General features: G+C 62.9%; 99 protein-coding genes, 2 tRNA genes and 1 riboswitch (2 of these 102 cut by a window edge). Of the genes, 25 read left to right on the top strand and 76 right to left on the bottom strand.

Annotated features, from left to right (window positions below; genetic code table 11):
• The 15 genes from ssb to ABDW57_RS15375 all read right to left on the bottom strand — a co-directional run.
• Positions 1–75, bottom strand: partial view of a single-stranded DNA-binding protein gene (ssb, locus tag ABDW57_RS15445; protein WP_176647006.1) — the beginning only. It extends 444 nt beyond the left edge of the window; only the first 75 of its 519 coding nucleotides appear in the window; it begins with the start codon at positions 73–75; the stop codon falls past the left edge of the window.
• 87 nt (positions 76–162) lie between these two features.
• Positions 163–516, bottom strand: a complete 354-nt coding sequence (locus ABDW57_RS15440; RefSeq protein ID WP_343731062.1) for a (2Fe-2S) ferredoxin domain-containing protein — start codon at positions 514–516, stop codon at positions 163–165.
• Positions 513–1,466, bottom strand: a complete 954-nt coding sequence (gene cobJ, locus ABDW57_RS15435) for a precorrin-3B C(17)-methyltransferase (protein ID WP_343731061.1) — start codon at positions 1,464–1,466, stop codon at positions 513–515. Before cobJ ends, ABDW57_RS15440 begins: the two co-directional genes overlap by 4 nt.
• Positions 1,463–1,867: a cobalamin biosynthesis protein gene (locus ABDW57_RS15430; RefSeq protein WP_343731060.1), complete on the bottom strand. Its 405-nt coding sequence runs from the start codon at positions 1,865–1,867 to the stop codon at positions 1,463–1,465. The genes cobJ and ABDW57_RS15430 overlap by 4 nt, the downstream gene beginning before the upstream one ends.
• A complete protein-coding gene (locus tag ABDW57_RS15425; RefSeq protein ID WP_343731059.1) occupies positions 1,864–2,610 on the bottom strand; it encodes a cobalamin biosynthesis central domain-containing protein in 747 nt (248 codons plus the stop codon). The genes ABDW57_RS15430 and ABDW57_RS15425 overlap by 4 nt, the downstream gene beginning before the upstream one ends.
• Positions 2,607–3,380 carry a precorrin-2 C(20)-methyltransferase gene (gene cobI / locus ABDW57_RS15420; protein WP_343731058.1) on the bottom strand — a complete coding sequence of 258 codons (774 nt, stop codon included), beginning with the start codon at positions 3,378–3,380 and terminating at the stop codon, positions 2,607–2,609. Before cobI ends, ABDW57_RS15425 begins: the two co-directional genes overlap by 4 nt.
• A complete protein-coding gene (gene cbiE / locus ABDW57_RS15415; protein ID WP_343731057.1) occupies positions 3,373–4,677 on the bottom strand; it encodes a precorrin-6y C5,15-methyltransferase (decarboxylating) subunit CbiE in 1,305 nt (434 codons plus the stop codon). Before cbiE ends, cobI begins: the two co-directional genes overlap by 8 nt.
• A gap of 3 nt (positions 4,678–4,680) precedes the next feature.
• Positions 4,681–5,871, bottom strand: a complete 1,191-nt coding sequence (locus ABDW57_RS15410; RefSeq protein ID WP_343731056.1) for a cobalt-precorrin-5B (C(1))-methyltransferase — start codon at positions 5,869–5,871, stop codon at positions 4,681–4,683.
• The gene (locus tag ABDW57_RS15405) at positions 5,868–6,545 is read right to left on the bottom strand and encodes a precorrin-8X methylmutase (protein WP_343731055.1); all 678 of its coding nucleotides are present in this window, start codon (positions 6,543–6,545) and stop codon (positions 5,868–5,870) included. The genes ABDW57_RS15410 and ABDW57_RS15405 overlap by 4 nt, the downstream gene beginning before the upstream one ends.
• Complete coding sequence (locus ABDW57_RS15400) at positions 6,542–7,414, bottom strand: sirohydrochlorin chelatase (RefSeq protein WP_343731054.1); 873 nt, start codon at positions 7,412–7,414, stop codon at positions 6,542–6,544. Before ABDW57_RS15400 ends, ABDW57_RS15405 begins: the two co-directional genes overlap by 4 nt.
• Entirely contained in the window at positions 7,411–8,196 is a 786-nt protein-coding gene (cobM, locus tag ABDW57_RS15395) for a precorrin-4 C(11)-methyltransferase (protein WP_343731053.1), read from the bottom strand. Before cobM ends, ABDW57_RS15400 begins: the two co-directional genes overlap by 4 nt.
• Complete coding sequence (locus ABDW57_RS15390) at positions 8,193–9,032, bottom strand: ATP-binding cassette domain-containing protein (RefSeq protein WP_343731052.1); 840 nt, start codon at positions 9,030–9,032, stop codon at positions 8,193–8,195. The genes cobM and ABDW57_RS15390 overlap by 4 nt, the downstream gene beginning before the upstream one ends.
• On the bottom strand, positions 9,029–9,781 hold the full coding sequence (gene cbiQ / locus ABDW57_RS15385) for a cobalt ECF transporter T component CbiQ (protein ID WP_343731051.1): 753 nt from the start codon (positions 9,779–9,781) through the stop codon (positions 9,029–9,031). The genes ABDW57_RS15390 and cbiQ overlap by 4 nt, the downstream gene beginning before the upstream one ends.
• Positions 9,753–10,061: an energy-coupling factor ABC transporter substrate-binding protein gene (locus ABDW57_RS15380; protein ID WP_343731050.1), complete on the bottom strand. Its 309-nt coding sequence runs from the start codon at positions 10,059–10,061 to the stop codon at positions 9,753–9,755. The genes cbiQ and ABDW57_RS15380 overlap by 29 nt, the downstream gene beginning before the upstream one ends.
• Entirely contained in the window at positions 10,058–10,726 is a 669-nt protein-coding gene (locus ABDW57_RS15375; RefSeq protein ID WP_343731049.1) for an energy-coupling factor ABC transporter permease, read from the bottom strand. Before ABDW57_RS15375 ends, ABDW57_RS15380 begins: the two co-directional genes overlap by 4 nt.
• A 113-nt stretch (positions 10,727–10,839) precedes the next feature.
• Positions 10,840–11,033: riboswitch (cobalamin riboswitch) on the bottom strand.
• Between the two features lie 83 nt (positions 11,034–11,116).
• Between ABDW57_RS15375 and cobA the strand changes: the two genes are divergently transcribed.
• The 4 genes from cobA to ABDW57_RS15355 all read left to right on the top strand — a co-directional run bounded on the left by cobA (position 11,117) and on the right by ABDW57_RS15355 (position 16,597).
• Positions 11,117–11,836: a uroporphyrinogen-III C-methyltransferase gene (gene cobA, locus ABDW57_RS15370; RefSeq protein ID WP_343731048.1), complete on the top strand. Its 720-nt coding sequence runs from the start codon at positions 11,117–11,119 to the stop codon at positions 11,834–11,836.
• A 126-nt stretch (positions 11,837–11,962) separates the two neighbouring features.
• Positions 11,963–14,809 (top strand): excinuclease ABC subunit UvrA, encoded by a 2,847-nt coding sequence (gene uvrA / locus ABDW57_RS15365; protein ID WP_343731047.1) that lies wholly within the window; start codon positions 11,963–11,965, stop codon positions 14,807–14,809.
• A gap of 1 nt (position 14,810) precedes the next feature.
• Positions 14,811–15,713, top strand: a complete 903-nt coding sequence (locus tag ABDW57_RS15360; protein ID WP_343731046.1) for an AraC family transcriptional regulator — start codon at positions 14,811–14,813, stop codon at positions 15,711–15,713.
• A complete protein-coding gene (locus ABDW57_RS15355; RefSeq protein ID WP_343731045.1) occupies positions 15,710–16,597 on the top strand; it encodes a hypothetical protein in 888 nt (295 codons plus the stop codon). The genes ABDW57_RS15360 and ABDW57_RS15355 overlap by 4 nt, the downstream gene beginning before the upstream one ends.
• On the opposite strand, the gene ABDW57_RS15350 is transcribed toward ABDW57_RS15355, so the two are convergent.
• Positions 16,545–18,347 carry a DUF885 family protein gene (locus ABDW57_RS15350; protein ID WP_343731044.1) on the bottom strand — a complete coding sequence of 601 codons (1,803 nt, stop codon included), beginning with the start codon at positions 18,345–18,347 and terminating at the stop codon, positions 16,545–16,547. The two genes, ABDW57_RS15355 and ABDW57_RS15350, sit on opposite strands and share 53 nt — an antisense overlap.
• 191 nt (positions 18,348–18,538) lie before the next feature.
• Here ABDW57_RS15350 and ABDW57_RS15345 point away from each other — a divergent pair, with 191 nt between their 5' ends.
• A complete protein-coding gene (locus ABDW57_RS15345) occupies positions 18,539–19,975 on the top strand; it encodes an aldehyde dehydrogenase family protein (protein ID WP_343731043.1) in 1,437 nt (478 codons plus the stop codon).
• Between the two features lie 230 nt (positions 19,976–20,205).
• Here ABDW57_RS15345 and ABDW57_RS15340 read toward each other — a convergent pair whose 3' ends face one another.
• Complete coding sequence (locus tag ABDW57_RS15340; RefSeq protein ID WP_343731042.1) at positions 20,206–20,811, bottom strand: TetR/AcrR family transcriptional regulator; 606 nt, start codon at positions 20,809–20,811, stop codon at positions 20,206–20,208.
• Between the two features lie 94 nt (positions 20,812–20,905).
• Positions 20,906–22,771 carry a phosphoenolpyruvate carboxykinase (GTP) gene (locus ABDW57_RS15335; RefSeq protein ID WP_343731041.1) on the bottom strand — a complete coding sequence of 622 codons (1,866 nt, stop codon included), beginning with the start codon at positions 22,769–22,771 and terminating at the stop codon, positions 20,906–20,908.
• Between the two features lie 284 nt (positions 22,772–23,055).
• Here ABDW57_RS15335 and ABDW57_RS15330 point away from each other — a divergent pair, with 284 nt between their 5' ends.
• Positions 23,056–24,051, top strand: a complete 996-nt coding sequence (locus tag ABDW57_RS15330; protein ID WP_343731040.1) for a D-2-hydroxyacid dehydrogenase family protein — start codon at positions 23,056–23,058, stop codon at positions 24,049–24,051.
• On the opposite strand, the gene ABDW57_RS15325 is transcribed toward ABDW57_RS15330, so the two are convergent.
• Positions 24,048–24,815, bottom strand: a complete 768-nt coding sequence (locus ABDW57_RS15325) for an L-asparaginase (RefSeq protein ID WP_343731039.1) — start codon at positions 24,813–24,815, stop codon at positions 24,048–24,050. The genes ABDW57_RS15330 and ABDW57_RS15325 overlap by 4 nt on opposite strands.
• Positions 24,816–24,922: 107 nt before the next feature.
• On the opposite strand from ABDW57_RS15325, the gene ABDW57_RS15320 reads away from it, so the two are divergent.
• On the top strand, positions 24,923–25,408 hold the full coding sequence (locus ABDW57_RS15320) for an asparaginase domain-containing protein (protein WP_343731038.1): 486 nt from the start codon (positions 24,923–24,925) through the stop codon (positions 25,406–25,408).
• Between the two features lie 2 nt (positions 25,409–25,410).
• Here the strand turns inward: ABDW57_RS15320 and ABDW57_RS15315 are convergent, their stop codons facing one another.
• The 4 genes from ABDW57_RS15315 to dinB form a co-directional block, all read right to left on the bottom strand.
• The gene (locus tag ABDW57_RS15315; protein WP_343731037.1) at positions 25,411–27,840 is read right to left on the bottom strand and encodes a hypothetical protein; all 2,430 of its coding nucleotides are present in this window, start codon (positions 27,838–27,840) and stop codon (positions 25,411–25,413) included.
• 176 nt (positions 27,841–28,016) lie between these two features.
• Positions 28,017–34,835, bottom strand: coding sequence for a hypothetical protein (locus tag ABDW57_RS15310; protein WP_343731036.1), 6,819 nt, complete (start codon positions 34,833–34,835; stop codon positions 28,017–28,019).
• 150 nt (positions 34,836–34,985) lie between these two features.
• Positions 34,986–35,882 (bottom strand): recombination-associated protein RdgC, encoded by an 897-nt coding sequence (locus ABDW57_RS15305; protein ID WP_343731035.1) that lies wholly within the window; start codon positions 35,880–35,882, stop codon positions 34,986–34,988.
• A 72-nt stretch (positions 35,883–35,954) separates the two neighbouring features.
• The gene (dinB, locus tag ABDW57_RS15300) at positions 35,955–37,103 is read right to left on the bottom strand and encodes a DNA polymerase IV (RefSeq protein ID WP_343731034.1); all 1,149 of its coding nucleotides are present in this window, start codon (positions 37,101–37,103) and stop codon (positions 35,955–35,957) included.
• An 82-nt stretch (positions 37,104–37,185) separates the two neighbouring features.
• On the opposite strand from dinB, the gene ABDW57_RS15295 reads away from it, so the two are divergent.
• A complete protein-coding gene (locus ABDW57_RS15295) occupies positions 37,186–38,022 on the top strand; it encodes a transporter substrate-binding domain-containing protein (protein ID WP_343731033.1) in 837 nt (278 codons plus the stop codon).
• A 3-nt stretch (positions 38,023–38,025) separates the two neighbouring features.
• Here the strand turns inward: ABDW57_RS15295 and ABDW57_RS15290 are convergent, their stop codons facing one another.
• The 3 genes from ABDW57_RS15290 to ABDW57_RS15280 all read right to left on the bottom strand — a co-directional run bounded on the left by ABDW57_RS15290 (position 38,026) and on the right by ABDW57_RS15280 (position 40,571).
• Positions 38,026–38,844 (bottom strand): helix-turn-helix transcriptional regulator, encoded by an 819-nt coding sequence (locus ABDW57_RS15290; protein ID WP_343731032.1) that lies wholly within the window; start codon positions 38,842–38,844, stop codon positions 38,026–38,028.
• A 33-nt stretch (positions 38,845–38,877) separates the two neighbouring features.
• The gene (locus tag ABDW57_RS15285; protein ID WP_343731031.1) at positions 38,878–39,234 is read right to left on the bottom strand and encodes a nuclear transport factor 2 family protein; all 357 of its coding nucleotides are present in this window, start codon (positions 39,232–39,234) and stop codon (positions 38,878–38,880) included.
• A 65-nt stretch (positions 39,235–39,299) separates the two neighbouring features.
• The gene (locus tag ABDW57_RS15280) at positions 39,300–40,571 is read right to left on the bottom strand and encodes an MFS transporter (RefSeq protein WP_343731030.1); all 1,272 of its coding nucleotides are present in this window, start codon (positions 40,569–40,571) and stop codon (positions 39,300–39,302) included.
• Positions 40,572–40,684: 113 nt separating this feature from the next.
• On the opposite strand from ABDW57_RS15280, the gene ABDW57_RS15275 reads away from it, so the two are divergent.
• The 6 genes from ABDW57_RS15275 to ABDW57_RS15250 all read left to right on the top strand — a co-directional run bounded on the left by ABDW57_RS15275 (position 40,685) and on the right by ABDW57_RS15250 (position 44,402).
• Positions 40,685–40,760 (top strand) — tRNA-Val (locus ABDW57_RS15275).
• A gap of 21 nt (positions 40,761–40,781) precedes the next feature.
• Positions 40,782–40,858: transfer RNA gene (locus ABDW57_RS15270), tRNA-Asp, on the top strand.
• Positions 40,859–40,936: 78 nt separating this feature from the next.
• Entirely contained in the window at positions 40,937–42,118 is a 1,182-nt protein-coding gene (locus tag ABDW57_RS15265) for a hypothetical protein (RefSeq protein ID WP_343731029.1), read from the top strand.
• The gene (locus ABDW57_RS15260; protein ID WP_343731028.1) at positions 42,109–42,714 is read left to right on the top strand and encodes an ATP-binding cassette domain-containing protein; all 606 of its coding nucleotides are present in this window, start codon (positions 42,109–42,111) and stop codon (positions 42,712–42,714) included. Before ABDW57_RS15265 ends, ABDW57_RS15260 begins: the two co-directional genes overlap by 10 nt.
• A gap of 81 nt (positions 42,715–42,795) precedes the next feature.
• On the top strand, positions 42,796–43,278 hold the full coding sequence (locus tag ABDW57_RS15255) for a cyclic nucleotide-binding domain-containing protein (protein WP_343731027.1): 483 nt from the start codon (positions 42,796–42,798) through the stop codon (positions 43,276–43,278).
• Complete coding sequence (locus tag ABDW57_RS15250) at positions 43,275–44,402, top strand: AI-2E family transporter (protein WP_343731026.1); 1,128 nt, start codon at positions 43,275–43,277, stop codon at positions 44,400–44,402. The genes ABDW57_RS15255 and ABDW57_RS15250 overlap by 4 nt, the downstream gene beginning before the upstream one ends.
• 165 nt (positions 44,403–44,567) lie before the next feature.
• Here ABDW57_RS15250 and ahpF read toward each other — a convergent pair whose 3' ends face one another.
• From ahpF to ABDW57_RS15195, 11 genes are all read right to left on the bottom strand, one after another.
• Positions 44,568–46,166: an alkyl hydroperoxide reductase subunit F gene (ahpF, locus tag ABDW57_RS15245; RefSeq protein WP_343731025.1), complete on the bottom strand. Its 1,599-nt coding sequence runs from the start codon at positions 46,164–46,166 to the stop codon at positions 44,568–44,570.
• Positions 46,167–46,265: 99 nt separating this feature from the next.
• Complete coding sequence (gene ahpC, locus ABDW57_RS15240) at positions 46,266–46,829, bottom strand: alkyl hydroperoxide reductase subunit C (RefSeq protein WP_176646969.1); 564 nt, start codon at positions 46,827–46,829, stop codon at positions 46,266–46,268.
• Between the two features lie 183 nt (positions 46,830–47,012).
• The gene (locus ABDW57_RS15235) at positions 47,013–47,927 is read right to left on the bottom strand and encodes a hypothetical protein (protein ID WP_343731024.1); all 915 of its coding nucleotides are present in this window, start codon (positions 47,925–47,927) and stop codon (positions 47,013–47,015) included.
• Positions 47,881–48,342, bottom strand: coding sequence for a type II toxin-antitoxin system antitoxin SocA domain-containing protein (locus ABDW57_RS15230; protein ID WP_343731023.1), 462 nt, complete (start codon positions 48,340–48,342; stop codon positions 47,881–47,883). Before ABDW57_RS15230 ends, ABDW57_RS15235 begins: the two co-directional genes overlap by 47 nt.
• 51 nt (positions 48,343–48,393) lie before the next feature.
• A complete protein-coding gene (locus tag ABDW57_RS15225) occupies positions 48,394–51,162 on the bottom strand; it encodes an EAL domain-containing protein (RefSeq protein WP_343731022.1) in 2,769 nt (922 codons plus the stop codon).
• Between the two features lie 84 nt (positions 51,163–51,246).
• The gene (locus ABDW57_RS15220) at positions 51,247–52,698 is read right to left on the bottom strand and encodes an Ig-like domain-containing protein (RefSeq protein WP_343731021.1); all 1,452 of its coding nucleotides are present in this window, start codon (positions 52,696–52,698) and stop codon (positions 51,247–51,249) included.
• Positions 52,699–52,850: 152 nt separating this feature from the next.
• The gene (locus ABDW57_RS15215) at positions 52,851–55,148 is read right to left on the bottom strand and encodes a YgiQ family radical SAM protein (RefSeq protein ID WP_343731020.1); all 2,298 of its coding nucleotides are present in this window, start codon (positions 55,146–55,148) and stop codon (positions 52,851–52,853) included.
• Between the two features lie 291 nt (positions 55,149–55,439).
• Positions 55,440–55,715, bottom strand: coding sequence for a DUF4404 family protein (locus ABDW57_RS15210; RefSeq protein ID WP_343731019.1), 276 nt, complete (start codon positions 55,713–55,715; stop codon positions 55,440–55,442).
• A gap of 37 nt (positions 55,716–55,752) precedes the next feature.
• Positions 55,753–57,876 carry a M3 family metallopeptidase gene (locus ABDW57_RS15205; RefSeq protein WP_343731018.1) on the bottom strand — a complete coding sequence of 708 codons (2,124 nt, stop codon included), beginning with the start codon at positions 57,874–57,876 and terminating at the stop codon, positions 55,753–55,755.
• A gap of 26 nt (positions 57,877–57,902) precedes the next feature.
• Positions 57,903–60,026 carry a M3 family metallopeptidase gene (locus ABDW57_RS15200; RefSeq protein ID WP_343731017.1) on the bottom strand — a complete coding sequence of 708 codons (2,124 nt, stop codon included), beginning with the start codon at positions 60,024–60,026 and terminating at the stop codon, positions 57,903–57,905.
• A 222-nt stretch (positions 60,027–60,248) separates the two neighbouring features.
• Entirely contained in the window at positions 60,249–60,815 is a 567-nt protein-coding gene (locus ABDW57_RS15195) for a TMEM175 family protein (protein WP_343731016.1), read from the bottom strand.
• Positions 60,816–60,927: 112 nt separating this feature from the next.
• Here ABDW57_RS15195 and ABDW57_RS15190 point away from each other — a divergent pair, with 112 nt between their 5' ends.
• The gene (locus ABDW57_RS15190) at positions 60,928–61,203 is read left to right on the top strand and encodes a hypothetical protein (protein WP_343731015.1); all 276 of its coding nucleotides are present in this window, start codon (positions 60,928–60,930) and stop codon (positions 61,201–61,203) included.
• 2 nt (positions 61,204–61,205) lie between these two features.
• On the opposite strand, the gene ABDW57_RS15185 is transcribed toward ABDW57_RS15190, so the two are convergent.
• Positions 61,206–61,652 (bottom strand): SRPBCC family protein, encoded by a 447-nt coding sequence (locus tag ABDW57_RS15185; protein ID WP_343731014.1) that lies wholly within the window; start codon positions 61,650–61,652, stop codon positions 61,206–61,208.
• A gap of 144 nt (positions 61,653–61,796) precedes the next feature.
• Here ABDW57_RS15185 and ABDW57_RS15180 point away from each other — a divergent pair, with 144 nt between their 5' ends.
• A complete protein-coding gene (locus ABDW57_RS15180) occupies positions 61,797–63,011 on the top strand; it encodes a TonB family protein (protein WP_343731013.1) in 1,215 nt (404 codons plus the stop codon).
• Positions 63,012–63,063: 52 nt separating this feature from the next.
• Complete coding sequence (locus ABDW57_RS15175) at positions 63,064–63,531, top strand: heme-degrading domain-containing protein (protein ID WP_343731012.1); 468 nt, start codon at positions 63,064–63,066, stop codon at positions 63,529–63,531.
• Here the strand turns inward: ABDW57_RS15175 and ABDW57_RS15170 are convergent, their stop codons facing one another.
• From ABDW57_RS15170 to ABDW57_RS15160, 3 genes are read right to left on the bottom strand one after another with little or no spacing between them, the layout of a single operon-like run.
• Positions 63,532–63,741, bottom strand: a complete 210-nt coding sequence (locus ABDW57_RS15170) for a SlyX family protein (RefSeq protein WP_343731011.1) — start codon at positions 63,739–63,741, stop codon at positions 63,532–63,534.
• 38 nt (positions 63,742–63,779) lie between these two features.
• Positions 63,780–64,235 (bottom strand): cache domain-containing protein, encoded by a 456-nt coding sequence (locus ABDW57_RS15165; RefSeq protein WP_343731010.1) that lies wholly within the window; start codon positions 64,233–64,235, stop codon positions 63,780–63,782.
• 53 nt (positions 64,236–64,288) lie between these two features.
• Positions 64,289–66,352 (bottom strand): UvrD-helicase domain-containing protein, encoded by a 2,064-nt coding sequence (locus tag ABDW57_RS15160; protein ID WP_343731009.1) that lies wholly within the window; start codon positions 66,350–66,352, stop codon positions 64,289–64,291.
• A 118-nt stretch (positions 66,353–66,470) separates the two neighbouring features.
• Between ABDW57_RS15160 and ABDW57_RS15155 the strand changes: the two genes are divergently transcribed.
• Entirely contained in the window at positions 66,471–66,953 is a 483-nt protein-coding gene (locus ABDW57_RS15155; RefSeq protein WP_343731008.1) for an SRPBCC family protein, read from the top strand.
• A gap of 6 nt (positions 66,954–66,959) precedes the next feature.
• Here the strand turns inward: ABDW57_RS15155 and ABDW57_RS15150 are convergent, their stop codons facing one another.
• Both ABDW57_RS15150 and ABDW57_RS15145 read right to left on the bottom strand, forming a co-directional pair.
• The gene (locus ABDW57_RS15150) at positions 66,960–68,093 is read right to left on the bottom strand and encodes an HD domain-containing phosphohydrolase (protein ID WP_343731007.1); all 1,134 of its coding nucleotides are present in this window, start codon (positions 68,091–68,093) and stop codon (positions 66,960–66,962) included.
• A gap of 68 nt (positions 68,094–68,161) precedes the next feature.
• The gene (locus tag ABDW57_RS15145; RefSeq protein ID WP_343731006.1) at positions 68,162–69,622 is read right to left on the bottom strand and encodes a dihydrolipoyl dehydrogenase; all 1,461 of its coding nucleotides are present in this window, start codon (positions 69,620–69,622) and stop codon (positions 68,162–68,164) included.
• A gap of 97 nt (positions 69,623–69,719) precedes the next feature.
• Between ABDW57_RS15145 and ABDW57_RS15140 the strand changes: the two genes are divergently transcribed.
• The gene (locus ABDW57_RS15140) at positions 69,720–70,607 is read left to right on the top strand and encodes an ArgP/LysG family DNA-binding transcriptional regulator (RefSeq protein ID WP_343731005.1); all 888 of its coding nucleotides are present in this window, start codon (positions 69,720–69,722) and stop codon (positions 70,605–70,607) included.
• A gap of 75 nt (positions 70,608–70,682) precedes the next feature.
• On the opposite strand, the gene ABDW57_RS15135 is transcribed toward ABDW57_RS15140, so the two are convergent.
• Entirely contained in the window at positions 70,683–72,698 is a 2,016-nt protein-coding gene (locus tag ABDW57_RS15135; RefSeq protein ID WP_343731004.1) for a primosomal protein N', read from the bottom strand.
• 95 nt (positions 72,699–72,793) lie between these two features.
• Here ABDW57_RS15135 and ABDW57_RS15130 point away from each other — a divergent pair, with 95 nt between their 5' ends.
• Entirely contained in the window at positions 72,794–73,126 is a 333-nt protein-coding gene (locus ABDW57_RS15130) for a hypothetical protein (RefSeq protein WP_343731003.1), read from the top strand.
• Between the two features lie 308 nt (positions 73,127–73,434).
• Here the strand turns inward: ABDW57_RS15130 and hemE are convergent, their stop codons facing one another.
• Positions 73,435–74,508, bottom strand: coding sequence for a uroporphyrinogen decarboxylase (gene hemE / locus ABDW57_RS15125; protein WP_343731002.1), 1,074 nt, complete (start codon positions 74,506–74,508; stop codon positions 73,435–73,437).
• 325 nt (positions 74,509–74,833) lie between these two features.
• On the opposite strand from hemE, the gene ABDW57_RS15120 reads away from it, so the two are divergent.
• The 5 genes from ABDW57_RS15120 to ABDW57_RS15100 all read left to right on the top strand — a co-directional run bounded on the left by ABDW57_RS15120 (position 74,834) and on the right by ABDW57_RS15100 (position 84,171).
• A complete protein-coding gene (locus ABDW57_RS15120; protein ID WP_343731001.1) occupies positions 74,834–76,753 on the top strand; it encodes a S9 family peptidase in 1,920 nt (639 codons plus the stop codon).
• Complete coding sequence (locus tag ABDW57_RS15115; protein WP_343731000.1) at positions 76,750–80,907, top strand: DEAD/DEAH box helicase; 4,158 nt, start codon at positions 76,750–76,752, stop codon at positions 80,905–80,907. Before ABDW57_RS15120 ends, ABDW57_RS15115 begins: the two co-directional genes overlap by 4 nt.
• 72 nt (positions 80,908–80,979) lie before the next feature.
• Positions 80,980–81,432 (top strand): CBS domain-containing protein, encoded by a 453-nt coding sequence (locus tag ABDW57_RS15110; RefSeq protein WP_343730999.1) that lies wholly within the window; start codon positions 80,980–80,982, stop codon positions 81,430–81,432.
• Positions 81,433–81,548: 116 nt separating this feature from the next.
• Positions 81,549–83,459 carry a DUF885 domain-containing protein gene (locus ABDW57_RS15105; protein ID WP_343731074.1) on the top strand — a complete coding sequence of 637 codons (1,911 nt, stop codon included), beginning with the start codon at positions 81,549–81,551 and terminating at the stop codon, positions 83,457–83,459.
• Positions 83,460–83,556: 97 nt separating this feature from the next.
• Entirely contained in the window at positions 83,557–84,171 is a 615-nt protein-coding gene (locus tag ABDW57_RS15100) for a coiled-coil domain-containing protein (protein WP_343730998.1), read from the top strand.
• 1 nt (position 84,172) lies between these two features.
• Here the strand turns inward: ABDW57_RS15100 and tatC are convergent, their stop codons facing one another.
• The 31 genes from tatC to ABDW57_RS14945 all read right to left on the bottom strand — a co-directional run.
• A complete protein-coding gene (tatC, locus tag ABDW57_RS15095; protein WP_343730997.1) occupies positions 84,173–84,928 on the bottom strand; it encodes a twin-arginine translocase subunit TatC in 756 nt (251 codons plus the stop codon).
• The gene (tatB, locus tag ABDW57_RS15090; protein ID WP_343730996.1) at positions 84,929–85,438 is read right to left on the bottom strand and encodes a Sec-independent protein translocase protein TatB; all 510 of its coding nucleotides are present in this window, start codon (positions 85,436–85,438) and stop codon (positions 84,929–84,931) included.
• A gap of 13 nt (positions 85,439–85,451) precedes the next feature.
• Positions 85,452–85,655: a Sec-independent protein translocase subunit TatA gene (gene tatA, locus ABDW57_RS15085; protein ID WP_072783665.1), complete on the bottom strand. Its 204-nt coding sequence runs from the start codon at positions 85,653–85,655 to the stop codon at positions 85,452–85,454.
• A 90-nt stretch (positions 85,656–85,745) separates the two neighbouring features.
• Entirely contained in the window at positions 85,746–86,114 is a 369-nt protein-coding gene (locus ABDW57_RS15080; protein WP_343730995.1) for a histidine triad nucleotide-binding protein, read from the bottom strand.
• 11 nt (positions 86,115–86,125) lie between these two features.
• A complete protein-coding gene (locus ABDW57_RS15075; RefSeq protein WP_343730994.1) occupies positions 86,126–86,464 on the bottom strand; it encodes a phosphoribosyl-ATP diphosphatase in 339 nt (112 codons plus the stop codon).
• Positions 86,461–86,889, bottom strand: coding sequence for a phosphoribosyl-AMP cyclohydrolase (gene hisI / locus ABDW57_RS15070; protein WP_343730993.1), 429 nt, complete (start codon positions 86,887–86,889; stop codon positions 86,461–86,463). Before hisI ends, ABDW57_RS15075 begins: the two co-directional genes overlap by 4 nt.
• 11 nt (positions 86,890–86,900) lie before the next feature.
• Entirely contained in the window at positions 86,901–87,662 is a 762-nt protein-coding gene (gene hisF, locus ABDW57_RS15065) for an imidazole glycerol phosphate synthase subunit HisF (RefSeq protein WP_343730992.1), read from the bottom strand.
• 4 nt (positions 87,663–87,666) lie between these two features.
• Complete coding sequence (hisA, locus tag ABDW57_RS15060; RefSeq protein WP_343730991.1) at positions 87,667–88,455, bottom strand: 1-(5-phosphoribosyl)-5-[(5-phosphoribosylamino)methylideneamino]imidazole-4-carboxamide isomerase; 789 nt, start codon at positions 88,453–88,455, stop codon at positions 87,667–87,669.
• Between the two features lie 29 nt (positions 88,456–88,484).
• Positions 88,485–89,123, bottom strand: coding sequence for an imidazole glycerol phosphate synthase subunit HisH (gene hisH, locus ABDW57_RS15055; protein ID WP_343730990.1), 639 nt, complete (start codon positions 89,121–89,123; stop codon positions 88,485–88,487).
• 10 nt (positions 89,124–89,133) lie between these two features.
• Complete coding sequence (gene hisB / locus ABDW57_RS15050; protein ID WP_343730989.1) at positions 89,134–89,724, bottom strand: imidazoleglycerol-phosphate dehydratase HisB; 591 nt, start codon at positions 89,722–89,724, stop codon at positions 89,134–89,136.
• Between the two features lie 18 nt (positions 89,725–89,742).
• The gene (gene hisC, locus ABDW57_RS15045) at positions 89,743–90,837 is read right to left on the bottom strand and encodes a histidinol-phosphate transaminase (protein WP_343730988.1); all 1,095 of its coding nucleotides are present in this window, start codon (positions 90,835–90,837) and stop codon (positions 89,743–89,745) included.
• A 13-nt stretch (positions 90,838–90,850) separates the two neighbouring features.
• The gene (locus tag ABDW57_RS15040; protein ID WP_343730987.1) at positions 90,851–91,642 is read right to left on the bottom strand and encodes a site-specific DNA-methyltransferase; all 792 of its coding nucleotides are present in this window, start codon (positions 91,640–91,642) and stop codon (positions 90,851–90,853) included.
• Entirely contained in the window at positions 91,639–92,955 is a 1,317-nt protein-coding gene (hisD, locus tag ABDW57_RS15035) for a histidinol dehydrogenase (RefSeq protein WP_343731073.1), read from the bottom strand. The genes ABDW57_RS15040 and hisD overlap by 4 nt, the downstream gene beginning before the upstream one ends.
• Positions 92,943–93,608, bottom strand: coding sequence for an ATP phosphoribosyltransferase (gene hisG / locus ABDW57_RS15030; protein ID WP_090190679.1), 666 nt, complete (start codon positions 93,606–93,608; stop codon positions 92,943–92,945). Before hisG ends, hisD begins: the two co-directional genes overlap by 13 nt.
• 4 nt (positions 93,609–93,612) lie before the next feature.
• Positions 93,613–94,863 carry a UDP-N-acetylglucosamine 1-carboxyvinyltransferase gene (murA, locus tag ABDW57_RS15025; RefSeq protein ID WP_343730986.1) on the bottom strand — a complete coding sequence of 417 codons (1,251 nt, stop codon included), beginning with the start codon at positions 94,861–94,863 and terminating at the stop codon, positions 93,613–93,615.
• Positions 94,864–94,865: 2 nt separating this feature from the next.
• The gene (locus ABDW57_RS15020; protein ID WP_343730985.1) at positions 94,866–95,102 is read right to left on the bottom strand and encodes a BolA family protein; all 237 of its coding nucleotides are present in this window, start codon (positions 95,100–95,102) and stop codon (positions 94,866–94,868) included.
• Between the two features lie 13 nt (positions 95,103–95,115).
• Positions 95,116–95,883, bottom strand: coding sequence for an ABC transporter permease (locus tag ABDW57_RS15015; protein ID WP_176646931.1), 768 nt, complete (start codon positions 95,881–95,883; stop codon positions 95,116–95,118).
• Positions 95,880–96,794, bottom strand: coding sequence for an ABC transporter ATP-binding protein (locus ABDW57_RS15010; RefSeq protein WP_343730984.1), 915 nt, complete (start codon positions 96,792–96,794; stop codon positions 95,880–95,882). Before ABDW57_RS15010 ends, ABDW57_RS15015 begins: the two co-directional genes overlap by 4 nt.
• Positions 96,795–96,953: 159 nt before the next feature.
• A complete protein-coding gene (locus ABDW57_RS15005; RefSeq protein ID WP_343730983.1) occupies positions 96,954–97,376 on the bottom strand; it encodes an STAS domain-containing protein in 423 nt (140 codons plus the stop codon).
• 4 nt (positions 97,377–97,380) lie between these two features.
• A complete protein-coding gene (locus tag ABDW57_RS15000) occupies positions 97,381–98,025 on the bottom strand; it encodes an ABC transporter substrate-binding protein (RefSeq protein ID WP_343730982.1) in 645 nt (214 codons plus the stop codon).
• 31 nt (positions 98,026–98,056) lie between these two features.
• Complete coding sequence (locus ABDW57_RS14995) at positions 98,057–98,860, bottom strand: VacJ family lipoprotein (RefSeq protein ID WP_343730981.1); 804 nt, start codon at positions 98,858–98,860, stop codon at positions 98,057–98,059.
• Positions 98,857–99,327 (bottom strand): outer membrane lipid asymmetry maintenance protein MlaD, encoded by a 471-nt coding sequence (gene mlaD / locus ABDW57_RS14990; RefSeq protein ID WP_343730980.1) that lies wholly within the window; start codon positions 99,325–99,327, stop codon positions 98,857–98,859. Before mlaD ends, ABDW57_RS14995 begins: the two co-directional genes overlap by 4 nt.
• A gap of 26 nt (positions 99,328–99,353) precedes the next feature.
• Positions 99,354–100,139, bottom strand: a complete 786-nt coding sequence (gene mlaE / locus ABDW57_RS14985; protein ID WP_343730979.1) for a lipid asymmetry maintenance ABC transporter permease subunit MlaE — start codon at positions 100,137–100,139, stop codon at positions 99,354–99,356.
• A complete protein-coding gene (locus ABDW57_RS14980; RefSeq protein ID WP_343730978.1) occupies positions 100,136–100,939 on the bottom strand; it encodes an ABC transporter ATP-binding protein in 804 nt (267 codons plus the stop codon). Before ABDW57_RS14980 ends, mlaE begins: the two co-directional genes overlap by 4 nt.
• A gap of 502 nt (positions 100,940–101,441) precedes the next feature.
• A complete protein-coding gene (locus ABDW57_RS14975; protein WP_343730977.1) occupies positions 101,442–103,220 on the bottom strand; it encodes an anti-phage dCTP deaminase in 1,779 nt (592 codons plus the stop codon).
• A gap of 212 nt (positions 103,221–103,432) precedes the next feature.
• Positions 103,433–104,896 carry a glutamate synthase subunit beta gene (locus tag ABDW57_RS14970; RefSeq protein ID WP_343730976.1) on the bottom strand — a complete coding sequence of 488 codons (1,464 nt, stop codon included), beginning with the start codon at positions 104,894–104,896 and terminating at the stop codon, positions 103,433–103,435.
• A 128-nt stretch (positions 104,897–105,024) separates the two neighbouring features.
• On the bottom strand, positions 105,025–109,749 hold the full coding sequence (locus ABDW57_RS14965; protein ID WP_343730975.1) for a glutamate synthase-related protein: 4,725 nt from the start codon (positions 109,747–109,749) through the stop codon (positions 105,025–105,027).
• A 225-nt stretch (positions 109,750–109,974) separates the two neighbouring features.
• A complete protein-coding gene (locus ABDW57_RS14960) occupies positions 109,975–110,667 on the bottom strand; it encodes a transposase (protein ID WP_343730974.1) in 693 nt (230 codons plus the stop codon).
• A 107-nt stretch (positions 110,668–110,774) separates the two neighbouring features.
• A complete protein-coding gene (locus ABDW57_RS14955) occupies positions 110,775–111,455 on the bottom strand; it encodes a response regulator transcription factor (protein ID WP_008443102.1) in 681 nt (226 codons plus the stop codon).
• 52 nt (positions 111,456–111,507) lie between these two features.
• The gene (locus ABDW57_RS14950) at positions 111,508–112,644 is read right to left on the bottom strand and encodes a PAS domain-containing sensor histidine kinase (RefSeq protein ID WP_343730973.1); all 1,137 of its coding nucleotides are present in this window, start codon (positions 112,642–112,644) and stop codon (positions 111,508–111,510) included.
• A gap of 3 nt (positions 112,645–112,647) precedes the next feature.
• On the bottom strand, positions 112,648–113,912 hold the end of the coding sequence (locus ABDW57_RS14945; protein ID WP_343730972.1) for a DEAD/DEAH box helicase. It continues 1,864 nt past the right edge of the window; 1,265 of the gene's 3,129 nt are visible here — the last part of the coding sequence; its start codon lies beyond the right edge, outside the window — the gene reads right to left on this strand; the stop codon is at positions 112,648–112,650.

Below are 113,912 nucleotides of genomic sequence, written 5' to 3'. Positions count from 1 at the left end.
ACCGCTCGGCATGTAGCGAATTTCCGGATCGCGACCCAGATTGCCGACGATGATGACTTTGTTAACTGATGCCATTTTATTAAAACTCCCTGTGATCGGCGCAAAGTAGAAGTTTAGCTCACTTTTGATCTGGCACCGATACTTCTCTGCGCCGCCGCCTTGTTATCGCTCAAACTCCACCGCGCCCGACTGGTGAAACACCAGTTCCTGCACCGGCTTGCCGTCGCGCAGATGGTCGTCGATGATGCGGTCCATGTTTTCCGGCGTGACGTTGTAGTACCAGGTGCCGTCCGGCTGCACGCAGACGATGGGGCCGCCCTTGCAGGCGGCAAAGCAGCTCACCCGGCTGCGCTTGACGCGCAAGTCGCCGGCATCCAGCCCGGCAGCCTTGAGCTTGCCGCCCAGGCTGTCGAACAGCGCTTGCGAGGCGCCGTCGGCGCTGCAGCGCGGGCCGGTGCATACCAGCAAGTGGCGGTGGTAGGTGCCGATTTTCGGCTTGATGACCGGTTCACTCATGCCTCGGCCTCCCACGGCTCGTTCAGGGTGGCGCGAATATACTCGGGCGGCAGGCGGTGGCGCAAGGCCAGCGTTTCGATGCTGTCGCCGGCCGCATGCTCGGCCTGCAGGGTGTCCAGCCAGCCCAGCAGGCCGGTCGACAGCGAACGGCCTGCCTTCTCGCCGTCGCGCGTGGTGCCGCCATCTTCCATGTCGTACTTGTTGGCGTAGCCGCGCGGCGTGACCATCAGGCCGTGGCGCACGAAGGTGTTGCTGTTGCCAATCAGGACGGTGCTGAGCATGCCGATGTCGGCATCGGCCATGCTGTCCAGCGTGGTGAAGACGATGTGCTCGCGCCGCCGGTAGGCGCTCTTGACGATGGCCACCGGCGTGTCCGGCCGGCGGTGGCGCAGGAACAGGCGCTGCGCCTCGACGATCTGGCGCGTGCGGCGCCCGCTCTTGGGGTTGTACAGCGCCACGACGAAGTCGGCCATGGCCACCGCGTCCAGCCGGCGCGCGATGGTTGGCCACGGCGTCAGCAGGTCGGACAGCGAGATGGCGCAGAAGTCGTGCGTCAACGGCGCGCCGACCAGCGCGGCGCAGCTGTTGAGCGCCGAGGCGCCGGGGATGATTTCGACCTGCACCGCATCGTCCGGCGTCCAGCCGGCCTGGAACAGCACTTCGAAGGTGGGACCGGCCATGCCGTACACGCCGGCGTCGCCCGACGAAATCAGCGCCACCTTTTTGCCGGCGCGCGCCGCTTCCAGCGCACTGACCGCGCGGTCCAGTTCCTCGGTCATGGACTTGCGGATGATTTCCTTGCCTTCGATAAGGTCGGCCACCAGTTTGATGTAGGTGACGTAGCCGATCACCACGTCCGCCTCCGCGATGGCGTCGCGCGCGCGCTGGGTCATGTGGTCCACGCTGCCGGGGCCTATGCCGACCAGCATGATCTTGCCTGCTTGATTCATGGTTGTTTCCTTGCGATGGAGACGGTGGCGTTGCGGCCATCTGCGCCCTTGTGTTTATGTTTTTCGACAACCAGCGCGGTCATCGGCGTATCCGGCCCGGCAGCCAGCAGTGCCGCCGCCTCGCTGACCGATGGCGTGCCGGTGTAGCGGCGCACGGTCGCGGACGGATGCGGCACAGCCACCGCCGCCAGTTCATGCGCCTCGTAGAAGTGCAGCGGCCAGCCATGTTCTGCGGCCAAAGCCAGCAGCGCCGTCTCATCGCGCTTGAGGGTGATGCTGGCGGCAGCCACGATCTGCTGCGCTTGCGCGCCTGCTGCGGCCAGCGCTTCGCTCACCGCAGCGCGCACGGTGTCCAGCGCCACGCCGCGGTCGCAGCCCAATCCGATGGTGAACCCGCTCATGCCTGTTGCGGCGGGCGGTACACCACCAGCCGTTCATTCAGCGTGGTCCAGCGTTCGGCCGGCACCTCGGCGTGCGTCACCCACAGCAGCGCGGCGTAGCGCTCCAGCGGCACGTCGTCGAAGCACGCGAAGCGGTGGATGTTGTCGGGCAGCGGTGTCGGGCGGGTCCACCAATCCGGACTGCCGGCTTCCTGCACGAAGGCGATCGGCTCGCCGTTGACCACGTGGGCCGACACCCGGGTGATGTTGATCTTGGGCGCTTCCACGGTCCAGCCGAGATGGCGGCCGAGGATGTCGACCGGGATGGTGCGGCCGACGTCGGACGCGGTGGTCAGCACCGGCGCAGCGCCCAGCAAGTCGGCCACGCGCTCGCTCCACTCGTTGGCGCCGCCGACGTGGCCGGACAGTACCGGAATCACGTACTGGCCGGCGTCGTCCACCACGATGATGCCCGGGTCTTCGTCCTTGCTGCGCAGATGCGGTGCAATCAGCCGCACTACCGCGCCCAGCGAAACGAAGAAGATGATCTGGTCGTAGCCTGCAAACAGCGGCGCGATCTCGTCGCGCAGTGCACCTTCGTAAGCCCGCACCTTGTTGGCCAGCTGCGCAAACTGCGTGGCAAACTTGGCCGAAGTGCAGATATCGGCCTGCGGCAGATCCACCGCCAGCCGCGCGGCCTGCGCGGCGCCGTGTCTGGTGATCGCCACCAGGCACAGACGCGGTTCGGTAATGGACTTGTTCATGCACTCTCCTTTTTCAGACAACCCTTGATGCGCTCACCACGGATGCGGTGCGCGTGCTTGACGATCAGCAGCGACAGGTAACTGACCTTGGTGCCGCGCAGCGCCAGGATCTCTGTGCCGCTGTAGCGTCGTTCATCCGGCGCGCCGACACGTTCGATAAAGTGGGCGCCGGCCAGCAAACCGCGCTGCGCCATCCAGTCGATCAGCTGGTCCAGCAGCGGCTTCACTTTCATCAGCACCAGCGTGTCGAAATCCGGCAGCAGGCGCTCGACCGCGCTGACGCCATAGGCAGCCGGCACGATGGCCACCGTGTCATCCTGCTCGGCAAACGGCACCGGCACCTGCGCGCAGGCGGCGGTGAAGGCGTTGACGCCGGCGATGATTTGCACCGGCACCTGTTCATCCAGCGCGCGCACGGTGCGCGCCAGGTGGCCGAAGGTGGCGTAGGTGCTGGCGTCGCCCTCGACCAGGAACAGCACGTCGCCCCCTTCGCGCAGCCATGGCAGCACGGTATCGGCCGCCTTGAGCCATGCGCGGCCCAGCTTTTCGCCGTCGTGCGTCATGGGGAACAGCAGCTGCGTGTGCTGTTCCGGCGGCGGCAGGCCGGCGCGCTGCACGATGTCGAAGGCGTAGCTGGGGGTTTTGCCGCTGCGGGCCGGATAGACCCAGACCGTGTCGCGCCGCTGCAGCGCCTCCCATGCGGCGCGCGTGATGAGGCCCGGGTCCCCGGGGCCGAGCGAGATGCCCCACAAGGTGCCGCATTTAGTCATGGTGTGCCTTCCGGCGCGCGCATACGATCCATACAGGATTCTCCGCCGCCATGCGGTGCATATCCAGTATCGGCTTGCTGCGCGCGGCCTGTAGTTGCAGCACGTCCCAGCTGACGCCATCCAGTGCCTGCAGCGTGGCGGTGGCGGTGGCGAGGTTTTCCAGCGTGACGAAATTCATCACCAGCGTGCCGTTCGGGAGCAAACGATTGAGGATGGTGCCGATCAGCCGTGCCAGTTCGCCGCCGGAACCGCCAACGAAAACCGCGTCCGGATCGGGCCATGTGTCCAGCTGGTCCGGTGCCTTGCCGAGGAACAGGCTGTAATTGCTGACGCCAAAAGCCGCGTGATTCTGACCGGCGATGGCGTAATCGGCGTCGTTCTTCTCAATCGCATAGACGTGGCCTTGCGGGCAAAGGCGGGCTGCTTCCAGCCCCACCGAGCCGGAACCGGCGCCGATGTCCCACACCACACTGTCGGCTCGCAGCTGCAGGCGTGCCAGGCTGACGGCGCGCACTTCCTGTTTGGTGATCAGCCCTTTCTCTGGCTGGCGTTGCACGAATTCGGCGTCGGCCAGGCCGAAACGCACCGCGCGCGCGGACGGCGTCACGCGCCACAGCAGCACCACGTTGAGTGCGGCGAAGCGCATCGCCGCCGCTTGCTGCGGCGTGAGTTCAGCCAACACGCGTTCTTCCGGCTGCAACAGGTTTTCCGCCACCGCCATCAGAAAATCGTCGCCCATGCCTTCAGCCAGCAACATCCGGGCGATGCGGTCTGGCGTGTTATCGGGACTGGTCAGCACCAGCAGGCGCGCGTGCTGGCGCGCCGCTTGCGCCAGCGCGTACAGGCCGTGACCGGGCGGGCTGCCGCGCTGCCATTCGCCGGCGTCACGCGCGTGCACGGAGACGATGCGCGCATCCTGCCACGCCAGGCCGATGCGCGCGCACGCCAGCTGCAGCGTGGACAGATTCGGCAGGATGTCCAGCACCTCCACGCACAGGTGCTGGGCCAGATAGGGTGCGATGCCATGACACAGCGGATCGCCCGTGGCCAGCACCACGCAGGACAGGTGGTCGGCGCGGGCGGCACGCACCCATTCCGGCACGTCTTTCAGCTTGCCGGTGAGGTCATGGCGCTGTGCGCCGGCTTTGAATTCGCGCGCCAGCAGGGCCAGCGTGCGCGTGCCGCCGATGATGATGTCCGCATTGCGCAGCAACGCCAGCGCGGTAGGGCTCAAGCTGGCGATGCCGTCATCGAGTACGCCGATGACGCGGCAGGGATTGGGATCTTTGGCTTGCATAGTCTAGGCTTCCGGTAAATGATCGATGCCGGTGCGGCCGGCACTGGCGGGACGCGCTTGCGGCAACGCCGGTGCCGACCATACGTCGGCCACCTGCACGCCGCTGAAGTCGCACACCAGCACGCGCAGCTGGAAAGCGCGGCCATAACGTTCAGGCGCGGTGAGGGTGTCGATGGCCGCCTGTGCCAGCGCGTGGTGAAAGGCGTCGCCCAGTCCGCGTTCCACCATCAACTCGGCGCCGAAACGTGCGGTTTCGGCGGCGGCCATGGCGGCGCAATCTTCCGGCGCGGCGCCGATACGGCGCCCGATCTCGGCCACCAGATCGGTATCGACTTCGCTGCGGTTGGCGTGGGTGATGGTTTCGCCTTGCGCGATCTTGGTCAGCTTGCCGACCATGACCGCCAGCACCACCAGGCCAATGCCCTGCGCCACCGCCTCGTCCAGCGCATAGCGCAGGAAGTCGCCCATCTGCACAAAGCAGGCCGACGGCAGCTCAGGGCGCTCGGCGCGCAGCGCGGTCATGGCGAAGGTCTCGGTGCGGCCGCCCGTGGTCAGCGCCACCATGTTGTAACCGGCGGTGGCGGCCACCTGCACGCCCTGCACCACGCTGGCGCGCCACGCGGCCGTGGAATACGGCTTGACGATGCCGGTGGTGCCCAGGATGCTGATGCCGCCGAGGATGCCGAGGCGCGCGTTGGTGGTTTTCTTTGCCATCACCTGGCCATCCGGCACGCTGACGGTGACTTCGATGCCATGTTCGGCCAGCAGCGCCGGCGCAGCCTCGCGCAGGTTGTCCGCGATGTTCCGACGCGGCACCGGGTTGATCGCCGGCCCGCCCACTTCCAGCCCCAGTCCTGGCATGGTGACCGTGCCGACGCCGTCGCCGGCCACGTAGCACACGGCGCCGGCCTGGCCGGACAGCAGGCGCAGGTCCACCGTGAGATGGGCGCCATCGGTGCAATCAGGATCGTCGCCGGCAAACTTCACCACCATGGCGTGCGCGCGGCCGCTGTCGCAGCGGCCATCGTGGACGGCAAATCGCACCCGGCTGCCGTTGGGCAGCAGGCTTTCGATTTCCGCCGGCACCTGACCATGGACGAGGCCGAGCACCGCCGCGCGCGCGGCAGCGGCGGCGCAGGCGCCGGTGGTAAAACCGGTGCGGGTGCCACGTTCGGCAGCCGCTTTCTCTTTCATGCCGCGGCCTTCTGGCGCGCTTCGGCCAGCGCCAGCAAGGCGTGCAGCGCCGCCACCACCAGCGTAGAACCGCCCTTGCGGCCACGGATGACGATCCATGGAACCTCACTGACCTCGGCCATCAGGTCTTTGGATTCGGCCGCCGAGACGAAGCCTACCGGCATGCCGACCACCAGCGCCGGACGCACGTTCTCCTCGCGGATCAGGCGCACCAGTTCGATCAGCGCGGTCGGTGCGTTGCCGATGCCGACAATGGCGCCGTCCAGCAGGCCAAGGCGATGCGCCTTGCGCATGGCTTGCACGGCGCGCGTGGTGTCTTCCGCCTTGGCGGCGTCGATGACGTCGGCATCGCTGATGAACTGGTGGGTCTTCACGCCGAAGTGCGCGAGGCGCGGCTGCGACAGGCCGGAGCAGATCATCTCCACATCCGCCACCACCGGCGTGGCGCCGGCCAGCATGGCGGCGATGCCGGCTTCCACCGCGTTGGCATGGAAGGCGGTCAGACCATTGAAATCGAAATCGGCGTTGGCGTGGATCATGCGGCGCACGATGGGCCACTGAGCGGCGGTGTAGGCGTGACTTCCGATTTCGGCGTCGATGATGGCGAAGCTGTCGTGCTCTATCGCCTGGCCGGCGCGGGTCAGTTGTTCGGTGACGGTGTTCACGGTGCTCATGCCGGCTGGACCTCCAGGTGGGTGTGCGAATGAGAATGGCCGTGACCAAGGTCGTGCGCGATTTCGCGGTAGCTGCAGCCGTCACATGGCAGGCGGCTGTCCGGTGCGCCGGCATGCAAGTCTTCCACGCGCTGCTCCATCAACGCAAAAATCTCGGCTTCGAAACCGAAATGCTCGCTGCAGGCGAAACGCACTTGCGGATACTGGATGCGCAGGTGTTCCACCTGGCGGTGAATGCGCTGCATCAGCGTGCCGGTGTACAGGTAGTAGGGCAGCACCACAATCTGGCGCATGCCCAGCATGACCTGCCGCTGCACCACCTTCTCCAGACGCGGCCAGGTGATGCCGGTGAAGGCGAGGTCCACCAGTTCATGGTCGCTTTCCTCCATCAGCCAGCGCGCCATCTTGGCCATGTCGCCATTGGCGCCGCGGTCGGACGAGCCGCGTCCCAGCACCACCACGCCGGTGGTGCTGGGGTCCGGCATGTCCAGCGTGCCCATGGCCTTGCGCAGGCGGCGCTTGAGGATGGCCAGTATCGGATCGCACGCCGTCAGGTGCGGCGCCAGCAGGATTTCCGTTTGCGGACAGGCCAGGCGCGCGTGTTCGATCGCTTCCGGGATTTCCATCTTGACGTGGCCGGCGGCGTTCAGGATCAGCGGCACCACCAGCACGCGGCGCGAGCTGCGTGCGGCTTCCAGCAAGGCGGCGTTCATTTCCGGCGGTGCGAATTCGATGAAGCACAACTCGATGCGCCAGTCCGGCCGGCGCGCGCGCCACTGATTGGTGAATTCACGGATTTCCTGGTTACCGGAATCTTCGCGGGAACCGTGGCCGACAATCAGGATGGTGTCCTTGTTTACTGGGTTCATGCGCGGGCCTTTCTGAAACGATGGGTAAAAGTGGGGTCATACAATTTGGAACGCGCCAGGGCCTCCCAGTGCAGCGCGCCCAGCGTGGGGCTGGCGACGATCATGGCCTGGCTGGCGATGCCGGCTTCGCGACAGCGCTGCTTGATGTCGGCCAGCGTGCCGCGCACGATTTTCTGTTCGCCCGGCCAGCTGGCCTTGTGTACCACCAGCATCGGCGCGTCCTCGGCCCAGCCAGCGGCGCGCAGCGCGTTTTCCACCTTGTGCATCAGGGTGATGGACAAGAAGATGCACAGCGTGGTGCGATGTGCGGCCAGGCTGGCGAGATCTTCGCCGTCCGGCATCGGCGTACGGCCTTCCACGCGAGTGAGGATGACGCTCTGGGTCACTTCGGGCAGCGTCATGGATTCGCCGGCGGCCGCCATCGACGCCATGGCGGACGACACGCCGGGCACCACGGCCCATTCGATGCCGGCCGCGCTGAGCGGACGTGCCAGTTCGATCAGAGCGCCGTACAGCGCCGGGTCGCCAGTTTGCAGGCGCACCACGGTAGCGTGGCTGCGGGCTTGTTCGATCAGCCATGCGGTCATCTCTTCCAGCGTCATGTCTTTTGAGTCGCGGATGATGCAGCCGGGCGGCGCGTACAGCGTGACCGCGCGGTCGACCAGCGAGCCGGCAAACAGCACGGCGCCGGTCTGCGACAGCAGTTTCTGGCCTTTGACGGTGATCAGTTCCGGATCGCCGGGGCCGGCGCCGACGAACCAGATTTTTCCAAGGGGTGTCATGCGGGGCTTACTCCTGAATGTTTGAGCAGGTCGAGCAGGGCGTCGGTGCTGCGCGGCGCCGGACCGGCGGGCAGCACGCCCAGCGCGACCAGTTGTGCGTGCAGCGTCAGCGCGGCCGGCGGGCGCTGGCCGGCAGTGCGCAGTGCGTCGGTGTGTGCCGCCAATTCCTGCGCCGGTCCGGAAGCGATGCAGCGGCCGGCCGCCATGATGTGGATATCGTCGGCCCAGCGCAGGGCGAAGTCGATGTCGTGCGTGGACAGCAGGATGGTGACGCCGGGGCGATCCAGCAGCGTCGTGAGCTCGGCCTGCATGGCGGCATCCAGGCCGGCCATCGGCTCATCCAGCAGCAGCACGTCCGGTTGCATGGCGAGGACGCCGGCGATACACACGCGCTTTTTCTGGCCGAAGCTGAGTTGGTGCACCGGACGGCGCGCGTGGTCGCGCAGTCCGACCGCTTGCAGCGCCTCGCGGACCCGGGCGCGCACTTCTTCGACGGGCAGCCCCAAGTTGAGCGGGCCGAAGGAAACGTCTTCCTCCACCACCGCTGAAAACAACTGGCGATCCGGATTCTGGAACACGAGGCCGACACGCCGACGCAACGCGGTGAGTCCGGCGCGGCTGTAATCAAAAGCCTGGCCGTCGATGCGCAGTTGGCCGGCGCCGGGCCGCAGCAGACCGTTGAGGTGCTGCAGCACGGTGGTTTTGCCGGCGCCGTTAGCGCCCAGCAGGGCGTAGCGGCGACCCCGATGCAGCGCCAGGCTGCAGGCTTGCAGGCCGATGCTGCCGTCCGGGTAGCGGTGGTCGACGGCTTCCAGTTCGAGCAATGGGGCGTTCACCAGCGGTCTCCCGCGCCGATGGCGATCATGATGGCGCCGCCCAGTGCAGCCCACGCCTGCTGGCGCCGCGCTTGCGGATAGGCGGCAGGCAGGAAGCGCAAAGCGCCCTGGAAGGCGCGAGCATCGGCAGCCATTTGCAGAGCGGCGGCACGCTGCCAAACTTGCACAGCCATTTGCCCGGCCAGCATGCCAGTTGACCGCCACGCCTCGCGCCAGCCGCGATAGCCGAGACGCGCGCTCTGCGCTGTCGTGCTTTCGTCCCACGCCTGGCGCAGGACGTGCAGCATGCGGTAGCACAGCACCATCATGTCCAGCAGCAGTGCCGGCGTGCGCAGGCGGCGCATCAGCGCCAGCAGGTCGGGCAGCGGCGTGGTGAGGATGAGGCCCAGCAGGGCGGCCAGCATGGCCAGCGAACGCAAGGCGGTATGCGTGACGGCAGGCAGCATGACGGCGGACCAGCGCCAGTTGCCTTGCGCGTCCGGGCCAAACAGCATGGAGAGGCAGGAGAGCAGCAGGAATCCCAGCGGCGGCAACGCGGCGGCGAGATAGGTGCGCGCCGGCACACGGGCGCCGAGCAAGGCCGCCAGCAGCAGCGCGAAGGTCAACGCCCACAAGACGGCCGGGCTGCGCGCCAGCCACGCCGCGACGATGCCCGCCAGCGCAAACAGCGCCTTGGCAGACGGCGCCACAACGCGCCAGCGATTGGCGTAGGCCGACGATTCAATCAGCACGGTGATCCCGCCTGGCATCGCGCCTGGTCCGCTCGCGCGCGACCGAGAAGCCGAGCCAGTAGCCAATGACGCCAGCGCCGATCGCCGCCTGCAGCGCAAACAGCAGCGAGGCGATTTCCTCGCTGGCCGGTTCAAGAATCGGCGCGAACCACGGCGTGTAATCCGGCGCGATATCGCCAATGGCCTGCTGCGCACGCGCATCGGCGCCGCCGAATGCGGCCGGTACGTTCACCAGCCACAATGGCAGCACTGTCAACAGCACAATGGCAGCGCACAGCATCAGGGTGCGCAGCTTCATGCATCCCCCTTCATCACCGGCAGGGCGCGCAGTTCGTGCGCATTGAAGCGCACCATGGCATTCACCACCAGCACCGTCAGCAAGCCTTCGCTGATGGCGATCGGCACCTGCGTCAGGGCGAAGATGCCGGCGAACTTGGCAAACGACACGCCCACACCACCCACCGCCGCAGGAAACGCCAGCGCCAGCTGCAGCGAGGTCGTGACATAGGTGGCCAGATCGCCCAGGCAGGCCGCCAGGAATACCGATGCGGAACGCGACAGGCCCATACAGGCCGCCGCACGCAGCACGCCATACGAGACGAACGGCCCCACCACCGCCATCGAGAACACATTGGCGCCCAGTGTGGTCAAGCCGCCATGCGCCATCAGCAGCGCCTGAAACAGCAGCACCACAAAGCCCACCGGCACCATGGCCGCAGGCCCGAACAGCGCCGCCCCCAGGCCAACGCCGGTCGGATGCGAACAGCTGCCCGTCACCGACGGCAGCTTCAGTGCGGATAACAAGAACGCGAACGCCGCCGCAACGCCCAGCAGCATGCGCCGCTCCGGATGCGCGTGCAGGTCGCGGCCCACGGAGCGCAAGCCCCAGGCCAGAAAAGGCAAGGAAACGGCCGTCCACCCGAGCGCGTGCGCCGGCGGCAAAAAGCCTTCCATGATATGCATTCGAAACCTCCCGTCGAATGGTCTATACGGACACCAGCGGGAGGAAGAAAAGACGGTCGACAGGAATGCGGGACGCCAATAGCCGGTCGACAGCGGCTTCCCGTCACCCCGGGGATGGTGCTGACTTTTTGGGCCGGTATTCTGGCTCGCCTTCATCCTTCTCCGTGTCTTCCCGCGGTTTATCGCAGTGACGTGATGACGGAGTCGTCTGGCTTACAGCAGCGGGGGCTGCACCGGATTCACACCGGTTTCCCGTTTAACGCCATCCCCGGACAGGGATGGGCGCACCCAAGCGTTGCATCTTACACCACGCCGGCAACGCCTGCCAAGCGGAACACCGAAGACGCGCCAGCCGGTATCATGCGCACTGGCACACACGAAAGGATATCTATGTCAGCGCTGGGAAAAGTGTATTTGATCGGAGCAGGGCCCGGCGCGGCCGACCTGATTACGGTGCGCGGTGCGCGTCTGCTGGCGCAGGCCGAGGTGGTGCTGTACGATGCGCTGGTCACGCCAGAGATGCTGGCGTTGTGCCCGGACGCGGACCTGATCTCGGTCGGCAAGCGCTCCGGCCAGCGCTCCACCGCGCAAGCCGTCATCAATCAACAGCTGATCGATTGCGCGCGGCGCTACCAGTGCGTGGTGCGCCTCAAGGGCGGTGACCCGATGCTGTTCGGCCGCGCCGACGAGGAATTGCGCGCGCTGGAAGCGGAAGGCATTGAGGTGGAAGTGGTGCCCGGGATTACCACCGCGCTGGCCGCGGCGGCGGCCACCAAGCAGCCGCTGACCAAGCGCGGACTGGCGCGCAGCGTGGCCTTCTTCACTTCCAGCACCGCGCCCGATGAGCCGGACCACCCGGCGCTGCCGGAAACCGACACGCTGGTGCAGTACATGGGCGGACGCGAAGCTGCCGCCACTGCCGGCCGTCTGCTGGCCGAAGGCCGGCGGCCCGACCTGCCAGTGGTGGTGGTGGAAAACTGCAGCCGCGCCGACCAGCGCGTCCTGCGCCTCACCCTGGCCGACCTGGCGCGCGGGCTGGAAGCGGCGCACGGCCCGGTGCTGGTGATGATTGGTGAAGCATTGCAGCAACGTCAACATCAGGTAAGTTGAAACGCCGCAAGAAAATACTGGTATTATATACAGTATCGCGCGCCCGCCGGCACGATCCAGTCCAAGGTCGGCGCAAGTAATCAAACCCGGCTATAGTTATGGGTTGACTCTAAAGGCAAAAATCCCATGGAACAGATCCGCATTCGCGGCGCACGCACGCACAACCTGAAAAACATCAATCTCGACCTGCCACGTAACAAGCTGATTGTGATCACCGGTCTGTCCGGCTCCGGCAAATCGTCGCTGGCGTTTGACACGCTGTACGCCGAAGGCCAGCGCCGCTATGTGGAATCGCTGTCCGCCTATGCCCGCCAGTTCCTGCAGCTGATGGAAAAACCGGACGTGGATCTGATCGAGGGCCTGTCGCCGGCCATCTCGATCGAGCAGAAAGCCACCTCGCACAACCCGCGTTCGACCGTCGGCACCGTGACCGAGATCCACGATTATCTGCGTCTGCTGTACGCGCGCGTCGGCACGCCTTACTGCATCAACCACCCGGACCAGGCGCTGGCCGCGCAGACCGTGTCGCAGATGGTGGACGCGGTGCTGGCCCTGCCCGAAGGCACCAAGCTGATGATCCTGGCGCCGGTGGTGGCCAACCGCAAGGGCGAACACTCAGACCTGTTCGAGCAAATGCAGGCGCAGGGCTTCATCCGCTTCCGCGTGCAGAGCGGCACGCATGACGCCAAAATCTACGAAGTGGAAGACCTGCCGAAGCTGAAGAAAACCGAGAAGCACACCATCGACGTGGTGATCGACCGCGTCAAGGTCAGCGCCGACATCAAGCAGCGCCTGGCCGAGAGCTTTGAAACCGCGCTGCGCCTGGCCGACGGTCGTGCCGTCGCGTTGGAAATGGATAACGGCACGGAGCATGTCTATTCCAACAAGTTCGCCTGCAACACCTGCGGCTATTCGCTGCAGGAGCTGGAGCCGCGCCTGTTCTCCTTCAATAACCCGATGGGCGCCTGCCCGGAATGCGACGGCCTCGGTCACATCGAGTTCTTCGATCCGAAGCGCATCGTCGCCTTCCCCAACCTGTCGCTGGCGTCCGGCGCGGTGAAGGGGTGGGACCGCCGCAACCAGTTCTACTTCTCGATGCTGTCCAATCTGGCGGCGTACTACGAATTCGATCTGGACCTGCCGTTTGAAAAACTGCCGAAGACCGCGCAGGAAGTGGTGCTGAACGGCTCCGGCAAGCAGCAGATCCCGTTCACCTACATCAATGAGCGCGGCCGCACCGTGGTCAAGGAACACACCTTTGAAGGTGTGGTGAACAATCTGGCGCGCCGTTACCGCGAAACCGATTCGATGGCGGTGAAAGAGGAACTGGCCAAATTCATCAACGAGAAGAAATGCCCATCGTGCGAAGGCGCGCGCCTGCGCGTGGAAGCGCGTTACGTCAAGGTCGGCACCGGCAAGCAGGAAAAGGCCATCTACGAAATCGCGGAGAAGCCGCTGCGTGAAACGCTGTCCTTCTTCGAGCAGCTGAAGCTGCGCGGCGCCAAGAAGGAGATTGCCGACCGTGTGGTGAAAGAGATCATCTCGCGCCTGCAGTTCCTCAACAACGTCGGCCTCGATTATCTGTCGCTGGACCGCAGCGCCGACACCCTGTCCGGCGGCGAAGCGCAGCGTATCCGTCTGGCCTCGCAGATCGGCTCCGGGCTGACCGGCGTGATGTACGTGCTGGATGAGCCGTCCATCGGCCTGCACCAGCGCGACAACGACCGTCTGATCGACACCCTGAAACACCTGCGCGACATCGGCAACAGCGTGCTGGTGGTGGAGCACGACGAAGACGCTATCCGCACCGCCGATTACATCGTCGACATGGGTCCGGGCGCCGGCGTGCATGGCGGCGACGTGATCGCCGCCGGTTCGCTCAAGGACATCCTGAAGAACAAGAAATCGCTGACCGCACAGTACCTGAGCGGCACGCGCAAGATCGAAGTGCCGAAGAAGCGCCACGTGGCCGATCCCGACAAGCAGCTGGTGATCACCGGCGCCACCGGCAACAACCTGAAGAAGGTGAATCTGAAGCTGCCGGTCGGCCTGATGACTTGCGTGACCGGCGTCTCCGGCTCCGGCAAGTCGACCCTGATCAACGACACGCTGTTCCCCGCGCTGTCGCGCCACCTGTACGGCTCGCAGACCGAGCCTGCGCCGCACGACGCCATCGCCGGCCTGGAACACTTCGACAAGGTGATCTCGGTCGACCAGGCGCCGATCGGCCGCACGCCGCGTTCGAATCCGGCCACCTACACCGGCCTGTTCACGCCGATCCGCGAGCTGTTCGCCACCGTGCCGACCGCGAAGGAACGCGGCTACAGCGCCGGCCGGTTCTCGTTCAACGTCAAGGGCGGCCGCTGCGAGGCTTGCCAGGGCGACGGCGTGCTGAAAGTGGAAATGCACTTCCTGCCGGACGTGTACGTGCCGTGCGACGTCTGCCACGGCAAGCGCTATAACCGCGAAACGCTGGAAGTGCACTACAAGGGCAAGAACATCACCGAAATCCTCGACATGACGGTGGAAGACGCGCACGAGTTCTTCAAACCGGTGCCGCTGATCGCGCGCAAGCTGCATACGCTGCTCGATGTGGGTCTGGGCTACATCAAGCTGGGTCAGAGTGCCACCACGCTGTCGGGCGGCGAGGCGCAGCGGGTCAAGCTGTCGCTGGAACTGTCCAAGCGCGACACCGGCCGCACGCTGTACATCCTGGACGAGCCGACCACCGGTCTGCACTTCCACGATATCGACCTGCTGCTGAAGGTGATCCACCGCCTGCGCGACCAGGGCAACACGCTGGTCATCATCGAGCACAATCTGGACGTGATCAAAACCGCCGACTGGATCGTCGACCTGGGTCCGGAAGGCGGCGCCGGCGGCGGCAAGATCATCGCCAGCGGCTCGCCGGAAGAAGTGGCGGCCAACCCGGCCAGCGTCACCGGCAAATACCTGGTGCCGCTGTTGAAATAAAATGAAACGCGACCTCGCCCCCACGCGGCTCGATCACATGATCGACATCGTCCAGCAGTACGCGCTGGACGAGCGGCGGGTGGCGACCAGCATTCCATTTTTATCGCTGCTGCGTTCTTCGCATCCCACGCCCGTTACCAAGGGCGTGCTCAAACCTTCGTGCTGCGTGATCCTGCAGGGGCACAAGCGCGTGATCCTGGCCGATGAGGTGCTTGATTACGGCCCCGGCGAGTATCTGGCGGTATCGGTCGACATGCCTGCTTCCGGCCACATCATCAATGCCACGCCGGACAAGCCCTACCTGCTGCTGAATATTGAACTCGATCCGCAGGAGATTGCGGCCATTGTGCTGGAGGCGCAAGTCAGCATCGACTCGCAGCAGCCGGAGCGCGGCGCCTTCGTCGGCCGCACCGACGACGCTTTGCAGGAAGCCTTATACCAGCTGGTGCGCCTGCTGCGCGCGCCGGCGGCGGAAGCGGCCTTCCTGGCGGTGGGCCTGAAGCGCGAAATCATCTACCGTATGCTGACCGGTCCCGACGGCCGTCATCTGTATCAGAACATCGTACTGGATCAGCAGGACCGCGGCATCAGCAAAGCCATCGCCTGGCTCAAGGACCATTACGACCAGCCAGTCAAGGTGGAAGACCTGGCGCAGGCCACCCATATGAGCGTCTCCAGTCTGCACCACCGCTTCAAGGCGGTGACCACCATGGGGCCGATGCAGTATCAAAAGCAGCTGCGGCTGCAGCAGGCGCGCACCCTGCTGCTGAACGGCGATGTCGACGCCACCACCGCCGCCTACAAGGTCGGCTACGAAAGCGCCTCGCAATTCAGCCGCGAGTACCGCCGCCTGTTTGGCGCGCCTCCCATGCAGGACATCAAAAAACTCCGGACCGCAACATGAAGATCAATAAAAAACGCTTGGTGCCGGTGGGCGTCTTGTTGTTCGTGTTCGCCATCGTGGGACTGATTGCCGATATCGCCTGGTCGGTGAAGCAGCAGCAGCTCGATCTCATCACCAACTTCTACAAGGACCATCTGGCGCGGCCGGAGGCGCGGCAGGCGAGCCAGCTGCCGTCCGGGTCTTTCTTTTCGAAAGCGCTGGAAGCGCTGGTCGACGCCAACCTGCAGCTGTGCGACAGCCTGTCGCGCGGCGACGATATCTGCGGCTACGGCGCCGATGGCGATGTATTCCTCGATGCGCAGGAGGTGCCGCCGACGCTGGATTTCGAACGTGCGCACTTCAAGGTCACGCGCGCCGGCGACAACATCATCGAGGCCAGCTTCAACATCAATCCCGACATGGGTTCCGCCTATGAGCGGCAAATCCGTTTCGTGCTGGTGGATGAGGAAGCCGGCTGGCGCGTCGACGATATGCTGTATGGGCAGGGCCGCTCGATGCGGCAGGAGCTGGAAAAGGAAAATCAGGCGGTACTGGCGCGCGCGCGTGACCTGGCCGATACCGCCGGCTGGGTGTTCAACTACCTGGGGAACGAAGACATGCTGGATCGCGCGGTGCGCTTCATCGCTTTTCCGGTGCAGGTATGCGACCAGTACGGCGTGTGCACGGCAATGAAGCGCGACGACATGCGTCTGATGCAGGCGCTGGATGCGCTGGCAGACAGCGGCACCGCTGCCGCCGTCCTGCCCAAGCCGGGAGAAATCCAGGCCAGTGAAGGCAAGGTCGTCTCGCTGCACGCCCTTGACTTCGCCTTCCAGAACAAGGCCTGGTGGGTTACGAAGATTGATTTGCGACGGTCTTCTTCTCCGCCTCAACCCAATCCTTGATGTGCGACTCCAGCACATCCATCGGCAGCGCGCCCGCGCCCAGCACGTGGTCGTGGAATTTGCGGATGTCGAAGCCGGCGCCTAACTCCTTGCGGGCGTAATCGCGCAGCTCAAGTATCTTCAGCTGGCCGATCTTGTAGCCCAGCGCCTGGCCTGGCCAGACGATGTAGCGGTCAGTCTCGCTCTGCACCTCCACTTCCTCGATGCCCGAGTGGTCGTGGAAGAAGTCCACCACCTGCTGGCGGTTCCACTGCTTGTAGTGCAAACCGGTATCGACCACCAGGCGGATCGCGCGCAGCATCTCATCCTGCAAATGGCCGTAGTAGCTGTAAGGATCTTGGTAGAAGCCCAGCTCCTCGCCCAGGCGTTCCGAATACAGCGCCCAGCCTTCCACATAGGCGGTGTAGCCGCCCTGCTGACGGAAGTCCGGCAGGCCCCTGATCTCCTGGGCGATGGTCAGCTGCATGTGGTGGCCCGGCACGCCTTCGTGCAGCGCCGTGGTTTCGATGCCGATGGTGGAACGGTGCTCGAAGTCGCCGGTGTTGACCATCACGCGGCCAGGGCGCTTGCCGTCCGGGGATCCCGGCATGTAGGAGGCGCCCGATGCGCCCTTCTCCGCGAATTCCTCGACCGGCTTGATTTCCACCTTATTCTTCGGCAGCACGCCGAACTGGTTGGTCAGCTGCGGGTACATCTGGTCGGTGTACTTCTGATAGAGATCGATGATCTCCTGGCGCGATTTGGGATGCAGCGCAGGATTGTCGGCGACCGCCTTGTTGAAGGTTTTCAGATCGCTGTAGCCCAGCTTTTTCGCGGTATCCAGCATCTGGCCTTCGATGCGCGCCACTTCGGACAGGCCCAGTTGGTGAATCTGTTCCGGCGTCATGGCGGTGGTGGTGGACGATTTGACCTTGAAGGCATAGCGCGCGCCGCCATCCGGCAGCGACCACATGCCCACTTCCTTGCGGCCATGCGGCAGGTACTTGGTCTTGGTGTAGACGGCCAGCTTTTTGTAGGCCGGCGACACGTCATTCTTCACGGCGGCCAGCACTTCCTTGCTCAGGCGCGCCTTGTCGGCGGCCGAGAACTCTTTCGGGAAGCGCTTCAGCGGTTCGGCGTAGGGCGAATCGGCCGGCTTCATGGCCGCCACGTCTTCGCACTGCTTGACGATTTTCGGAATCAGGAACTGCGGCGGCATCAGCTTGTCCTTGACGCCGTTTTCCATCTGCGCGCGGGTCTGGTCGAACAACTTGGGCAGGGTGTGCAGGCGCTTGATGTAGTCCTCGTAGTCCTTGACCGTCTCAAACGGCAGCGCGGCGACGATTTGCGGCGTGTCGAGGTGAACACCGGAGTTCTGCGCCAACGGCATTTCCCAATCCTTGAAGCGGGCGCCTTCCACGCTTTGGCGCAGCTGGCGCACCATCAGTTCGCGGTTCAGTTGTTCCTGCAGCGGGAAGCCGGTGGTGTCCACGGCCTCAAACCGCTTGAGGAAATCGGCGCTGGCCTTGAGGTCGGCGTCGATGCCGGCTTGCGAGAAGTCGGACCATTTGTCGTTGTAGCGCTTATCGCCCAGCAGCGATGCCCACTCCGGGCTGTTGCGCATGGTGTATTCCCACTGCTCTTTAATCAGCTGGTTCAGGGTCGCACGGCGCGCTTCCAGGTCGGGAGCGGCGCTGTCGGCATGGGCCACGCCCAGGATCAGGGAGAACAACAAGGCGCTGGCGGCGCCGATACGGGTAGTCGTTGTCATGTTGGCCTATCTTGTAAAAGTGTTGAGCGTGCACTGTAACCGCCAGCGCGGCAAGGCGCCGGGCAATTGTGACGAAATGCTAAAACGCCGGCATGGATTGCAGAATCAGGCAACCATGCTGCAGGAATCCCACTGATGCGCGAACGCGGCGATTTCTAGAATGGCTCCATCAACCTGCCAAGGAGCCTGTCATGCACACCATCGACCACATTTACATCAACGGCCAGTTCGTCACGCCGCACGGCGAGGAGCTGTTCGATCTTATCAATCCGACCACGGGCCGGCTGGACGGCCAGGTGCGCCTGGGCGACGCCGAAGACGCGCGCCGCGCCATCGCCGCCGCCAAAGCTGCCTTCCCGGCATTCTCGCGCACCACCAAGGCCGAGCGCGGCGCCATGTTGCAGCGTTTGCATGACGTAGTGCTGGCGCGCGCCGGTGATGCGGCGGCGGCGCAGGTCGAGGAATATGGCGGCCCGCTCAACACCAGCGTCGGCCGCTCGCGCTATACCGCCAAGATGTTCCTGGATGTCAAAAAAGTCATGGACGATCACGCCTTCGTGAAAACCGTGAACACCGCCAGGGTGGTGTTGGAGCCGGTCGGCGTGGTCGGCATCATCACGCCGTGGAATTCCAGCGCCTGGTTTATTGCCAACAAGGTGGCGACGGCGATAGCGGCCGGCTGCACGGTGGTGGTCAAGCCCAGCGAGCTGAGCGCACGCCAGAACCAGATCCTGACCGAATGTTTCCACGCAGCACAGCTGCCGCCGGGCGTGGTCAACATCGTCAACGGCCGCGGCGACGTGGTGGGCGCCGAACTGAGCGTGCATCCGGACGTGAATAAGATTTCCTTCACCGGCTCGACAGCGGTCGGCAAGAGTATTGCCCGCCTGGGCGTGGATACCATGAAACGGGTAACCCTGGAATTGGGCGGTAAAAGCGCCAATATTATTCTGGACGATGCGGACTTTGAAAAGGCGATTCCGGCCGCGATTCAAGCCTGCTTCATGAATAACGGCCAGGCCTGCATTGCCGGCAGCCGTCTGCTGGTGCCCGCAGAGAAACTGGAACGGGTAAAGCAGCTGGTGGCAACCGCCGTGAATGCGGTCAAGGTTGGCGATCCCCGTAATGCCGATAATACAATCGGCCCGCTGGTGAATCAAAAACAATTCGAGCGCGTGCAGCGTTATATTCAAATTGGCATTGACGAGGGCGCTGAATTGATCGCAGGCGGAGTGGGCAAACCCGCTGGCCTGGAGGCCGGTTATTTTGTCAAGCCAACCGCATTTATTCACGTCACCAATGATATGACGATTGCGCGAGAAGAAATCTTCGGCCCGGTATTATCGGTGCTGACTTATAAAACCGAAGAAGAAGCCATTCAAATCGCCAACGATACGCCATATGGTTTGCAGGCTTATATCAGCTCCACCAATCTGGAGCGCGCCAACCGTATTGCCCGCTCGATTATCGCCGGCCGCGTGCATATCAACGGCATCCACGACGATTTGATTGCGCCATTTGGCGGCTTCAAACAATCCGGCATCGGCCGCGAGTTCGGTCCATACGGCCTGGACAGCTACCTGGAACCCAAGGCGATTCTGGGCGTGGAAGCCCAATATCCGCGCTAAGCCCTTCAAACCCGGCCTTTTCATGCCAAAAATGAGCATGAAAGGGCCAGATTTCAGCATGAGGGCCTAGAAATGGATGAAGTCGTCGTTCTGACTGGGGAGGCGGCGCAAGACACCCCACAGCTTGCTGCGTGCCGCCATGAACACTGCCACGGGAATGATCAGTAATAAGGTAATCATATCTGCCTCCATATTTCGCACACCTGTGCGAAATTAATTTAAAAAAATGTTCAGGCGTGACCATACGCCGCAATCAGGCGGTCGAACGCGTTTAACATATATTTCCGTGCCGGCTCATCACGCAGGAAACGGCTATCGTGAATTAAACCCACCACCAGGCTATAAATTTCATAGACCAATTGCCCAGGATCGGTATCAGGCTTTAACTGGCCTAATTCGATGGCTTGTAAAATAGTTTTGCGCAAAGAAGCCCGCCATGCTTCTACGCCTTTTTGCAAACGATCGCGTAATGGGCCATTTTGATCGTCATATTCAAAAGCACCGGCGCTGTATAAACAGGAATTACGCAGGCTTTCATTTCCTACACGATTTGCCCAGGCATGAACTTGCGCAATTAAACGTGGCAAACCTTTAGGTTGTTGCAGTGAAGGCATAAATATCTCTTCTGCAAAGCGGCGGTCATATTCATCTAATACCGCGGTTTGCAAAGCCTCCAGCGAGCCGACGCGGGAAAATACCCCGCTTTTACTAATGCCGGTACGCTTGGCTAATTCACCCAGCGACAGCTTGCCGATGCCATCCGCCGCGGCCATATCCAATGCGGCATTAATGATGGTGGCGTAAGTCGCCTCGCTTTTTGCGGTCAAGGTATCCATGCCCGAACTTTAGCACAGGTGTGCGAAATTACAAGCAAAAAAACGGCGCGCAGCGTTTTCCGCTCCGCGCCGTTGCTGTCTCCTCCCGGCCGGCTTATCGTGCCAGGCGCTTCTCGAGGTCGGCTTTCACTGCCTTCAGTTCTTCAGGCAGGTGATAAGCCAGCTTGGTGAACAATTCTTCATGCAGCTTCAATTCTTCGCGCCATGCATCCTTGTCGATCGAGGTGATGGTTTCGAATTCTTCCGGCGAGAACGGGATGCCGTCCCACTTCAGGTCGCCAAAGCGCGGGGTGGTGCCGAAGATGTTTTCCACACCGCCAGCGTCGCCTTCGATGCGTTCCAGCATCCACTTCAGCACGCGCATATTGTCGCCGAAGCCAGGCCAGACGAAGTGGCCCTGCTCGTCGGTGCGGAACCAGTTGACACAGAAGATCTTCGGCAACACGGCACCGTCGATCTTGCCGACTTTTTCACCCAGGTTCAGCCAGTGCTGGAAGTAGTCGCTCATGTTGTAGCCGATGAACGGCAGCATGGCGAACGGATCGCGGCGCACCACGCCCATCTGGCCGGCAGCGGCAGCGGTGGTTTCCGAACCCATGGTCGCAGCCATGTACACGCCTTCCACCCAGTTACGGGCTTCGGTCACCAGCGGCACCGTGGTCGAACGACGACCGCCGAAGATGAAGGCCGAGATCGGCACGCCGGCTGGATCGTCCCAGGCCGGGTCGATCACCGGATTCTGGGTCGCGGCCACGGTGAAGCGGGCGTTCGGGTGAGCGGCCTTGGAGGTCGATTCCGGCGTCCAGTCCTTGCCTTGCCAGTCGATCAGGTGCTGCGGGGCCGGCTTGCTCAGGCCTTCCCACCAGACGTCGCCGTCATCGGTCAGCGCTACGTTGGTGAAGATGGTGTTCTCGCGCAGCGAGGCCATGCAGTTGTAGTTGGTTTTTTCGTTGGTGCCTGGCGCCACGCCGAAGTAGCCGGCTTCCGGGTTGATCGCGTACAGGCGGCCATCCTTGCCCGGCTTGATCCAGGCGATATCGTCGCCGATGGTGGTGATTTTCCAGCCTTTGAAGCTTTCTGGCGGAATCAGCATGGCGAAGTTGGTCTTGCCGCAAGCCGATGGGAAGGCGGCAGCCACGTAGTGCTTCTTGCCCTCTGGCGATTCCACGCCCAGGATCAGCATGTGTTCAGCCAGCCAGCCGGTATTGCCGTTCTGTGCATCCTGGAAACCCATGTTGGACGCGATACGCAGCGCAAAGCACTTCTTGCCCAGCAGCGCGTTGCCGCCATAGCCCGAACCGAAGGACCAGATTTCGCGGGTTTCCGGATAGTGCACGATGTACTTGGTGGCGTTGCACGGCCATGGCACGTCCTTCTGGCCGGCTTTCAGCGGAGCGCCCACGGTATGCACGCAAGGCACGAACTCGCCGTCGGTGCCCAGCACGTCGTAGACGGCTTTGCCCATGCGGGTCATGGTGCGCATATTGACCGCCACGTATGGGGAGTCCGACAGTTCCACGCCGATGTGGGCGATTGGCGAACCCAGCGGCCCCATCGAGAACGGCACCACGTACATGGTGCGGCCGACCATGCAGCCGTCGAACAGCGGATGCAGGGTGGCGCGCATTTCGGCCGGGTCCATCCAGTTGTTGGTCGGGCCGGCCTGTTCCTTGGTGGCCGAGCAAATGAAGGTGCGGTCTTCCACACGCGCCACGTCGGTCGGGTCCGAGCAGGCCAGGTAGGAATTAGGACGCTTTTCCTGGTTCAGCTTTTTCATGGTGCCGGCGGCAACCATTTCGCCGCACAGGCGGTCGTACTCTTCTTGCGAGCCATCGCACCAGTAAATGCGGTCCGGCTTGGTCAGGGCGGCGATCTCGGCCACCCAATTGATGAGCTTTTGCTGTTTGATGTAAGCTGGTGCGTTCAATGGTGCAACGCCACCCATTACAGGCTGGTTCATGGTGCTTCTCCAATGCTAATTAAAATTCTGTGGCGGCAGGATCGTCGTCAGCTTATGGCTTGGCGCTCAGAGCTCCATTCGAAATGGGTCGGCGGTCATACGGCGGTCGTTGCGCAGCCCGGATCTGGTCGTCGGGCTATGATTTGTCGGCCGATTGTACACCCCTCAACAGGTGTTCCATACAAAAATGTAGGAGAATTGGTTGACTAAAGTAGTAGGCTATTTGGCTTAACTCGGAACATGTTATTTCCCTACGAAATTAATCAAAACATCGCTTATCTTTCATGAAAATCGCCATTCTCGATGATTACCAAAATGCAACTCAGAGTCTGAAATGCTATGAGTTGTTGGCAGACCACGAAGTAAAAGTGTTCAACAGTACTACCCGGGGGCTGGGTCAGCTGGCGATCCGGCTGGCGCCTTTTGACGCCTTGGTACTGATCCGCGAGCGCACCGCGTTCAATCGTGCCCTGCTGACCAAGTTGCCGAATTTGAAACTGATTTCACAGACTGGCAAGCTGGCCGGCCATGTGGACGTGGCGGCCGCCACCGAGCTGGGGATTGCGATTGCCGAAGGGGTAGGCTCGCCCACCGCGCCGGCCGAGCTGACCTGGGCGCTGATCATGGCGGCGGCACGCAAGATCGTGCCCTATGCGAACAATCTGAAGGAAGGCCTGTGGCAGACCGCCTCGATCAACCCGCAGTTGAACGGGCTGGGCTTTGTGCTCAAGGGCCGCACGCTGGGCATCTGGGGCTATGGCAAGATCGGCCAGACCGTGGCCGGCTTCGGCCGCGCGTTTGGCATGCAGGTGATGGTCTGGGGCAGCGAAGCCAGCCGCGCCAAGGCGGTGGCCGACGGCCACGCGGCAGCCGCCTCGCGCGCGGCCTTCTTTGAACAGGCCGATGTGCTGAGCTTGCACCTGCGGCTGAATGAGGCCACCCGCGGCATCGTCAGCGCAGACGATCTGGCGCGTATGCGGCCGACGGCGCTGTTGGTCAACACCAGCCGCGCGGAACTGGTACAGACCGATGCGCTGGAGCAGGCGCTGCAGCAAGGCCGTCCGGGCTACGCGGCGCTGGATGTCTTCACTTCCGAGCCGTTGGCGGCAGATTCGCCGCTGTTGCGGATTCCGACCGTGCTGGCCACGCCGCACCTGGGCTACGTCGAGCAGGACAGCTACGAGCTGTACTTCCGCCATGCGTTCCAGAACGTGGTGGATTTCGCCAACGGTGCGCCGGCCAATATCCACAATCCCGCTTACGTCGCCAAGGCGCGCTAGTCGGTCTGCTCCGGCACTTCCGGCAGGCCGCTGAGGTTGATGCGCGGGGCGGGCATGACATGCACCTTGCTCCACAGCCCGGCCCAGCCGGGCGGCCAGCCGATGTCGGGGCCGGCATACGGCGGCAGCGCGGCACGCACCGGTATCACCGGCACCGGCGGCATGTCGGTCAGCGGGCCGCCGTCCGGACGCTGCATATCCAGGCTGTACATATAGCCGGGCAGCAGGGCATCGCACACCTGCGCAAACCAGGCGGTGTGATCTTCATCGCGTCCCAGCGCATGGGCCAGCCCTTGCGGATCGAACTTCGCCAGCGCGTGGATCAATTCCTCGGTGGTGGCGCCGGGCGTATCGCCCCAGCCCATCACCGGATTGCTGTTGTAGTCGGCGCCCGAACCATACCAGCCCTCGCGCCAGGAGCGCTGCATCCAGTCGCGCGGACCGGTAAACAAATGCCAGCGCCAGTGCAACCCGGACGGCTTGGGCCAGGAATACAGGTACAACTTCTGATAACCGGCCTTGTGCAGCTCGCGCACCACGGCCATCAGGCGCGCGTGCGGCATGCGGTCCGGCGGCGCGCGGCGGAACAGGATGGCCTCGCCGTCGGCAAACTGCACCTCGTCTGTGGACAGATTCAAATCGAGCGTGCGCGACTCGTTACCGAAGCGGGCGGAGATCCAGCCGGTCAGCAAATTGACCGTCGTGATCACGCCATAGCCACGGTGGCGATGGAAAATAACAGTGCCGGGAGCGAGCGCTTTCATAGTCTGCAAACGAACAAAGAAACCAGTGTAGACATAGTACGCCCAAGTTTCCAGTCCGGCGTATCGGTTATCATGCACATCATTTTCTTTAGTCTGAGCTTTTTATCATGACCTTGCGCATCCTCGCCACCGGCGGCACTTTCGACAAACATTACAACGAATTGAACGGCACCCTCGGCTTTGCCGACAGCCACGTGCCGGACCTGCTCAAGCGCTGCCGCCTGACCATCGACGTGGCGCTGGAACAGCTGCCGCTGATGGATTCGCTGGACATGGTGGACGCCGACCGCGAGCGCATCCTGGCCTCCTGCCGCGCCGCAGCGGAAAACGCCATCGTCATCATCCACGGCACCGACACCATGCCGCAGACCGCCCAGGTGCTGGGCCCGGCCAACCTCGGCAAGACCATTGTGCTGACCGGCGCCATGATTCCCTACGAAATCGCCAATTCCGACGCCCTGTTCAACCTCGGCTTTGCCGCCGGCGTGGCGCAGACCCTGCCGGCTGGCGTGTACGTCGCCATGAACGGCAAGATCTTCGCCTGGGACAATGTGCAGAAAAATAAAGCGGCCGGCTTGTTCCAGCCGCTGTAATGCTACTTGCGCGGCGGCGCGAACAGGTGCGGCGGCGTTTCCGGCGCGTAGATATTCAACTGCAAGTGGCTGCCGGCCTGTTCACGTAACGGATCGAGACCGGGCGCCGCCACTTCCGCCTGATAGCTGGCCAGCGCCTGCACCAGGTCGCGCACCCGCAGGCTCATCACCTTGGCGGTGACGGCTTCCGCGTTTTTCGCGCCATTCAGCGCGGTCAGTTGAGCGCTGCTCAGGCCGGCCGTCTGGGCGGTGGTGAAGACATTGGCCTGCGCCGGCGTGAACGCACTGAGCTGGGCGGTCGACAAGACCTTCAGCTGGGCGCTGCCCAGGGCGCGCAAGTCCGACGTTTCCATCGCGGCCAGGTCTTCCTTCTCCAGCGCCACCAGGGTGGTCTTGCTCAGCGCGCCGACCTGCGCATACGTCAGCCCCACCATCTGATCGGTGGTCAGGGCCACGGCCTGCGCCGTGCTCAGGCTGGCGATGACCTGGGTGGACAAGCCGCCAAATTGCGCGCTGCTGATGGCCGCCATATCGCGCGTGGACAGCGACTGGTACTGACGCGAACTCAAGCCCGCCAATTGCTGCGAACCCAGCGCGGCAAACTGCGCATCGCTCAACGCTTGCAGCGACGCGGTCGACATGATGCCCACCTGGCGCGCATTCAGCGCGGCAATCTGCTCGGTATTCAAGGCTGCCACAGTGGCGGTCGACAGCGTGGCCACCACGCTGGTATTCAGCGCCGCCACATCTTGCGCCTCCATGCTGGCGACAATGGCGGTGTCAAGCGCGCGGAACTGGTTGCTGCTCAGGGCCGCCGATTGCGCCACGGTCAGCGCACGCACCTGATCGCTGGACAGCGTGCGCAACTGATCGTAACGCAGGCCGGCCAATGCAGCCGGTTTCAGGGCGGCGATTTCTTCCGGCAGCATCTGCGCCATCAGCGCGGTCGACAGGGCGCCGATATGGTGACTGCCCAGGCCGGATGCTTGCGCGGTGGTCAGTCCCAGAATCTGGTCGCTGCGCAGCACGGCGAACTGCTGGGCGCTCAGGCCGGAAATGGCGGCGCCGCTGAGGGCGGCAAAATCCTCCTGCTCCAGCGCGGCAATCACCTTGGTCGACAAGGCGCCGACCTGGGCGGCAGTCAGGCGTGCGGCCTGGTCGCTGGTCAGCGCCACGGCTTGCGCGGCCGTCATGCCGGACAGGGCGGCCGTGCGCAATTGCGCGATCTGGCTGGTGCTCAGATAGCTGATGTCATGCGCGGTCCCGCCCAGCGCGGCAAACTGGGCGGAATTCAGGGCAGCGATAAACGCGGCCGGCAGGGCGCCCAGGTTTTCCGCTTGAATTGCCGCCAGATTTTTGGTCGACAGGCCGCCCAGCTGCGCCGCGTTCAGGCTGGCCACCTGCGCCGTGCTGAGCGCGAGGAACTGGTCGCTGCGCAAGGCATTCAGACTGGCCGAGGTCAGGGCCGCCATCTGGCGCGGCGTCAGGGCGGCCATCTTGTCGGCGTCAAGCAAAGTCAGCAGGCGTGTGGCCAAGCCGTTGATGGCGCCGGTGCCGAGCGCGGCCAGTTCCTCCTTGTCCAGCGCGGCAAAGGTGCTGGTCGACAGCATATTCACCTGGCGGCTGGTGAGCCCGCTCAAGCCGGCGGTGCTTAGCGCATGCAGGCGCTCGACGTTGAGCGCCTGCACCTGGCGCGTGCCCAGCGCGCCGACCTGATGGCTGCGCAGCGCCTGCAACTGATCCGTGCCCAGCGCCAGCAGCTGATTCACATTCAGCACGCCCACCTGCTGGGTGCTGAGCGCGGCCAGATCTTCGGTTTCAATCGCGGCCAGTTCGGTGTTGCTGAACTGCGCCAGCAGCGCCGTGCCCAGCGCCGCCATCTGGCGCGTGCTGAAAGCGGCCACCTGATCGGTGCGGAACATGTCGACGCCGGGCGTACGCTGGGTCGGCAGGAAAGGCAGTTGGGTGACGGTGAGGGCGCTGATTTGATCAGTGGTCAGCGCGTGCATCTGCGCGGCGGTCAATCCGCGCAACTGCATTTCGCGCAGCAGCGTCAGTTGCTGGGTCTGCATGGCGGCCAAGGCCTCGGGCCGGATGCCGCCCATGCCTTTTGCGCTCAGCACCAGCGCCTGCGACACCGTCAGCGCGGCCAGCTGGCTGGCGGTGAGCGCGGCGGTAAAGCCGGTGGTCTGGGTGGCGACGGTCAACTGCGACAAGCCCAGCGCCGCGAAGTCGGCATCTTCCAGCGCGGTGACGCTGGCGGCCGGCAGCGCCGACAATTGCTTGGCGCTGAGCGCGCGGGCTTGGGCGGTGGTCATGGCGACCACGTACTGGGTAGGCAGCGCTGCAAAGTCAGCAGGGGTAAGGCTGGCGATCAGACGCGTGCCGCCGGCCGCGAACTGCGCGGTCGTCATGGCAGGATTTAAGCTCATGGATTTTCCTTTTATCGTACGCTGAAATGGATCGGCGGACGAAACCCGGCCGCCGCACACGCGGCTAGCCGGGGGAACAGGAAATCCGGGGTCAGGTCCGTCATTTCTACACGGCCTCAACCGTAGCGGCCGCTACGGTTGAGGCCGTGTAGAAATGGCGGACCTGACCCCGGAGTTTAGCGTGGCAGGGCGAACAGGCTTTGAGCGGCGGTGCCTGGTTGCAGGGCTTTCAGGCGCTGGCTGTCGTGCTCGGTGTGCACGGCGTCGCTGAGCGGCGCGGCGGCCGCGTAGTGCTGCAAGACGTCGCCCAGGCGCGCGGCATGCCGCGTCAGCTGGCCGCTGGCCGGCAGCGGCGTGGCGGTGCCGCTGTCAAAGCGGGACAGCGCCTGCGCCAGGCCGCTAACCTGGCCGCTGAGGCCTTGCGCAAACCAGACGTCGGCCGCCGCATGCGACTGGCCATCGTCGGTGGTGTAGGTCGAGGTCAGGCCAAGGATGTTGCCATGGTCGACCACGCCACCGCGCTGCACGTCGAGGTTGAGGCTGGCGATGTGCAACTCGGCCAGCGTCTTCAGCTCGCCGGCCTGGCTGACGCCGTCCGCGTCAGCGTCAATCCATACCCGCAGCTCGCCAAACTGCGCGTCCTGCGCATCGATCCTGCCGTCGGCATTGCCGTCCAGCGCGGCCAGCGCTTCGTAGCCGTGGCTGGCGGTGCGGCCATCGGCCAGCCGGGTGGCCGAGCCGAACAGCTCGCCCCCATCGTTGATGACGCCATCGTGGTTGCGGTCCAGCGCCAGCAGGCCGTCGCCGGAACCGACCCAGCCGGTGGCGCGCTGGGTGCCGCTGGCTGCCAGGTCGAATTGCACCCCCGCTTCCAGGCCCAGCGTGCGCACGCCGTTGCCGTCCAGGTCCAGCACCAGCGGCGTGACAAACGGCATGGCCGCTTTCTGTTCGCCGCTGAACGCGGCCTGCTGCGTGGCCGACAGCGCATGGTATTGCGCCGAGGTCATCACGTGGGTCTGGGTGGTGGTCAGTTGCGCCAGCTGGGCGTTGCTGAAGGCCGTCATCTGGAACGGCGACAGCGCGCGGATTTGCTGCGTGCCCAGGCTGGCGATGTCCTGCACTTCTATCGCTTTCAGGTTGGCCTGGCCCAGGTCGGCAATCATGGCGGTGCTGAGCGCCGCCAGCTGCGCGCCCGAGAAGGCCGCCACTTGCACCGCCGTGAACTGGTTGGCGCTGTCGCTCGGCTTGAGCGCGGCCATCTGCGCCAGGGTCAGCGCCTGCACCTGCGCTACGGTTAGCGCCAGCAATTGTTCGTCACTCAGCGCGCGGATCACGCTGGTGCCCAGCACGGCAATGTCCACCGCCTCTACCGCTGCCAGCGCAGCCGGCCGCAGGCGCGCGATGGCGGCCGAGTTGAGCGCGGCAAACTGCGCCTCGCTCAGCGCCTGCAGCTGCGCGGCATTCATCGCCGCCAGCAGGTTGCCGTCGCGCGCGGCTGCGTTCAGCAGCGTGGGGCTGATCGATGCCACGTCTTCCAGATCCAGGTAAGCCACTTGCGCGGCCGACAGCGTGGCCAGTTGCGCGCTGCCCAGCACGCCCACTTGCTCGGCGCTGAGGGCGGCAATCTGGTTGCCTTTCAGGGCCAGCAGCTGCTGGGTCTTCAGTGCCGCCACCGCCGACAATTTCAGCGCCGCGATGTCTTGCGCCTCGAACGCGCCCACCACGGTCAGCGGCAGCGCAGCCATTTGCGCGCCGCTCAGCGCCGCCACCTGTTCCACCGTCAGCGCCACCGCCTGCGCCGAGGTCAGGCCGGCAAAGGCCTTGGTGGCCAGCGCGGCAATCTGCGCCGTGCTCAGGACCGAGATGCCGGCGCCCTTGCCGCCCAGCGCGTTCATCTGGTCCGAGGTCAGGCCGGCAATCGCGGCCACGCTGACCGCCGCCAGCGTCTCGACGCCGAGCGCGCCGACATTGGCTGGCGCCAGGCTGCCGAACTGGGCCGCCGTCAGCGCATGCACCTGATCCGAGGTCAGGGCGCCAAACTGGTTGATGCTGAGGCCACTCAATTGCAAGGTGCTCAGCGCCGCCACCGCCGCCGTGCTCAATCCGGCCAACTGTGCGCCGCTCAGGGTGTGCAGGAAGGTCGGCGACAGGGCATTGACCTGCTTCAGGCTCAGCGCCGCCAGCTGATCGGCGCTGAAGGCCTGGATTTGCGCGAGGGTGAGGAATTGCAGCGCGCTGGTGTTGATGGCGGCAATCTGCGCCGTACTCAGCAAGCCGACGTTGGCGGCCGCGCCGGCTCCGGTCGCGCCCAGCGCGGCAATCTGCGCGCCCGACAGGGCTGCCACTGCTTGCGTGCTCAGCACGGCCACATCGGTATCAAGCGCGCTGATGGCGGCCAGCGACAGACCAGCCACCTGGCGGGTACCCAGCGCCGCCACCTGTTCCTCGGTCAGCGCTGTGATTTGCGGCGCCCGCAGGGCGGCCATCTGTTGCGAACTCAGGCTGACAATCTGGCGCGTGCCCATGCCTTGCAGCTGCGCCTCCGACAGGCGCGACAGGGCGCCAGCGCTGAGGCCGGCAACGGCCTGGGTATTCAATGCGGCGATGTCGTCGACCGAAAGGGCGGCAATCCTGGCATCGGTCAGCCCGTTGATCTGGCGACTGCCCAGCACGGCCACCTGGTCGGTGCTCAGCACCGCCAGCTGGGCGGCCGTCAGCGCGCCCATTTGCGCAGCGGTCAGGCCCAGCACGGCGCGCGTTTGCAGCGCCATCACATCCTCTTCCTCCAGCCTGGCGATGGCGGCCAGCGACAGCGCGCCCAGCTGGCTGCTGCTCATCACTGTCGCCTGGTCGACGCTGATGGCCACCGCCTGCGCGGCGGTCAGCCCACCCAGCGCGGCGGAACTCAGGGCGGCAAACTGGCCGGTGCTCAGCACGCCGAACTGGTCGGCGGTGAGGTTGGCCAGCTGCGCGGAGGACAGGCCGCGGATGGTGCTGGTTTTCACGGCAGCGATGTCTTCCAGGTCCAGCGCACGCACGCCGGCATACGACAGCGCCGCGAACTGGGCGCTGCTGAGCGCCGCCACCTGATCGGAAGTCAGCGCCTGCGCCTGCTGGGTGCGCAGGCCGGCCAGCGCGGCGGTGCGCAGCGCCGCAATCTGGCCGGTGCTCAAGGCCCAGATCACGCTTTCGCCGCTGCCATAGGGATCGTTGCCCAGCACGCTCAACTGCGCGGAATTCAGCGCGGCAATCGCCGCCGTTTTCAGCACGGCCAGGTTGTCGGTGCTGATGGCGGCGATTTCACGCAAGGCCAGGCCGCCCAGCTGTGCCGAGCTGAGCGCGGCAATCTGGGCCGAGCGCAGATTCAGCATCTGGTCGCTACTCAGGGCGTTCAGCTGGGCGGTGGTGAGCGCGCCCACCTGGCGCGTCGACAGCGACGCCACCTGGTCGGTGCTGAAGGCTGCCAGCGCGCGGCTGGACAGGCCGGCAATCACGCTGGTATTCAACACTGGAATATCGTTCAGTTCCAGTCCCTGCACACCATTCGAGCTCAGCGCGGAGAACTGGGCCGAGCTCAGCGCACCGATCTGGGCGCTGGTCAGGGCCGCCACCTGGTCGCTGCTGAGCACGGCAGCCTGGCGCGTGCTGAGCGCGGCCAGGGTGGCGGTGCGCAGCGCCGCGAGGTCGGCGGTTTCCAGCGCGACGATGTCCTGGGTGGTGAAAGCGCCCAGTTGCAGGCCGCTCAGCACGGCGGCCTGGGTGGTGCTCAGGGCCACGATCTGGTCGGTGGTGAGCACGCCGATGTGGCGCGTGCCCAGCGCGCTGATCTGGGTGGTGGTCAGCGCGCCAAACAGGTTGCCGGCCGGGTCGCCGCCCAGCGCCGCCAGCTGCGCGGTGCTGAGCGCCAGCAACATGGCCGTGCTGAGCACGCGCATGCCGTCGCTGCCGATGGCGGCAATGTCGTCACTGCCCAGGCCCGGCAGGTTGCGCGTGCCAAGGCCGACGATCTGGCGGCTGCCCAGCGTGGCCACTTGCTCCGGACTCAGCGCCAGCAACTGCTTGCTGCTGAAGACGGCAAATTGTTGCGAGCTCAGGCTGTTGAGCTGGTCCGAGTTGAGGCCGGCGATCATGTCAGCCGACAGGGTGGCAATGAACGCCGGCCCCAGCGCGGCCAGACTGTCGCTGTAGAAGCCGGCAATTGCATCGCTCGGCAGCGCAGCCAGCTGGCGGGTATTCAGGGCAAGGAATTGCGCCGGCGTCATGGCGCCCAGCTGGTCGCTGGTCAGGGCGGCAATTTGCTGCGTGCCCAGCGCGGCGATGGCGGCGGTGCGCAGGGCGGCAAAATCGGCCGCTTCCATGGCGGCCAGCGCTTCGGTGCGCAGGGCACGCGCCTGGTCGCTGCTGAATGCCGCCATCTGGCTGGTGCTCAGGGCCACCACCTCGTCGCTGCTCAGGCCGGCCAGGGTGTTGGTGCGCAGGGCGGCGATCTGGCGCGTGCTCAGCGCTTGCACATCCATGCTGAGCGCGCCCAGTTGCGCCGAGCTCAGCGCGGCAATCGCGCTGGTGCTCAGGGCGGCCACGCCGGCGCTGCTGATGGCGGCAATGGTGTCGGTGCTCAGGCTGGCGACCTGGCGCGTGGTCAGCGCGCCCACCTGCGCCGAGCGCAGGCTGGCCACCTGGTCGGTGGTCAGCGAGTTGAGCTGGCCAATGCTGAAGCCCGCCATCTGCTGCGTGGCCAGTCCGGCCAGCTGACTGGTGCTCAGCACCAGCAGCGTGTCGGTGGCAATCGAGGCAATGGTGCTGGTGGACAGCGCGCCAAAGTCATTGCTTTGCAAGCCCATCAGCGCTGGATAGTTGAGAGCGGCAAACTGCTTGCCGCTCAACACGCTCGCCTGCAGCGTGGTCAGCGCGCTCACCTGGCCGGCGTCCAGCAGCGCCACCTGGGCGGAAGTCAGGCTGGCGATCACGCTGGTGTTCAAGGCGGCAAAGTCGGCCGCTTCCAGCGCCGGCACCAGCCGCTGGCCGATGGCGGCAGCTTGCGCGCTGCTCAGCACGGCGGCCTGCGCGGTAGTCAGGGCCACGATCTGGTCGGTGGTGATGCCGCCCAGGGCGTTGGTGCGCAGCGCGGCGATCTGCGCGGTAGTCAGGACGCCAAACAGGCTGCCGCCGGCCGCCTCGCCCAGCACCGACAGCTGGGCCGAGTTCAAGGCATTGACCGCGGTGGTGCTGAGCGCGCGCATCGCCGCACTGCCCAGCACGTTGATATCATCGCTGCCCAGTGCGCCCATCTGCAGCGCGCCCAGGCCGACAATTTGGCGCGTGCTGAGCGCGGCGATCTGGGTGGTGGTGAAGGCATTGATCTGCGCGCTGCTCATCACGGCCAGATGGCGCGAGCCGAGGCCGGCCAGCTGCTGGGTGCTCAGCGCCGACAGCAATTGCGGGTTCAGCACCGGCACCGCGCTGGTGGTCAGCGCGGCCAGATCGGCGCTGGACAGACCGGCCAGGGTATCGCTGTTCAGGGCCGCCACCTGGCGGCTGCTCAGCACGGAAAACTGGGTGGTGCTGAAGGCCGCCAGCTGCTCGCTGCTCAGCACCGCCAGCTGCCTGGTGGACAGGGCGGCAATCGCATACGTCTTCAGCGCGGCGATGTCGGCGGCCGGCAGCGCCTGGAAAGCCGCAGTGCTCAGCGCGGCCACCTGGCTACTGCTCAGCGCGGCGGCCTGACGCGTGGTCAGCGATGCGGCCTGCTCCACGCCCAGCGTGGCCAGCACAGCGGGACGCAGCGCGGCGATCTGCGCCGTGGTGAGGGTGGCAAAGTCGCTGTGGTCGGCGCCGCCCAGCGCGGCGAACTGGCTGGTGCTCAGCGCGGCAATGGCGTTGGTACTGAGGTAGGGCAGGTCGCCGCCATCCAGCGCCAGCAGATCGTCCGACGACAGGCCGGCGATCTGGCGCGATTCCAGCGCGCTCAGCTGCGCCGTCCGCAGGTTGGCGATCTGGTCTACCGTCAGCCCGGCAAGCTGGGCGCTGCTGAGGGCCACGAGTTGCTGCGTGCTCAAGGCGCGGATCTGGTCGGTGCTCAGCTGCGACAACACATCCGTGCTCAGGCGCGCGATGGCGGCGCTGCTGAGCGCGGCAAGGTCGGCGGTCGGCAGCAGGATCAGGGCGTCGCTGTTGAGCGCTGCCACCTGCCGCGTGTTCAGCGCCGCGATCTGGGCAGTGGTGAACCCGGCCAGCTGGTCGGCGCTCAGCAGCGCCAGCTGGCGGGTCGACCAGCCGGCGATGGCGGCGGTTTTCAGCGCGCCGATGTCTGCCGCTTCCAGCACGGCCAGGTTGGCATCGTTGAGCGCGGCCAGTTGTGCCGCGCCCAGCGCGCCAGCCTGGCGGGTGGTCAGCGCGATCACCTGGTTCCCGGTCAGGGCCGCCACCTGCTTGCTGGTCAGCCCGGCAATCACTTGCGTGCTCAGGGCGGCAAAACCATCGTCGGCAATGGCCTGGATATCGTCGGTGGACAAGGCCGCGACCTGGCGGCTGCCCAGTGCGGCAAACTGTGCGCTGAGCATGACGGCAATGTCGGACACGTCCAGTGCGGCCAGGTTGGCGGCGCTCAGCGCGGCAACGTCGGCGGTTTCCATGGCGGTGATGAAGCCGGGCCGCATGCTCATGAAGGCCTTGGTGCCCAGCGCCGCCACTTGCGCCGTGCTCAGCGCGGCGATCTGGTCGTCGGTCAGCGCCCCCATCAGCGCCGGCGAGGCGGCGCCGGCGGCATTCAACACCGCCGGTTTGAGCGCAGCCACGTCCTGCGTGGTCATCACCGCCATGTTGGCGGGCGCCAGCGCGGCCAGCTGCAAGCTGGTGAAGGCTGCCACCTGGACCGGACGCAGCGCCATCACCTGCTCATCGGTCAAGTCCAGGATGTCCGCAGCCGTCCAGGCGGCAATCGCCGACACGGGCAAGTTGGCGATTTCTTGGGTGCTTAATCCGATCGGCCCGCTCATAAAATTCCTCTTTTGCTAAGACTTTTCACTATAGCAGAGATTGCCTTAATTTCCACATGGCAATAGCGAATTTTCTTGCAGCGCGCCACAAAAAAAATGCCGCGAAATCAACGACTTCGCGGCATTTTTAATTAAACGGCAAGGACTGGATCAGGCCTTGGCTTCGCCGCCCAGCGCTTCCACCACGTCGGCCATCAGCTTGGACAGCTCGCCGGTCATCAGCATGAAGTCGCCGTCGAAACGCTCGTCGTCGTTGCGCACGCCGGCGTCTTTTTCATCCAGCACGTCCAGCGGCTTGACGCCCTTGATCGCCAGCTGTTCGGTCAGCACGAAGGAAATCTTGCTTTCCCAGGTCATGGCCAGGCGGGTGCATTGCTTGCCGGCCGCAATGTGGCGGCGCACTTCTTCCGGGTCCAGCGAGTGCTTGACGTAACGCACCGCGGCCTTGCTTTCGCCGGTGGCGCGCAGTTCGGTGTCCATGTCGACCGTGAAACCGGCCGGCGCTTCGTCGGTTTGCAGCCATTCGGTCATCACGCCCACCGGCGAACGCTGCACGCGCAGGCTTTCCAGCGGCATGCGGTCGACCGCTTTCAGCAGCAGCTTGATGACTTCGTCAGCCTTGGCCGGGCTGGCCGCATCCACCACCAGCCAGCCGTTGACCGGATCGATCCAGGTCCAGACATTGCTGCGGATCGAGAACGCGCGCGGCAGCAGTTCGTCGGCCACGCGTTCTTTCAATTCTTTCATGGCTTTTTTGCCGGGCGCGAAGCCCTGGGCTTCTTCCATCTCGGCCGCGCGCGCCTTGGCCACCTGATTGATCACGGTGTTGGGCAGCAGTTTTTTCTCGGTGCCCAGCAGGATCAGCATTTGCTTGTTGACCACGTGGACCAGGCCGCCATTCGGACGCGGCTTGTCCCAGCCCTGGCGCAGCAATTCATTGCTGCTGGCCGGGGTGAAGGCCTGGCTGGCCAGCGCGCTTTCCAGTTGTTCGGGGGTGTAGGCCCAAGGGGCCGGCAGACGGTAAATCTGTAGATTCTTGAACCACATAAAGTTGATAGGCCTTGTTTCAGAAGTAAAAGCAAAAGGAGCGCCATTTTACACGGTGGCGCCGCGCCGGGTTCAGGCAAACAGCTCGCCTTGCACCGGTTGTGGCATCCGCGCCATGGCGCCGGGCGGTTCCAGCGTGCTGGCGCGCACGCCGAGCAGGCGCAGCTTGCGTTGCAGCGGCACCCGTTTCAAACATTCGCGCGCGGCCTGCAGGATGGCGCCGGCATCGGCCACCGGCAGCGGCAAGGTGACGTTGCGGCTGACGATCTGGAAATCGTCATAGCGCAGCTTGATGCTGATGGTGCGGCTGACATAGCCCTTGCGCTTGAGATCGTCCGCCAGCCGCGCGCACAGCGTGGTCAGGATGCCGGACAGGGTGTCGCGGTCGTGGCGCGCATGCAGGTCGCGCTCGAAGGTGGTTTCGCGCGAGATCGACTTGCTCTCGCGGCTGGTGGAAATGCCGCGCTCATCGATGCCGCGCGCGGCGCGCGCCAGCCACGCCGCGTAATGCGCGCCGAAATAATCCTGCAGCAGGCCGGCGTCGGTATGCGCCAGCTGGCCGATGGTTTCGATCCCCAGCGAGGCCAGCTTGGCCGTCGCCTTGGGGCCGATGCCGTTCACCTTGCGCACATTCAGCGGCCAGATGCGCGTGGGGAGGTCCTCAAAGCCGAGCACGGTCAGGCCATTGGGCTTTTCCAGGTCCGAGCAGATTTTCGACAACAGCTTGTTGGGCGTGACGCCGATCGAACAGGTCAGCCCGGTGGCATCGAACACTGCCTGCTTGATGCGCGCCGCCAGTTCACGCGTCTCGCCTTCCACATGGGTCAGGTCGACAAAGATTTCATCAATGCCGCGGTCTTCGATATCGGGCGCGATGCTGGCCACCGCTTCCTTGAACAAACGCGAATAATGGCGATAGGCGTCGAAGGTGGCCGGCAGCAGGATGGCGTCCGGCGCCAGCTTGGCCGCCTTCATCATGCCCATGGCCGAGCCGACGCCAAAGGCGCGCGCCTCGTAGGTGGCCGTGGTAATCACGCCACGCCCGACGTAATCGCGCAGGCGCTTGAAGATGTACGAACCATCTTCGCGCTGCTCCGGCGCATAACCGCGCCCGCCGATCACCACCGGCTGGCCGCGCAGTTGCGGATAGCGCAGCAGCTCGACCGATGCGAAAAACGCATCCATGTCGATGTGGGCAATGCGGCGGTCGGCGTCGGCCATGATGCAGAAACAATACTGTAAATAAACACAGTATCCATCGAAAGCCGCCGACATGCAAGTTGCCGGTGCTACACTAATCGCCATGACCAAGCGCCTGACTACTGTTTTGCTGGCATCGTGGCTGCCGCTGGCACCGGCGCTGGCCGCCGCGCCGGCCCCTTGCCCGCCCGCCACCGCCGGCGTCAGCGACCTGGGCTATTCCTCCTACCTGGACAACGGCGCCATTCGCGGCAGCAATATCGACGTGCTGGAAGAGTTGCAAAAGCGCAGCGGCTGCAAGCTGACGGTGCGCTGGTATCCGCGCAGCCGCTTGTACGCGCAATTCTTCAGCCAGCAACTGGACCTGACCGGGGCCTCGCTGCGCACCGCCGAGCGCGACCGCTACGGCACCTGGCTGCCCTACACCTACACCCATTTCGAGCTGGTGCTGCTGAACCGGGAGGCCGGCAAATTCCGCAGCCTGGCCGAATTCGTCGCGCGCAGCACGGCGCGCCTGAACATCACGCGCGGCATCACCTATTCCGCGCAAACCCAAGCCCAGCTGGACCGCCTGCAACAGCTGGGGCGGCTGGAATACGTCAATGATTACAGCGTGGTGTTCCGCAAGATCCAGGCCGGCCGCGCCGAGGGCACGCTGGCGCCGGCCACCATCCACCTGCTTAACCAGCGGCGCTTTGGCATGGTCGGCCAGATGAGCGTGAGCAGCGTGACCGAATCGCCGCGCACTATGGTGGGCCTGTACGTCTCGCACAAAGTGGCGCCGGAAGTGCTGCAGCGTTACGCCGACGCGCTGCGCTCCATCGTGGCCGACGGCACCATGCAGAAATTCTATGAGCGCTATCTGGGCGCCGAAGCCACGCAGCGGCTGTACCACGACGATGCGCGCGACATTCTCGATGCGCTGCCGCCGCCGCGCTAGGCGCTAGCGCTGCCTGAACCAGTTGGCCGTGGCGCCGTCCGCCGGGAAAAAGGATTCCACCCGCAACTCGTGCACGGTGACGTCATGCGGCGTGCCCAGGGTGGCAATGGTGGTAAACATGTTGAGCTCGATGCCATCCTTGCGCAAGATCATCGGCAGGAACGGCAAGGCGCGGCGGTCAAGGTTGGGGAGGCGCGGCATGTCGGCAATGCCGGCCAGCGCCAGCAGATCGCTCAACAGCTGCGTGGCTTCACTGCCGGGGCCATCGCTCATGGCTTCGCGCTGTATCCACAGCAGCAGGTCGGCGCTGACCTCTTCCCAGTTGGGCAGGTAGCGGCGCAGGCCGTTCGGGTCCAGCGTCTGGCGGATCACGTTGAGGGAGCCGTCGACAGGGAAGTTCACTTCCGGCGGCAGGCCGTGCAGCCAGCGCAGCATGTGCGCGGCAGGCTCATTCAACATCAGCAGATTCCACAGGCGGTCCACCACCAGCGCCGGATAGGGCGCCTGTTGCGCCAGCATGAATTCCAGCGCCTGACGCACGGCGCCGAGCTCGGGATCGGACAGATTGCGCTCCTGGTAGGCCGGCGCGTAGCCGGCCGCCAGCAGCATGGCGTTACGTTGTCGCAAGGGCACCTGCAGCACCATGCCCAGCTTCAGGATCAACTCCTTGCTGGGCTGGGAGCGGCCGCTTTCCAGGAAGCTGATGTGACGCTGCGAGATCGCGCTCTCGGTCGACAACTTCAGCTGGCTGTAGCCGCGCTTGCCGCGCCAGTACTTCAGGGCGGCGGCAAAGTCGCTGAAGTACTGCTCGCGTGCGGTCATGGCGTCTCCGTATGGATGGGATGGCGTAATCTATCACGCCGCGTTGAGGAAGCCGGTCACGCTGGCCAGCCGGCCGTCGGCCGCCACCCGCGCCACGTCAGTGCCGTAGGCCACCGGCTTGCCGTCGGGGGCGGCCAGCGTCCACGAGAAGCGCACCACGTCGTTGTGGCCGTCCGGCGTGCCATGCAACGCAAAGCGATGGCCCGGGAAGTGGCTTTGCGCGCCGGCGATCATGGCGTCGATGCCGTCATGACCGCTGCCGCGCATCATCGGATCGAGATAGTCGGCGTCCAGACTGAAGGTGCGGGCCACCAGCGCGCGGCGGGCGGCGGCGTCGCGCTCGTTCCAGACAGCCAGGTACTGGGTGGCGATGTTGGCTGGGTTGCTCATGATGATCTCCTTTGCTTGAGGTGGTTAGGAAGCCTCATTGTGCGGAGATCCCTCGATGGCGGCGATTACGTCCCAGGTAATCGCCGCACCGCCGTCACCACCAGCACCGCGCCGGCCAGCAGGCTGGCGGCGATCAGGTAAATGCCGGCGGCGGTGCTGCTGGTGGCGTCGCGAATCGCGCCCACCAGATACGGCGCCACGAAGCCGGCCAGGTTGCCGATCGAGTTGATCATCGCAATGCCGGCCGCCGCCGCCGTGCCGCCCAGCAGCGCGGTCGGCAGGCTCCAGAAAATCGGGAAGGTGCTGAGGATGCCCGCGGTGGCCACGCTCAGTGCCGCCAGCGCGATCGCGGTGTTGTCGCTGTAGACGGTGGCGGCCACCAGACCCAGTGCGCCAGCCAGCGCGGCGCAGGCGGTGTGCCAGCGGCGCTCGCCGCTGCGGTCGGAGTGGCGCGCGGCCAGCACCATGGTGACCGCCGCAACCAGGTACGGTATGGCCGACAGCAGGCCGATATCGAACAAGTCCTTGACGCCGCTGTTCTTGATCAGCTGCGGCAGCCAGAAGCTGACGCCGTACAAGCCCATCACGCACAAAAAGTAGACCAGCGCCAGCAGCCACACCGTGCCGCTGCGGAACAGCTGCGCCAGCGGCAGGTGGTGTTGCTGGATGCGATCGGCGGCGATATCGCGCTGCAGCGCCTGTTTGTCCGCTTCGCTCAGCCAGCGCGCGGCGCGGATGCCGTCATCGAGATAGAACAGGGTCCACACGCCCAGCAGTACCGAGGGCAAGCCTTCCAGCAGGAACAACCACTGCCAGCCGTTCCAGCCATTGAGGCCGGCGAAGGCCTTCATGATCCAGCCGGACAGCGGCCCGCCAACCACGCCGGCCACCGCCACGCCGCTCATGAACAGCGCCACCATGCGCGCGCGGCGCCGGGCCGGATACCAGTAGGTGAGGTACAGGATGATGCCGGGGAAAAAGCCGGCCTCGGCCGCGCCCAGCAAAAAGCGCAGCACGTAGAACGTGGCCACGCTGTTGGTGAACATCAGTGCCGAGGAAATCAGGCCCCAGCTGATCATGATGCGGGCAATCCAGATGCGCGCGCCGGCACGCGTCATCAACAGATTCGAGGGCACCTCGAAAATGAAGTAGCCGATGAAAAAGATGCCAGCGCCCACGCCGTAGACGGCATCGCTGAACTGCAGGTCGGCCTGCATCTGCAGTTTGGCGAAGCCGACGTTCACGCGGTCCAGGTAGGCCGCCACGAAGCACAGGAACAGGAAAGGCATCAGCCGCCAGCTGACGCGTTTGTACAAAAGGTCAAGGTTGTCATTCATCGGTGTGTCAAACAATTTTCTAAATTATTTTCAAAAACCCTTGCGGAAGTGAATCTGCCTCCTATAGAATACGGCCTCGTTCAGCAGTTGTGACAAACGCTGATAAGTTTTCTGGGTGCTTAGCTCAGTTGGTAGAGCGGCGCCCTTACAAGGCGTAGGTCGGGAGTTCGACCCTCTCAGCACCCACCAGATAACTTATAAAAACGAATTGGAGCGGTAGTTCAGTTGGTTAGAATACCGGCCTGTCACGCCGGGGGTCGCGGGTTCGAGCCCCGTCCGCTCCGCCAATATTCCGAGGAAGGCCCGATGTTCGCATCGGGCCTTTTTCATTTCCGCCTCAGAATGTTGCTGTAAGCTGATTGGCAATGAAACATTCCTATCTCCACTTCCGGCTCCGGCTGGCGCGCCATGCGCTGCTGCAATTTGCGCGCAGTTTCCAAAGTTCGCTTGAATATATTTTGCTGGGCTTCGGCACGGTGCTGGTCGGCTTGCTGGCGATGATCGCCCTGCCCGGCATGTTTGCCGCCACGCAGCCTTGGCCTGAAGCACTCGGCCTGTTCGCCGGCCAGACCTTGCTGGGCAGCTTGCCGGTATGGCTGCTGCGCAAGCGCCTGCACCCGGCGGCCGTGCTGGCGTGGAGCCGTCCGCTGCCGGTGTCGCCGCGCAGCAAGTGGGCCGCCGACGCGGCGGTGGCCGGCATGATCGTCGGTCCGCTGAGCGTTGCTTACGCCATCTCTGCCGCCATCTGGCTGTACCAATGGCCCGACTGGCTGCGCCCTGTCGCCGCGCAAGCCGTGGCGCTGACTGTCGCCTCCCTGCTGCTGGCCTGGCTGCTCTCCACGCTGACACTGGCCCACCGCGCCCACCTTCCTGCCGCCCGCAAACCCGCTTCGCGCCGCCCCGCACCAAGCACCTATGTCCCCGCCACCGCCGCGCGCCGCGCTGCTGGTGTGGCCGCGATCGCCAGCGCCGCGCCCTCCGCCGCCGCGACCACGCCCCTGCGCGCGGCCGCATCGCGTCCCCATCTCGCGCTGGCTTACTACTGGAAGCAGCTTTTCTGGCTGCCGTTCTGGCGCGCGGAGAACGTCATTGGCGTTCAACAAACGCTGCTGCTGGCGGGCGCGCTGGGCAGCATCGCCGTCTGGCTCTGGCATCCGCCGGTAGTGCCGCCTGCGCTGTGGGGTGCCTGCGCCGCCCTGTTTACCATGCTGCTGACCGACCGCGGCGACAAAGCCGTCAGCGAACAAATCACCCTGCTGCGCCCGATCGCCGCACAGTGGCCGATGCACACCACGCACCTCTACCGCCTGGCCATCGGCTTCACCCTGCTGCCCGGCCTGTGCGTGCTGGGCTGGTTCACCCTGCTGACGCTGGGCCGCGCAGCCGCAGGCTACAGCCACACCGTCGCCGCCGTCTGGCTCTGTTTTGCCGCCATCGCCCAACTGGCGGTGGTCGCCCTGCGCCGCCTGAGCGTGCGCGGCCGCGTGGGCCTGGTGATCGGCGCCATCGTCATCCTGACCGCCATAGGAAGCGAATTATGGAACTAAGAATCGAACAACTCACCTTTGAATACGCCAGCCACCCGCTGTTCAACCAGTTCAACCTCACGCTGGGCAATGGCATCACCTGGCTGCGCGGTGAAAACGGCGCCGGCAAGACCACGCTGCTGAAACTGATCGGCGGCGCGCTCACTGCGCACAGCGGCAAGATCTGGCTGGACGACATCGAAATCCACACCCAGCCGCTGACCTACCGCCTGCGCTGCTACTACTGCGGCGGCGACACCCCGCAACTACCATGGCTGACCGTGCGCGAAGTGCTGGACATGCATGTCGCCCTGTATGCCGGCGCCGATCCCGAACGCCTGAACGCCGAACTGCAGGCCTTCCACCTGCTGCCCACGCTGGACCAGCCGGTCACCACGCTCTCGCTCGGCCAGCACAAGAAAATGCAGCTGTCGCTGGCCCTGTCGCTGCCGGTTGGCCTGCTGCTGATCGACGAACCCTTCAACGGCCTCGATGCCGATGCGGTAGCCTACCTGCGCCAGCAACTGGCGGCGCCGGAACGGCTGGCGCGCCAGTGCATCCTGCTGACCAGCCACCTCGATCCCAGCCTGCCACTGGTAAGCACATTGCAACTGTGATTTCTTAGCAACAAATATGCAGCTGGAGGGCAAAACCGGCGACAATAACAGTCACACCCTGTTCTCGCCCCTGGAGTTCCCTTGATTTTCGGTTTCCTCAAATCGCCCGAGCTGTCGCCGCGTTTGCTGCGCCTGAAAGAATCGGCCCTGTTCTCGTCGCTGACGCCGCTCGAACTGAAAATCGTCGACGGTCTGATGCATGAACGCCGCTACCTGGCCGACGAAATCATCTTCGACGAAGGCGAGGAAGGCCAGGCCCTGTATCTGGTCATGTCGGGCCGCGTCATCATCAGCCGCCAGCTGGGCGCGGGACGCGAAGTGGTGGCCGAACTGTCGGCTGGCTCCTTCTTTGGCGACCTGGCGCTGCTGGACAACTCGCCGCGCAACGCGCAGACGCGCGCGCTGGACAACTGCGAACTGGCCGTGTTCTTCCGCGCCGACTTCATGGGCCTGATGGATACCGACCCCGTGATCGGCTACAAAATCTCGCTGGCCCTGGCGCGCCACATCGGCCGCCGCCTGCGCGACTGGATGACCGGCAAGCCGCAAATCGAGGCGCTATGAATCTGCTGCCCTCCCAACAACGCGGCGGGCCGGTGGTCTGGAGCGGCATCATCGCCGCCACCTGCGTGCTGCTGTTCCTGCTGCAGCAAATGCTGTTCCTGGCGATTCCCTTCCTGCTGGGCATTGTGCTGTACTACATCCTGCAACCGCCGGCGCAGCGCCTGATCCGCATGGGCTTCAGCCAGAACGGCGCCACGCTGGTGGTGTGCGCCGTGTTCGCGCTGATCGTCGCGCTGGCGGTGATGGCGGCCGTGTTCTGGAAATCCTCGCCCGATGCCTCGTGGCAGGACATGCTGGGCATCTACCTGGCGGGCGGGCTGGAATTCGTGCGCCATACGCTGGTGGCGCTGGAGGAGCAGTTCCCCATCCTGCGCCAGGTACAGCTGGCCGACACCATCAACCAGCGCATGACCGAATTCACCGGCGACTTCCTGCAGTCGCACCTGACCGATATTCTGGTGTCGGTGCTGGAATGGCTGCCGTCGCTGCTGCTGGCGCCGTTCCTGACCTTCTTCTTTTTGCGCGACGGCCTGCGCTTCAAAAAGTTTCTGGCGCGCGCCGTGCCGAACGCCTTTTTTGAACGCACGCTGTGTCTGCTGCACGAAGTCGACCAGACCGCGCACCGCTACTTCCAGGGCCTGATCCGGCTGACCATGCTCGACACGGTGGTGCTGGCGTTCGGCCTGTGGGCGATCGGCGTCTCCTCGCCGCTGACCTTGGGTCTGATCTCCGCCGTGCTGGCGTGGGTGCCTTACGTGGGTTCGATCGTCGGCTGCGTGCTGGTGGTGATGGTGGCCTCCACCGATGCGCCGGCCAATCCCTCGGTGGCCTACCTGGCGATCGGCGTGTTCATCCTGGTGCGCCTGCTGGACGACTTCGTCTTCATGCCGCTGACTCTGGGCCGCAGCCTGCACATCCACCCCTTGATCACCGTGCTGATGATCTTCATCGGCGGCTCGGTGGCCGGCGTGGCAGGCCTGATGCTGGTGCTGCCGCTGCTGGGCGTGGTGATGGTGGTCGGCGAAACGCTCGGCCGCCTGATCACCGACCCGCGGCTGCGCGCGCGCCACCGCAACGCCATGGAACTGCGCGCCAAACAAGCCAGCTATGACCTGACCTCCTGACGTCCGGGCGGGCAGAGAACAGAGACAGCCGGTAAGCCGAGAGACCCAAGAGGCTCTTCGACGACTGGCCCAGCGCACAGTTCACCAGCGAAGAAATGCCGGCCGCATTGAACGCAGCCGCCGCGGAAATAAAAACGGGAGCCGAGGCTCCCGTTTTTATTTGCATTACGCCGTCATGGCGTGCTTGTCTGCCGACTCTTCCACCACGTCCGCATCGTCCGAACGGATCAAGTGGTCGAAGGCCGACAGGGCGGCCTTGGCGCCTTCGCCGGTGGCGATGATGATCTGCTTGTACGGCACCGTGGTCACGTCGCCGGCCGCAAACACGCCCGGCAGCGAGGTCTGGCCGCGTGCGTCAACTTCGATCTCGCCGTGGCGCGACAGGGCCACCGTGCCTTTCAGCCACTCGGTGTTCGGCACCAGGCCGATCTGCACGAACACGCCTTCCAGTTCCACTTTGTGCGCCACGTTGGTGTTGCGGTCGGTGTAGCTCAGGCCGGTCACTTTCTTGCCGTCGCCGTGGATTTCGGTGGTTTGGGCCGAGGTAATCACGGTCACGTTCGGCAGGCTGCGCAGCTTGCGCTGCAGCACCGCGTCAGCGCGCAGTTCAGCGCCGAATTCAATCAGCGTCACGTGATTGACCAGGCCGGCCAGGTCGATCGCCGCTTCCACGCCGGAGTTGCCGCCGCCGATCACCGACACGCGCTTGCCCTTGAACAGCGGACCGTCGCAGTGCGGGCAGTAAGCCACACCGTGGTTGCGGTATTCCTTCTCGCCCGGCACGTTGATTTCGCGCCAGCGGGCGCCAGTCGCCAGAATCACCGACTTGGCTTTCAGCACGGCGCCGGAAGCGGTCTGCACTTCCACCACTTTACCCACCGGCACCAGCTTGCTGGCGCGCTGGGTGTTCATGATGTCGACCTCGTATTCCTTGACGTGCTGTTCCAGCGCGACGGCAAACTTCGGCCCTTCGGTCTCTTTCACCGAAATGAAGTTTTCGATCGCCAGGGTGTCCAGCACCTGGCCGCCGAAACGCTCGGCCAGCACGCCGGTGCGGATGCCTTTGCGGGCGGCGTAGATGGCCGCGGCCGCGCCGGCAGGACCGCCGCCGACCACCAGCACATCAAACACCTCTTTCTTGCTCAGCTCAGCGGCGGCGCGCACGCTGGCATTGGTGTCCAGCTTGGCGAGGATTTCCTCGACCGAGGTGCGGCCCTGGCCGAAATGCTGACCATTCAGGAACATCATCGGCACGGCCAGGATCTGGCGCTCTTCCACTTCCTTGGCGAACAGGCCGCCGTCGATGGTGGTGACCTTGATGCGCGGATTAATCACCGACATGGCGTTCAGCGCCTGCACCACGTCCGGGCAGTTGTGGCAGGTCAGCGACATGAAGGTTTCGAACTCGTAATCGCCGTCCAGGTTGCGGATCTGCTCGATCACGGCTTCGTCAAATTTGATGGTGTGGCCGCCGACTTGCAGCAGCGCCAGCACCAGCGAGGTGAATTCGTGGCCCATCGGAATGGCGGCGAAACGCACGCCAATATCGGTGCCTGCACGGTTGATGCTGAACGACGGGGTACGCACGCCGGCTTCGGTGCGCTCCACCAGCGAGATCTTGTCGCTCAACTCGGCAATTTCGAGGAGCAGTTCTTTCATCTCACGGGCCTTGGCGCTGTCATCGAGCGCAGCGACCAGCTCAATCGGCTGTACCACCTTTTCCAGGTAGGCTTTCAACTGGGTTTTGAGGGTAGCGTCCAACATGATTTTTCTTCCTTTTCACAAATATTTAGGCGTATGCCGGGCCGGACGCCCGGTCCGGCATCGCGGTAACTACTTGTTTGCTGCAGTGTCGTTCAAGACTTAGATCTTGCCGACCAGATCCAGCGATGGGGTCAGGGTAGCTGCACCCTCGGTCCATTTGGCTGGGCATACCTGGCCTGGGTGCTCGGCAACGTACTTGGCGGCTTTCACTTTGCGCAGCAGTTCGGTGGCGTCGCGGCCGATGCCGTTGTCGTGCACTTCCATCACTTTGATGAAGCCTTCGGGATTGATCACGAAGGTGCCGCGCAGCGCCAGGCCTTCTTCTTCGATCATCACTTCGAAGTTACGCGACAGGGTGCCGGTTGGGTCGCCGATCAGCGGGTAGTTCACTTTCTTGATGGCATCCGAGGTGTCGTGCCATGCTTTGTGGGCGAAGTGGGTGTCGGTCGATACGCCGTACACGTCCACGCCCAGCTTGGCGAATTCAGGTTGTTGCTCGGCCAGGTCTTCCAGTTCGGTTGGGCACACGAAGGTGAAGTCGGCTGGGTAGAACATCAGAACGGACCACTTGCCTTTCAGGGACTCTTCGCTCAGGTCGATGAATTTGCCTGCGTGGTATGCGGTTGCCTTGAATGGTTTGATTTGGGTATTGATCAGGGACATTGTGGTTTCCTCGTTGGGTTGTGAATCATTGAGACGCCAGTTTAAGGGCTTTTACCCTATTTGCAAAATTGATTGTTCCAATAGTTTCAATTGGATTTGACTATCGATGCTGCAAACGGGATAGCATTATCCCTCGCTCTTTGACAAAGAGCACCACGCGATCGATGGGACGGGACGGGCTAGCTATTCGATATGCTTGTCAGCATAAGTCGTACGTAAAATGGCCGTATTGAAACGGTCAACTTGCCAGAGCACCTTGCGATAAAAATGAGGCATATCCGATGCGTTGGACAGGTGTGAGGTCAAGGCACGATGGTACTGGGCCGCATCGTCTTGATAGCTTTGGGTACTTCTATCGAATCCACTGTCGCGCAAGTGAGCAAAGATGTCGATTCCCGTAGGGCCATCTGGAAAGCGGGTCACCAGCGCTTGGATGACTTCCTTGCAGTGGGAGTTGGCTGGAAAATGAGACACTTCAAGTGCAGCATGGGCTGCTCTCACCTCTTTTGAAATAATACGAGGATAGTCAGCTACTTCACTTTCCAATTTGTATGCCTGGATGAATGCCAGCCCAAAAAGAACGGACGCCCCGCCTTTGTTTGGTTTATGAAGCGGTTTGCCGCAAGCGATGCCGCCGCGAGACAGGAAGCTTTTAGAAAGCCAATCCGATGATATCTGCCAACAGAAGAACAGGAGCAGTCCAAGTCCCAGGGGATTCTTCTTACACGAAGCAACGACACAGTCCGAAAATGACTGAACCATGAAGTCGAGATCAGCGGAGACCACATCTTTAGCCCGTACACGTGCGAGAAACGCATCCTGCACGGAAGAATGCCGTATATCCAAGGCATTGAAAATCAAGGATGGGCCAATCAAGGCGCTTTGGTGCTGGGATGCCGAAATCAGCTCCTTGAAGCCGAGGATATCGATGAAAGCAACGTATCGCTCTTCATACTCTGAAATAGGAGCATCATCCTCGCCATCATGGGCGATAGGATCTTCCTTTTCTGAAATATCGAAATCTAGGAAATCTCCTGAAGCAGCTGCACTTTCAAGCCGCTTTGAGGTGCTTTTTGAAGTAGCTTTGGATTTCTTCATCAGGAATGATTCTGCTTCGAGTGCTTTCGTCAAACACGGCCTGCCAAGGGCTGTCGGCCCTATGAGTGATGTCGACCAGGGTGCCGGCAGACATCGCCCCGAACTGCTTCAGGATAGACAGAATCACGTGGTTATGCGTAGAGTTTTCTTCAAGCAGCGGCCACGCAGCAATGAATTGGCTGTCCGGTTTAATAGGATTAGAGCCAAATATCTTGAGATCGTGGTACAGCGATTCCACGACCGGGCCATACTTCCACGCGGCAAATTCACCATCAATCAAAGGCGTGCCATATTTCGCCAACGACAATCCATGGGCAAGATAAAGCAGCTTATGTAATTTTAAATTGGTAAGTGGACAACCAAGCTCATCAGCTTTCTGGAGCATCGATTTTGCCACCATGCGAGGGGCGCTCATGGCCTATCCTTGTATGTATATTTAGACAGTATATACGATCACTTAACCGGATCAAGCTTTGCGTAGAAATGCATCGAACCGGGCGGCCGGCATGGGTTGGGCGAACAGGTAGCCCTGGCCATAGTCGCAGCCGGCGGCGGCCAGCAGGGCGCGCTGCTCGGGCGTTTCCACGCCCTCGGCAATCACTTTCAGATCGAGCTTGTGGGCCATGACGATGATCGCCTCGGACAAGGCCATGTCGCTGGAATCCGGCGCCAGGTTGCGGGTGAAGGAGCGGTCGATCTTCAGGTAGTCGATGTCGAACTTTTTCAGGTAGGACAGCGACGAATAGCCGGTGCCGAAGTCATCGAGCGCCACCTGGATGCCGGCGTCGCGCAGCTGCAGCAGGCGATTGCTGACCACGCTGCTGGCATCGAGCAGCAGGCCCTCGGTGATTTCCACCACCAGCGACTGGCCCGGCAGTTCCAGCGCCTGCAAGTGCTGCAGCCAGCCATCGTAGGAGCTGCCCTCGCGCTGGAATTCCAGCGGCGACTGGTTCAGGCTGACCTGGAAATCCGGATGGCAGTCGCGCCGCCATTGCTGCACCCAGCACGCCGATTCACGGAACACCCACTCGCCGATCTCCACGATCAGCCCGCTCGACTCCGCCAGCGGAATGAATTCCAGCGGGCTCACCACGCCGCGCTGCGGATGGTTCCAGCGGATCAGGGCCTCGGCCTTGTGGATGGCCCCGCTCGCCAGGTGCACGATCGGCTGGAAGTACAGCTCGAACTGCTCGCCCTTGAGCGCGCCGCGCAGGTCATTAGTCAGGCGCATGCGGCTGAGCGCGGCCACCTGCAGGGTCGGCGTGAAATAGCTGTAACGGTTGCGGCCGGCGCCCTTGGCCGCATACATGGCCTGGTCGGCGTGCTTGAGCAGGTTGTCGACGTCCAGCGCATCGTCCGGGTACAGGGTGATGCCGATGCTGGCCGAGACAAACGCCTGTTCCTGCCCCAGGTCAAACGGCTGCAGCAGGCGGCTGAGGATGTCCTGGGCGATGCGTTCCACATGGTCGGGCGCCTCCAGCTCGCACAGGATGACGGTGAATTCATCGCCGCCCAGCCGCGCCACCGTGTCCGACTTGCGCACGCAGGCGCTGATGCGCCGCGCCGCATCCACCAGCAGCACGTCGCCCTGCTGATGGCCAAGCGTGTCGTTGACTTCCTTGAAGTGGTCGAGGTCGATGAACAGCACGGCAATGCGCGACTGGTCGCGCTGGCTCTTGAGCATGTCGTGCGCCAGCCGGTCAAGGAACATGCGGCGGTTGGGCAGATGGGTCAGCGTGTCGAAATTGGCTTGCTGCCAGATCAGCGCCTCGCTCTGCTTCTTGGCGGTGACATCCTCGATCATGCACAGGTGGTGTGGATGGCTGCCGGCCTCGGTGTCGATGGCGTTGACCGAGACATCGATCCACGCCACGCTGCCGTCCGGCTTGAACAGGCGGCTGAGCGCCTTGAAGCTGCTGATCTGCCCGGTGGTCAGCAGCGCCATCTGCGCCTTGATCGGCACCACATCGTCCGGATGGCCGACTTCCAGCCAGCGCAGGGCGCGCAGCTCGTGCTGCGAGCGGCCAAGGATTCCCTGGTAACGGGCATTGATGTCGCGGTATTCGTAGCTGATCGAGTCGATCAGCGCGATGCCCAGCGGCGAGGCTTCAAACATGGTGCGGAAGCGCTGCTCGCCCTTGCGGATGGTTTCCAGCGCGCGCTTGCGCTCGCGCGCCAGCAGGCTGAAGTGAATTGCCGCGCCCAGCACCAGCAGCAGCGCCAGCGCGCCCAGCACGCGGTACAGCCACCGCAGATTGCCGCGCCCGGGGTCGAGCTGGTACATGAACCCATCAAAGCGGGCATGCTTGGGCAGCATGCCCAGGCTGGCATACACCTCGGCAATATGCTGCCAGCGGTCCGGGTTCATATAGCCGATTTCCACCAGCACTGGCTGCACCAGCGGCACCATCTGGCGCGCCTCGTACAACAGATGCTGGCGGTCCGCGCGGCGCGAATACTTGTTGAGGATGAGGTCGGCCGCCTCTTCATGGTGGCTCATCGCCCATTGCCAGCCGCGCATGCTGGCGGCGCGGAAGGCGCGCACCCGCTCCGGGTGGTTGGCCATCTCCTGCTCGCTGGTGAACAGGTTGTCGCCGTAAAAATCGATGCCGACCGCGCGCGGGCTGTAGATATCATAGGGAAAGCCCAGCCGGTCGAAGGTGTCCGGCTCGTTGGTGGTATAGATCGCCATGGCATCCACCTTGCCGTTGACCAGGTCTTCCGGATTGAAGCTGTGCTCGACGCGCTGGAAGCTGCTGGGCGGCACGCCCTCCTTGGTCAGGAAGGCCATCAGTTCGTCGGCGGTGCCGAGGTCGTCGGTCAGCGAGCCGATCATCGCCCGCTTGCCGATCAGGCGGCGGATGTCGGGATCGCTGCCGGTCTGACGCATCGCCAGCGCATACGGCGAATGCTGGAAGATCACGCCCAGCACCACCACCGGCTTGCCGGCCATGCGCGCCAGCAGCAGGCTGCTGCTGCCGGTGCCATACTCGGCCTTGCCGGCAATCACATCGCGCTCGGGGGCGTTGCCGTCCGTGCCTTCCAGGATGCGCACCTCCAGCCCGGCCTCGCGGTAATAGCCAAGCTCCTGCGCCGCGTAATAGCCGGCAAACTGGAACTGGTGCGCATGCTTGAGCTGCAGGGTGATTTTTTCCAGCGCCATGGCCGGCAGCGCCGCCAGCAGGATGACAGCGGCGGCACACAGCTGGGCAAGGGCGGAAGAGGGGAAAGCCATGGCACTAGTGTAGCGTATGCCATCGCGCCGGTACAAAAAGCAACGGACGGCCAGGCCGTCCGTTGTTGCGCTAAAAAGAAACGCTTAGTTGGGCACGTTCACCGGAATTGGCGACAGCACATTCTTGCCGTTGCCCAACTGGCCTTCCTGGTTGCGGCCCCAGCCCCACAGGGTGTTGTCGGTCTTCAGGCCAAAGCTGTGACCGGTGCCAACGCTGACCGTCACCCAATTGTTGCCGGTGCCGATCTGCACCGGCGCCAGCGCGTCGCCCAGGCCGTCGCCCAGCTGGCCCTCGGCATTCGAACCCCAGCCCCACAGCGTGCCGTCGGTGCGCACTGCCATGGTGTGGATCGCGCCGGCCGAGACCACCGCCCAGTTGTTGTCGGTGCCGATCTGGGTCGGTGCCGTCAGCGAGGTCGAACCGTTGTTGCCCAGCTGGCCGGAGCTGTTCAGGCCCCAGGCGTACAGGCCGCCGTTGGCGCTGATCGCCATCGAGTGTGCGGCGCCGGCCGACACCGCCGTGAAGGTCAGGTTGCCGATCTTGACCGGCGCGGTGACGTCGGTGCCGGTCGAAGCATTGCCCAGCTGACCGTCCGAGTTGCCGCCCCAGGTCCACAGCGAGCCATCTTTCTGGATGCCCAGTGAATGGCTGCCGCCGGCGGCGATGGCGATCCAGGTGGCGGTGCCGATCTTGGTCGGGGTCGATTTACCGATCGTGGTGCCGTCGCCCAGCTGGCCGTTCGCATTGCGGCCCCAGGCATACAGGGTGCCGTTGGTCTTCAGCGCCAGCACGTGGCCCTTGCCGGCCACCACATAGGCCCAGTCGGTATCCTTGCCGATGATGGTCGGGGTCGAGCGGCTGACCAGCTGGGTGGCGTCCACGCCCAGCTGACCGTTCTGGTTGTAGCCCCAGGCCCACAGCGTGCCGCCGGTGGAGGTGGTGCCGGTGCCGGCGCGGATGCCGACCGCGAACTGCTCGCCCACCGCCACCTGCTTCCAGGCGGTGGTGCCAGCGCCGGCATTGACCAGCACGGGCGCGTTGCGCGGGGTGGTGCTGCTGTCGCCCAGCTGGCCCCAGTTATTCTGGCCCCAGGCGTACAGATTGCCGTCCGCCTTGCGGGCGATGGTCTGGAAGCCGCCGGCCGAGACCGCGGTCCATGGCGCAGTAATCGTCAGGGTGATGCTGCCGACCACGCTTTCCTGGGTGGCGTTGATGGTTTCCGTGCCGACCGCCACGCCGGTCACCTTGCCGCTGCTGAAGATCTGCGCCACGCTGGCGCCGCCGCTCTTGGTGGTCCAGGTCAGGCCGCTGGCCGCGTTCAGCGCCTTGGTGCTGCCGTCCGAATAGGTGCCGGTGGCCGTGATGGTCTGGCTGGAGCCGATCGGAATTGTGCTGCTGGGGATGGCCAGGGCGATGCTTTTCAGGGTCGGGGTGGTGGTGGGCGTCGAGCTGCCCTTGTCGCCGCCGCCGCCGCAGGCGGCCAGCACGGCAAACAGCGGCGCCAGCAGCAGGGAGGAGAATTTAAAGTTTGTCATGATCGTCCAGTTCACAGAGAAGGTCTGCGGTGCGAGCAGTGTAACCCTGCGCGCCAGCTGCGCATCGCACGAGCAGACCTGAATTATCCACGCATTTGCGCCGATAAGGAAATTTACAACATTTCCCCTGAGAACGTCGATCTAAACTTCGCTTACTTCCGGCCGCGTCCGCCGCTGGCGGCTGCCGTGCGGCCGGGGTTGCCGCCCTTGGCCACCGGCGCGGCTTTCTTGACCTTGATGGTGTCCAGGATCGAGGGCTTGGCCTTGGTGTCGACCGACTGGCGCGCGGTCAGCGAGCCGGTCAGGGCATTGGCCTTGCCGCGCGTGCCCGCCATCGGCAAGCCCTTGCCGCCGCGCTTGTCGGCGCCCGGGGCCAGCATCGGCATGGCGCGCTTGCCCTGCGAGGCCTTGAAGTTTTCCTCGCCCGGCGTGTACGGCGGGATCAGGTGGCGCTCGCCGGTGCCGATCAGGTCGCCCCGGCCCATGTTGCGCAGGGCCTCGCGCAGGATCGGCCAGTTCTTTGGATCGTAGTAGCGCAGGAACGCCTTGTGCGCCTGGCGCTGCTTGAGGCTGCGCGGCGTGAACACTTCCTCCGAATCGTCGGTCACCTTGTGCAGCGGATTGCGGCGCGAGTGGTACATGGCGCTGGCCATGGCCATCGGCGTGGGCATGAAGGTCTGCACCTGGTCGAGGCGGAAGTTGTTCTTCTTCAGCCACAGCGCCAGGTTCAGCATGTCCTCGTCGGTGGCGCCCGGGTGGGCGGCGATGAAGTACGGAATCAGGTACTGCTTCTTGCCGGCTTCCAGCGAATACTTCTCGAACAGCTGCTTGAACTCGTCATAGGCGCCGATGCCCGGCTTCATCATCTTGCTCAGCACATTGGTTTCGGTGTGCTCGGGCGCGATCTTCAGCAGGCCGCCGACGTGGTGGGTCACCAGTTCCTTGACGTACTCGGGCGACCGCACCGCCAGGTCGTAGCGCAGGCCCGACTGGATCAGGATCTTCTTCACGCCCGGGATTTCGCGGGCGCGGCGGTACAGCTTGATCAGCGGATTGTGGTTGGTGCCCAGGTTGACGCAGATCGACGGGTATACGCACGACAGGCGGCGGCAGGTCTGCTCGATTTCCTTGTCCTTGCACGACAGGCGGTACATATTTGCGGTCGGGCCGCCGAGGTCGGAAATAATGCCGGTGAAGCCCTTGGTCTTGTCGCGGATGTGCTCGATCTCGCGCAGGATGGACGGCTCGGAACGGCTCTGGATGATGCGGCCCTCGTGCTCGGTGATCGAGCAGAAGGTGCAGCCGCCAAAGCAGCCGCGCATGATGTTGACCGAGAAACGGATCATTTCCCACGCCGGGATATTGGCGTTGCCATAGCTGGGGTGCGGCGCGCGGGCGTAGTTCATGTCGTAGACATTGTCCATCTCGTCCATCTGCAGCGGCAGTGGCGGCGGATTCATCCACACGTCGCGGTCGCCATGGCCCTGCACCAGCGCGCGCGCGTTGCCCGGGTTCGATTCCAGGTGGAACACGCGCGAGGCGTGCGCATACATCACCGGATCGTTGCTGACGGTTTCAAACGACGGCAGGCGCACCACGGTCTTGTGGTGTTTTTCCAGTTCCATGGCGCGCCGTTCTTCGCGGCTCATGATGCGGATCGGCTTGACCACCTCGGCCTTGGGCTCGACCATGGCCGGATTGACTTCCTCGGCCGGCTTGTCGCCGCCGTTGTCGGTGGCGCAGGTTGGCGAGCTCGGGTTCACCATCAGGTATGGATCGACATGCTTGTCGATCTTGCCCGGGGTATCGACGCGGGTGGAATTGTGCACGCCCCAGTCCTCGCCCGGCATCCAGCCGGCCGGCACCAGGAAGGCGGTGCCGCGCAGGTCGCGGATGGTCTTGATGTGCTCGCCCTCGGCCATGCGGCGGGTCAGGTCGACCAGCGCGCGCTCGGCGTTACCGAAGATCAGCATGTCGGCCTTGGACTCGAACAGCACCGAACGGCGCACCTTGTCCGACCAGTAATCGTAGTGGGCGATGCGGCGCAGCGACGCTTCAATCGAACCGATCACCACCGGCGTGCCGGGGTAGGCTTCGCGGCAGCGCTGGGCGTACACCGACACCGCGCGGTCCGGGCGCTTGTTCGGTTCGCCGTTGGGCGTGTAGGCGTCGTCCGAGCGCGGCTTGCGGTCAGCGGTGTAGCGGTTCACCATCGAGTCCATATTGCCGGCGGTGACGCCGTAGTACAGGCGTGGCTTGCCGAGCGCGCGGAAGGCGTCGGCCGACTGCCAGTCCGGCTGGGCGATGATACCGACGCGGTAGCCGTTGGCTTCCAGCAGGCGGCCGACCAGGGCCATGCCGAAGCTCGGGTGGTCGATATAGGCGTCGCCGGTCACCAGGATGACATCGCACTCGTCCCAGCCCAGATCGTCCATCTCTTGACGGGACATCGGCAGGAAAGGCGCAACGGGAGCGCGTGCAGACCGCTTCGGGACGGCCGCAAATAAATTGGTAGGGGGATTCATGGGGCGGTATTGTACCGGAAATGCGAGCGCTACGCTCACCGCCAAATAAATTTTCTTTTACTATTCAATCACTTGCAAGAAATGATGTCAGTCTCACATTGATTTGGCCGGGATCTTTGCTATAACGGAAAGGCGGCAGCACACTTCTGCCAGCAATCGCCGGTGTTTGAGTAACACTGGCCGCCCGGGGACCTGGCTTCCCCGGGTTTTTCGTTTTCAGATCCCCATATTCGACAGGATGGTGCCCAGCTCGCGCAGGGCCGGCTCCAGTTGCGGATGCTTGACGGCAAACTTGGCCGACAGCTCCTGCGAGCGTTCGGCCAGGCCAAAGGTGGTGGTCTCACCCGGGGGCGCTTCGCTGCCGCGTTCCAGCAGCGCCTTGATGTCGCTGTCCAGCTGCAGCAGCAATTCCTGCAATTCCTCATCCACCGGGCCGGCTTGCGCCAGCCGCGCGTGCAGAGACTTGAGCGATGCTTTCAGGTTGCCTTCCATGGTGAGTCCTCGGTCGTTGTGCCCATTGGAGTATATCTTACTCGGTCAGGCCGCGACGCTCCAGCAGCGGTTGGATCTTGGCATCGCGGCCACGGAAGTTGCGGTACATCTGCATCGCGTCCAGCGTGCCGCCCTTCGACAGCAGCATTTTGCGGAAGTAGTCGCCGTTCTTGCGCAGCATGCCGCCGTTCTCGATGAACCAGTCGACCGCGTCGGCGTCCAGCTTCTCGGCCCACACATAGCCGTAGTAGCCGGCCGAGTAGCCGCCGGCGAAGGTGTGCGAGAAGTAGGTGGTGCGGTAGCGCGGCGGCACCGGCGCGTAATCGATGCCGGCTTCCTTCAGCGCGGCCGCTTCAAAGCCCAGCACGTCGGTTGGGATCTGCGACACGCCCAGCTGGTGCCACTTCTGGTCCAGGATGGAAGCGGCCAGGTATTCGGTGGTGCGGAAGCCTTCATTGAATTTCTTCGACGCAATCACCTTGTCCAGCAGCTCTTTCGGCATCGGCGCGCCGGTCTGGTAGTGCTTGGCGTAATTGGCCAGCACGTCCGGCCAGACCGACCACATCTCGTTGACCTGGGATGGGAATTCGACGTAGTCGCGCGGCACGCGGGTGCCGGAGAAGCGCGGGTATTTCACGTTCGAGAACATGCCGTGCAGCGCGTGGCCGAACTCGTGGAACATGGTGCGCAGTTCGTCGTAGGTCAGCAGGGTCGGCTCGCCCTCGTTCGGCTTGGGAATGTTGAGGTGATTGGCCACCACCGGACGGGTGCCCATCAGCGACGATTGCGACACATAGGCATTCATCCAGGCGCCGCCGCGCTTGTTGGAGCGGGCATAGAAGTCGGCTATGAAGATGGCCAGCTGCTTGCCATCGGCGTCAAACACGTCAAACACGCGCACGTCCGGGTTGTACACCGGCAGATCCTTGCGCTCCTTGAACGACAGGCCGTACACCTTGTTGGCGGCAAAGAACACGCCATTGGTCAGCACATTGTTGAGTTCAAAGTAAGGCCGCAGTTCGTTGGCGTCGAAGTTGAAGCGCTCGGCCTTCACCTTGTCGCTGTAGAAGGCCCAGTCTTGCGCGGCCAGCTGGAAGCCGCCGTTTTCCTTGTCAATGACCTTCTGGATCTCGGCGCCTTCTTTTTTGGCGTTGGCCACGGCAGGGCGGGTCAGCTCGGCCAGGATCTTGTTGACGGCGTCGGTGTCGTGCGCGGTCTGGTCGGCCAGCGCGTAGGCGGCAAAGTTAGGATAGCCCATCAAGGCGGCTTTTTCTGCGCGCAGCTTGACCAGCGACAGCACCACTTGCGTGTTGTCGAACTTGCCGCCATGGCTGCCGCGCGCCAGCGACAGCGCCATCAGCTTCTCGCGCACGGCGCGGTTGGTCAGCACCGCCAGATTGGCCTGGCCGGTGGTGTTCACCACCGGGATCAGGAATTTGCCCTCCAGGCCCTTGGCCTTGGCGGCGGCGGCAGCGGCGTCGATCGCCTTGTCCGACATGCCGGCCAGTTCTTCACGCGTGTCCACCACCAGCGCCGAGGCGTTGGCTTCTTCCAGCACGTTCTGGGCGAAGGTGGTTTGCAGCTTGGCCAGTTCACCGTTCATGGCTTTCAGCTTCTGCTTGTCGGCATCCGACAGCTGGGCGCCGGCGCGCACGAAGTCGGTGTGGTAGCGTTCCAGCAGGTACTTGGATTCGGCGTCCAGATGCAGCTTGTCGCGCTTGTCGTACAGCGATTTGATGCGGGCATACAGCTTGCCGTTCAGGCGGATCGCGTCGTTGTGCGCGGCCAGTTTCGGCGACAGCTCGCGCTCCAGCGCCTTGAAGGTGTCGTTGGTGTTGGCGCCGGACAGGTTGCCGAACACGCTGGAAACACGCGACAGCAGCTGGCCCGATTTTTCCATGGCGACGATGGTGTTATCGAAGGTGGCCGGCTTTTTGCTGTTGGCGATGGCCTCGATTTCAGCGGCCTGCTGGCGCATGCCTTCTTCAAACGCCGGCGCGTAGTCTTCGTTCTTGATCTTGTCGAAGGCCGGATAGCCAAACGGCAGGGTGCTTGGCTTGGCGAACGGGTTCGACGCCGGCAGCAGCGAGGCTGGCTCGGCGTGGGCGATGCTGAAAACCGCTGCGACGCTGGCCGCGATGATGATGTTGGTGTGGTTCATGCAATTATCCTTATAAACTATTTATATTATTTCAGGCCACGGCGATCCAGCAGCGGCTCGATCACAGGATCGCGGCCACGGAAATTGCGGAACAAATTCATCGCATCGTCGGTGCCGCCGCGCGACAGCAGCTTGGCGCGGAACCAGTCGCCGTTCTTGCGCTGCAGGCCGCCGTTTTCCTTGAACCATTCGACCGTGTCGGCGTCCAGTTTTTCCGACCACAGATAGGCGTAATAGCCGGCCGAGTAGCCGCCGGAGAAGCTGTGCGAGAAGTAGGTGGTGCGGTAGCGCGGCGGCACCGGCGCGAAGTCCACGCCCATGTCTTTCAGCGACTGCGCTTCAAAGCCCAGCACGTCGGTCGGGATTTGCGCGGGGGTCAGCTGGTGCCAGCGCTGGTCCAGCAGCGAGGCCGCCAGATATTCGGTGGTCATGAAGCCCTGGTTGAATTTCTTCGACGCGATCACCTTGTCCAGCAGTTCCTTCGGCATCGGCGCGCCGGTCTTGTAGTGTTTGGCGTAGTTGCTCAGCACCGCCGGCCACACGGCCCACATCTCGTTCACTTGCGATGGATACTCGACGAAATCGCGCGGCACGCTGGTGCCGGAGAAGCGCGGGTATTTCACGTTGGAGAACATACCGTGCAGCGCGTGGCCGAACTCGTGGAAGGCGGTCTTCACTTCATCGTAGGTCAGCAGGGTCGGCTCGCCGGCAGGGGGCTTTGGAATGTTGAGGTGATTGGCCACCACCGAGTGGGTGCCCAGCAGCGACGACTGCGAGATGTACTCGTTCATCCAGGCGCCGCCCTGCTTGTTGGAGCGGGCGTACATATCGGCCAGGAAGATGGCCAGCTGCTTGCCGTCGGCGTCAAACACGTCGAACACGCGCACGTCCGGGTTGTACACCGGCAGATCCTTGCGCTCCTTGAAGGTCAGGCCGTACAGCTTGTTGGCGGCGTAGAACACGCCGTTGATCAGCACATTATCCAGCTCGAAGTAAGGCTTGAGCTGGTTCTCATCGAAGGCGAAGCGCTGCGCGCGCACCTTGTCGGTGTAGTAGGCCCAGTCGGCGGCGCCGATCTGGAAGCCGCCTTTTTCGGCGTCGACCACGGCTTGCAGATCGGCCGCTTCCTTCCTGGCGTTGTTGACGGCCGGCTTGGCCAGTTCGCTCAGCAGCTTGTTGACCGACGCGGTGTCGTGCGCGGTCTGGTCTTCCAGCGAATAGGCGGCGAAGTTGGCGTAGCCCAGCAGGGTGGCTTTCTCGGCGCGCGCCTTGGCGATCTTCAGCACCAGCTCGCGGCTGTCGAATTCACCGCCACGGCTGCCGCGCGCCAGCGACAGCGCCATCAGCTTTTCGCGGGTGGCGCGGTTGGTCAGTTCAGCCAGCGGCGGCTGGCCGCTGGTGTTGACCACGGCCACCAGGAATTTGCCGTCCATGCCCTTGGCCTTGGCGGCCGCTGCGGCGGCGTCGATGGCGGCGTCGCTCATGCCGGCCAGTTCGGCGCGGCTGTCCACCACCAGCGCCGAGGCGTTGGTTTCCTTCAGCACGTTCTGGGTGAAGGCGGTTTGCAGTTTGGCGATGTCGCCGTTGATGGCCTTCAGCTTTTCCTTGTCGGCGGCCGACAGCTGGGCGCCGGCGCGCACGAAGTCGGTATGGTAGCGTTCGAGCAGGTGCTTCGATTCCGCGTCCAGCTTGAGCGACTCGCGTTTCTCGTACAGCGACTTCACACGCGCCCACAGTTTTGGATTCAGGAAGATGGCGTCGCTGTGCGCGGCCAGCTTGGGCGACATTTCGCTGTCGATGGCGTCCAGCTTGTCGTTGGTGTTGGCCCCTTGCAGGTTGTAGAACACAGTCTGCACGCGGGTCAGCAGCGCGCCGGATTTTTCCATCGCCACGACGGTGTTGTCGAAGCTCGGCGCGGCCTTGTTGTTGGCGATGGCCTCGATTTCCTTCAACTGCTGGCGCATGCCTTCATTGAAGGCCGGGATGAAATGCTCGTCCTTGATCTTGTCGAACGCCGGGTAGTGGAACGGCAGGCTGCTGGCAGTGGCCAGCGGGTTGCCGGCCAGCTCGGCGGCCGGTGCGGCCAGAACGGTTTGCGAGAACGCCACGCCCAGCGCGGCGGCAATGACAAGCATGTGAGGACGGTTCATAGGTATCTTTCTCAGGTGCTGGAAAAATGCTGGCGCGCGGACAGGCGCAGCATGAAGCCGACGATCATAGCAGGGGAATTACGCGCGAGTCACCCGCAAAACGTGCTGCACTGCAATTGATTGGAAACCGCCGTGGTTTTCCAAACATTGCTTGGTGAAATTGGTATTTGAGCGTGGGATACTAGTGACTCTGGCAATTTCACCGTGGAAACGCACCGGCGCTCAGGACTTGTAACGCGACTCGATACGGCGGTCCGGCAGGAACCAGATCACGGCCACCAGCACGTACACCGCAAAGCCCAGCAGCGGGTAGAAGAACGACAGCGCGACGCCCACGAGATAGAGCAACATCGACACCTTGCCCTTGCGATCAGTGCCAAGCGCGGCCTTCACGGCCTCGTTATTAGCCTCCAGGCAACGCACCAGGAGCAGGTAGGCGAAGCTGGACATGAACAGCACAAAGCCGTAGCAAGCCAGCGGCACGGCGGCGAAATGGTGCTCGCCGACCCAGCTGGTGACAAACGGAACCAGCGACAGCCAGAACAGCAAATGCAGATTGGCCCACAGCACGCCGCCGGTGGTCTTGGTCACCGCGTGGATCAGGTGGTGATGGTTGTTCCAGTAGATCCCGACATAGATGAAGCTCAGCACGTAACTGAGAAACACCGGAAACAGCGGCGCCAGCGCCTCGAATTCCGCGCCATGCGGCACCTTCAACTCCAGCACCATGATGGTGATGATGATGGCGATGACGCCATCGCTAAACGCTTCCAACCTGCCCTTGCCCATGCCTGCTCCTCATAAAATTTCCGCAAGCTTAACTGACCTGCCTCAATTGTGCGAGCTATGCTCCGCGCCGGCGTGAGGGTAAAGTGCAGAAGCGAACGCCAAGGAGCCAGACATGAACGGCGATAATCAATCTCAGCAGGAACACCATCATATCGCCGAGCGCGTAGCGCACCTTGAGACAGCGGTTCGTTATCAAGGCAAGGCCATAGCGGAGCTCCGCGAAGACATGCCGGCCGGCTTCGTCCGCACGGAAGCCGAGCTGGTTCGCGTGCACGAACAACTCACGAAAATCCGCACCACGGATTTTCGTATTCTCTTAAGCATCAGCCTCACCACCGCCCTCGGCACCTTGGGCATCATCGTCAGGATGCTCGGCTGGTTCCAATAGTTTTACTCACGGATTTCCGGTTCCACCAGCTGGGCCAGCAGGGTCAGCGACTCTTGCCAGCCAAGGTAGCAGGCTTCCGCCGGGATGACGGCGGGCACGCCTTCCTGCACCACATGCATCTCGACGCCGCAGAACACTTCACGCAGGGTGATGGTGGTTTGCATCTGGCCCGGCAGGTTGGGGTCGTCGAATTGCGCGCTGTAGCGCAGCTTGCGGCCCGGTTCCAGCTCCAGGTACTCGCCGCCAAAGGAATGACTGCCGCCGGTGGTGAAATTGGTGAAAGACATGCGGTATTTGCCGCCCACCCTGGCGTCCATCTCATGTACCGTGCCGTAGAAACCGTGCGGCGGCAGCCATTTGGCCAGCGCGTCGGGGTGCAGGAAGGCGCGGTACACGCGGTCGGCGGTGGATTTCAGTACGCGGTGCAGCTGGATCGTATTGGTCGTCATGATCGATTCTCCTGAAAGTCAGAGGACATCCCTCTCCATCCTACGACGAACCAAGGTAGCGCAAATCGACACCGGCGGACAAGATAGACAAATTACCATTTTCGCAATAATATCGTTCACCTCAATACAACATCCTGCCTCCCCATGCGCCTGCTCGCCCCGATTCTGCTGACGATGATCGCCCTGAATGCCAGTTACGCTGCCGAGGCGCCAGTCAAGACAGCAGCGACCGTCAATTTCAAAACCTGCGACAAGCCGGAATGGCCGAAAGAAGCGCTGCGCAAGGAGCAGACCGGCACCGTCACGCTCGGTTTCCTGATCGGTGACGACGGCAAGGTCATCGATGCCGTCGTGCGGAAGTCGAGCGGTTTCCCCTTGCTCGACGAAGCGGCCATCAACGGCATCAAGCGTTGCCAGTTCATTCCGCAAACCCTCAATGGGGTGAGCTTCAGCAGCTGGACCCGCCTGCAATATGTCTGGGTTCTCGATACGCCGGAAATAGCCAAACGCACCGTCGCCGATGCCGAAACCTACCGCACGGCCGCACTGGCCGGCGACGCCGGAGCGCTGTACAAGCTGGCGCGCATTTACCGCGATGGCATCGGGGTCCAGCACGATGCCGAACACTACGCGAAACTGCTGCGCACCGCCGCCGCCAACGGCAATGCGGAGGCTGAAGCCGAGCTGGCCGGCAACTACCTGTATGGCCAGGCCGGCATCAACAAGGATGCGGCGCAGGCCATGGCCTGGTATCAGCGTGCCGCCAGCCACGGCCATGCTTACTCCCAGCTGCGGATGGCGAACACCTATGACACGGCCAAGGCGTCTGCGGCTGACCTGGCGCAGGCGGCTGACTGGTATCGCAAGGCCGCCGGGCAGGGCAACCACGACGCCGCTTACAAGCTGGGGCAATTTTACGAACAGGGACGCGGCGTCGCGCAGGATTATGCCGAGGCTGCCATCTGGTATCGCCAAGGCGCGGAAGCTGGCCACGCGGCCTGCAGCTACGGCCTCGGCACGCTCTATCTGCGCGGCCTGGGCATGGAGCGCGATCCGGCGCAAGCGGCGCTGTGGTTCCGCAAGGCCGCCGATCAACGCCTGCCGTCGGCCGAGGCGGCGCTGGCCAATTTGTATTTCAGCGGCGCCGGTATCCCGCAAAACGATGCCGAAGGCGTGAAATACCTGCGCCGCGCGGCCGTGGCCAGCAATATTAGCGCCATGCGCCAGCTGGGGCAACTGCTGGCGCAAGGTGTCCATGTGCCAGCCGATCCGGCCGAAGCCGCCGTCTGGCTGGACAAGGCGGGGCGTTTAAGCAACATGCTGCCGGAAGCCGAAACCTTGCGCCTCGGCGACTGGTAATTCACAGCTCGGCTACACTGCGGTCTGCGAACCATCAACCAGGGAAACACGAATGGAAAACTATGCGGAACTGCTGGAGACACTCACCCAGCAGGAACAGGAATTGCAATTTACCGCTTTCAGCAGCGACACCGCGCTGACGCTGGGCTTGAAGCTGATTGAACTGGCCAAGGCCGGCGGCAAGAGCATCACGATCAATGTCACCATCAATGGCAAGGTGCTGTTCCACCACGCCATGCAGGGCGCTTCGGCCGACCAGGCCGACTGGATCCGCCGCAAGAACAATGTGGTGGCGCGCTTTGGCCGCTGCTCGTTCTACGTCGGCATCGACCACAAGCATCGCGGCGTGGTGTTCGAGGACATCCGGTATCTCGATCCGCGCGACCATGCGGCCAACGGCGGCGCCTTCCCGATCACCCTCAAGGGCACCGGCATCATCGGCACTGTCACCGTGTCCGGCCTGCGCCAGGCGGAAGATCACGCGCTGGTGGTGCAAGCCCTGCGCGCGCTACTGGCCTGATCAGTAATGCGGCGGCCGCTCGTGCGGCAGCTGGCCGCCATTGTTTTGCGCCAGATTGCGGATGTGCTGCAGCAGCGAGGCGCACATCTGCTCCAGCTTGCCGATCTGCTGTTGCTGCTCGTGGATGCGCTGGCTCAGCGAGTCCACCATGTCCTCGGCGTACGCCAGCTTGATTTCAATGTCGATGAAGCGGTCTTCGGTATTGCTCACGGTCTTACTCCTGCCAGAAAGCAGGCATTGTACCGCCCTTACTTGAGGTAGACCCCGCCGCACACCACCATGTCGTCCTCGGGCACGCAATACATGGTCTTGGGCTCGATCTTGCCGCTGACCGGGTTGGTGAATTTGTAGTCTTGCCAGAACGGCTTGTTTTTCTTGGCCAGCTCAACCCGCTCCTTGATGAAGTACTTGCCGTCGACGTCTTTAATCTCCATCAGGTTCTTGCCGATCATCTTGCCGTTGGCGCCATGCGCACGCACCGTGCCGTCCAGACCATACACCACCAGGTATAAATCGCGATCGGTGAACTGGCCGTCTTTCTTGCTGACCTCGGCGTACAGCTTGTCCTTGCCGTTGCCCTTCAGGTACTTGAGGGCCTTGCCGACCATGGCCTCGGCTTCGGGCTTGGTCACCACGTCTTGCGCCTGCGCCGCCGGCAGCAGCACACAGGCCAGCACGAAAGCAGCGAGAGATTGCACACGCATTATCACCTCCATCGGTATCGGGCCGGATCAGCCCGATTTGATGCTAGCACAGCTTAGGACTTCGGGGTGGCTAAAAGTTCCTTCATGCGTGCCAGCCGCTCCTTGGGCGTCAGCACCTCGGATTCCATCGGCGGCGCCGTCCCCTCGTCCAGCTTCATCTCCTTGATGAAGCGCGACGGGTCGCAGTGCACCTGCTCGCCGGCGCGCTTGCGCTTCTTGCACCAGGTGATGTGCAGGGTGCGCTGCGCGCGCGTGATGCCGACGTACATCAGGCGGCGCTCCTCCTGCACCCGCGCCGCGATCGATTCGGCCGGCGCATCGGCGTCGCCCTTGTGCGGCAGGATGCCTTCCTCGCAGCCGACCAGGAACACGTGCGGATATTCCAGCCCCTTGGAGGCGTGCAGGGTCGACATGCGCACCGCGTCCGGGTCTTCATCCTGCCCTTCCAGCATCGACATCAGCGCCACCATCTGGGTCAGCTCCAGCACATTCTTTTCCTCGCCGTCGCGGTCCTTGCCGCCGCGCCCGCGGTCCTTCAGCCAGTTGACGAATTCCAGCACGTTCTGCCACTTGCTCTGGGCCGCGCGCTCGTCAAACATATCGTATAAATAGTTTTCGTAGTTGATGGCTTCCAGCAGATCATCCAGCACCTGCGCCGCGTTGTCGCCGCTGCCGGAGGGGCCGGGACGGCTGGCGCGCGACTCCAGGTTGTTGATGAAGTTGCAGAAGTCGCGCAGCGGATTGAGCTGGCGGTCCTGCAGCAAGCCCTCGATGCCGCCCTTGAACACTGCCTCGAACAGCGAGCAATTCCACTGGGCCGAGAACGTGCCCAGCGTCTCCAGCGTCGACTGGCCGACGCCGCGGCGCGGCGTGGTCACGGCGCGGATGAAGGCCGGATCGTCGTCGGTATTGGCCAGCAGGCGCAGGTAGCTGATGATGTCCTTGATCTCGGCCTTGTCGAAGAAGGACTGGCCGCCGGAAATCGTGTACGGAATGCGCTCCTTGCGCAAGGCCTGCTCGATGATACGCGCCTGGTGGTTGCCGCGATACAGAATCGCGTAATCCGACCACTTGTTCTTGCGGGTGAAATGGTCGACCGAGATCAGCATGGCCACCTGGTCGGCCTCGGCATCTTCGGTCGGCATGGAAGTCACCTGGATCGGCTCGCCCAACCCGTGTTCCGACCACAGCGATTTCTCGAACAGCTTGGGATTGTTGCCGATCACCGCGTTGGCCGCCTGCAGGATGCGCGTGGTGGAGCGGTAGTTCTGCTCCAGCTTGATCACTTCCAGGTCGGGGAAATCGGTCTGCAGGGTTTTCAGGTTTTCCACCGAGGCGCCGCGCCAGGCGTAGATGGCCTGGTCGTCGTCGCCGACGGCGGTGAACATCGGCTTCTTGCCGATGCCGGTCACCATCAGCTTGACCAGTTCGTACTGGCAGGTATTGGTGTCCTGGTATTCGTCCATCAGCAGATAGCGCAGGCGGCGCTGCCACTTGTCGCGCACATTCTCGTGATTGCGGAACAATTCCACCGGCAGCCGGATCAAATCATCGAAGTCCACCGCCTGGTAGGCCGACAAGGTGGCGACATAACTGGCGTACACGCGCGCCGACTGCGCCTCGTCCTCGTCCTTGGCCTGGTTGAGGGCCTGCACCGGATCGATCAGGCCGTTCTTCCACAGCGAAATGTCGGTCTGGATGCGGCGCACCACCTGCTTGTCGGTGGTGAGCGCCATGTCCTGGATCAGCGAGCCGCAGTCGTCGCTGTCCATGATGGAAAAGCGGTCTTTCAAGCCCAGTTCGTTGCATTCCTGGCGCAGGATCTTCACGCCCAGCGAGTGGAAGGTGGACACGGTCAGCTGCTTGGCCTGTTTTGGCTGCTTGAGCAGCTTGGCGATCCGTTCCTGCATCTCCAGCGCCGCCTTGTTGGTAAAGGTGAGGGCGGCGATGGTGCGCGGATCGTAGCCGCGGTCTTCGATCAGGTGGGCAATTTTCTGCGTGATCACGCGCGTCTTGCCCGAGCCGGCGCCTGCCAGCACCAGGCAAGGGCCGTCCAGGTAGGTGACAGCCTGGCTCTGCGGCAAATTAAGGCCGAATACTGGAACTTTGGTGGACATAGCCCCATATTGTATCAGTCGCCGGGGCCGCTACTGAGCTGCCGCATGAAGCGCTTGTGACATTTGCGTTACCATGCGGTGATCCAGGCCCCGGCCTAACCTTATATTGGTTGCAATCATGAAATTTGAACACTTAATTGAAGTTAACGACCCGCTCAACCCGCTGATCGACGCCCTGTCCGTGGAACAAGTCTGGCGCGGTCTGGTGCTGCGCGCCGAGTCGCCCAAGCTGTTCGTGCCGCACCTGGACGAGAGCACCATCGACCAGCGCACCGACAGCGGCTTCCGCCGCCGCCTGCGTTATGGCGAGCTGGTGGTGGAGGACACGGTGGAACTGCAACCGATGCGCAGCGTGCGCTACCACGTGGCGGCGCAGCAGGACATCGCCGAGTCCAGCCTGACCATGACCATCGAGACGCCGACCGAGGACACGCTGTTCGTGCGCTTCCAGTACGAAGACAGCCACGACGCCGCCACCGACGAGGCCAACGCCATGTACGACGAATTCCGCCGCTCGGCCTACGTGGAATCGGACATCGACACCATCGGCATGTTGCGCGAACTGGCGCAGCAGGGCCGCCTGGACGCGCTGCTCAATTAAGCGGCCTTAACCCACGGCCGCCCGCCCCCACACCTGCGACATGCGCAGGCGCGGCGCCTCCAGCGCGGCCACCTGGGCATTGCTCAGCACCTCGCGGATGGCGTGCAGTTCGTTGCGGGTATCGCGCTGCAGGAACACCTCCAGCGGCGCACCGCGCGGGCCGATCACCGATTCCACATGCGGCGTGGTCGATTGCAGGCCGCGCCGCGACACCACGCCCACCTCGCCGTTAATCATGCGCACATAGGTGCCGATCGGGTAGATGCCCAGCTCGCGGATCACCAGCGACACCAGGTTGGTGTCCAGCGTGGTGCGCGCTTCCAGCAGCATGTCGCGCAAGGCGCCATGCGCCGTCATGGTCGGCCGGTAGACGCGTTCGGAGACGCGCGCGCAATAGCGGTCGGCCAGCGCCACCAGCTTGGACAGCAGCGGAATCTGCGCTCCCACCTTGCCGTGCGGGTAGCCGCTGCCATCTTCGTTTTCCTGATGATGCAGCACGCAATTCAGCCAGGCCTCATCGTTGACGCCGGCCGCGCGCAGCAATTGCACGCTGCGTTCCGGATGCGCCAGCCGGCGCGCGTCATCGGCCGCATCCAGCGCGTCGGGGCTGTCATGCCAGCGCTGATGCTGCTCCAGCATGCCGGTGTTCATGGTCAAGGCGGCCAGCGTCACGGTCATGACGTCGTTGCGCGAACGCTGACGGGCGCGCGCCAGCAGCACCGCGATCAGCGCGGTGTTGACGCTGTGGCGCGCGGCGTAGGGCGCCTGGTGCTGGTTGTGCAGCACGCTGGCGGTGGCGATGTCGGCGTTCAGGTCAATGGCGCCATGCACCAGCAGGGCGATGTCATCCAGCCGGCGGCGGAAATCGGGCGGCGCGGCGCCGCGCGAGGCCGCGTCCAGCAGGGTGTGCAGTTCCAGGTAGGCGGCATTCAGCTTGCGCAGCACAGACGGCGGATCGGCCAGGATGGACCCCGGCTCGCCGTCTTCAAACACGCCGCGCTCCACCAGATACGCGATCTGGTTGGCGCTGGCGATCAAGTGTCCCTTACGGACCAGCAAAGCACCGTTTTCCCCGTACACATCCCACGGTAGCAGCATCCCCAGCTTCAAATCTGCCGCAGTCACTTTGCGAATATTCATGACCGCAGCATACGGCTTTTTGCAGGAAAATGTGTGACTATTTTGTATCTTTGATTTAACAATAACAATTACGGCGCCGGCGTACAGTCCACGCAAGGGCAGTCATGGGCCGGCTCGTGCTGCAGGTGGTGCGCCAGATCGCGCAGCGCGGTGCGCACGCCTTCCTCCACCACCGGATGATAGAACGGCATGTCCAGCATGGCGTCCACAGTCAGGCCGGCCTGCACCGCCCACGACAGCAGGTGGCCGACGTTTTCCGCGCGCGGGCCGATCATCTCGGCGCCGAGGAAACGGCCGGTCTGGTATTCGGCATACACGCGCAGCAGGCCTTTGTTTTGCAGCATCACGCGGCTGCGGCCCTGGTTGTGGAACGACACCTTGCCCACCGCGAAGCGGCCGGCGTGCGAGACGCACAGCTCGCTGTAGCTGCTGCCCATGGTGGCAATCTGCGGCTCGGTAAAGGTGATGGCCAGCGGCGTGCGGCGCAGGCCGGGCTGGACGTCCGGATAGCGCGCCGCGTTGTCGCCGGCGATGCGGCCGTGGTCGGCCGCTTCCGGCAGCTGCGGCCGTTCGTCGTTGGCGTCGCCGGCGATGAAGATGGCGCTGCCGCTTCCATCGTTTGCCTTGCATTGCATGGTCTGCTTGTCATAGACAGGGATGCCGTGGTGGTCGCGCTGCAGGCCGGTATGTTCCAGCCCCAGCTTGTGCACATTCGGCCGGCGGCCGATGGCCGACAACAGATAGGCGAAATGCTCGGTATGCTGGTCGCCGTTGGTGTCTTCGCTGGTGATGGCCAGGCCGTCGCCTTGCGGCTCGACCTTGACGATGCGGGTCTTGAAGCGCACGTCCAGTTCATCCAGCATGGCGCTGCGCGCCACGTCCAGCACTTCCGGATCGCTCAGTTGCGCCACGCTGCCGCCGCGGCCGAAGATGGTCACGCGCACGCCGAGGCGGTGCAGCGCCTGGCCCAGTTCCAGGCCAATCACGCCGGTGCCGGCCACCGCCACCGATGGCGGCAGGTGGTCCCAGTAAAACACCTCGTCGCTGGTGATCACGCGTGCGCCGCCGCCGGCGCGCCACTCGTCCGGCACGATCGGGGTGGAGCCGGTGGCGATGACGAAGCGCTCCGCCTCCACCAGCGTGTGGTCGTCGATCTGCAATTGGGTCGGGCTGAGGAAGCGGGCGTGGCCGTGCAGCTTGTCCTCGGCCGGGTAGCCGTCCACGCTTTCCACCACGAAGCCGACAAAGCGGTCGCGCTCGCTGCGCACGCGCGCCATCACCGCCTTGCCGTCGATGCGCACGGCGCCGGCGTGCACGCCAAAGCCGGCCGCCGCCTGCAGCATATGCGCCGCGTCGGCCGCGGAAATCAGCAGCTTGCTCGGCATGCAGCCCACGCGCGCGCAGGTGGTGCCATAGACATTGCTCTCGATGAGCAGGGTTTGCTTGCCGCCGGCCTTGGCGGCGCGATAGCCGGTCATGCCGGCGGTGCCTGCGCCGATGACGGCGACTTCGGTGCGTAGAGTTTTCATGGTGAACAAGTCTACTCTGAACTGAGAATTACGTTTTACTTTGCAACAAAACGGTATTAGTATCACTTATCGTTTTCAAAATTTATAAGCTTAACTTATGGACACTCTGGATTACCGGGCGCTGGCAGTGCTGGATGCGGTGGTCAGTCAGGGCAGCTTTGAAAAGGCCGCTCTGGCGCTGGGCATCAGCCAGTCTGCCGTCTCGCAGCGCATCAAGGCGCTGGAAGACGCGGCCGGCCGCCTGCTGATCGTGCGCGGCCAGCCAGCCGTGCCGACCGGGCTGGGCCAGCGGCTGGTGTCGCACCACCGCAATGTGAAGCTGATGGAAGCGGCGCTCGATATCGATCTGGGCAACCAGGTCAGCATGCCGGAGATTGCTGTGGCGGTGGATGCGGCCAGCCTGGCGACATGGTTCCCGCTCAGCTTGCAGCCGCTGCTGTCGCCGCCGCGCTGCCAGTTGAACGTGCAGCAGGCCGGCACCGAGCTGGCCCTGCATCTGGTGCGCGAAGGCAGCGTGTTCGGCTGCGTGGCGGCTGGCGCGGCCGAGGCGCCGGCCAACGGTCCGCAGGTGACGCCGCTGGGCCGCATGCGCTACGTGTGCGTAGCAACCAAGGCCTTTGCCAATCACTGGTTTGGCGATGGCTTCCTGATCGAGGCGGCGCGTCTGGCGCCGGCCGTGGTCAGCGACCGCGACATGATGGCCGGCTTCCTGCATGAGGTGCTGGATTTGCGCAGCGCCTATCCGCATCACACCTTGCCGCTGTCGGCGGCCACCAGCGAGTGCGTGTTCGGCGGCCTGGCGTATGGCTTGATGCCGTGGCAGCAGGTGGCGGCAGCGCTGAATGACGAACGGCTGGTCGATCTGGCGCCCGGCCATTTCGTCGACGTGGCGCTGAACTGGCATGCATGGAATCTGGACACCCCATTCACCCGCGCGCTGAGCGAGCAGATCGTGGCGACCGCCAAACGCCACCTGCTGCCTTAAGCATGTCGCACCGGCGCAGACCGGTGCCGATAGAACGCACGCTCAGCATGGACACCGGCTTTCGCCGGTGCGACGTCAGATATCGAGCGGGTCGACCTCCAGCGACCACTTCACGCGGCTCTTCATCTCGCGCAGCGCCTGCATCCACTCTTTCAGGAAGGCTTGCAGCGCCGGGCGTGACGGCGACTCGACCAGCAACTGTGCGCGGTCGACGTTATGCACACGCGTCATGGTCATCGGGATCGGATCGTTGATGGTAATGCCGGCATGCTCGACGCAATCCTTGGCCAGGTTGAGGAACTCGATGGCCGTCGCCAGCTCGCGCGCCTCGGCCCGCAGCAAGGCCTGGAACAGATAGGGCGGCAAGGCGGCCTGCTCGCGCTCCTCCAGCAAGGCCGAGGCAAAGTGATCGTAATCGTGGTGCACCACCGCGCCGTACAGCGGATGCTGCGGATAGCGGGTCTGAATCAGCACCTCGCTTGGAATGCCGGCGCGGCCGGCGCGGCCCGCCACCTGCATCAGCTGCGCAAACAGGCGCTCGCTGGCGCGGTAATCCTGCGAGAACAGCGCCGTATCAGGATTCAGGATGCCCACCAGCGTCAGCTTCTTGAAGTCATGCCCCTTGGCGACCATCTGCGTGCCGATCAGGATATCCACCTCGCCCCGGTGCACCGTATCGAAAGCCTCCTGCGCGCTGCCCTTCTTGCGGGTGGAATCAGCATCGATGCGCAGCACGCGCGCTTCCGGGAACATGGCCTGCAGGCCCTCTTCCACGCGCTGCGTGCCGCGTCCCAGCGGCTGCAGATCGACGTTGCCGCAAGTCGGGCAATGGCGCGGGATGCGCATCTCCAGGCTGCAGTGGTGGCAGCGCAGCCGGTGCTCCGGACGATGCAGCACCATGAACGAGGTGCAGCGCGTGCACTCGCTGATCCAGCCGCACGATTCGCAGCAAATCACCGGCGCATAGCCGCGCCGGTTGAGGAACAACAGCGACTGCTCGCCGCGTTCCATGCGCTGCCGGATGGCTGCGATCAGTTGCGCCGTCAGGCCATCCTGCGGCTTGTCGCGCTCCATGTCGATCAGCTTCACGGTCGGCAGCACGGCGTTCTGCACCGCGCGTTCGCGCAGCGGCAGCAGACGATAGCGGCCCGATTGCGCGTGATGCCAGCTTTCCAGCGACGGCGTGGCGGAACCCAGCACGATCGGAATCTGCAGCTGCCAGGCGCGCCACACGGCCAGATCGCGCGCCGAGTAGCGCAAACCTTCCTGCTGCTTGTACGAGGGATCGTGCTCCTCGTCGATGACGATCAGCTTCAGGTGCGGCAGCGAAGCCAGGATGGCCAGCCGCGTGCCCAGCACGATGCGCGCCTTGCCTTCATGCGCCGCCAGCCAGTGCAGCATGCGCTCGCCCTCGGACAGGCTGCTGTGCAGGGTGGCCAGCATCACGCCGGGGAAACGCGCGCGGATATTGCCTTCCAACTGAGGCGTCAGATTGATTTCCGGAACCAGGATCAGGATCTGCCCCTCTGGCTCGCGCGCCAGCACTTGAGCACAGGCTTGCAGATACACCTCGGTTTTGCCGCTGCCAGTCACGCCGTACAACAGCGAAGGCTTGAAGCCTTGCGCTGCGCCGATGGCGTCGGCGGCCGCCTGCTGCTGGGCGTTCAGCACCGGCGTATTGGCCGGCGTGGGGTCGTGCGGCACCGCCAGCTTGGCCAGTTTCCTGATGGCGCGGTCGAGCGCCACCGTGGTCAGCACGCGCAGATTCCTGGGCAGGCCGGGCAACGCCACCTCGCCCAGCGGGCGCTGATAATAATCGGCGGCAAAGCCGGCCAGCGCCAGCCATTTGGCCGACAGCGGCGACAGCTGGCTGCGCACCGCCAGCGCATCTTTCAACTTATCCAGCGGCACCTCGGTGTCCTCGGACACGCCGACGATCAGCCCGACCACCTCGCGCCGCGCAAAAGACACCAACGCCAGCTGGCCAATTTGCGGGCGCCGATCCTCCTCGCATTGCCAGCGGTAATCGAAAACCGCATTGAGCGGCGTATCAATGGCAATTTGGAGGATACAAGGGCGTGGATTATTCATGCTGCACCTTGCGAAAATCCCGATGCTGTATGTATCCACAGTTTCTGTGGATAACTTTGTGGACAATGAAAACTTAATGCCCGGAAAGCACCGACATGCATGTGGATATGTTCGTAAACCGGGCAAAAAATCAAAATTTTTTCTCTTTAAAATCAGTGACTTGGAAAATGCTTCCTAGGAGAGCGAAAATCGCCGTCGCTGGCCCCTGGCTGTGCATAAGTGAAGTATTTAGGATGCATTTTTTGTCGAAATCAAGCACTTTTTGGGGACAAAACCACCATATTGCACAGCACAAAGCCGCCAAATTTTATACTGAAGCTCAGATCAAGCTTTGTGCTTTGATAACGAGCTTGGCAAGCCTGCTATTTTTGCCTAAAAATCGTGCAACGCAACATGGATTTAAAGCAAAACAGCAATATTATGGCTAAGTCACGGTTTACTAAGTCATTTTATTTTTTATCCACAGTTTTTGTGGATAACTTTGTGGAAAATGAAGAAATAAACTACATGAAGCTTAGCCGGCCGGTTTACGGCTGGCCGCATCGCCACTGCTGAGCATCGGATTTTTCTTTTATAAATCAGCGAGTTACAACAAGCTGTCGGGCAGGCGAAAAGTGGCTGCCTATTATTTCCGCAGCAAAAAAAATTGTGCATAAGTCGACATGACTAGTCCGTTCGCACCAATGAAAAAGGGCACGTTCCTGAGCGGAACGCGCCCCCTTCAAAGCGGATTTCCTTACGCTGCGCGCAGCGCCTTGCTGTAGCTGTGGACCGCTTCCACCATGGCTGCCACATTCTCTGGCGGGGTGAACTGCGAAATGCCGTGGCCGAGGTTGAACACATGGCCATCGCCCTTGCCAAAGGCGTCCAGCACCTTGTGGACTTCAGCGGTGATCTGTTCCGGGCTGGCAAACAGGATGGCCGGGTCCAGATTGCCTTGCAGGGCGACTTTATGGCCCACCAGCTGGCGCGACTTGGCCAGATTGGCGGTCCAGTCCAGGCCCAGCGCGTCGGCGCCGATATCGGCGATCTGCTCGATCCAGTGGCCGCCGCCCTTGGTGAACACGATGGCGGGGATCTTCACGCCATCTTTCTCGCGCTTGAGGAGAGAGACCACTTGCTGCATGTATTTCAGCGAGAACGCCTGGTAAGCGCCGTCGGCCAGCGCGCCGCCCCACGAATCGAAGATCATGACCGCCTGGGCGCCGGCGTCGATCTGGGCGTTCAGATAATCGGCAACGGACTGGGCGTTGACGTCCAGGATGCGGTGCATCAGGTCGGGGCGGTTGTACAGCATCTTCTTGATGGTGTGGAACTCGCGCGAGCCTTCGCCCTCGACCATGTAGCAGGCCAGCGTCCACGGGCTGCCGGAGAAGCCGATCAGCGGCACGCGGCCGTTCAGCTCGGTGCGGATCTGGGTCACGGCCTTGAACACATAGTCCAGCGAGCCGGGTTCCGGCGCGCGCAGGGCCAGCACCTCGGCCTCGGTTTTCAGCGGACGCGCGAATTTCGGGCCCTCGCCTTCGACGAAATGCAGGCCCAGGCCCATGGCATCCGGCACGGTCAGGATGTCCGAGAACAGGATAGCGGCGTCGAGCGGGAAGCGGTCCAGCGGCTGAATGGTAACTTCGGTAGCGTAGTCCGGATTGGTGGCCAGGCCCATGAAAGAGCCGGCCTTGGCGCGGGTAGCGCGGTATTCAGGCAAATATCGCCCCGCCTGACGCATCAGCCACACGGGGGTGTAATCGGTAGGCTGGCGCAACAACGCGCGCAGGAAAGTATCGTTCTTGAGCGGAGCAAATTGTGGCATGGAAGGCAATATAAGACGTTCAAAGAGGCTATTATCGCATCCCGCGCGCTTTTTTTTAGTACAGCAATTCGGGGTCAGCTCTGACATTCGGACAAGCAAGCACAAAGCTTGAGATATATCAGCACGGCCTGTGAAATGTGTGCTAGAAGGTTTGGCCTGCTCTAACCAACTTGTTTCATCGCAAAACACGGGCGTATTGAGAAATATCAAAAGTGCGCTTTCGCTGTCCGAATGTCAGAGCTGACCCCGAATTGCCGCTTTTTTTTTCGTCGGCCTTTCTCTATCATGCCTAGCACCGCGTCAAGACCCTTTCTGGAGCCGCCTTATGACTTCTCAAGCATCCACCATCGCGCCCTACGGCGCCTGGCCGTCGACCATCAGCGCCGAGCGTGTGGCGGCCGGGGCCGTGCCGATGTCGGCGCTGATGTTGGGCGGCACGGATGGCAACGATATTTTCTGGCTGGCCGGCCGGGCGGCGGAGGCCGGGCGCAATACGCTGTTGCGTTATCACGGCGTGGCTACCCAGGAATTGACGCCGGCACCGTTTAACGTGCGTTCGCGCGTGCATGAGTACGGCGGCGGCGCTTATGTGGTCGATGGCGAAACGGTCTATTTCACCCATTTCAAGGACAACTGCGTCTACCGCATGCCCGCCGGCGAGGCGCCGGTGCAGGTGACGCAGGCCGGCCAGCAGCGCTTCGCGGATTTTGCCTTGGACCGCGCCCGCAATCGCCTGATCGCCGTGCGCGAACTGCACGGAGAAGACGCGCACGCACAGCCGGCCAACACGATTTGCGCGATCGGCCTGGACGCGGCGGCGGGCGTGGAAACGGTGCTGGTGCAGGGCGCGGATTTCTATTCGTCGCCGCGCCTGTCGCCGGACGGCCGTTCGCTGGCGTGGCTGAGCTGGGACCATCCGCGCATGCCATGGCAGGGCACCACGCTCTGGCTGGCCGATTTTAACGCGGACGGCACGCTGTCCACGCCGAAACGCATCGCCGGCGGCGCCGAGGAATCGATCTGCCAGCCGGAATGGTCCCCAGACAACCTGCTGCACTTCGTCTCCGACCGCAGCGGCTGGTGGAATCTGTACCGCCTGTGCCGCGACCGCCAGCGCACCGAAGGCCTGTGCCCGATGGAAGCGGAATTCGCTACCCCGCACTGGACCTTCGGCAACAGCATGTACGGCTTCCGCTCGGCCGCCGAAATCATCTGCACTTACATCGACAAGGGCGTGAGCCGCCTGGCGCGCCTGCTGCCGGGTAGCGGCAAGCTGGAATGCATCGCCAATCCCTACGAGGAAATCCGCGAGCTGCGCGTCGCCAATGGCTACATCGCCATGCTGGCCGGCGGCCCGACCATTCCAATGGAGCTGGCCCGCATCGACTTCACCGAGGAAGGCGTGGAAATCCTCGCGCAATCGATTGACGACCTGCCGGATGAAGCCAATCTGTCGATCCCGGACAGCATCAGCTACGCCAGCAACGGCCGCACCGCCCACGCCTTCTACTACCCGCCACGCAACCAGGATGTGCAGGCGCCGACAGGCAGCAAGCCGCCGGTGATTGTCATCGGCCACGGCGGCCCGACCGGCATGACGGTCAACACGCTCAATCTGAAAACCCAGTACTGGACCAGCCGCGGCTTCGGCGTGCTGGATGTGAACTACGGCGGCAGCACCGGCTTTGGCCGCGCCTACCGCGATCTGCTCAAAGGCCAGTGGGGCATCGTCGATGTCGAAGACTGCGTCAACGGCGCCAGGGCGCTGGTGGAGCGCGGCCTGGCCGACGGCGACCGCCTGATCATCCGCGGCAGCAGCGCCGGCGGCCTCACCACCCTGTGCGCGCTGACCTTCCATGATGTGTTCAAGGCCGGCGCCAGCTACTACGGTGTCTCCGACCTGAAAGGCCTGGATCAGGATTCGCACAAGTTCGAGTCGCATTACAATGAATACCTGATCGCGCCGAAAGCGCAGGCCGATGCGGTCTACGCCCAGCGCTCGCCGATCAACCACACCGACAAGCTGTCGCGCCCCATGATTTTCTTCCAGGGCCTGGACGACAAGGTGGTGCCGCCGCAGCAATCGGAAATGATGGTCGCCGCGCTGAAAAAGCGCGGCATCCCGGTCGAATACGTCGAGCTGGAAGGCGAAGGCCATGGCTTCCGCAAAGCCGAAAACATCATCCGCACGCTGGAAGCGGAGCTGCGCTTCTATCAAAACATCTTTAAGCTGAACCACGCATGACCGATCCCAAGCTGCTCGCCGAATTCGACGCGCTGCCCTATAACGAAAAAGCGATCCTGGCGCTGCTCGCGCTGGTCGGTGAGCCCATGGGCCGCACCGCCATCCTCGATCACCTGAACCACGCGCGCATCGAGTACGACGACGACGGTCATCCCTACACGGTCGCCACGCTGGACGACGCGCTGTCCAAGCTGGAACGGCTGGCCTTCATCAGCGTGGTGACGGGGCGCGGTTTTGTCTGCAACGCCAAGCTGCGCTGGCCGGCAATCCGTTCCGCCATCGGCACCCATGCGATGGAAGACCTGTGCGCCGCCTACGCCGAACTGGTGCCGATGCGCCAGACCTGGAACAGCATGGAGCCGCGCAGCTACCGTGCCGGCATGGCGCGTCTGCGCATGGGCCTTTTGCGCGGCCACGGTCCGCAGCAGATCCAGTCAGTGCTGGCTTTCTGCCTTGGCAGCTATGAGGCGGCGCAGCTGCATCCGATCGTTGATATCTTCGGCCGGCCGTTCGAGCCCGGCATGATTGCGCTGGTCAGCCCTCTGCTGCAGGACGATGTGCTGGCGGTGCTGATGCAGAACGCCCAGCAGGAACCGCAAACCGCACCGCTATTGCGCGAATACTGCGAGATGCATATGCAGCGCCGTCACGGTGACATCAATTCGGAGCTGCGCATGGCGATGGCGGAAGACGCGCTGCTGTGCGGCCGTCTGGATGATGCGAAGCGCTATCTCGAACGCACGGCCGGCGCGCAAAGCCAGTACCTGGCCAGCATCGTGGTGCTGCTGCGCGGCGCCGGCAGCGCGGCCATCACCGGCTTTGACGTGGCGCTGAAAACCCTGCGCCGCGATACCGGCAAACGCAAGCAGCTGTTCACTGGCATGGGCGGCAATCTGTATCTGCTGTCGGCGCTGCGCAGCGGCGATCCGCGCCATCTCAAGGCCGCCGAGGCCTATCTGGAGATCGCGGTCAAGCTGCCGAAGAATCACGACAGCTCGGTGCATCAGATGATCGATCTGCTGCGCCAGATCCGCGCCGGCGTGATGCAGGTCGATACCGTCTCCGCGCTGCCGTGGGAACCGGGCCTGCAAACGCAGATGTTCCAGTTCCTGCTGCACTTCTGGCTCTCGCTGCCGCAACTGCAGGAGCGCAAGGAGCAGTTGCAGGATCTGGTGAAGAACGCTGAACGCGCCGGCTATCTGTTCATCGCCGGCCAGGGCGCCGCGCTGCTGGGCCAGATGGGCGACAACGAGATGCAGATTCATGCGCAGGCACTGCGCTCGCGCCTCGGCTTCCCCGACATGACGACCTGGTTCGAGCGGCAGGAAGGCTGGCAGCGCCAGCTCACGGCCCTCATCAACCTGCAACAGCCCGCCGCGGCGGAACCGGCAGGCAGCACCCGCCTTGCCTGGTTGCTGACCTACGATAACCGCCACGGCCTGACCGACATCGCGCCGGTGGAGCAGAAGCGCGATGCGCGTGGTTTGTGGAGCAAGGGCCGCGCGGTAGGCCTGAAGCGCCTGCGCTTTGAAACTGAACAGTTCAACTTCCTCACGCCACAGGACATCCGCGCGGCGGAAGCCATCACTGTGGCGCATCGCGGCTACCAGTCCACCGGCCTGACTTACGAAATCGATCCGCAGCGCGCCGCGCCGGCATTGGTCGATCATCCACTGCTGTTCTGGTCCGACCTGCCGGACATGCGCGTGGAGATGCTGGCCGGCGAACCGGAACTGCTGGTCAAGCGCAGCCCCGGCAACCTGGAGCTGCGCCTGCAGCCGCCGATCCCGGACGATAATGCCTCGGTTGTCATCACCAGGGAAACGCCAACGCGCCTGCGCGTGGTGAACATCCTGGAAGAGCACCGCAAGATCGCCGCCATCGTCGGTGATGCGCTCAACGTGCCGGCGCACGCGGAGCAGCAGGTGCTGTCGGCCATCAGCGCCATCTCGTCGATGGTGACGGTGCAGTCGGATCTCGGCGGCGCCGCGCCGGACATGGAGCAGATGGAAGCCGACATGCGCCTGCATCTGCACCTGCTGCCTTACCAGCATGGCCTGAAGATGCAGATCCTGGTTCGTCCTCTGGTGAACGGCGCTTACTACAAGCCGGGCGACGGCGCCGACAGCGTGATCGCCGACATCGGCGGCAAGCCAGTGCAGGCGCGCCGCAAACTGATCGACGAGCGCGATGCGGAACGCGATCTGATCGCCAAATGCCCGGTGCTGGAACAGGCGGAGCAGGATCACGGCGAATGGCTGCTGGGCCAACCAGCCCTGTGCCTGCAACTGCTGGTGGAATTGCAGGCGCTGGACCCGGCCAGCATCGTCATCGCCTGGCCGGAGGGCGAGAGCTTCCGCGTCACCAACAAGGTGGAGAGCAAGCAGCTGCGCCTTGCCATCAAAAGCAACAAGGACTGGTTTGCCGCCAGCGGCGAGCTGCAAGTCGACGAGGGCAAGGTCATCGACCTGCGCACGCTGCTGGAGATGATGGAGAAGAGCCACGGCCGCTTCGTCGAACTCGGCGAGAACCGCTACATGGCGCTGACCGAAGAACTGCACCGCCGCCTGCAAGAGGTGCAAGCCTACGGCGAACTGACCGCCGACGGCGTGCGCGTGCACCCGCTGGCATCCTTCGCGCTGGAAGAACTGGCCGACGACGTCGGCGGCCTCAAATCCGACAAGCTGTGGAAAGCGCACCTGGCGCGCATGCAGGAGCAGGAAGCCTTCATGCCTGAACTGCCAAGCACCCTGCAAGCGGAGCTGCGCGATTATCAGCTGGAAGGCTACAACTGGCTGTCGCGCCTTGCGCATTGGGGCGTGGGCGCCTGCCTGGCCGACGACATGGGCCTCGGCAAAACGCTGCAGGCGCTGGCGCTGATCCTGTCGCGCGCACCGCAAGGACCAACGCTGGTGGTCGCGCCAACCTCGGTCTGCATGAACTGGATGAGCGAAGCGGCGCGCTTTGCGCCGACGCTGAATATGCAGCTGTTCGGCCCCGGCGACCGCGCCGAGGTGCTGAACAATCTGCACGCCTACGATGTGGTGGTGACCAGCTACGGCCTGCTGCAGCTGGAGTCCGGGCTGTTCTCCAAAGTCCAGTGGAACACCATCGTGCTGGATGAAGCGCAGGCTATCAAGAACGCCGCCACCAAGCGCTCGGCGGCGGTGATGGCCTTGAAGGGCGAGTTCCGCATCGCCGTCACCGGCACGCCGCTGGAGAATCACCTCGGTGAATTGTGGAACCTGTTCCGCTTCATCAATCCCGGCCTGCTGGGCAGCATCGAGCAATTCAACCTGCGCTTTGCGGCGCCGATTGAAAAACCGCAGGACCACCGCGCCGAACTGGGGGCGCGCAAACGCTTGCGCCGCCTGATCCAGCCGTTCATCCTGCGCCGCACCAAGTCGCAGGTGCTGACCGAGCTGCCGTCGCGCACCGAGATCACGCTGGAAGTCGACCTGTCGGCGGATGAAACGGCGCTGTACGAATCGCTGCGCCGCGCCGCGCTGGAGAATCTGGAAAAGGTCGAGGGGCCGGCCGAGAAGAAATCGATCCAGATCCTGGCCGAGATCATGAAGCTGCGCCGCGCCTGCTGCAATCCGAACCTGATTGCGCCGGAACTGAAGCTGGCCAGCAGCAAGCTGGCCGCCTTCGCGCACCTGCTGGAGAACCTGCTGGACAACAAGCACAAGGTGCTGGTGTTCAGCCAGTTCGTTGACCATCTGGCGCTGATCCGCGAGCATCTGGATGAGCAGGGCGTCAGCTATCAGTATCTCGACGGCGCCACTTCCATGGCCGACCGCAAGAAGCGCGTGGACGCCTTCCAGGCCGGCGAGGGCGATGTGTTCCTGATTTCGTTGAAAGCGGGCGGGGTCGGCATCAACCTCACCGCCGCCGACTACGTGATCCATATGGACCCGTGGTGGAACCCGGCAGTGGAAGACCAGGCGTCCGACCGCGCGCACCGCATGGGCCAGCTGCGGCCGGTGACCATTTACCGCCTGGTGGCACGCCACACCATCGAGGAAGGTATTGTCGACCTGCACCAGCACAAGCGCGACCTGGCCGACAGCCTGCTGGAAGGCAGCGACGTCAGCGGCCGGATGTCCTCGGCCGAGATGCTGGCCATGCTGCAGGAAGGCTTGCAGACGTAGCGGAACTTGCTGCCGGTGTTTTCCGTCTTAGCCTGATGGCGCCAGCCGGCGCCTTTCAACGGGAGAGATCATATGAAAACCATAGCAGATGTGATGAGCCGCGATGTGACCAGCGTATCGCCGGAGGAATCGATACGCCGCGCCGCTGAATTGATGGAAGACCTGGACGTCGGCGCGCTGCCGGTCACCGAGGGCCAGCGCCTGATCGGCATGATCACCGACCGCGATATCACCATCCGCGCCACCGCCGCCGGCCTCGGCCCCGAGGAAACACAGGTGGCTGAAATCATGACCGAAGATATTTGCCACTGCTACGAGGATCAGGGCACGGACGAGGTCATGCAGGACATGCGCGATATCCAGATCCGCCGCGTGCCGGTGGTCAGCCGCGATGACCACACGCTGATCGGCATCGTGGCGCTGGCCGATCTGGTGGAAAGCGAAACCGACGACAGCAAGACCGCGCAAACCCTGCTGGAAATCTCCGCGCCGCTGCCGGCCGGGCGGGCATCCACACCGCTATAACTTGGTTAGCAGGAAAACAAAGTTCTCTTTGTTTCATTATTTTGTCTTGTATCGGGCGCTCTCAAGCGGGCGGATTAGTGATAATCTCCTCCGCTTCAGACACAAGGCTGCACATGATGATCAAGACAAAACTCGCACTGGCTGCGCTGATGGCGGCATTGGCCGCCGCTCCAGCCAGTGCTGCTACGCAACACCACAAGGCTGCGCCCACCAAAAAGAGCAGCGCCAAGGCCAGCAAGGCCAAGAGCACCAAATCCTCCAGGAGCACCGGCAAGGGCAAGGCTGCGGCCAAGTCTTCCGGCAAAAGCAAAGCCGCTGCCGTGGCCGCCGTACCGGCACTCAAGGTGGCGTCCGAGCGCTGGCAGGACCGCCAGTTCGACAACCTGAGCAACCAATTCCTCAACGCGCTGTGGCGCATCGATTCGGAAAGCGCAATTTACGCCGGCAAGTACGACACCGCCGCCACCCTGACCGTGTTCGACAAGGCCGAGCAGGACAAGGAGCTGGCTTTCATCGACGACTGGAAAGCCCGGTTCAACGCCGTCAACGCCGGCAAGCTGTCGGCCAAGCAGCGCACCGACCTGGGCCTGCTGATCAACAAGCTCGATAGCGACCGCTTCCGCCTCACCACGCTGCGCGAGTGGGAGTGGAATCCGGCCAGCTACAACGTCGCCGGTCCGATCGACCTGATCCTCAATACCGAATACGCGGCCCAGCCGCAGCGCCTGCGTACGCTGCTCAAGCGCATCGCCAGCATTCCGGCTTACTACGATGCGGCGCGCGCCAATATCGTCAATCCGACGCGCGAACACACCCGGCTGGCGATCAGGCAGGCGCCCGGCGTGCAGACCCTGCTGACCGAAGTGGACAAGGTGGCGCAAGCGTCCATCCTGACACCGGTGGAGAAGCAGCTGTTCACCCAGCGCGTGAATGCGGCGCTGACCGCTGTGGATGGGTATGTCGCTTTCCTGACCGAGATGGACAAGCAGATGGACACCAAGGGCCGTCGCACTTTCCGCCTCGGCAAAGAGCTGTATGAGCAGAAGTTCGCGTTCGATATCCAGTCGGCCAGCACTGCCGAGCAGACCTATCAGAAGGCGCTGGCGGCGCGCGAGGAATTGCTGGCCAATATGGACAAGCTGTCCGACGAGCTGTGGGACAAGACCATGGGCGGCACCGCCAGGCCGAGCGACCGCTACGCCAAGATCGGCATGGTGATCGACAAGCTGTCCGAGCGCCATGTGGCACGCGAGGATTTCGTCAACGAGATCAAGCGCCAGATTCCGGTGCTGCAGGATTGGGTGATCAGCAAGAACCTGCTGACGCTGGATCCGAACAAGCCGCTGGAAGTGCGCGCGACGCCGGCCTATGCCGCTGGGGTGGCCGGCGCCAGCATCGATGCGCCGGGCCCGTATCGCCCGCAGGACCGGACCTATTACAACGTCACGCCGCTGGACGGCGCGACGGCGGAAGCGGCCGAGAGCAGCCTGCGCGAGTACAACCACTGGATTCTGCAGATCCTGAATATTCATGAAGCGATTCCGGGCCACTACGCGCAGCTGGTGTACGCCAACCGCTCGCCGTCGATCGTCAAGTCGATCTTTGGCAATGGCGCCATGGTGGAAGGCTGGGCGGTGTATGGCGAGCGCATGATGCTGGAGTCCGGCTATGGCGATAACGCGCCGGAGATGTGGCTGATGTATTCCAAGTGGAACCTGCGCAGCGTCACCAACACGATACTCGATTACAGCGTGCATGTGCTGGGCATGACGGAGGAGCAGGCGATTGATCTGCTGACCCGCCAGGCCTTCCAGACGCGCAGCGAGGCCGTTGAGAAATGGCATCGTGTGCAGGTGTCGTCGGTGCAGCTGACCAGCTACTTCAGCGGCTACAGCGAGATCATGGAATTGCGCGAACAGCGCAAGCAGCAGCTGGGGACGAAGTTCAACCTGAAGGAATTCAATGAACAATTCCTCAGCTACGGCAGCGCACCGGTGCGCGTCATCAAAGGACTGATGACGCAGTAAGCCTGCGCCCGCGCAAACCGATGGGCATGTGATTCGATACGATGGAGAACGGCTGTCTCACAGCCGCTTTCTGCTACGATCAAATCCGGGAGGTATCATGACCATGCCCATCAAATTCGACACGCTTGAGTACACCAAAAGATTGGTTGAGGCTGGCATCCCGCCAGATCAAGCCGAGACACATGCGCACGCGCTGCTCGCCGCGCTGTCCGAAAGCACCGTCGCGCCCAGCGAGCTGGTACTGGTGAGAAGCGACCTGACCGCTCGCATCGAAATGCTGCGCGCGGAAATGGCCGCAAAGATCAATGAACTGCGCATGGAGATGACCGCAACGATTGATGAACTGCGTACGGAAATAGCCGCAAAGATCAATGAATTGCGCACCGAAATGACCGCAAAAATCGGTGAGTTGCGCTTGGCAGTGACCGCAAAGATCGATGAAGCGCGCCTGGAAATGACCGCAAAGATCGATGAAGTGCGCACAGAAATGAGCGCAAAGATCGATGAGTTGCGCCTGGAAATGACCGCGGAGATCAATGAACTGCGCACGGAAATGAACGCAAAAATCAATGAACTGCGGGTAAAAATCGAAGGGTTACGAACAGAAATGAACGCTAAGTTCTCCACGGTCTATTGGATGCTTGGCGTATCGTTCGCCTTGCATGCCGTTACCATCGGCATGCTGTGGAAGATACTGGATCGCCTGACCTGAATCAGGCTTTTTCTTCCGGGGCGGTGGAGATGCGGACGAACAGGGGGGCGACCAACAGGCCCAGTTCAAACAGCAGGCACATCGGAATCGCCAGCGAGAACATCGACACTGCATCCGGCGGCGTGACGATGGCGGCAATCACGAAGGCGCCGACGATGGCGTAAGGACGAATCTCTTTCAGCTTGGCCACGCTCACCAGGCCCATGCGCACCAGGATCACCACCACCACCGGCACCTCGAAGGTCGCGCCAAACGCCAGGCACATCGACATCACAAAGTCCAGGTAGTTCTCAATATCCGGCGTCACCGCAATCGAGGTCGGCGAGAACTCGGCAATGAACTGGAACACCCGCCCAAACACCAGGAAGTAGCAGAACGCCACGCCCGCCATGAACAGCACCGACGACGAAATCACCAGCGGCGCAATCAGGCGCTTCTCATGCGCATACAGGCCCGGCGCCACGAACGCCCACAGCTGGTACAGCACCCACGGCAGCGACAGGATAATCGAGATCACCAGCGTGACCTTCATCGGCACCAGGAACGGCGAAATCACGCCGGTGGCGATCATCTTCGAGCCTTCCGGCAGCGAGCGGATCATCGGCTCGGCAATGATGTCGTAGATGTGCGAAGGCCCCGGCCAGATCATCAGGCCGATACACACCAGCGCAATGCCGATCGAGGCCTTGACCAGCCGGTCACGCAGTTCGATCAGGTGAGAGATAAAGGTCTCTTCGCCCGGATTAGGTGTCGTCATTTAAAAGAAAGAGCTATTGGTAGGGCCGCGCGGACGGAAGCGGGCCACCCGCGCCGCGCCCGAAGTGACGTGCAGCTTGCCGCCATGGCGCTGCTTGTACCAGTTGGGAATGGCCGAGTTGCGCACCAGCTTCTTGCGGCGGAACTCGCGCGCCTTGCGCGACAAATCTTCCGTGGTGACCTGGCCGAACGAGACCGGCTCGTACGACGGCGTGCTGTCATACGTGCTGTCGCTGAAGGCGTTCTCCACCTCCGCCATGTTCTGCGAAATCGAATTTTCCACATCCGACTTGATGTTCTGGGCAGCGTCCTGCACTTCCTTTTTCAGGTTGCGCAGTTCTTCCAGCTCGATTTCGCGCGAGACTTCGGTTTTCACTTCGTGCAGGTAGCGCTGGGCGCGGCCGTATAGCGTCCCGGCCATGCGCGCCACCTTGGGCAGCTTTTCGGGACCGATGACGACCAGCGCAACCACGCCGATGACAGCAAGTTTGGTAAGACCGAGATCGATCATAAGAAGACGCTACTTACTTCTTCTCTTTCGTGTCGACGTCGATGGTGCCCGGTGCCGGAGCGGCAGGCTTGTCTTCATCCGCACCCTTCACGCCATCCTTGAAGCCCTTGACGGCCTTGCCGATGTCCGAACCCATATTGCCCAGCTTCTTGGTGCCGAAGACCAGCATCACGATCACCAGCACGATCAGCCAGTGCCAAATACTAAAAGAACCCATCATATTCCCCTTGTTCGTTGATTCCAGGACTGCTGCGACAGTATAAGCGAAGCGCAGTGCCTACGGTAAATGTAGTGACCCGGCGGCCGATTAACGCTGGCCGCGCCACGGATGCGGGCCGCCGATCACGTGCAGGTGTAAATGGTACACCTCTTGGCCGCCATCCGGCCCACTGTTAATCAGGGTCTTGTAGCCGCGTACCGGCGCACCGTCCGCATCGTAGCCGACCGCGCAGCCGTTTTCCTCTGCCAGACGGGGGGCCAGCGCCAGCATCTTGCCCAGCAGTTCGGGCTCGCCGGCGGCATCCTGCAGGGTGGCGAAATGTTTCTTTGGAATCAGCAGCAGATGCACCGGGGCGGCCGGATTGATATCCTTGAAGGCCAGCAGCTCGTCATCTTCATACACGGTGGTCGAAGGAATTTTCTTTTCGGCTATTTTGCAAAAGATGCAGTTTTCCACGAAGGCTCCGATTATTCTTTACGGGATGCTTTTTCCTCGATGCCCGACACGCCTTCGCGGCGCGCCAGCTCATCGAGCACTTGCTGCGGCTTGAGATCGAACTGGGCCAGCAGCACCAGCGTATGGAACCACAAGTCGGCCACTTCGTACAGCACCTTGCCGCTGTCGCCGCCGGCGCGCGCGTCCTTGGCGGCCATCACGGTCTCGGTGGCTTCCTCGCCGATCTTCTTCAGGATGGCGTCGTCGCCCTTGGTGAACAGCCTGGAGGTGTAGGAGGTGGCGGGATCGCCGCCATTGGCCGGCTTGCGCGATTCGATCACGTCCGCCAGCCGGTCAAGAATGGTGCTCATTTGCCTGCCTTGTAAATATCGTTCGGATCTTTCAGCACCGGCTCGGTGTTTTGCCAGTCGCCTTCCAGGGCGTCGCCCTCGAACTTCTGGAAGAAGCAGGAATGACGGCCGGTGTGGCAGGCGATGCCGCCGGCCTGCTCGATTTTCAGCAGCACCACGTCTTCGTCGCAGTCGAGCCGCACTTCCAGCACTTTCTGCACGTGGCCGGACTCTTCGCCCTTGTGCCACAGCTTCTTGCGCGAGCGGCTCCAGTACACGGCCTCGCCCAGTTCCACCGTCTTGGCCAGCGCCTCACGGTTCATCCAGGCGAACATCAGCACGTCGTTGCTGCCCGCTTCCTGGGCGATCACCGGCACCAGGCCGTGCTCGTCCCATTTGATTTTTTTCAGCCAGGCCGCTTTGGGCTGGATGCTTGGAGTACTCATTTTCTCTTCTCTTAGTCCAGGCGCATGGGGATGCCCTGTTGTGCCATGAAGCGCTTGGCTTCCTGCACCGTGTGCTGGCCGTAGTGGAAGATGCTGGCTGCCAGCACCGCATCGGCCTTGCCCAGCTTGACGCCGTCGGCCAGATCCTGCAGGCCGCCCACGCCGCCGGAAGCGATCACCGGGATGCTGATGGCGTCGGACACGCCGCGCGTCAGGCCGAGGTCGAAGCCGGACTTGGTGCCGTCCTTGTCCATGCTGGTCAGCAGGATTTCACCGGCGCCCAGCTGCTCCATCTTCCTGGCCCACGCGATGGCGTCGATGCCGGTGGCCTTGCGGCCGCCGTGCGTGAACACTTCCCACTTGCCGGGCGCGGTCTGCTTGGCGTCTATCGCCACCACGATGCACTGCGAGCCGTGCTTCTGCGACGCCTCGTACACCAGTTGCGGATTCGATACCGCCGACGAGTTCATGCTGACCTTGTCGGCGCCGGCGTTCAGCAGGCGGCGCACATCGGCCACCTCGCGCACGCCGCCGCCGACGGTCAGCGGAATGAACACCTGCGAGGCCACCGCCTCGATGATGTCGAGGATCAGGCCGCGGTTGTCGCTGGTGGCGGTAATGTCGAGGAAGGTCAGCTCATCGGCGCCCTGCTCATCGTAGCGGCGTGCGATTTCCACCGGGTCGCCGGCATCGCGCAGCTCGGTGAAGTTGACGCCTTTGACGACGCGGCCATCGGTCACGTCCAGGCAAGGGATGATGCGTTTAGCCAGCATAGTGTTATTCGTCTTCTTCTTCGATCAGGTCGCCGCTGAGTTCGTCCGCGCGCTCCTGCGCCGACGCCAGGTCGATGGTGCCTTCGTAGATCGAACGGCCGCAGATCACGCCCTCGATGCCTTCGTCCTGTACCGCGCACAGGGCTTCCACGTCGCTGATGTTGTGCAGGCCGCCGGAGGCGATCACCGGAATCTTCACCGCCTGCGCCAGCTTGACGGTGGCGTCGATATTCACGCCGCCCATCATGCCGTCACGGCCGATGTCGGTGTAGATGATGGATTCCACGCCGTAGGCTTCAAACTTCTTGGCCAGGTCGATCACCTCGTGGCCGGACATCTTGCTCCAGCCATCGGTGGCGACCTTGCCGTCCTTGGCGTCCAGGCCGACGATGATGTGGCCCGGGAAGGCGCCGCAGGCGTCATGCAGGAAGCCCGGCTCCTTCACCGCGGCGGTGCCGATGATGACGTAGCTGATGCCGGCATCAAGATAGCGCTCGATGGTGTCGAGGTCGCGGATGCCGCCGCCCAGCTGCACCGGAATTTCGTCCAGATCGTTTTCTTCCGCGTAGTCCTGCACCACTTTCAGGATGGCCTTGACCGCGCCTTCGTTCTTCGGCTTGCCGGCAAAGGCGCCGTTCAGGTCAACCAGGTGCAGGCGGCGCGCGCCTTGCTTCAGCCAATGCAGGGCCATCTCGGCCGGATCTTCGGAGAATACGGTGGCGAGTTCCATATCGCCTTGTTTCAGGCGAACGCAGTGACCGTCTTTGAGGTCGATGGCAGGAATGAGCAGCATGATGGTTTAAGTGTGTTAGAAAATAGAAATCAAGGGTTCCAGTGAACAAAGTTTTTGTACAGCTGCAGTCCGGTTGCGGCGCTTTTCTCCGGGTGGAACTGGGTCGCAAAAATATTATCACGGGCCACGGCGCAACTGAACGCCGCACCGTAGACAGTTTGGCCGACCGTGTGCGCGGCCTGCTCCGGCTGGGCGAAATAGCTGTGCACGAAGTAGAAATACGCATGGTCCGGAATATCCTGCCACATCGGATGAGACGCCGTTTGCCGCACTTGGTTCCAGCCCATTTGCGGCACCTTGAAGCGCGAGCCATCTTCCTGGGTCTGGCCGTCCAGCTGGAAGCGCACCACCTTGCCGGGCAGCAGGCCCAGGCCGGCGGCATTGCCTTCCTCGCTCACATCAAACAGCATTTGCTCGCCGATGCACACTCCCATCAGGGGGACCTTGCGGGAGGCCGCCAGCAGGGCCTCCTGCACGCCCGATTCGCGCAGGCTGCGCATGCAGTCCGGCATGGCGCCCTGGCCCGGCAGCACGATGCGGTCGGCCGCGGCGATATCGGCCACTTCGCCGGAAATCAGCACACTGGCTTCCGGCGCCACGGCACGCAGGGCTTGCGCAACCGAGCGCAGATTACCCATGCCGTAATCAACTACGACGATTTTTTTCATGGTGGATTTCTTACAGGGTGCCCTTGGTCGACGGGATGGTGCCGGCGGCGCGCGGGTCCAGTTCGGACGCCATGCGCAGCGCGCGGCCAAAAGCCTTGAACACGGTCTCGCACTGGTGGTGGGCGTTGGTGCCACGCAGATTGTCGATATGCAGCGTCACCAGCGCATGGTTGACGAAGCCGCGGAAGAATTCCAGCGTCAGGTCGACGTCAAAGCTGCCGATCATGGCGCGGGTAAACGGGATGTGATATTCGATGCCTGGGCGGCCCGAGAAGTCCAGCACCACGCGCGACAGCGCCTCGTCCAGCGGGACGTAGGAGTGGCCATAGCGCACGATGCCCTTGCGGTCGCCGATGGCCTTGGCCACCGCCATGCCCAGCGTGATGCCGACGTCTTCCACCGTGTGGTGGTTGTCGATATGGATATCGCCGGTGGCTTCGACTTCCAGGTCGAACAGGCCGTGGCGGGCGATCTGGTCCAGCATATGGTCGAGGAAAGGCACGCCGGTGTTCAGTTTCTGTTTGCCGGTGCCGTCCAGGTTGATGGATACGCGGACTTGCGTCTCGTTGGTGTTGCGGATGATTTCTGCGGTGCGGTTCATGAAAAGCTCGCGATGGTCTCAGGCTGCCTGCGATGCGGCGAAGGCATCGAGGAAGGTGGAATTTTCTTCCGGGGTGCTGACGGTAATACGTAAACAATTGGCCAGCACACTGTGCATTTTACTCACATTTTTAACTAATACCTTGTGAGACAGCAGTTTTGCGTTGATGACGTCGGAATCAGGCACGCGAATCAAGATAAAATTCGCCGCCGATGGAAATACCTCCACGCCCGGCATGGCGGCCAATGCAGCCGTCAGATCGGCGCGTGCGGCGCGCAATGCGGCCGCCTGCTGGTTCAGCACCTCCAGGTGGTCGAGCGCGAATTCGGCCGCAACCTGGGTCAATACGTTGATGTTGTAAGGAGGCCGCACTTTGTCGAATTCCGCCAGCAATTGCGGCGCCGCCGACATGTAGCCGAGGCGGATGCCGGCCAGGCCGAGCTTGGAGACCGTGCGCATCACCACCAGATTGTTAAATTCGGGCAGGCGCTGCATCAAGGTCTGCTGGGCGAACGGCTCGTAGGCTTCGTCGACGATGGCCAGGCCGAAACCGTCGAGCGCCTTGATGATGGCGACGATGTCGTCTTCCGCAAACAGATTGCCGGTCGGGTTGTTCGGGTAGGACAGGAACACCAGCGCCGGCTTGTGCTCGGCAATGGCGGCCAGCATGGCCGGCAGATCGAGCGTCATGTCGGCCCTGAGCGGCACGCCGACGTAATCCATGCCGGCAAATTGCGCCGAGCGCTGGTACATCACGAAGGACGGCGTCGGCGCAACGACCACCGCGCGGCGGTCCTGCATGGCGCAGGCCATGCACAGGATCGAGATCAGCTCATCCGAGCCATTGCCGAGGATGACGTCGTAACCGGCCGGCACCCCCAGCTTGTCCCTGATGCGCTGCTTGATGCTGCTGTAGGCCGGTGCCGGATAGCGGTTGAGCGCCACGTCGGCCAGTCGCCGGGCCAGGTCCTCGCGCAGAGGATGCGGCAGGTGGTAAGGGTTCTCCATCGCATCCAGTTTGATAAAACCACTCGCATCAGCGACATGGTAGCTGGCTACAGCTTGGACGTCGGGGCGGATGGTGCTGTTGACCAACGTGGCGATGGGGGACATCTTACTTGGGCTCCTATGAGTTGACTAAACTTCGGGACTTCTTGATCGGCACCTCCGGCGCGGCAAGGCGCTCGGCGATGATGCCGCAATATTCGGGATTCAATTCGAACCCCACAAAATTCCGGCCGCAGCGCTGGGCCGCCACCGCCGTCGTGCCGCTGCCCATGAACAGGTCCAGCACCACGCCGTCCGGCGGGCACGAGGCCTTGACCATGCGCTCGATGATCTCCAGCGGCTTTTGCGTGGGATGGTCGGCGCGCTCCGGATGCTCACGGTGCAGACGCGACACGCTCCACACATCTTTCGGGTTGTAGCCGACTTCCAGCCACTTGGCGCCGATGAAGATGGAGCGCGTGCGGGCTTTCTTGGTCTCGGCGTCATACGGGATGCGCACGGCGTCGAGGTCGAAGTAGTAATCCTTGCGGCGCACGAAGAAACCGATGGTGTCGTGCACCGAAGAGAAGCTGCGCACGCTGCCGCCCATGGACGGCACGCGGCGGTCCCAGATAATTTCGTTCATCATCGTCATGCGCTTTTTCAGCATGACGAAAATCTCCGGCGAAAACCGCCAGGTGAGGAAGATGTACAAGCTGCCGTTGGACTTCAGCTTGGGCAGGGCGGCGTCGATCCACTGCTCGGTCCAGAGCAGATAGTCGTCTACCGACTTCTGATCCGATGCATTGCCGTAGTCCTTGCCCAGGTTGTATGGCGGGTCGGTCAGAATCAGATCGATGGAACCGTCCGGGATGCGCGCCAGGCCGGCCAGCGCATCCTCACAGAAGACCTGATTCAACCACTCGCTCATTTGAGGCGCAGCTCCGCGCTGCGGGCGTGCGCCTGCAGACCTTCGCCGTAGGCCAGTTCGGCCGCCACCTTGCCCAGCGTTTGCGCGCCGGCTTCGCTGACGTGAATGATCGACGAGCGTTTCTGGAAATCGTACACGCCCAGCGGCGATGAGAAGCGCGCGGTGCGCGAGGTCGGCAGCACGTGGTTCGGGCCGCAGCAGTAATCGCCCAGCGACTCGGACGAAAAGCGGCCGAGGAACATGGCGCCGGCGTGGCGGATCTTGTCGGCCCATTGCTGCGGCTCGACGGCGGAAATTTCCAGGTGCTCGGCGGCGATGCTGTTGGCGATGGCGCAGGCTTGGTCCATGTCGCGCACCTTGATCAGCGCGCCGCGGTCGCCCAGCGAGGTCTTGATGACTTCCTGGCGCGGCATGGTCGGCAGCAGCCTGGCGATGCTGGCTTCGACCTTGGCGATGTAATCGGCGTCAGGGCACAGCAGGATGGCTTGCGCCAGTTCGTCGTGCTCCGCTTGCGAGAACAGGTCCATGGCGACCCAGTCGGGATCGGTGCTGCCGTCGCAGACGATCAGGATTTCCGACGGGCCGGCAATCATGTCGATGCCGACGGTGCCGAATACGCGGCGCTTGGCCGAGGCCACGTAGGCGTTGCCAGGGCCGACGATCTTGTCGACCGCTTGAATGGTTTCGGTGCCGTAGGCCAGTGCGGCCACGGCTTGCGCGCCGCCGATGGTGATGACGCGGGTGACGCCCGCAATCGCGGCGGCGGCCAGCACCATCTGGTTCTTCACGCCGTCCGGCGTCGGCACCACCATGATGATTTCTTCGACGCCGGCGACGTGCGCGGGAATCGCGTTCATCAGCACCGACGATGGGTAGGCGGCCTTGCCGCCCGGGACATAGATGCCCACGCGGTCCAGCGGCGTCACACGCTGGCCCAGCACAGTGCCATCGGCTTCGGTGTAGGTGAAGCCGTTCAGTTCCTGCTTCTGGCGTTCGTGGAACACGCGCACGCGCTGGGCGGCGACTTCCAGCGCTGCGCGTTGGGCCGCAGGGATAGCTGCGAGGGCGGCTTGCAGTTCTTCCTGCGAGACCTCCAGCGCCGCCATGCTGGTGGCGCCACCGTTCGGCAGGCGGTCAAATTTATTCGTGTATTCGAGGACGGCGGCGTCGCCGCGTGCTTTCACGTCGGCCAGGATGTTGCCGACCGCGGATTCGATGGCGTCATCCGTGCTGGCTTCAAAAGCCAGCAGGGTGTCCAGACGCTGTTTGAAATCGGCCTGGCTGGAATCGAGCTTGGTAATCATTTTTTGGATGCGCGTTCAAATGCTTCGATAATCGGTTGCAGGCGCTCGCGTTTCATCTTCAGCGCGGCCTGGTTCACGATCAGGCGCGACGAAATATCCATGATGGCCTCGACCTCTTTCAGGTCGTTGGCGCGCAGCGTGTTGCCGGTGCTGACCACGTCGACGATGGCGTCCGACAGGCCGACCAGCGGCGCCAGCTCCATCGAGCCATACAGCTTGATCAGGTCCACGTGCACGCCCTTCTTGGCGAAGTGCGCGCGCGCGGTCTCGACGAACTTGGTGGCCACGCGCAAGCGCGCGCCCTGGCGCACCGCGGTCTCATAATCGAAACCGTTGCGCACCGCGACCGACATGCGGCACTCGGCGATATGCAGGTCGATCGGCTGGTACAAGCCTTCGCCGCCGTGCTCCAGCAGCACATCCTTGCCGGCCACGCCAAAGTCCGCCGCGCCGTGCTGCACATAGGTCGGCACGTCGGTGGCGCGCACGATCAGCACGCGCACGTTGGGGTCGTTGGTCGGCAGGATCAGCTTGCGCGAAGTTTCCGGATTCTCGGTGACGGTGATGCCGGCGGCTTCCAGCAGCGGCAGGGTGTCTTCGAAAATGCGGCCCTTCGACAGAGCGAGAATCAGCTGCTGGGAGTCGGCTTGGAATGCACTCATGATGTTATTTGATACGCTTGATGTTGGCGCCTACGGCGGAGAGTTTGACTTCCATCTGATCGTAGCCGCGGTCCAGGTGATAGATGCGGTCGATCAGCGTTTCACCGCGCGCAGCCAGGCCGGCGATCACCAGCGAAGCGGATGCACGCAGGTCGGTCGCCATCACAGGCGCGCCGACCAGCTGTTCAACGCCTTTGATAAAGGCGGTGTTGCCATCGGTTTCAATTTGCGCGCCCAGGCGGTTCATCTCCTGGACGTGCATGAAGCGGTTTTCAAAAATGGTTTCCGTCACGCGGCTGGCGCCTTCGGCGATGGTGTTCACCGCCATGAATTGCGCCTGCATGTCGGTCGGGAAGCCAGGATATTCGGTGGTGCGGAAGGTGACCGCGGTCGGACGCTTGTCCATCTGCGCGCGGATCCAGTTGTCGCCAACGGTCAGCTGCAGGCCGATCTCGCGCAGCTTGTCCAGCGCCGCATCCATGATGTCGACGCGGGTGTTGCGGATGGTGATGTCGCCACCGGTGGCCGCCACCGCGCACAGGAAGGTGGCGGCTTCGATACGGTCAGAGATCACGGCGTGCTTGGCGCCATGCAGTTCGCTCACGCCCTGAATCACCAGGCGGTTGGTGCCGATGCCTTCGATCTTCGCGCCCATGGCCACCAGCAGGTTGGCCAGGTCGGTCACTTCCGGTTCGCAGGCGGCGTTTTCCAGCACGGTCTCGCCTTCGGCCAGCGTCGCGGCCATCAGCAGGTTCTCGGTGCCGGTCACGGTGATCATGTCGGTGACGATGCGCGCGCCTTTCAGCTTGGCGCACTTGGCGTAGATGTAGCCGCCTTCGACGGTGATGTCGGCGCCCAGCGCCTGCAGGCCCTTGATGTGCTGATCCACCGGACGCGAGCCGATGGCGCAGCCGCCCGGCAGCGAGACCTTGGCTTCGCCAAAGCGCGCCAGCAATGGACCCAGCACCAGAATCGACGCGCGCATGGTTTTCACCAGGTCGTACGGCGCTTCCAGCTTGGTGATGGCGCTGCCGTTCAGGGTGACCTTGTCGCCGTCCTGCGTGACTTTCAGGCCGGTTTCGCCCAGCAGCTTCAGGATGGTCGATACATCGTGCAGGTGCGGCACATTGGACAGCTCGACATCGCCGGACGTCAGCAGGCCGGCGCACAGGATAGGCAGCGCCGCGTTCTTGGCGCCGGAGATGGTGATGTCGCCATGCAGGCGGTTGCCGCCTTGGATCAGAAGCTTGTCCATGCTTATCCTTGGTATTCGTCAGGGGTGAGGGTTTTCATCGACAGCGCGTGGATTTCTTCACGCATGCGGTCGCCCAGTGCAGCGTACACCAGCTGGTGGCGCTGGATCAGGCGCTTGCCTGCAAACGCAGGCGACACAATCACGGCCTGGAAGTGCTGGCCGTCGCCCTCCACTTCGAGGTGGGTGCATTCGAGACCGGCCTGGATGTAGCCGTGGATGAGTTCTGGAGTGGTGACCATTTTTGTATTCCTATTAGTGGCGCAGGCGGTAGCCGGAGCGCAGCAGACGAATCGCCAGGAACGCCAGCACCACCAGGAAGGCCGCAACAATGGCCACGCTCACCAGCGGATTGACGTCGGACTGGCCGAAGAAACCGTAACGGAAGCCGTCGATCATGTAGAAGAACGGATTCAAATGCGACACCGCCTGCCATACCGGCGGCAGCGAGTGGATCGAATAAAACACACCGGCCAGGAAGGTCAGCGGCACGATCAGGAAGTTCTGGAAAGCGGCCAGCTGGTCGAACTTCTCGGCCCAGATGCCGGCGATCAGGCCCATGGTGCCGAGGATGGCGGCGCCCAGCAGCGCAAACACGATGATCCACAGCGGCGCCGCGAACGACAGGTGGGCGAACCACGCGGTCACCAGGAACACGCCCATGCCCACCACCACGCCGCGCACCATGGCGGCAATCACGTAGGCCGAGAAAATCTCCCAGTGCGACAAAGGCGTCAGCAGCACGAACACCAGGTTGCCGGTGATCTTGGACTGGATCAGCGAAGACGACGAGTTGGCGAAGGCATTCTGCAGAACGCTCATCATCACCAGGCCCGGAATCAGGAACGAGGTGTAGTTGACGCCATCGTAGACGTTGACGCGGCCTTCCAGCACATGGCCGAAGATCAGCAGGTACAGCATGGCGGTCAGGATCGGCGCGGCGATGGTTTGCGTCGCCACTTTCCAGAAGCGCAGGGTCTCCTTGTAGACCAGGGTGCGGAAGCCGGCGGAGAGGAAGTTCATACGGTACCCTTTTCCATGATCTGGATGAAGATATCTTCCAGATCCGCTTGTTGCAGTTGCATCTCGTCGATGACGGCGCCCGATTCGCGCAGGCGTTTCAGGATCTGCTCGACTTCAGCGTATTCATTGATGCGCAGGCTGTACTTCTTGCCGTGCTCCGAGGTTTCCGGGTGCGTGATCAGCGCGCGCAGATCATCCGGCAGGTCGCCGTGCGTCATGTTGACGATCAGCTGCGAGCCGGAGATGCGGCGGATCAGCGAGGCCATGGAATCCAGCGCCACCACCTTGCCCAGTTTGAGCATGGCCACGCGCTTGCACATGGCCTGCGCTTCTTCCAGATAGTGGGTGGTCAGCACCACGGTGTGGCCTTCGCGGTTGAGGCGCGAAATGAACTTCCACAGGGTCTGGCGCAGCTCGACGTCAACGCCGGCAGTCGGCTCATCGAGCACGATCACGGGCGGCTTGTGCACCAGCGCCTGCGCCACCAGCACGCGGCGCTTCATGCCGCCGGACAGGGCGCGCATATTGACGTCGGCCTTGTTGGTCAGGTCGAGGTTGTGCATCACCTCGTCGATCCAGGCGTCATTGTTTTTCAGGCCAAAATAACCGGACTGCAGGCGCAGGGTTTCGCGCACGGTGAAGAAGGGGTCGAACACCAGTTCCTGCGGCACCACGCCCAGCTTCTTGCGGGCCGCGCGGAAATCGCCGACCACGTCGTGGCCGTGGATCTTGACCGAGCCGTGGTCCGGGCGGTTGAGGCCGGCGATGATGGAAATCAGGGTGGTTTTGCCGGCGCCGTTGGGGCCGAGCAGGCCGAAAAATTCGCCTTCTTCAATGTTCAGTGAGACGCCGCCCAGCGCCTGGAGCGACTTGTAGCGCTTCTCGACATTGCTAATTTGGATCGCTGTCATTCTTGACTTATCTATAAGGTTGCGGCGGCCGGGCCGGCGCGGGAGCAGATGCTGCGGGCGCCGCGGCTCTCCGGCTGCGGCAACGTTCAATTATATTGGAATTTTGATCCGGCTGAGCCGGACCGGGGATTTACTGCAGGCGGCGGGGGGAGGCGGGGGTCAATGGTGATGCTGGGTGGACGAGTCGTCGGCCACCTGGGTCTTCTTGCTGAAGAATGATTCCGGCGCATGCACCGGCGAGAATTCGTCCTGCGCCGGGTTGCGCGCGATGCTGCCATCCTGCTCCAGCTTGACGTCGGTCGGGAACAGCAGCGAGCACACGCCGTACAGCTTGGTCAGGCTTTGCAGCGCCGGCGGCAGGTTTTTCAGTTGCAGGTTGGTGCCGGCCGCCTGCGCGGCACGCTGCCACGCCAGCATGACCGACACTGCCACCGAATCCACCGTCAACACATGGCGCAGGTCGAACACGGTCTGGCCGGCGCGCAGGGCGGCCAGACCGCGCTCCAGCGCCGCGCTGGCGTTGAGCACGGTCAGGGACGTGAGCGACTGCAGGTTGTCGATGGGTTCGGTGACGGCGTTCATGAGCTTACTTTGGTGCGTTGGTTTTCAGCGGCTTGCTGGCCAGCTTTTTGTTTTTCTCGGTCAGCGCCTTGATCAGGCCGTCCATGCCGCCTTTCGAGATTTCCGAAGCGAAGGTGCCCTTGTAAGTCTCGACCAGCCACGCGCCCAGCACGTTGATGTCGTAGATCTTCCAGCCTTGCGGGCCTTTGGCGACGCGGTAGTTCAGCGGAATCGGTTCGCCGCGGGTCATGTTGACCTGCGAGCGCACTTCCACTTCGGTGTCGGACGGATCAGCGCGCAGCGGCTTGAATTCCACGGTTTCGTTCTTGATCTGCGACAGCGCGCCCGAGTAGGTGAACACCAGCAGCGAACGGAACTGTTCAGTCAGCGCCTTCTGCTGCTCCGGGGTGGCGTCGCGCCAGAAGCGGCCGGCGGCCAGCGCGGTCATGCGCTGGAAGTCCACGTACGGCAGGATCTTGGTTTCCACCAGGTCGATCACCTTTTTGGTGTCGCCGGCCTGGATCGCCTTGTCGTTCTTGGCGGTGTCGATCACGTCCTGGCTGATGCGTTTCACCAGCGCGTCCGGCGCCTCGTTGGCAGGGGCGGCGGCATGCGCATTGCAGGCCAGGGCAACAGTTGCTAAAGCGATAAATTGTTTAATGAATTTCATCTTTTCCATGCCTTATGAGTGGTTCTCGGGGTCACTGGCTGTCAGGTTTTGCAGCCGGTGTGCCGGAGTTTAACTCTTTTGGGGCCGGTTCGGATGACACGGGTGCGGAAGTTTCTTCGCTATCATCTTTTTTACGCTTGCCCGATGGGCCGTCGCCGTCCGGGTGGATCTGGCTTTCGCGGCGCTGCAGATAGCCGTCGCGCAGGAATTCGTAGCGGTCCAGGGCGGCGTCTTCCAGCAGGGTGGAAGCGTCCAGCAGGCCGGCGCGGGTGTCGATCACGCGCAGCGCGGTGCCGATGTTACGCACATTGGTCGGGTCCTTGTAGCGCCAGATGTCGCCCGAGATATCGACCGGCAACGCGACCGTGTCACGCACGGTGGACGGCCCCAGCAGCGGCAGCACCAGGTAAGGACCGGATTCCACGCCCCACACGCCCAGCGTCTGGCCGAAGTCTTCCTTGTGTTTCGGCAAGCCGGCTTCCGAGGCGATATCGAACAGGCCGACGATGCCCAGGGTCGAGTTCAGCGCAAAGCGCGCCACGTCCGACATGCCATCCTGGCCCTTGCCTTGCAGCAGGTTGTTGACCGCGCTCCAGGCGTCGCTCAGGTTGCCGAAGAAGTTGTTGACGCCGGTCTGCACAAAGCCTGGGGTGACGTTCTTGTAGGCGGTGGCCACCGGCTTCAGCGCGTAGGTGTCGACCGTGTCGTTGAACTCGAACATGGCGCGGTTGTAGCTCTCGTACGGGTCGCGCGGGTTGGGGCCGGCGCAGCCGGCCAGCATCACAGTGACGCCCAGCGCCAGCGCGGCCTGGCGGAATTTCGTGGTACGGATCATTTATCGTCCTTTCCTTCTGCGGCCTTGCTGTAAATGAATTGATTGATCAGGTCTTCCAGCACGGCCGCCGATTGGGTGCGGGCGATCTTGTCGCCTGCGGCCAGATTGTTGGTGTCGCCACCGGCTTCGATGCCGACGTATTGTTCGCCCAGCAGGCCGGCGGTGAGGATCTTGGCCGAGCTGTCTTTAGGGAATTTATAACCTTCTTCCATATTCAAGGTTACCAGCGCCTGGTAGCTCTTGTCATCAAACTTGATCTCTCCCACACGGCCGACCACCACCCCGGACGCCTTGACCGCCGCTTGCGGGCGCAGGCTGCCGATATTGTCGAACTTGGCGGTGACGGCGTAAGTCTTGGCGAAGGACAGCGAGCTCATGTTGCCGGCCTTGAGCGCCAGGAACATCAGCGCAGCCACGCCGACGACGATGAACAGACCGACCCAGACATCCAGAGATTTGCGTTGCATATTCTTCTTCCTCAGTTTCTTAATCTTTATTTGCTGAACATCAGCGCCGTCATCATGAAGTCCAGCCACCAGATCATCAGCGATGAGATCACCACCGTGCGGGTAGTGGCGCGCGCCACGTCTTCCGGGGTCGGCTGGGCTTCGTAGCCCTGGTACAGGGCGATGAAGGTGATGGCAATGCCAAACACCACGCTCTTGGCGAAGCCGTTGAAAATATCCTTCCAGATATCGACGCCAGCCTGCATCTGCGACCAGAAGGCGCCGTCATCGACGCCGATCAGCTGCACGCCGACCAGCCAGCCGCCCAGCACGCCCACCGCGCTGAACACCGACGCCAGCAGCGGCACCGACAGGGCGCCGGCCCAGAAACGCGGCGCCAGCACGCGCTGGATCGGGTTGACGGCCATCATTTCCATGGCGGACAGCTGCTCGCCGGCCTTCATCAGGCCGATTTCGGCGGTCAGCGAGGTGCCGGCGCGGCCGGCAAACAGCAGCGCGGTGATCACCGGGCCCAGTTCGCGGGTCAGGCCCAGCGCCACCAGCAGGCCCAGCGACTGCTCGGCGCCGTATTTGTTCAGCGTGTAGTACCCCTGCAGGCCCAGCACCATGCCGACGAACAGGCCGGACAGGGTGATGATCAGCATCGAGTAATTGCCGATGAAATGCAGCTGTTCCACCACCAGGCGCGGACGCTTGAGCAAGCCCGGCGACAGGCCCAGCATGGCGCCAAAGGTGCGCGCGCCAAAACCGATGCTTTCAATATAGTCGCGCAGCGGCGCGCCCAGCCTGGACAACCAATTCTTCACACTCATACTTGCACTCCCAGGCCCAGATCGTCGGCCAGGGACTTGCCTGGATAGTGGAACGGCACCGGGCCGTCCGCTTCCGCGTTGACGAACTGCTTCACATACGGGTCGGTGGACACCAGCATCTCGGCCGGCGTGCCGCTCGCAACAATCTTGCCTTGCGACAGGAAATAAACATAGTCAGCGATGGCGAAGCTTTCCTTGACGTCGTGCGACACCAGCACCGTGGTCGAACCGAGCGCCGTATTCAGGTTACGGATCAGGTTGGCGGTGACGCCCATCGAGATCGGGTCCAGGCCGGCGAACGGCTCGTCATACATAATCAGTTCCGGGTCCAGCGCGATCGAGCGCGCCAGCGCCACGCGGCGCGCCATGCCGCCGGAGATTTCGCCCGGCTTCAGCTTGGCGGCATTGCGCAGGCCCACGGCCTGCAGCTTCATCAGCACCAGGTTACGGATCAGCTCTTCCGGCAGGTCGGTGTGCTCGCGCAGCGGGAAGGCGACGTTTTCAAACACGGTCAGGTCGGTAAACAGGGCGCCATGCTGGAACAGCATGCCCATTTTGCGACGCAACAGATACAAACCGGCGGTATTCAGCTTGTGCACCACCTGGCCCTGGACCTTGACATGCCCCTTCTGCGGGCGCAGCTGGCCGCCGATCAGGCGCAGCACGGTGGTCTTGCCGCTGCCCGAGCCGCCCATGATTGCAATCACCTTCCCGCGCGGGAAGTCCATGTTCAAGCCGGTCAGGATCGCGCGCTTGCCATAGGTGAAGTGTAAATCACGGATTTCGACTAGATTAGCCACGACTGAACTCATTTTTTGGAATGCCGTATTGTAGTGCAGAAAGGTCAATCTCTGCTGGAGAGTACCTCATACGGAGGTGCCGAATGGCAGATAATACAACACTACTGAACCCAAAGTCAGTAATTTACACCAAGCACTAATTGTTACATTCATGCGGTGCAGCAGGCGGTACTTTCAAAAAAAACCGGATACAGTCGGGGATCGCCCGTCGGTATCCGGCATAGGCCGCTGATCCAGCGTCCTTTCTGTATCATCAAGGAACAACAGAGGACTTTCGATGAATTGGCATGCTACTCAGTACGGTACTCCAGCCCCCGAACCCATCACCTAACACATCATTTACGCGTAACAGTAGGAGTGCGCTGCGTTCCTTGGTCATTTCGTACAGTTGACGCTGGTGGAGTAGAAGGCCGAGGCGCAGAGATAGTTTGCCGCCAAGACGGCCACGATTTAACAGCCTCTGTCGATCTAGCTAAACTAGCTAGGAAATCTGCTTTTGTGCTCATAGGCCCTCCATCTTTTTTAATGCTTCTTCAGTAATAGCTGCTTCTCGGTCCATATACGAAGAAGGAATCATCTGCATACGAACTCTGGCCTCCGCCTCAGACCAGTTTACACACGCTCCGTGATCGTCTTTTCGATCTATCTTAAATCCACTGCCTAAGCTGGTGGAAAAAAGATTGAAAAAGCTTCTTGGCCCAACACCCACGAACGGCTCAAATAGAACACGGCGATCGTCTTGAGCAGGCCTCTCAAAGGTGATCGAGTCGCTGTGAAATTCCAATGCCTTACTCTTCGGATAAGGTTCAACGTAGACCACTCGCTTCACGCCGGCAGCAATTATATGCTTTGCGCAGTTGTGACACGGAAATGTGGTGCAGTACAAGTCCGTGCCGACTGTAGGTACCGCATTGCGAGCACATGCAAGAAGCGCCTCCATCTCTGCGTGAGTGACCCTACCATATTCCGTAATATCTCTAAGCTTACTCTCCTCGATAATCGCTCTGGCGCGCTGTTGCGTTGGCTCATCGAACTTGGACACGATATCCTCGATGATCCGCTGCTTCTCTTTAACATTGGCGTCAAAGCCTCTCTTGTAGTCTCGCCCGTTGTCCGCATCAACAATGCTTTTTCCGTCTTTGCTGCGCTCTGCCCAATACAATCCCCCACCAGCGCGAGGAACATCGTTGGCTCCAGTTGATACGATGTTCTGATCCTTCGTAACTACAGCCCCCACTTGCCGAGACAGGTCGGCTGACCTCAGTGACGCAGAGAAGGCCATAAACATAGCGAACTCGTCAAAGGTTGGAGTCACAAAGGGATGTCCGAAGATCAGGTTCACCACTCTGATCAATTCGTTGTTATATTTATCCGCGTCTCCATCATAATTGATGAAGAAGTCCGACAAATGAAATGTGTCCCGAGTCTGCTGGCCAAACTTGTCGGTCTCGTGCTCATCGCGCTCTACAAGAGCCTCCGCATCCTCTTTACTCATGCCCTTGTTTTTCAGGTATTCGATACGCCGATCCTTAGCTGCATGCACTCCCACCAGGAAAAATCCATTTGAGTAGACTTTTCTGAGTGCCTGCACTTCCTGAGGATGCTTGAGCGAGCTGACGATAAAGCATTTACGCCGAAACGGCCGGATGGGCTCCTTCATCCCACTAAATTCAAAGCGCTTCTTATAAATCAACCCAGTCGCAAGTTTGGCGAGAATGCCATAATCCTCGGTCTCTTTGCGAAGGCGATTACCTTCATCCATTAAGCGGTTGAGTCGCTCCGAGCTACTCACCTCTTCACTTGCAACGAATTTTTCAAGGATATCGCGAGATATCTTTATCTCTTCCGCGTTGTACTTGAACAATTTCAGCCTGTCCGCGATGAGCCTGAATACCTCCTCAGTATTCGTGCCAACCGTAGCAACGATACCAATCACAACTTCAGAGTCTACATCCGGTCGATATTCGCTCTGAGTAGATTCATTCTTCACAAACACGCCTACCGCAGGGTTAACCGGAGAGTAAGCCATGTTTTCTCCTGCGGACTCAGCAGGACTTGCATCGCTATTGCGTAGGATTCCCTTAATCTCGGCAACTGTTCGCTTTATGAGACGCGGGTTCCCCCCTACATTGATGGTACGTTTATGACGATTAAAACGCAGGTAGGTTCCCTGTGGAAGTTTCAGCCGAAATTCTTCATCCGCAATCTGCTCCCATTGGGCTCCTTCAGCGAGCGAAGCGAACAGCGTGGTGAGTTCCTCGAGGGTGCGGTCGCAGTCCATTATTCAAAAAGTAGGCGTCGATGAATTTATTGTAGCTAGGCGGAAATGATCAATACATATCAATCTCCAAAATTCATTACAAAAACAACAATTTCGGACCGTAAGTGTGTTTGCGCTCAACTAGCAGGCATAAAAAAACCGGATACGGCTGGGGATCGCCCATCCATATCCGGCAGGGAGTCAGGCAAAGCCTGAGTACCGTTTCGCTGAGCTTAACGCGGCAACTCGGAACTGCCCATCAGGAACTCGTCCACCGCGCGCGCGCACTGGCGGCCTTCACGGATCGCCCACACCACCAGCGACTGGCCGCGGCGCATGTCGCCGGCGGCAAATACTTTAGGGGAGGAAGTCTTGTAGCAGCCTTCGCCGTCGGTGCTGGCCTTGGCATTGCCGCGTGCATCTTTGTCCACACCGAACGCGTCCAGGATGTTGGCCACCGGCGAGACAAAGCCCATCGCCAGGAACACCAGGTCGGCCTTCATTTCGAATTCCGAGTTCGGCACTTCGGTCATCTTGCCGTCTTTCCACTCGACGCGGCAGGCCACCAGTTTTTCCAGCTTGCCGCCCTTGCCTTCCAGGCGCTTGGTGGCCACTGCCCAGTCGCGCTCGCAGCCCTCTTCGTGCGAGGACGAGGTGCGCAGCTTGGTTGGCCAGTATGGCCACACCAGCGGCTTGTTCTCTTGCTCCGGCGGCATCGGCATCAGTTCAAACTGGGTCACCGAGGCGGCGCCGTGGCGGTTGGAGGTGCCGACGCAGTCGGAACCGGTGTCGCCGCCGCCGATCACCACCACGTGCTTGCCGGTGGCCTTGATCTGGTCTTTCAGCTTGTCGCCGGCGTTGACCTTGTTCTGCTGCGGCAGGAAGTCCATCGCGAAGTGCACGCCCTTCAACTCGCGGCCCGGAACCGGCAGGTCGCGCGGCTGCTCGGCGCCGCCGGCCAGCACCACGGCGTCGAACTCCTTCTGCAGGTCTTCCGGGAAGATGGTTTCCTTGGCCCAGTTGTTGACGTTGGCCGGGAAGTCCTTGCCGATCAGGACCGAGGTGCGGAATACCACGCCTTCGGCTTCCATCTGCTTGATGCGGCGGTCGATGTGCGACTTTTCCATCTTGAAGTCGGGAATGCCGTAGCGCAGCAGGCCGCCGACGCGGTCGGATTTTTCAAACACGGTCACAGCGTGGCCGGCGCGCGCCAGCTGCTGGGCCGCGGCGAGGCCGGCCGGACCGGAACCGACCACGGCGACTTTCTTGCCGGTCTGTTTGGCCGCCGGCTGCGGCACCACCCAGCCGTGTTCCCAGCCTTCGTCGATGATCTTGTGTTCGATCGACTTGATGCCGACCGGATCTTCGCTGATGCCCAGGGTACAGGCGGCCTCGCATGGCGCCGGGCAGATGCGGCCGGTGAATTCCGGGAAGTTGTTGGTCGAGTGCAGGGTGTCCAGTGCTTCGCGGTAGTTGCCGCGATACACCAGATCGTTCCAGTCCGGGATGATGTTGTTGACCGGGCAGCCGTTGTTGCAGAACGGGATGCCGCAATCCATGCAGCGCGCGCCCTGGATCTTGGCTTGCTCGTTGGTCAACGGAATGACAAATTCCGCATAGTTTTTAACGCGCGTCGCTGGCGGCAGATAGCCTTCTTCCTGACGCTGGAATTCCATGAAGCCGGTGATTTTACCCACGATATATCCTTCTAAGTTGGTGCTAGCGCCGTCATTCCGGCGCACGCCGGAATCCATGCTGACTCAGATCAGCCGTTCTATGGATCCCGGCCTGCGCCGGGATGACGGTTACGAGTGCATGTCCGTTTTTAAGCAGCGATCGGTTGAGCGGAAGCGGCTTCGTTCGCCACGTCTTCGGCCATCTCGGCCAGTGCGCGTTTGTATTCGCTTGGGAACACTTTCACGAACTTGGCGCGGCTCTCGGCCCAGTTGTCCAGCAACAGGCGGGCACGGGTGCTGCCGGTGTGCTTGAAGTGGCGCTCGATCAAACGCTTCAGGATCACTTCGTCCGACTCGCGGCCGATATCCTTGTGCTGGATGTGCCAGGTTTCGCTCTGCGCTGCCTGCTCCTTGGTGGTCAGCACCGGCTCCAGCGACACCATGGCGGTGTTGCAGCGCGATTCGAAATCACCGTCCGGATCGTAGACGTAAGCGATACCGCCCGACATGCCGGCCGCGAAGTTACGGCCGGTGTTACCCAGCACCACCACGGTGCCGCCGGTCATGTATTCGCAACCGTGGTCGCCGGTGCCTTCCACGATGGCGGTGGCGCCCGAGTTACGCACCGCGAAGCGCTCGCCGGCCACGCCGTTGAAGAAGGCTTCACCGGCAATCGCGCCGTACAGCACGGTGTTGCCGATGATGATGTTGTTCACCGCCCAGCCGCGGAACTCGGTATTCGGACGCACGATGATGCGGCCGCCCGACAGGCCCTTGCCGACGTAGTCATTACCTTCGCCGACCAGGTCGATGGTGATGCCGTGCGCCAGGAAGGCGCACGCCGACTGGCCCGCCGTGCCTTGCAGCTGGATGTGGATGGTGTCGTCCGGCAGGCCGGCGTGACCGTAGCGCTTGGCCACTTCGCCCGACAGCATGGTGCCCACGGTGCGGTTCAGGTTCTTCACCGGCGAGATGAAGGACACGCGCTCGCCTTTTTCCAGCGCCGCTTTGGCCTGGGCGATCAGCTTGTGGTCCAGCGCCTTGTCCAGGCCGTGATCCTGCTCCATGGTGTGGTAGATCGCGTCGCCGTTCGGCACTTCCGGCTGGTAGAAGATATTGCTGAAGTCCAGGCCTTGCGCTTTCCAGTGCGAGATGGCTTTTGACTTGTCCAGCAGATCGACGCGGCCGATCAGTTCGTCGTAGGTGCGGATGCCCAGTTGCGCCATCAGCTGACGGGCTTCTTCAGCAACGAAGAAGAAGTAGTTCACCACATACTCAGGCTTGCCCGAGAACTTGGCGCGCAGCACCGGATCCTGGGTCGCAACGCCGACCGGGCAGGTGTTCAGGTGGCATTTGCGCATCATGATGCAGCCCTCCACCACCAGCGGTGCGGTGGCGAAGCCGATTTCGTCGGCGCCCAGCATGGCGGCAATCACCACGTCGCGGCCGGTACGCATCTGGCCGTCGGCCTGCACGCGGATACGGCTGCGCAGGCCGTTCAGCACCAGCGTCTGTTGGGTTTCCGCCAGGCCCAGCTCCCATGGGGTGCCGGCGTGCTTGACCGAGGACAGCGGCGAGGCGCCGGTGCCGCCGTCGTGGCCGGCAACCACTACGTGGTCGGCCTTGGCCTTGGTGACGCCGGCAGCCACGGTGCCGATACCCACTTCCGACACCAGCTTGACCGAGATCGAAGCGCGCGGGTTGGCGTTCTTCAGATCGTGGATCAGCTGCGCCAGATCTTCAATCGAATAAATATCGTGGTGCGGCGGCGGCGAAATCAGACCCACGCCCGGCACCGAGAAGCGCAGGGTGGCGATGTATTCCGACACCTTGTGGCCTGGCAGCTGGCCGCCTTCGCCCGGCTTCGCGCCCTGGGCCATCTTGATCTGGATCTGGTCGGCCGAGTTCAGGTAGGCAGCGGTCACGCCGAAACGGCCCGACGCCACCTGCTTGATGCGCGAACGCAGCGAGTCGCCTTCCTGCAGCGGAATGTCGACCACCATCTGTTCCTTGCCCATGACCGAAGCCATGGTCTCGCCCTGCTTGATCTTGATGCCTTTCAGCTCCATGGTGTAGCGCGATGGATCTTCGCCGCCTTCACCGGTGTTGGACTTGCCGCCGATGCGGTTCATGGCCACCGCCAGGGTGGCGTGCGCTTCGGTCGAAATCGAACCCATCGACATGGCGCCGGTAGCGAAGCGCTTGACGATTTCCTTGGCCGGTTCCACTTCGTCCAGCGGAATCGCCTTGGCCGGATCGATCTTGAATTCGAACAGGCCGCGCAGGGTCAGGTGGCGCTTGCTCTGATCGTTGATGATCTGGGCGTACTCTTTATAGCTGGCGTAGTTGTTGGCACGGGTCGAGTGTTGCAGCTTGGCGATCGCGTCCGGGGTCCACAGGTGGTCTTCACCGCGCACGCGGAAGGCGTATTCGCCGCCCGCGTCCAGGTGGTTGGCCAGCACCGGGTCGTCGCCGAAGGCCAGGTTGTGCAGGCGCAGCGCTTCTTCCGCCACTTCAAACACGCCGATCCCTTCCACGTTGGAGGCGGTGCCACGGAAGTACTTGTCGACCAGCGACTTGTTCAGGCCGACGGCTTCAAAGATCTGCGCGCCGCAGTAGGACATATAGGTCGAGATGCCCATCTTCGACATCACCTTCATCAGGCCCTTGCCGATGGCTTTGGTGAAGTTGTAGATGGCTTTTTCAGCCGACATATCGCCCGGCATGCCGTGCGCCATTTCGGCCAGGGTTTCCATCGCCAGGTAAGGGTGGATGGCTTCCGCGCCGTAGCCGGCCAGCAGGGCGAAGTGGTGGGTTTCGCGGGCCGAGCCGGTTTCCACCACCAGGCCGGTCGAGGCGCGCAGGCCTTTGCTGACCAGGTGCTGGTGAATGGTCGAGGTTGCCAGCAGGGCTGGAATCGCCACGCGCTCAGGGCCGATCGAACGGTCCGACACGATCAGGATATTGTGGCCGGACTTGACCGCATCCACCGCTTCCGCGCACAGCGAGGCCAGGCAGGCTTCCACGCCTTCCTTGCCCCAGGCCAGCGGGTAGCAGATGCCCAGTTCGTACGATTTGAACTTGCCGCCGGTGTGCTGGCTGATGCTGCGCAGACGCTCCATGTCATCAAAGCCCAGCACCGGCTGCGACACTTCCAGGCGCATCGGCGGGTTGACGTTGTTGGTGTCCAGCAGGTTCGGCTTGGGACCGATGAACGACACCAGCGACATCACCATCGCTTCGCGGATCGGGTCGATCGGCGGGTTGGTGACCTGGGCGAACAGCTGCTTGAAGTACGAGTACAGCGGCTTCAGCTTGTTGGACATGACCGCCAGCGGCGAGTCATTGCCCATCGAGCCGGTGGCTTCCTCGCCGGCGGCGGCCATCGGCGCCATCAGGAATTTCAGGTCTTCCTGGGTGTAGCCGAAGGCTTGCTGGCGGTCCAGCAGCGAAGGCACGGCTTTTTCGCCGGCGGCCGGCTTGTCCTTGGCGCGGTTGTGCGCCAGCTGGCTTTCGCTCAGCTTGATTTCGTTCAGCTTGATGCGCACCGCGTTGATCCATGCCTTGTAGGGCTTGGCGTTGGCGTAGGTGTCCTTCAGCTCTTTGTCGTCGATGATGCGGCCGGCTTCGAGGTCGATCAGGAACATCTTGCCTGGTTGCAGACGCCATTTCTGGATGATCTTCGATTCCGGAATCGGCAGCACGCCGGATTCCGAGGCCATCACCACCAGGTCGTCGTCGGTCACGATGTAGCGGGCCGGACGCAGGCCGTTACGGTCCAGCGTGCCGCCGATGTAGCGGCCGTCGGTGAAGGCCAGCGCGGCCGGGCCGTCCCACGGTTCCATCATGGCGGCGTGGTATTCGTAGAAGGCGCGGCGGTTGTCGTCCATGGTGCCGTGGTTTTCCCACGCTTCCGGCACCATCATCATCATGGCCTGGGCGATCGGGTAGCCTGCCATCAGCAGCAGTTCCAGCGCATTGTCGAAGCAGGCGGTGTCCGACTGGCCTTCATAGATCAGCGGGAACAGCTTTTGCAGGTCTTCGCCCAGCACCGCCGATTTCATCACGCCTTCACGGGCGCGCATCCAGTTGAAGTTGCCGCGCACGGTGTTGATCTCGCCGTTGTGCGCCAGCAGGCGGTACGGGTGGGCCAGCGGCCATTCCGGGAAAGTATTGGTCGAGAAGCGTTGGTGCACCAGCGCCAGCGCCGACACGCAGCGCGCGTCTTGCAGGTCTTTATAGTAAACGCCGACCTGGTCGGCCAGCAGCAGGCCTTTGTAGACCACGGTACGGGCCGACATCGAAGCCACGAAGAATTCTTTGCCGTGAATCAGTTTCAGGGCCTGAATGGCGTGGCCGGACGATTTGCGGATCACATACAGCTTGCGTTCCAGCGCGTCGGTCACCATGATATCGGCGCCGCGGCCGATGAAGATCTGGCGGATCACCGGTTCTTTGGCGCGCACGGTTGGCGACATCGGCATGTCGAGGTCGACCGGCACATTGCGCCAGCCCAGCACGATCTGGCCTTCGGCGCGCACGGCGCGCTCGATTTCCTGTTCGCAGGCGATGCGCGAAGCGTTTTCTTTCGGCAGGAACACCATGCCGACGCCGTATTCGCCGGGCGGCGGCAGTTCCACGCCCTGTTTGGCCATTTCATCGCGGTAATACTGATCCGGGATCTGGATCAGGATACCGGCGCCGTCACCCATCAGCGGGTCGGCGCCCACCGCGCCCCGGTGATCGAGGTTCTTCAAGATCAGCAGACCCTGTTCCACAATCGAATGGCTCTTGTTGCCCTTGATATGGGCGACGAAACCGACGCCGCAGGCATCGTGTTCATTGGACGGATCGTAAAGACCTTGCGCTTTCATGGCTAAACTCCAGACTAATTGGCTCGAAAGCTAAGATTAGTGCAATGCAGCGTAAACCTCAACAACAACAATTAGGGTCGGAGTCGAATTAAATTTCCCGCAGAAGCTTATTTTTTTAATTGGGGACAGAGTAATCCGGGGTCAGGTCCGCCATTTCTACACGAGCTGGGCTGTAGGTATGCCTACAGCCCAGCTCGTGTAGAAATGGCGGACCTGACCCCGGAGTTACGGTTTTATTTTGAAGGGACGGCCGCGTTTGGCCGGCAATACCTGGCGTTTGACCCTGGCTTGCAGCGCGGTCTGGAATTGCTGCGAACCCAGCGGCCAGCCCTTGAGCAGGGATTTGCCAATGAGTGTGATGTCTTCTTCGGTCAGCGGCGGCTGCGATAGCGCGCTGTAGGCCGCTTCGCGCTGGAATGGCGTGTTGCCCAGCTCCCAGACCTTGGCGTGGTCGGTCACCAGTCCGTCCGGGCGGATGCCGGCATGGTGGCAGTAGCTGGACCAGGGATAATCCTCGGCGCGCGCCACCATGCCGTTGCGCACCGGGTTGAATTCGATGTAACGGCTGCACAACATGAAGTAAGCGTCAGCGTCGATCAGCGAAGTTTTGTAGCGTCCATTCCACAAAGTTCCACTACGGGAATACTTTTGGTTGAAATAGGGCACGTAATAGCGGCCTATCCACTGCATCATCTGGCCCAGGCCGGTATCGTCGGCGGGCGTGACCAGCAAATGCAGATGATTCGGCATCAATACATAACAGTGGACCGCGACTTTGTAGTTTTTGGCGGCGGTGCGCAGCCAGCCGAGAAAGGTTTGGTAATCCTCGGCGTCGAGGAAGACATTCTGGTTGTTGGCGCCGGTCTGGATGACGTGGTGCGGCTGGTGCGGAACGATTAAACGGGGCAGGCGTGCCATGGAGATAACAAAAAAGGGCAGATCGGAAACCCGATTCTACCCTGGTTGATTGACTCTGTCCCCGATTAATTTCGCAGATGAAAAAAACAGGCTGACTCTGTCCCTTTTTATGACAGGTTGAAGCTGGCGGACAGGCTGTAGCCTTCGCCATAGGCGCTGCGCAGCGGCAGATCCTGGCCCAGGCCGGTGCGCGCCTTCTTGCGCAGGCGGTAGACCAGCATGTCGACGCGGCGCCCGGCATCCGGATCGTCGCCGCCGATGCCGGCCACAATCACCTGGCGCGGCACCGGACGGGTGTTAATCGTCAGCAGGTGCAGGAAGTTGCACTCTTTTTCGGTCAGGGTGATGGCCATGCCCTGCAGCTCCAGCTGGCGGGCGCTGACCTTGAGCGTCCACTTGCTGGGCGCCGGTATCGTTTCCTGCGGACCAACACGGCGGTCCAGCGCTTCAATGTGCGCCGCCAGTTCGGGAAATTTGATAGGCTTGGTTAAATAGTGGTCCGCGCCCAGGCGCAGGCCAAGGATGCGGTTGTCAAAAGCCACACGGCCAGTGAGCACCAGCAGACCGATTTGCGGGTAGAGCTGGCGCATGCGCGGGATGACGTTGAAGCCGTCTTCATCCGGCAGGCCGAGGTCCAGCACGACCACGCCGACGTTGCCCTGGCTGAGGGCAGACCACATATCGCTGGCGTTGTTGGTAATGTGCACTTCGTGTTCAAGTTCAGTCAGGAACTCCGCCATTTCTTCGGCGTAGTCCAGATTGTCTTCCACGATCAGTATTTGCGTCATTGATGCGCCATTCGTTCGATTGTTGAGCAATTGTGCCCAAGACCTGGGACAATCAGCTTGCGTCCAAGGAATTATCACTGCTGGCATCGGCAGGCGCAAGGCTTTTCCCCGCATTGGTTACCACAGGCAACCAAATCCGAAATTCCATGCCGTTTTCAGAAACATTCCGTGCACTCACGGTCCCGCCGTGCACATCCACGATGGCGCGCGCCATATACAGACCCAAGCCCGATCCGGCCACGCCAGCGGCATTGCTGCCCCGGTAAGCTTTTTCGAACACATGCGGCAATTCCGCTGCGGCGATACCGGCGCCATGATCGCGCACCAGGAATTCGACACCACCCTCCGTTGCAATTCTCCCTACCAATTCTATCGGAATCTCATCGTTTGTGTACTTTATTGCATTGTCGAGCAAGATTTCCAGACACAGGCGCATGCCGGCGGGGTCGCAGCGCATCCATTGCGGCAGGCCCGAAGTTTCAACCGTGACCTGGGCGCGGCGCGCACGCGCCTGTTCGGCAGCCGTCTGCAACAAGGTGCTCGGGTTGATTTCGTTCGGCTGGCGCGCACGGCCGATGCTGGCCATGCGCTCCGGCGACAGGTATTCATCCAGCATGGCCAGCATGCGGTCGACCGCGGTCTGGATCTTGCGGTAGCGCTTGCGCGTACCTTCGTCGTGGTGGGCGCCGGTCATTTCCAGCCGCTGGACGGCGCCGTCGATGGTCGACAGCGGCGTGCGGAATTCGTGCGACAGCATGGAAGCGAACTGTTTCTGCTGCTGCGCCAGCTCGCGCCGGGCCGTCAGGTCGCGCACCACGCCGACCACCGTGACCGGCACGCCGGCCGCATCCAGGATCAGGGTGGATTCGATTTCCACCGGCACCGCGCGGCCATCGCGATGGGGCAGTTCGGTTTCACGCAGCAGGCGACGCCGGCTGAGATCGCCTTTGGCATAGCGCGCCAGACGCGGCTGCAAGTCCTTGAGCAGGCCGGCCGCCAGGGCTTGCGCGCTGTCCAGCGTGTAGCCGAACTGGCGTTCGGCCGCCGGGCTGAGCCAGGTCAGCGTGCGGCTGGCGCAATCGGCCATCCAGCTGATCTCGCTGCTGTGGTCAAGCAGCAGCCGGTAGCGGGCTTCGTTGGCTTGCGACTGCTGTAAGGCCGCCCGCAGCTCCGCCATCGTCTGGCCCATGGCTTACTCCACCAGCGGCGCGAAGATTTGCTGCAGATCTTCCTGGGTCAGCGCCATCTTCTGCGACTCGCCTTCGGCCAGGATGGATTGCGCCAGGTCGGATTTCTTCTGTTGCAACACCTGGATTTTCTCTTCCAGCGTGCCCTTGGCGATCAGCTTGTAGACAAACACCGGCTTGTCCTGGCCGATACGCCAGGCGCGGTCGGTGGCCTGGTTTTCCGCCGCCGGATTCCACCACGGATCGTAGTGGATCACGGTATCGGCAGCCGTCAGGTTGAGGCCGACGCCACCGGCTTTCAGCGAAATCAGGAAGATCGGCACCGCACCTTGCTGGAACGCCGCCACCTGGGCGCTGCGGTCCTTGGTGTCGCCGGTCAGCAGCGCATACGGAATATCGCGCGCGTCCAGTTCTTCCTCGATCAGCTCCAGCATGCTGGTGAATTGCGAGAACACCAGAATCTTGCGCTTCTCTTCGAGCAAGTCTTCGACCATCTGCATCAGGTCGGCCAGCTTGGCCGAACCGGCCTGCTGCTGTTTCTTGGTGGTCGACTTGACCAGGCGCGGATCGCAGCACACCTGGCGCAGCTTGAGCAGCGCTTCCAGAATCACGATCTGGCTGCGCGCCACGCCCTTGCGGTCGATTTCCTCGCGTACTTTCTGGTCCATGGCCAGGCGCACGGTTTCGTACAGGTCGCGCTGGGCGCCGGTCAGCTCAACCTTGCGCACCATCTCGGTCTTCGGCGGCAGTTCCTTGGCCACGCTGTCCTTGGTCCGGCGCAGCAGGAAAGGCTTGATGCGGCGGTTCAGCAGCGCGCGCCGCAGCGGATCGTCCTGGCGCTCGATCGGGTGACGGAACACGGTGTTGAAGCCCTTCTCGTCGCCCAGCAAGCCGGGCAGCAGGAAGTGGAATTGCGACCACAGCTCGCCCAGGTGGTTTTCCAGCGGCGTGCCGGACAGGCACAGCCGATGGCGCGCGCGCAGCAGGCCGGCGCTCTGGGCCGCCTTGGAGCGGGTGTTCTTGATGTAGTGCGATTCGTCCAGGATGACCAGATGGAAATCGTGCTCGCGCAGTTTTTCCTCGTCGCGCGGCAGCAGGGCGTAGGTGGTCAGCACCAGATCGGCTTCGGCGATCTGGTCGAACTGCGCCATGCGGTCCTTGCCTTGCAGCAGCAGCACCTTCAGGCCAGGCGCGAAATGCGCCGCTTCTTCCTGCCAGTTGCCCATCAGGCTGGTGGGGGCGATGACCAGGGCCGGCGCGGTCAGGCGGC

The organism is Duganella sp. (assembly GCF_039595735.1).
Taxonomy (GTDB): Bacteria; Pseudomonadota; Gammaproteobacteria; order Burkholderiales; family Burkholderiaceae_D; genus Rugamonas.
This window is presented reverse-complemented; position numbering and strand designations above follow the sequence as displayed.

Excerpts from the sequence above, each read along its gene's own strand:
- ABDW57_RS15440 (WP_343731062.1), bottom strand. The coding sequence starts at position 516 with ATGAGTGAACCGGTCATCAAGCCGAAAATCGGCACCTACCACCGCCAC.
- cobJ (WP_343731061.1), bottom strand. The coding sequence starts at position 1,466 with ATGAATCAAGCAGGCAAGATCATGCTGGTCGGCATAGGCCCCGGCAGC.
- ABDW57_RS15430 (WP_343731060.1), bottom strand. The coding sequence starts at position 1,867 with ATGAGCGGGTTCACCATCGGATTGGGCTGCGACCGCGGCGTGGCGCTG.
- ABDW57_RS15425 (WP_343731059.1), bottom strand. The coding sequence starts at position 2,610 with ATGAACAAGTCCATTACCGAACCGCGTCTGTGCCTGGTGGCGATCACC.
- cobI (WP_343731058.1), bottom strand. The coding sequence starts at position 3,380 with ATGACTAAATGCGGCACCTTGTGGGGCATCTCGCTCGGCCCCGGGGAC.
- cbiE (WP_343731057.1), bottom strand. The coding sequence starts at position 4,677 with ATGCAAGCCAAAGATCCCAATCCCTGCCGCGTCATCGGCGTACTCGAT.
- ABDW57_RS15410 (WP_343731056.1), bottom strand. The coding sequence starts at position 5,871 with ATGAAAGAGAAAGCGGCTGCCGAACGTGGCACCCGCACCGGTTTTACC.
- ABDW57_RS15405 (WP_343731055.1), bottom strand. The coding sequence starts at position 6,545 with ATGAGCACCGTGAACACCGTCACCGAACAACTGACCCGCGCCGGCCAG.
- ABDW57_RS15400 (WP_343731054.1), bottom strand. The coding sequence starts at position 7,414 with ATGAACCCAGTAAACAAGGACACCATCCTGATTGTCGGCCACGGTTCC.
- cobM (WP_343731053.1), bottom strand. The coding sequence starts at position 8,196 with ATGACACCCCTTGGAAAAATCTGGTTCGTCGGCGCCGGCCCCGGCGAT.
- cbiQ (WP_343731051.1), bottom strand. The coding sequence starts at position 9,781 with ATGCCAGGCGGGATCACCGTGCTGATTGAATCGTCGGCCTACGCCAAT.
- ABDW57_RS15380 (WP_343731050.1), bottom strand. The coding sequence starts at position 10,061 with ATGAAGCTGCGCACCCTGATGCTGTGCGCTGCCATTGTGCTGTTGACA.
- ABDW57_RS15375 (WP_343731049.1), bottom strand. The coding sequence starts at position 10,726 with ATGCATATCATGGAAGGCTTTTTGCCGCCGGCGCACGCGCTCGGGTGG.
- cobA (WP_343731048.1), top strand. The coding sequence starts at position 11,117 with ATGTCAGCGCTGGGAAAAGTGTATTTGATCGGAGCAGGGCCCGGCGCG.
- uvrA (WP_343731047.1), top strand. The coding sequence starts at position 11,963 with ATGGAACAGATCCGCATTCGCGGCGCACGCACGCACAACCTGAAAAAC.
- ABDW57_RS15360 (WP_343731046.1), top strand. The coding sequence starts at position 14,811 with ATGAAACGCGACCTCGCCCCCACGCGGCTCGATCACATGATCGACATC.
- ABDW57_RS15355 (WP_343731045.1), top strand. The coding sequence starts at position 15,710 with ATGAAGATCAATAAAAAACGCTTGGTGCCGGTGGGCGTCTTGTTGTTC.
- ABDW57_RS15350 (WP_343731044.1), bottom strand. The coding sequence starts at position 18,347 with ATGACAACGACTACCCGTATCGGCGCCGCCAGCGCCTTGTTGTTCTCC.
- ABDW57_RS15345 (WP_343731043.1), top strand. The coding sequence starts at position 18,539 with ATGCACACCATCGACCACATTTACATCAACGGCCAGTTCGTCACGCCG.
- ABDW57_RS15340 (WP_343731042.1), bottom strand. The coding sequence starts at position 20,811 with ATGGATACCTTGACCGCAAAAAGCGAGGCGACTTACGCCACCATCATT.
- ABDW57_RS15335 (WP_343731041.1), bottom strand. The coding sequence starts at position 22,771 with ATGAACCAGCCTGTAATGGGTGGCGTTGCACCATTGAACGCACCAGCT.
- ABDW57_RS15330 (WP_343731040.1), top strand. The coding sequence starts at position 23,056 with ATGAAAATCGCCATTCTCGATGATTACCAAAATGCAACTCAGAGTCTG.
- ABDW57_RS15325 (WP_343731039.1), bottom strand. The coding sequence starts at position 24,815 with ATGAAAGCGCTCGCTCCCGGCACTGTTATTTTCCATCGCCACCGTGGC.
- ABDW57_RS15320 (WP_343731038.1), top strand. The coding sequence starts at position 24,923 with ATGACCTTGCGCATCCTCGCCACCGGCGGCACTTTCGACAAACATTAC.
- ABDW57_RS15315 (WP_343731037.1), bottom strand. The coding sequence starts at position 27,840 with ATGAGCTTAAATCCTGCCATGACGACCGCGCAGTTCGCGGCCGGCGGC.
- ABDW57_RS15310 (WP_343731036.1), bottom strand. The coding sequence starts at position 34,835 with ATGAGCGGGCCGATCGGATTAAGCACCCAAGAAATCGCCAACTTGCCC.
- ABDW57_RS15305 (WP_343731035.1), bottom strand. The coding sequence starts at position 35,882 with ATGTGGTTCAAGAATCTACAGATTTACCGTCTGCCGGCCCCTTGGGCC.
- dinB (WP_343731034.1), bottom strand. The coding sequence starts at position 37,103 with ATGGCCGACGCCGACCGCCGCATTGCCCACATCGACATGGATGCGTTT.
- ABDW57_RS15295 (WP_343731033.1), top strand. The coding sequence starts at position 37,186 with ATGACCAAGCGCCTGACTACTGTTTTGCTGGCATCGTGGCTGCCGCTG.
- ABDW57_RS15290 (WP_343731032.1), bottom strand. The coding sequence starts at position 38,844 with ATGACCGCACGCGAGCAGTACTTCAGCGACTTTGCCGCCGCCCTGAAG.
- ABDW57_RS15285 (WP_343731031.1), bottom strand. The coding sequence starts at position 39,234 with ATGAGCAACCCAGCCAACATCGCCACCCAGTACCTGGCTGTCTGGAAC.
- ABDW57_RS15280 (WP_343731030.1), bottom strand. The coding sequence starts at position 40,571 with ATGAATGACAACCTTGACCTTTTGTACAAACGCGTCAGCTGGCGGCTG.
- ABDW57_RS15265 (WP_343731029.1), top strand. The coding sequence starts at position 40,937 with ATGAAACATTCCTATCTCCACTTCCGGCTCCGGCTGGCGCGCCATGCG.
- ABDW57_RS15260 (WP_343731028.1), top strand. The coding sequence starts at position 42,109 with ATGGAACTAAGAATCGAACAACTCACCTTTGAATACGCCAGCCACCCG.
- ABDW57_RS15250 (WP_343731026.1), top strand. The coding sequence starts at position 43,275 with ATGAATCTGCTGCCCTCCCAACAACGCGGCGGGCCGGTGGTCTGGAGC.
- ahpF (WP_343731025.1), bottom strand. The coding sequence starts at position 46,166 with ATGTTGGACGCTACCCTCAAAACCCAGTTGAAAGCCTACCTGGAAAAG.
- ahpC (WP_176646969.1), bottom strand. The coding sequence starts at position 46,829 with ATGTCCCTGATCAATACCCAAATCAAACCATTCAAGGCAACCGCATAC.
- ABDW57_RS15235 (WP_343731024.1), bottom strand. The coding sequence starts at position 47,927 with ATGAAGAAATCCAAAGCTACTTCAAAAAGCACCTCAAAGCGGCTTGAA.
- ABDW57_RS15230 (WP_343731023.1), bottom strand. The coding sequence starts at position 48,342 with ATGAGCGCCCCTCGCATGGTGGCAAAATCGATGCTCCAGAAAGCTGAT.
- ABDW57_RS15225 (WP_343731022.1), bottom strand. The coding sequence starts at position 51,162 with ATGGCTTTCCCCTCTTCCGCCCTTGCCCAGCTGTGTGCCGCCGCTGTC.
- ABDW57_RS15220 (WP_343731021.1), bottom strand. The coding sequence starts at position 52,698 with ATGACAAACTTTAAATTCTCCTCCCTGCTGCTGGCGCCGCTGTTTGCC.
- ABDW57_RS15215 (WP_343731020.1), bottom strand. The coding sequence starts at position 55,148 with ATGTCCCGTCAAGAGATGGACGATCTGGGCTGGGACGAGTGCGATGTC.
- ABDW57_RS15210 (WP_343731019.1), bottom strand. The coding sequence starts at position 55,715 with ATGGAAGGCAACCTGAAAGCATCGCTCAAGTCTCTGCACGCGCGGCTG.
- ABDW57_RS15205 (WP_343731018.1), bottom strand. The coding sequence starts at position 57,876 with ATGAACCACACCAACATCATCATCGCGGCCAGCGTCGCAGCGGTTTTC.
- ABDW57_RS15200 (WP_343731017.1), bottom strand. The coding sequence starts at position 60,026 with ATGAACCGTCCTCACATGCTTGTCATTGCCGCCGCGCTGGGCGTGGCG.
- ABDW57_RS15195 (WP_343731016.1), bottom strand. The coding sequence starts at position 60,815 with ATGGGCAAGGGCAGGTTGGAAGCGTTTAGCGATGGCGTCATCGCCATC.
- ABDW57_RS15190 (WP_343731015.1), top strand. The coding sequence starts at position 60,928 with ATGAACGGCGATAATCAATCTCAGCAGGAACACCATCATATCGCCGAG.
- ABDW57_RS15185 (WP_343731014.1), bottom strand. The coding sequence starts at position 61,652 with ATGACGACCAATACGATCCAGCTGCACCGCGTACTGAAATCCACCGCC.
- ABDW57_RS15180 (WP_343731013.1), top strand. The coding sequence starts at position 61,797 with ATGCGCCTGCTCGCCCCGATTCTGCTGACGATGATCGCCCTGAATGCC.
- ABDW57_RS15175 (WP_343731012.1), top strand. The coding sequence starts at position 63,064 with ATGGAAAACTATGCGGAACTGCTGGAGACACTCACCCAGCAGGAACAG.
- ABDW57_RS15165 (WP_343731010.1), bottom strand. The coding sequence starts at position 64,235 with ATGCGTGTGCAATCTCTCGCTGCTTTCGTGCTGGCCTGTGTGCTGCTG.
- ABDW57_RS15160 (WP_343731009.1), bottom strand. The coding sequence starts at position 66,352 with ATGTCCACCAAAGTTCCAGTATTCGGCCTTAATTTGCCGCAGAGCCAG.
- ABDW57_RS15155 (WP_343731008.1), top strand. The coding sequence starts at position 66,471 with ATGAAATTTGAACACTTAATTGAAGTTAACGACCCGCTCAACCCGCTG.
- ABDW57_RS15150 (WP_343731007.1), bottom strand. The coding sequence starts at position 68,093 with ATGAATATTCGCAAAGTGACTGCGGCAGATTTGAAGCTGGGGATGCTG.
- ABDW57_RS15145 (WP_343731006.1), bottom strand. The coding sequence starts at position 69,622 with ATGAAAACTCTACGCACCGAAGTCGCCGTCATCGGCGCAGGCACCGCC.
- ABDW57_RS15140 (WP_343731005.1), top strand. The coding sequence starts at position 69,720 with ATGGACACTCTGGATTACCGGGCGCTGGCAGTGCTGGATGCGGTGGTC.
- ABDW57_RS15135 (WP_343731004.1), bottom strand. The coding sequence starts at position 72,698 with ATGAATAATCCACGCCCTTGTATCCTCCAAATTGCCATTGATACGCCG.
- ABDW57_RS15130 (WP_343731003.1), top strand. The coding sequence starts at position 72,794 with ATGCATGTGGATATGTTCGTAAACCGGGCAAAAAATCAAAATTTTTTC.
- hemE (WP_343731002.1), bottom strand. The coding sequence starts at position 74,508 with ATGCCACAATTTGCTCCGCTCAAGAACGATACTTTCCTGCGCGCGTTG.
- ABDW57_RS15120 (WP_343731001.1), top strand. The coding sequence starts at position 74,834 with ATGACTTCTCAAGCATCCACCATCGCGCCCTACGGCGCCTGGCCGTCG.
- ABDW57_RS15115 (WP_343731000.1), top strand. The coding sequence starts at position 76,750 with ATGACCGATCCCAAGCTGCTCGCCGAATTCGACGCGCTGCCCTATAAC.
- ABDW57_RS15110 (WP_343730999.1), top strand. The coding sequence starts at position 80,980 with ATGAAAACCATAGCAGATGTGATGAGCCGCGATGTGACCAGCGTATCG.
- ABDW57_RS15105 (WP_343731074.1), top strand. The coding sequence starts at position 81,549 with ATGATCAAGACAAAACTCGCACTGGCTGCGCTGATGGCGGCATTGGCC.
- ABDW57_RS15100 (WP_343730998.1), top strand. The coding sequence starts at position 83,557 with ATGACCATGCCCATCAAATTCGACACGCTTGAGTACACCAAAAGATTG.
- tatC (WP_343730997.1), bottom strand. The coding sequence starts at position 84,928 with ATGACGACACCTAATCCGGGCGAAGAGACCTTTATCTCTCACCTGATC.
- tatB (WP_343730996.1), bottom strand. The coding sequence starts at position 85,438 with ATGATCGATCTCGGTCTTACCAAACTTGCTGTCATCGGCGTGGTTGCG.
- tatA (WP_072783665.1), bottom strand. The coding sequence starts at position 85,655 with ATGGGTTCTTTTAGTATTTGGCACTGGCTGATCGTGCTGGTGATCGTG.
- ABDW57_RS15075 (WP_343730994.1), bottom strand. The coding sequence starts at position 86,464 with ATGAGCACCATTCTTGACCGGCTGGCGGACGTGATCGAATCGCGCAAG.
- hisI (WP_343730993.1), bottom strand. The coding sequence starts at position 86,889 with ATGAGTACTCCAAGCATCCAGCCCAAAGCGGCCTGGCTGAAAAAAATC.
- hisF (WP_343730992.1), bottom strand. The coding sequence starts at position 87,662 with ATGCTGGCTAAACGCATCATCCCTTGCCTGGACGTGACCGATGGCCGC.
- hisA (WP_343730991.1), bottom strand. The coding sequence starts at position 88,455 with ATGCTGCTCATTCCTGCCATCGACCTCAAAGACGGTCACTGCGTTCGC.
- hisH (WP_343730990.1), bottom strand. The coding sequence starts at position 89,123 with ATGAAAAAAATCGTCGTAGTTGATTACGGCATGGGTAATCTGCGCTCG.
- hisB (WP_343730989.1), bottom strand. The coding sequence starts at position 89,724 with ATGAACCGCACCGCAGAAATCATCCGCAACACCAACGAGACGCAAGTC.
- hisC (WP_343730988.1), bottom strand. The coding sequence starts at position 90,837 with ATGTCCCCCATCGCCACGTTGGTCAACAGCACCATCCGCCCCGACGTC.
- ABDW57_RS15040 (WP_343730987.1), bottom strand. The coding sequence starts at position 91,642 with ATGAGCGAGTGGTTGAATCAGGTCTTCTGTGAGGATGCGCTGGCCGGC.
- hisG (WP_090190679.1), bottom strand. The coding sequence starts at position 93,608 with ATGAGTGCATTCCAAGCCGACTCCCAGCAGCTGATTCTCGCTCTGTCG.
- murA (WP_343730986.1), bottom strand. The coding sequence starts at position 94,863 with ATGGACAAGCTTCTGATCCAAGGCGGCAACCGCCTGCATGGCGACATC.
- ABDW57_RS15020 (WP_343730985.1), bottom strand. The coding sequence starts at position 95,102 with ATGGTCACCACTCCAGAACTCATCCACGGCTACATCCAGGCCGGTCTC.
- ABDW57_RS15015 (WP_176646931.1), bottom strand. The coding sequence starts at position 95,883 with ATGAACTTCCTCTCCGCCGGCTTCCGCACCCTGGTCTACAAGGAGACC.
- ABDW57_RS15010 (WP_343730984.1), bottom strand. The coding sequence starts at position 96,794 with ATGACAGCGATCCAAATTAGCAATGTCGAGAAGCGCTACAAGTCGCTC.
- ABDW57_RS15005 (WP_343730983.1), bottom strand. The coding sequence starts at position 97,376 with ATGAACGCCGTCACCGAACCCATCGACAACCTGCAGTCGCTCACGTCC.
- ABDW57_RS15000 (WP_343730982.1), bottom strand. The coding sequence starts at position 98,025 with ATGAAATTCATTAAACAATTTATCGCTTTAGCAACTGTTGCCCTGGCC.
- ABDW57_RS14995 (WP_343730981.1), bottom strand. The coding sequence starts at position 98,860 with ATGATCCGTACCACGAAATTCCGCCAGGCCGCGCTGGCGCTGGGCGTC.
- mlaD (WP_343730980.1), bottom strand. The coding sequence starts at position 99,327 with ATGCAACGCAAATCTCTGGATGTCTGGGTCGGTCTGTTCATCGTCGTC.
- mlaE (WP_343730979.1), bottom strand. The coding sequence starts at position 100,139 with ATGAGTGTGAAGAATTGGTTGTCCAGGCTGGGCGCGCCGCTGCGCGAC.
- ABDW57_RS14975 (WP_343730977.1), bottom strand. The coding sequence starts at position 103,220 with ATGGACTGCGACCGCACCCTCGAGGAACTCACCACGCTGTTCGCTTCG.
- ABDW57_RS14965 (WP_343730975.1), bottom strand. The coding sequence starts at position 109,749 with ATGAAAGCGCAAGGTCTTTACGATCCGTCCAATGAACACGATGCCTGC.
- ABDW57_RS14960 (WP_343730974.1), bottom strand. The coding sequence starts at position 110,667 with ATGGCACGCCTGCCCCGTTTAATCGTTCCGCACCAGCCGCACCACGTC.
- ABDW57_RS14955 (WP_008443102.1), bottom strand. The coding sequence starts at position 111,455 with ATGACGCAAATACTGATCGTGGAAGACAATCTGGACTACGCCGAAGAA.
- ABDW57_RS14950 (WP_343730973.1), bottom strand. The coding sequence starts at position 112,644 with ATGGGCCAGACGATGGCGGAGCTGCGGGCGGCCTTACAGCAGTCGCAA.